The organism is Streptomyces sp. NPDC091682 (genome assembly GCF_044756625.1).
Lineage (GTDB): Bacteria > Actinomycetota > Actinomycetes > Streptomycetales > Streptomycetaceae > Streptomyces.
This window is the reverse complement of record NZ_JBIVTH010000005.1, coordinates 337671-451632: the sequence shown is the minus strand read 5'-3', so window position 1 is coordinate 451632 and position 113962 is coordinate 337671. Positions and strand designations below refer to the sequence as shown.

The 113962-nt window shown below is 71.5% G+C and carries 107 protein-coding genes and 1 riboswitch (2 of these 108 only partly in view); of the genes, 70 read left to right on the top strand and 37 right to left on the bottom strand.

Translation table 11 applies throughout. The features are described from left to right. Positions 1-357 carry the 5' end (the start) of a glutamine synthetase gene (gene glnII, locus ACIQK6_RS15175; RefSeq protein ID WP_329102697.1) on the bottom strand. Its footprint begins 663 nt before the window's first position, so only the first 357 of its 1020 coding nucleotides appear in the window; its start codon is at positions 355-357; its stop codon lies off the left edge, out of view. A 225-nt stretch (positions 358-582) separates the two neighbouring features. On the opposite strand from glnII, the gene ACIQK6_RS15170 reads away from it, so the two are divergent. Next, positions 583-1503, top strand: coding sequence for a Gfo/Idh/MocA family protein (locus ACIQK6_RS15170; RefSeq protein ID WP_402694937.1), 921 nt, complete (start codon positions 583-585; stop codon positions 1501-1503). Here ACIQK6_RS15170 and ACIQK6_RS15165 read toward each other — a convergent pair. The 3 genes from ACIQK6_RS15165 to ACIQK6_RS15155 form a co-directional block, all read right to left on the bottom strand. Further along, on the bottom strand, positions 1496-1954 hold the full coding sequence (locus ACIQK6_RS15165; protein WP_329102699.1) for a hypothetical protein: 459 nt from the start codon (positions 1952-1954) through the stop codon (positions 1496-1498). The genes ACIQK6_RS15170 and ACIQK6_RS15165 overlap by 8 nt on opposite strands. A gap of 1850 nt (positions 1955-3804) precedes the next feature. Next, positions 3805-5226 carry a PLP-dependent aminotransferase family protein gene (locus tag ACIQK6_RS15160; protein ID WP_329102701.1) on the bottom strand — a complete coding sequence of 474 codons (1422 nt, stop codon included), beginning with the start codon at positions 5224-5226 and terminating at the stop codon, positions 3805-3807. Then, a complete protein-coding gene (locus ACIQK6_RS15155) occupies positions 5223-5729 on the bottom strand; it encodes a MarR family transcriptional regulator (RefSeq protein WP_402694926.1) in 507 nt (168 codons plus the stop codon). Before ACIQK6_RS15155 ends, ACIQK6_RS15160 begins: the two co-directional genes overlap by 4 nt. Positions 5730-5852: 123 nt before the next feature. Here ACIQK6_RS15155 and ACIQK6_RS15150 point away from each other — a divergent pair, with 123 nt between their 5' ends. After that, positions 5853-6704: an alpha/beta fold hydrolase gene (locus ACIQK6_RS15150; RefSeq protein ID WP_402694925.1), complete on the top strand. Its 852-nt coding sequence runs from the start codon at positions 5853-5855 to the stop codon at positions 6702-6704. Here ACIQK6_RS15150 and ACIQK6_RS15145 read toward each other — a convergent pair. Further along, on the bottom strand, positions 6701-7072 hold the full coding sequence (locus ACIQK6_RS15145; protein ID WP_329102704.1) for an ArsC/Spx/MgsR family protein: 372 nt from the start codon (positions 7070-7072) through the stop codon (positions 6701-6703). The genes ACIQK6_RS15150 and ACIQK6_RS15145 overlap by 4 nt on opposite strands. Positions 7073-7179: 107 nt before the next feature. On the opposite strand from ACIQK6_RS15145, the gene ACIQK6_RS15140 reads away from it, so the two are divergent. Together ACIQK6_RS15140 and ACIQK6_RS15135 are read left to right on the top strand one after the other, a co-directional pair. Further along, positions 7180-7431: a hypothetical protein gene (locus tag ACIQK6_RS15140; protein WP_030012991.1), complete on the top strand. Its 252-nt coding sequence runs from the start codon at positions 7180-7182 to the stop codon at positions 7429-7431. Between the two features lie 104 nt (positions 7432-7535). Beyond that, positions 7536-8048 (top strand): hypothetical protein, encoded by a 513-nt coding sequence (locus ACIQK6_RS15135; RefSeq protein ID WP_402694924.1) that lies wholly within the window; start codon positions 7536-7538, stop codon positions 8046-8048. Between the two features lie 51 nt (positions 8049-8099). On the opposite strand, the gene ACIQK6_RS15130 is transcribed toward ACIQK6_RS15135, so the two are convergent. Further along, a complete protein-coding gene (locus ACIQK6_RS15130) occupies positions 8100-9191 on the bottom strand; it encodes a PP2C family protein-serine/threonine phosphatase (RefSeq protein ID WP_329102708.1) in 1092 nt (363 codons plus the stop codon). A 90-nt stretch (positions 9192-9281) separates the two neighbouring features. On the opposite strand from ACIQK6_RS15130, the gene ACIQK6_RS15125 reads away from it, so the two are divergent. From ACIQK6_RS15125 to ACIQK6_RS15115, 3 genes are all read left to right on the top strand, one after another. Continuing rightward, the gene (locus ACIQK6_RS15125; protein WP_402694923.1) at positions 9282-10040 is read left to right on the top strand and encodes a VIT family protein; all 759 of its coding nucleotides are present in this window, start codon (positions 9282-9284) and stop codon (positions 10038-10040) included. 194 nt (positions 10041-10234) lie between these two features. Continuing rightward, a complete protein-coding gene (locus ACIQK6_RS15120) occupies positions 10235-11122 on the top strand; it encodes a TIGR01777 family oxidoreductase (protein ID WP_329102709.1) in 888 nt (295 codons plus the stop codon). A gap of 156 nt (positions 11123-11278) precedes the next feature. Beyond that, positions 11279-12550, top strand: a complete 1272-nt coding sequence (locus ACIQK6_RS15115) for an NAD(P)/FAD-dependent oxidoreductase (protein WP_329102711.1) — start codon at positions 11279-11281, stop codon at positions 12548-12550. 130 nt (positions 12551-12680) lie between these two features. Here ACIQK6_RS15115 and ACIQK6_RS15110 read toward each other — a convergent pair whose 3' ends face one another. Next, the gene (locus tag ACIQK6_RS15110) at positions 12681-14120 is read right to left on the bottom strand and encodes a regulator (protein ID WP_329102713.1); all 1440 of its coding nucleotides are present in this window, start codon (positions 14118-14120) and stop codon (positions 12681-12683) included. A 173-nt stretch (positions 14121-14293) separates the two neighbouring features. Here ACIQK6_RS15110 and ACIQK6_RS15105 point away from each other — a divergent pair, with 173 nt between their 5' ends. The 5 genes from ACIQK6_RS15105 (at position 14294) to ACIQK6_RS15085 (ending at position 17758) form a co-directional block, all read left to right on the top strand. Continuing rightward, on the top strand, positions 14294-14644 hold the full coding sequence (locus ACIQK6_RS15105) for a hypothetical protein (protein WP_402694922.1): 351 nt from the start codon (positions 14294-14296) through the stop codon (positions 14642-14644). Between the two features lie 76 nt (positions 14645-14720). Further along, positions 14721-15521, top strand: a complete 801-nt coding sequence (lipB, locus tag ACIQK6_RS15100) for a lipoyl(octanoyl) transferase LipB (RefSeq protein WP_329102716.1) — start codon at positions 14721-14723, stop codon at positions 15519-15521. A 109-nt stretch (positions 15522-15630) separates the two neighbouring features. Beyond that, positions 15631-16578: a lipoyl synthase gene (lipA, locus tag ACIQK6_RS15095; RefSeq protein WP_030010915.1), complete on the top strand. Its 948-nt coding sequence runs from the start codon at positions 15631-15633 to the stop codon at positions 16576-16578. Between the two features lie 273 nt (positions 16579-16851). Then, the gene (locus ACIQK6_RS15090) at positions 16852-17049 is read left to right on the top strand and encodes a hypothetical protein (RefSeq protein ID WP_030010916.1); all 198 of its coding nucleotides are present in this window, start codon (positions 16852-16854) and stop codon (positions 17047-17049) included. Between the two features lie 10 nt (positions 17050-17059). Then, positions 17060-17758 (top strand): DUF4191 domain-containing protein, encoded by a 699-nt coding sequence (locus tag ACIQK6_RS15085; RefSeq protein ID WP_402694921.1) that lies wholly within the window; start codon positions 17060-17062, stop codon positions 17756-17758. A 104-nt stretch (positions 17759-17862) separates the two neighbouring features. On the opposite strand, the gene ACIQK6_RS15080 is transcribed toward ACIQK6_RS15085, so the two are convergent. Beyond that, positions 17863-18330, bottom strand: coding sequence for an RDD family protein (locus ACIQK6_RS15080; protein ID WP_329102720.1), 468 nt, complete (start codon positions 18328-18330; stop codon positions 17863-17865). A 185-nt stretch (positions 18331-18515) separates the two neighbouring features. On the opposite strand from ACIQK6_RS15080, the gene glnA reads away from it, so the two are divergent. The 3 genes from glnA to ACIQK6_RS15065 all read left to right on the top strand — a co-directional run bounded on the left by glnA (position 18516) and on the right by ACIQK6_RS15065 (position 22305). Continuing rightward, on the top strand, positions 18516-19925 hold the full coding sequence (glnA, locus tag ACIQK6_RS15075; protein ID WP_329102722.1) for a type I glutamate--ammonia ligase: 1410 nt from the start codon (positions 18516-18518) through the stop codon (positions 19923-19925). 107 nt (positions 19926-20032) lie between these two features. After that, positions 20033-21508 carry a hypothetical protein gene (locus tag ACIQK6_RS15070; RefSeq protein WP_329102724.1) on the top strand — a complete coding sequence of 492 codons (1476 nt, stop codon included), beginning with the start codon at positions 20033-20035 and terminating at the stop codon, positions 21506-21508. Between the two features lie 203 nt (positions 21509-21711). After that, the gene (locus ACIQK6_RS15065) at positions 21712-22305 is read left to right on the top strand and encodes a hypothetical protein (protein WP_402694920.1); all 594 of its coding nucleotides are present in this window, start codon (positions 21712-21714) and stop codon (positions 22303-22305) included. A 74-nt stretch (positions 22306-22379) separates the two neighbouring features. Here ACIQK6_RS15065 and ACIQK6_RS15060 read toward each other — a convergent pair whose 3' ends face one another. Further along, positions 22380-23036, bottom strand: a complete 657-nt coding sequence (locus ACIQK6_RS15060) for a TetR/AcrR family transcriptional regulator (protein WP_402694919.1) — start codon at positions 23034-23036, stop codon at positions 22380-22382. A gap of 86 nt (positions 23037-23122) precedes the next feature. On the opposite strand from ACIQK6_RS15060, the gene ACIQK6_RS15055 reads away from it, so the two are divergent. Further along, positions 23123-23893: an SDR family NAD(P)-dependent oxidoreductase gene (locus ACIQK6_RS15055; RefSeq protein WP_329102730.1), complete on the top strand. Its 771-nt coding sequence runs from the start codon at positions 23123-23125 to the stop codon at positions 23891-23893. Here the strand turns inward: ACIQK6_RS15055 and ACIQK6_RS15050 are convergent, their stop codons facing one another. From ACIQK6_RS15050 to ACIQK6_RS15025, 6 genes are all read right to left on the bottom strand, one after another. Then, positions 23894-24412, bottom strand: a complete 519-nt coding sequence (locus ACIQK6_RS15050) for a DUF4240 domain-containing protein (protein WP_030010629.1) — start codon at positions 24410-24412, stop codon at positions 23894-23896. Between the two features lie 168 nt (positions 24413-24580). After that, positions 24581-27265 carry a pyruvate dehydrogenase (acetyl-transferring), homodimeric type gene (aceE, locus tag ACIQK6_RS15045; protein WP_329102733.1) on the bottom strand — a complete coding sequence of 895 codons (2685 nt, stop codon included), beginning with the start codon at positions 27263-27265 and terminating at the stop codon, positions 24581-24583. 230 nt (positions 27266-27495) lie between these two features. Then, positions 27496-28119: a GntR family transcriptional regulator gene (locus ACIQK6_RS15040; protein ID WP_030010631.1), complete on the bottom strand. Its 624-nt coding sequence runs from the start codon at positions 28117-28119 to the stop codon at positions 27496-27498. Between the two features lie 223 nt (positions 28120-28342). Then, positions 28343-30136 carry a 2-oxoglutarate dehydrogenase, E2 component, dihydrolipoamide succinyltransferase gene (gene sucB, locus ACIQK6_RS15035; protein WP_329102736.1) on the bottom strand — a complete coding sequence of 598 codons (1794 nt, stop codon included), beginning with the start codon at positions 30134-30136 and terminating at the stop codon, positions 28343-28345. Positions 30137-30190: 54 nt separating this feature from the next. Next, on the bottom strand, positions 30191-31579 hold the full coding sequence (gene lpdA / locus ACIQK6_RS15030) for a dihydrolipoyl dehydrogenase (RefSeq protein WP_329102738.1): 1389 nt from the start codon (positions 31577-31579) through the stop codon (positions 30191-30193). Positions 31580-31888: 309 nt separating this feature from the next. Further along, complete coding sequence (locus ACIQK6_RS15025; protein ID WP_329102740.1) at positions 31889-33427, bottom strand: leucyl aminopeptidase; 1539 nt, start codon at positions 33425-33427, stop codon at positions 31889-31891. 344 nt (positions 33428-33771) lie between these two features. On the opposite strand from ACIQK6_RS15025, the gene ACIQK6_RS15020 reads away from it, so the two are divergent. From ACIQK6_RS15020 to ACIQK6_RS15000, 5 genes are all read left to right on the top strand, one after another. Continuing rightward, entirely contained in the window at positions 33772-35799 is a 2028-nt protein-coding gene (locus ACIQK6_RS15020; RefSeq protein WP_402694918.1) for a hypothetical protein, read from the top strand. 93 nt (positions 35800-35892) lie between these two features. Next, positions 35893-37446 (top strand): GT4 family glycosyltransferase PelF, encoded by a 1554-nt coding sequence (pelF, locus tag ACIQK6_RS15015; RefSeq protein ID WP_329102744.1) that lies wholly within the window; start codon positions 35893-35895, stop codon positions 37444-37446. After that, positions 37443-38999, top strand: a complete 1557-nt coding sequence (locus ACIQK6_RS15010) for a hypothetical protein (protein ID WP_329102746.1) — start codon at positions 37443-37445, stop codon at positions 38997-38999. The genes pelF and ACIQK6_RS15010 overlap by 4 nt, the downstream gene beginning before the upstream one ends. Then, the gene (locus ACIQK6_RS15005; protein WP_329102748.1) at positions 38996-39691 is read left to right on the top strand and encodes a spherulation-specific family 4 protein; all 696 of its coding nucleotides are present in this window, start codon (positions 38996-38998) and stop codon (positions 39689-39691) included. Before ACIQK6_RS15010 ends, ACIQK6_RS15005 begins: the two co-directional genes overlap by 4 nt. Next, positions 39688-40497, top strand: a complete 810-nt coding sequence (locus ACIQK6_RS15000; protein ID WP_402694917.1) for an endo alpha-1,4 polygalactosaminidase — start codon at positions 39688-39690, stop codon at positions 40495-40497. The genes ACIQK6_RS15005 and ACIQK6_RS15000 overlap by 4 nt, the downstream gene beginning before the upstream one ends. 85 nt (positions 40498-40582) lie before the next feature. Here the strand turns inward: ACIQK6_RS15000 and ACIQK6_RS14995 are convergent, their stop codons facing one another. Further along, the gene (locus ACIQK6_RS14995; RefSeq protein WP_329102751.1) at positions 40583-41200 is read right to left on the bottom strand and encodes a TetR family transcriptional regulator; all 618 of its coding nucleotides are present in this window, start codon (positions 41198-41200) and stop codon (positions 40583-40585) included. A gap of 427 nt (positions 41201-41627) precedes the next feature. On the opposite strand from ACIQK6_RS14995, the gene ACIQK6_RS14990 reads away from it, so the two are divergent. From ACIQK6_RS14990 to ACIQK6_RS14945, 10 genes are all read left to right on the top strand, one after another. Beyond that, complete coding sequence (locus tag ACIQK6_RS14990) at positions 41628-42236, top strand: AfsA-related hotdog domain-containing protein (protein WP_329102753.1); 609 nt, start codon at positions 41628-41630, stop codon at positions 42234-42236. Positions 42237-42400: 164 nt separating this feature from the next. Next, a complete protein-coding gene (locus tag ACIQK6_RS14985) occupies positions 42401-43018 on the top strand; it encodes a hypothetical protein (RefSeq protein ID WP_402694916.1) in 618 nt (205 codons plus the stop codon). Between the two features lie 100 nt (positions 43019-43118). Next, positions 43119-43970, top strand: a complete 852-nt coding sequence (locus ACIQK6_RS14980) for a hypothetical protein (protein ID WP_329102757.1) — start codon at positions 43119-43121, stop codon at positions 43968-43970. A 17-nt stretch (positions 43971-43987) separates the two neighbouring features. Continuing rightward, complete coding sequence (locus ACIQK6_RS14975) at positions 43988-44206, top strand: tautomerase family protein (RefSeq protein ID WP_329102759.1); 219 nt, start codon at positions 43988-43990, stop codon at positions 44204-44206. A 97-nt stretch (positions 44207-44303) separates the two neighbouring features. Next, positions 44304-45110, top strand: coding sequence for a carboxymuconolactone decarboxylase family protein (locus ACIQK6_RS14970; protein ID WP_402694915.1), 807 nt, complete (start codon positions 44304-44306; stop codon positions 45108-45110). 73 nt (positions 45111-45183) lie between these two features. Continuing rightward, positions 45184-45888: an HAD-IB family hydrolase gene (locus ACIQK6_RS14965; RefSeq protein ID WP_329102764.1), complete on the top strand. Its 705-nt coding sequence runs from the start codon at positions 45184-45186 to the stop codon at positions 45886-45888. A 2-nt stretch (positions 45889-45890) separates the two neighbouring features. Further along, entirely contained in the window at positions 45891-46964 is a 1074-nt protein-coding gene (locus ACIQK6_RS14960; RefSeq protein WP_329102766.1) for a beta-ketoacyl-ACP synthase 3, read from the top strand. Beyond that, entirely contained in the window at positions 46961-47209 is a 249-nt protein-coding gene (locus ACIQK6_RS14955) for a hypothetical protein (protein ID WP_329102768.1), read from the top strand. Before ACIQK6_RS14960 ends, ACIQK6_RS14955 begins: the two co-directional genes overlap by 4 nt. Then, positions 47206-48462, top strand: coding sequence for an MFS transporter (locus ACIQK6_RS14950; RefSeq protein ID WP_329102769.1), 1257 nt, complete (start codon positions 47206-47208; stop codon positions 48460-48462). Before ACIQK6_RS14955 ends, ACIQK6_RS14950 begins: the two co-directional genes overlap by 4 nt. 130 nt (positions 48463-48592) lie before the next feature. After that, a complete protein-coding gene (locus tag ACIQK6_RS14945; RefSeq protein WP_329102772.1) occupies positions 48593-49588 on the top strand; it encodes an aldo/keto reductase in 996 nt (331 codons plus the stop codon). A 96-nt stretch (positions 49589-49684) separates the two neighbouring features. On the opposite strand, the gene ACIQK6_RS14940 is transcribed toward ACIQK6_RS14945, so the two are convergent. The 5 genes from ACIQK6_RS14940 to ACIQK6_RS14920 form a co-directional block, all read right to left on the bottom strand. After that, a complete protein-coding gene (locus tag ACIQK6_RS14940) occupies positions 49685-50926 on the bottom strand; it encodes a sensor histidine kinase (RefSeq protein ID WP_402694914.1) in 1242 nt (413 codons plus the stop codon). 34 nt (positions 50927-50960) lie between these two features. Next, positions 50961-51605, bottom strand: coding sequence for a hypothetical protein (locus tag ACIQK6_RS14935; protein WP_329102774.1), 645 nt, complete (start codon positions 51603-51605; stop codon positions 50961-50963). 53 nt (positions 51606-51658) lie between these two features. After that, complete coding sequence (locus tag ACIQK6_RS14930) at positions 51659-53524, bottom strand: phosphatidylglycerol lysyltransferase domain-containing protein (RefSeq protein ID WP_402694913.1); 1866 nt, start codon at positions 53522-53524, stop codon at positions 51659-51661. 83 nt (positions 53525-53607) lie between these two features. Beyond that, on the bottom strand, positions 53608-54672 hold the full coding sequence (gene cobT, locus ACIQK6_RS14925) for a nicotinate-nucleotide--dimethylbenzimidazole phosphoribosyltransferase (protein ID WP_329102777.1): 1065 nt from the start codon (positions 54670-54672) through the stop codon (positions 53608-53610). A 96-nt stretch (positions 54673-54768) separates the two neighbouring features. Then, on the bottom strand, positions 54769-55974 hold the full coding sequence (locus tag ACIQK6_RS14920) for a bifunctional adenosylcobinamide kinase/adenosylcobinamide-phosphate guanylyltransferase (RefSeq protein ID WP_329102779.1): 1206 nt from the start codon (positions 55972-55974) through the stop codon (positions 54769-54771). A 93-nt stretch (positions 55975-56067) separates the two neighbouring features. Here ACIQK6_RS14920 and ACIQK6_RS14915 point away from each other — a divergent pair, with 93 nt between their 5' ends. Continuing rightward, positions 56068-56280, top strand: coding sequence for a hypothetical protein (locus ACIQK6_RS14915; RefSeq protein WP_030011614.1), 213 nt, complete (start codon positions 56068-56070; stop codon positions 56278-56280). A gap of 106 nt (positions 56281-56386) precedes the next feature. On the opposite strand, the gene ACIQK6_RS14910 is transcribed toward ACIQK6_RS14915, so the two are convergent. Continuing rightward, the gene (locus tag ACIQK6_RS14910) at positions 56387-57145 is read right to left on the bottom strand and encodes a methyltransferase domain-containing protein (RefSeq protein WP_329107999.1); all 759 of its coding nucleotides are present in this window, start codon (positions 57143-57145) and stop codon (positions 56387-56389) included. A gap of 50 nt (positions 57146-57195) precedes the next feature. Continuing rightward, complete coding sequence (locus ACIQK6_RS14905; protein ID WP_329102781.1) at positions 57196-57804, bottom strand: DUF3043 domain-containing protein; 609 nt, start codon at positions 57802-57804, stop codon at positions 57196-57198. A 263-nt stretch (positions 57805-58067) separates the two neighbouring features. Here ACIQK6_RS14905 and ACIQK6_RS14900 point away from each other — a divergent pair, with 263 nt between their 5' ends. Both ACIQK6_RS14900 and ACIQK6_RS14895 read left to right on the top strand, forming a co-directional pair. Then, positions 58068-58862, top strand: a complete 795-nt coding sequence (locus ACIQK6_RS14900) for a PspA/IM30 family protein (protein WP_202201873.1) — start codon at positions 58068-58070, stop codon at positions 58860-58862. Positions 58863-58875: 13 nt separating this feature from the next. Further along, the gene (locus ACIQK6_RS14895; protein WP_329102783.1) at positions 58876-59154 is read left to right on the top strand and encodes a hypothetical protein; all 279 of its coding nucleotides are present in this window, start codon (positions 58876-58878) and stop codon (positions 59152-59154) included. A gap of 77 nt (positions 59155-59231) precedes the next feature. Here ACIQK6_RS14895 and ACIQK6_RS14890 read toward each other — a convergent pair whose 3' ends face one another. After that, positions 59232-60065 (bottom strand): hypothetical protein, encoded by an 834-nt coding sequence (locus tag ACIQK6_RS14890; RefSeq protein WP_402694912.1) that lies wholly within the window; start codon positions 60063-60065, stop codon positions 59232-59234. A gap of 70 nt (positions 60066-60135) precedes the next feature. On the opposite strand from ACIQK6_RS14890, the gene cobS reads away from it, so the two are divergent. The 3 genes from cobS (at position 60136) to ACIQK6_RS14875 (ending at position 65020) form a co-directional block, all read left to right on the top strand. Beyond that, positions 60136-60957, top strand: a complete 822-nt coding sequence (gene cobS / locus ACIQK6_RS14885) for an adenosylcobinamide-GDP ribazoletransferase (protein ID WP_329102787.1) — start codon at positions 60136-60138, stop codon at positions 60955-60957. Between the two features lie 48 nt (positions 60958-61005). Next, entirely contained in the window at positions 61006-61734 is a 729-nt protein-coding gene (locus ACIQK6_RS14880) for a response regulator transcription factor (protein WP_327385876.1), read from the top strand. A gap of 136 nt (positions 61735-61870) precedes the next feature. Then, the gene (locus tag ACIQK6_RS14875) at positions 61871-65020 is read left to right on the top strand and encodes an efflux RND transporter permease subunit (RefSeq protein ID WP_402694911.1); all 3150 of its coding nucleotides are present in this window, start codon (positions 61871-61873) and stop codon (positions 65018-65020) included. Positions 65021-65145: 125 nt separating this feature from the next. Here ACIQK6_RS14875 and nadA read toward each other — a convergent pair whose 3' ends face one another. After that, positions 65146-66333, bottom strand: a complete 1188-nt coding sequence (gene nadA, locus ACIQK6_RS14870; protein WP_266597456.1) for a quinolinate synthase NadA — start codon at positions 66331-66333, stop codon at positions 65146-65148. Positions 66334-66627: 294 nt separating this feature from the next. On the opposite strand from nadA, the gene erpA reads away from it, so the two are divergent. After that, complete coding sequence (erpA, locus tag ACIQK6_RS14865) at positions 66628-66984, top strand: iron-sulfur cluster insertion protein ErpA (RefSeq protein WP_030010511.1); 357 nt, start codon at positions 66628-66630, stop codon at positions 66982-66984. A gap of 99 nt (positions 66985-67083) precedes the next feature. Here the strand turns inward: erpA and ACIQK6_RS14860 are convergent, their stop codons facing one another. Both ACIQK6_RS14860 and ACIQK6_RS14855 read right to left on the bottom strand, forming a co-directional pair. Next, positions 67084-68544 (bottom strand): hypothetical protein, encoded by a 1461-nt coding sequence (locus ACIQK6_RS14860; protein WP_329102791.1) that lies wholly within the window; start codon positions 68542-68544, stop codon positions 67084-67086. A 72-nt stretch (positions 68545-68616) separates the two neighbouring features. Next, on the bottom strand, positions 68617-68856 hold the full coding sequence (locus tag ACIQK6_RS14855) for a hypothetical protein (RefSeq protein WP_030389089.1): 240 nt from the start codon (positions 68854-68856) through the stop codon (positions 68617-68619). Positions 68857-68987: 131 nt separating this feature from the next. Here ACIQK6_RS14855 and ACIQK6_RS14850 point away from each other — a divergent pair, with 131 nt between their 5' ends. Next, positions 68988-69962: a carbohydrate kinase family protein gene (locus ACIQK6_RS14850; protein WP_030012930.1), complete on the top strand. Its 975-nt coding sequence runs from the start codon at positions 68988-68990 to the stop codon at positions 69960-69962. 198 nt (positions 69963-70160) lie between these two features. On the opposite strand, the gene ACIQK6_RS14845 is transcribed toward ACIQK6_RS14850, so the two are convergent. Beyond that, a complete protein-coding gene (locus tag ACIQK6_RS14845) occupies positions 70161-71540 on the bottom strand; it encodes an aminotransferase class V-fold PLP-dependent enzyme (RefSeq protein WP_329102794.1) in 1380 nt (459 codons plus the stop codon). 283 nt (positions 71541-71823) lie between these two features. Here ACIQK6_RS14845 and coxB point away from each other — a divergent pair, with 283 nt between their 5' ends. The 4 genes from coxB to ACIQK6_RS14825 all read left to right on the top strand — a co-directional run bounded on the left by coxB (position 71824) and on the right by ACIQK6_RS14825 (position 76293). Continuing rightward, a complete protein-coding gene (gene coxB, locus ACIQK6_RS14840; RefSeq protein ID WP_266597468.1) occupies positions 71824-72798 on the top strand; it encodes a cytochrome c oxidase subunit II in 975 nt (324 codons plus the stop codon). After that, positions 72795-74525: a cytochrome c oxidase subunit I gene (gene ctaD, locus ACIQK6_RS14835; RefSeq protein WP_329102795.1), complete on the top strand. Its 1731-nt coding sequence runs from the start codon at positions 72795-72797 to the stop codon at positions 74523-74525. The genes coxB and ctaD overlap by 4 nt, the downstream gene beginning before the upstream one ends. Beyond that, positions 74522-74920, top strand: a complete 399-nt coding sequence (locus ACIQK6_RS14830) for a cytochrome c oxidase subunit 4 (protein WP_030291781.1) — start codon at positions 74522-74524, stop codon at positions 74918-74920. The genes ctaD and ACIQK6_RS14830 overlap by 4 nt, the downstream gene beginning before the upstream one ends. 125 nt (positions 74921-75045) lie before the next feature. After that, complete coding sequence (locus ACIQK6_RS14825; protein ID WP_329102797.1) at positions 75046-76293, top strand: Ig-like domain-containing protein; 1248 nt, start codon at positions 75046-75048, stop codon at positions 76291-76293. Positions 76294-76449: 156 nt separating this feature from the next. Here ACIQK6_RS14825 and ACIQK6_RS14820 read toward each other — a convergent pair whose 3' ends face one another. Beyond that, complete coding sequence (locus ACIQK6_RS14820; protein WP_030016445.1) at positions 76450-76851, bottom strand: hypothetical protein; 402 nt, start codon at positions 76849-76851, stop codon at positions 76450-76452. 199 nt (positions 76852-77050) lie between these two features. Between ACIQK6_RS14820 and ACIQK6_RS14815 the strand changes: the two genes are divergently transcribed. The 6 genes from ACIQK6_RS14815 to ACIQK6_RS14790 all read left to right on the top strand — a co-directional run bounded on the left by ACIQK6_RS14815 (position 77051) and on the right by ACIQK6_RS14790 (position 84279). Beyond that, positions 77051-77671: a heme-copper oxidase subunit III gene (locus tag ACIQK6_RS14815; protein ID WP_150257120.1), complete on the top strand. Its 621-nt coding sequence runs from the start codon at positions 77051-77053 to the stop codon at positions 77669-77671. A gap of 76 nt (positions 77672-77747) precedes the next feature. Next, positions 77748-78557, top strand: coding sequence for a c-type cytochrome (locus ACIQK6_RS14810; protein WP_266597481.1), 810 nt, complete (start codon positions 77748-77750; stop codon positions 78555-78557). Next, the gene (locus ACIQK6_RS14805; protein ID WP_329102802.1) at positions 78554-79609 is read left to right on the top strand and encodes a Rieske 2Fe-2S domain-containing protein; all 1056 of its coding nucleotides are present in this window, start codon (positions 78554-78556) and stop codon (positions 79607-79609) included. The genes ACIQK6_RS14810 and ACIQK6_RS14805 overlap by 4 nt, the downstream gene beginning before the upstream one ends. Continuing rightward, complete coding sequence (locus tag ACIQK6_RS14800) at positions 79606-81231, top strand: ubiquinol-cytochrome c reductase cytochrome b subunit (RefSeq protein WP_329102804.1); 1626 nt, start codon at positions 79606-79608, stop codon at positions 81229-81231. Before ACIQK6_RS14805 ends, ACIQK6_RS14800 begins: the two co-directional genes overlap by 4 nt. 164 nt (positions 81232-81395) lie before the next feature. Then, a complete protein-coding gene (gene trpD, locus ACIQK6_RS14795) occupies positions 81396-82460 on the top strand; it encodes an anthranilate phosphoribosyltransferase (RefSeq protein WP_329102806.1) in 1065 nt (354 codons plus the stop codon). 91 nt (positions 82461-82551) lie between these two features. Continuing rightward, positions 82552-82668: riboswitch (SAM riboswitch) on the top strand. Between the two features lie 222 nt (positions 82669-82890). Then, positions 82891-84279 (top strand): aminotransferase class V-fold PLP-dependent enzyme, encoded by a 1389-nt coding sequence (locus tag ACIQK6_RS14790; RefSeq protein WP_329102809.1) that lies wholly within the window; start codon positions 82891-82893, stop codon positions 84277-84279. A 784-nt stretch (positions 84280-85063) separates the two neighbouring features. Here the strand turns inward: ACIQK6_RS14790 and ACIQK6_RS14785 are convergent. Further along, a complete protein-coding gene (locus ACIQK6_RS14785) occupies positions 85064-85345 on the bottom strand; it encodes an Lrp/AsnC ligand binding domain-containing protein (RefSeq protein ID WP_214949914.1) in 282 nt (93 codons plus the stop codon). Beyond that, positions 85342-86076 carry a rhomboid family intramembrane serine protease gene (locus ACIQK6_RS14780; RefSeq protein WP_329102813.1) on the bottom strand — a complete coding sequence of 245 codons (735 nt, stop codon included), beginning with the start codon at positions 86074-86076 and terminating at the stop codon, positions 85342-85344. Before ACIQK6_RS14780 ends, ACIQK6_RS14785 begins: the two co-directional genes overlap by 4 nt. 124 nt (positions 86077-86200) lie before the next feature. Here ACIQK6_RS14780 and ACIQK6_RS14775 point away from each other — a divergent pair, with 124 nt between their 5' ends. The 7 genes from ACIQK6_RS14775 to ACIQK6_RS14745 all read left to right on the top strand — a co-directional run bounded on the left by ACIQK6_RS14775 (position 86201) and on the right by ACIQK6_RS14745 (position 94562). Continuing rightward, positions 86201-86440 carry a hypothetical protein gene (locus ACIQK6_RS14775; protein ID WP_008738811.1) on the top strand — a complete coding sequence of 80 codons (240 nt, stop codon included), beginning with the start codon at positions 86201-86203 and terminating at the stop codon, positions 86438-86440. Positions 86441-86480: 40 nt separating this feature from the next. Then, positions 86481-87845: an NYN domain-containing protein gene (locus tag ACIQK6_RS14770; RefSeq protein WP_329108001.1), complete on the top strand. Its 1365-nt coding sequence runs from the start codon at positions 86481-86483 to the stop codon at positions 87843-87845. A 253-nt stretch (positions 87846-88098) separates the two neighbouring features. Further along, positions 88099-89127 (top strand): NlpC/P60 family protein, encoded by a 1029-nt coding sequence (locus ACIQK6_RS14765; protein ID WP_329102815.1) that lies wholly within the window; start codon positions 88099-88101, stop codon positions 89125-89127. 240 nt (positions 89128-89367) lie between these two features. Then, a complete protein-coding gene (locus ACIQK6_RS14760; RefSeq protein ID WP_329102817.1) occupies positions 89368-90426 on the top strand; it encodes an NlpC/P60 family protein in 1059 nt (352 codons plus the stop codon). Positions 90427-90508: 82 nt separating this feature from the next. Further along, positions 90509-91624, top strand: a complete 1116-nt coding sequence (locus tag ACIQK6_RS14755; protein ID WP_329102819.1) for a hypothetical protein — start codon at positions 90509-90511, stop codon at positions 91622-91624. A gap of 23 nt (positions 91625-91647) precedes the next feature. Beyond that, positions 91648-92790, top strand: a complete 1143-nt coding sequence (locus ACIQK6_RS14750; RefSeq protein ID WP_329102821.1) for a glycosyltransferase family 4 protein — start codon at positions 91648-91650, stop codon at positions 92788-92790. Positions 92791-92945: 155 nt separating this feature from the next. Further along, positions 92946-94562, top strand: a complete 1617-nt coding sequence (locus tag ACIQK6_RS14745) for a GMC oxidoreductase (RefSeq protein ID WP_329102823.1) — start codon at positions 92946-92948, stop codon at positions 94560-94562. Between the two features lie 18 nt (positions 94563-94580). On the opposite strand, the gene ACIQK6_RS14740 is transcribed toward ACIQK6_RS14745, so the two are convergent. Then, positions 94581-96377 (bottom strand): AMP-dependent synthetase/ligase, encoded by a 1797-nt coding sequence (locus tag ACIQK6_RS14740; protein ID WP_402694910.1) that lies wholly within the window; start codon positions 96375-96377, stop codon positions 94581-94583. Between the two features lie 255 nt (positions 96378-96632). Here ACIQK6_RS14740 and ACIQK6_RS14735 point away from each other — a divergent pair, with 255 nt between their 5' ends. The 6 genes from ACIQK6_RS14735 (at position 96633) to ACIQK6_RS14710 (ending at position 101656) form a co-directional block, all read left to right on the top strand. Beyond that, a complete protein-coding gene (locus ACIQK6_RS14735) occupies positions 96633-97472 on the top strand; it encodes a metallophosphoesterase (protein ID WP_329108003.1) in 840 nt (279 codons plus the stop codon). Between the two features lie 166 nt (positions 97473-97638). Further along, on the top strand, positions 97639-98079 hold the full coding sequence (locus ACIQK6_RS14730) for an SRPBCC family protein (RefSeq protein WP_327735075.1): 441 nt from the start codon (positions 97639-97641) through the stop codon (positions 98077-98079). A gap of 46 nt (positions 98080-98125) precedes the next feature. Next, entirely contained in the window at positions 98126-99283 is a 1158-nt protein-coding gene (locus ACIQK6_RS14725) for an ArsA-related P-loop ATPase (protein ID WP_329102828.1), read from the top strand. 78 nt (positions 99284-99361) lie between these two features. After that, positions 99362-99826: a DUF5304 domain-containing protein gene (locus ACIQK6_RS14720; protein ID WP_329102830.1), complete on the top strand. Its 465-nt coding sequence runs from the start codon at positions 99362-99364 to the stop codon at positions 99824-99826. Between the two features lie 61 nt (positions 99827-99887). Then, entirely contained in the window at positions 99888-100829 is a 942-nt protein-coding gene (locus tag ACIQK6_RS14715; RefSeq protein ID WP_329102831.1) for an ROK family glucokinase, read from the top strand. A 77-nt stretch (positions 100830-100906) separates the two neighbouring features. Next, positions 100907-101656, top strand: coding sequence for an endonuclease/exonuclease/phosphatase family protein (locus ACIQK6_RS14710; protein WP_329102833.1), 750 nt, complete (start codon positions 100907-100909; stop codon positions 101654-101656). Between the two features lie 130 nt (positions 101657-101786). On the opposite strand, the gene ACIQK6_RS14705 is transcribed toward ACIQK6_RS14710, so the two are convergent. Both ACIQK6_RS14705 and ACIQK6_RS14700 read right to left on the bottom strand, forming a co-directional pair. Beyond that, the gene (locus tag ACIQK6_RS14705) at positions 101787-102395 is read right to left on the bottom strand and encodes a hypothetical protein (RefSeq protein WP_402694909.1); all 609 of its coding nucleotides are present in this window, start codon (positions 102393-102395) and stop codon (positions 101787-101789) included. Continuing rightward, positions 102388-103167, bottom strand: a complete 780-nt coding sequence (locus ACIQK6_RS14700) for an alpha/beta fold hydrolase (protein ID WP_329102837.1) — start codon at positions 103165-103167, stop codon at positions 102388-102390. The genes ACIQK6_RS14705 and ACIQK6_RS14700 overlap by 8 nt, the downstream gene beginning before the upstream one ends. 170 nt (positions 103168-103337) lie before the next feature. Between ACIQK6_RS14700 and ACIQK6_RS14695 the strand changes: the two genes are divergently transcribed. The 5 genes from ACIQK6_RS14695 (at position 103338) to ACIQK6_RS14675 (ending at position 108304) form a co-directional block, all read left to right on the top strand. After that, a complete protein-coding gene (locus tag ACIQK6_RS14695; RefSeq protein WP_329108005.1) occupies positions 103338-104078 on the top strand; it encodes a lysophospholipid acyltransferase family protein in 741 nt (246 codons plus the stop codon). A gap of 38 nt (positions 104079-104116) precedes the next feature. Further along, the gene (gene macS / locus ACIQK6_RS14690; RefSeq protein WP_329102839.1) at positions 104117-105334 is read left to right on the top strand and encodes a MacS family sensor histidine kinase; all 1218 of its coding nucleotides are present in this window, start codon (positions 104117-104119) and stop codon (positions 105332-105334) included. Between the two features lie 68 nt (positions 105335-105402). Further along, positions 105403-106047 (top strand): response regulator transcription factor, encoded by a 645-nt coding sequence (locus ACIQK6_RS14685; protein WP_329108007.1) that lies wholly within the window; start codon positions 105403-105405, stop codon positions 106045-106047. 165 nt (positions 106048-106212) lie between these two features. Then, complete coding sequence (locus ACIQK6_RS14680) at positions 106213-107241, top strand: 6-phosphofructokinase (RefSeq protein WP_329108009.1); 1029 nt, start codon at positions 106213-106215, stop codon at positions 107239-107241. 67 nt (positions 107242-107308) lie between these two features. After that, positions 107309-108304: a 2-hydroxyacid dehydrogenase gene (locus ACIQK6_RS14675; protein ID WP_329102841.1), complete on the top strand. Its 996-nt coding sequence runs from the start codon at positions 107309-107311 to the stop codon at positions 108302-108304. A 27-nt stretch (positions 108305-108331) separates the two neighbouring features. On the opposite strand, the gene ACIQK6_RS14670 is transcribed toward ACIQK6_RS14675, so the two are convergent. Next, positions 108332-110239: an anthranilate synthase family protein gene (locus tag ACIQK6_RS14670; protein ID WP_402694908.1), complete on the bottom strand. Its 1908-nt coding sequence runs from the start codon at positions 110237-110239 to the stop codon at positions 108332-108334. A gap of 340 nt (positions 110240-110579) precedes the next feature. Between ACIQK6_RS14670 and ACIQK6_RS14665 the strand changes: the two genes are divergently transcribed. Together ACIQK6_RS14665 and ACIQK6_RS14660 are read left to right on the top strand one after the other, a co-directional pair. Further along, the gene (locus ACIQK6_RS14665) at positions 110580-111935 is read left to right on the top strand and encodes a class II 3-deoxy-7-phosphoheptulonate synthase (protein ID WP_150257096.1); all 1356 of its coding nucleotides are present in this window, start codon (positions 110580-110582) and stop codon (positions 111933-111935) included. Positions 111936-112117: 182 nt separating this feature from the next. Beyond that, positions 112118-112375: a (2Fe-2S)-binding protein gene (locus ACIQK6_RS14660; protein ID WP_329102845.1), complete on the top strand. Its 258-nt coding sequence runs from the start codon at positions 112118-112120 to the stop codon at positions 112373-112375. A gap of 16 nt (positions 112376-112391) precedes the next feature. On the opposite strand, the gene bfr is transcribed toward ACIQK6_RS14660, so the two are convergent. Beyond that, complete coding sequence (gene bfr, locus ACIQK6_RS14655; protein ID WP_329102847.1) at positions 112392-112868, bottom strand: bacterioferritin; 477 nt, start codon at positions 112866-112868, stop codon at positions 112392-112394. Positions 112869-113041: 173 nt separating this feature from the next. On the opposite strand from bfr, the gene ACIQK6_RS14650 reads away from it, so the two are divergent. After that, entirely contained in the window at positions 113042-113674 is a 633-nt protein-coding gene (locus tag ACIQK6_RS14650) for a sulfite oxidase-like oxidoreductase (protein WP_402694907.1), read from the top strand. Between the two features lie 13 nt (positions 113675-113687). Here the strand turns inward: ACIQK6_RS14650 and ACIQK6_RS14645 are convergent, their stop codons facing one another. After that, positions 113688-113962, bottom strand: the 3' portion of a protein-coding gene (locus tag ACIQK6_RS14645; RefSeq protein WP_402694906.1) for a DUF4396 domain-containing protein. 250 nt of this gene lie beyond the right edge of the window; only the last 275 of its 525 coding nucleotides appear in the window; its start codon lies beyond the right edge, outside the window — the gene reads right to left on this strand; its stop codon occupies positions 113688-113690.

The window sequence follows — 113962 nt, the reverse complement described above, 5'->3', positions numbered from 1 at the left end:
ACGGATGCCGTCGAAGAAGGTGTACTCCTGCTCGATGCCGAAGATCGGCTCCTGGCCCGCGAACTTCTCGGCGACCGGACGCAGCAGCGCGCGGGTGTTCGACTCGTGCGGGGTCATGTCGATGTTCAGGACCTCGCACAGGACGAGGACGTTGTCGCCGCCGCGGATCGGGTCCGGGCAGGAGAAGACCGGGTTGAGCACGCGGTCGGACGCGTGGCCCTCGGCCTGGTTCGTGCTCGATCCGTCGAAGCCCCAGATCGGCAGCTCGGCGCCGTCCGTGATGATCTTCGTCTTGGAGCGAAGCTTCGCCGTCGGCTCGGTGCCGTCGATCCAGATGTACTCAGCCTTGTAGCTCACGGGACCCATCCTCAGACTCTGCGGGTGCTGCTGGTCGCTGCTTCCTCGCTGCGGTGATGACCGCAGCGTGCCCGCCCGCGATTTCTCTTCCGTTGCCCGTGTGTGAACCCCGTGTTACCGAGGTTTGCACCGCAGGTCGGGCGGGTTGTGCGGGTTGGTGTCGGCCCGCCCGACCGGGTGGGGCAGACTGGCCGCGTGAGCATTTCGTCTGATGTGAACGCCGCCGTGGGACCCGTCGAGAGCGTGGCTCCCGCAGGCCGCCGCCCCCGGGTCGGGTTGCTGGGCACCGGCCCCTGGGCGCACCGCACCCACGCCCCCGCCCTCGCCGCGCACGCCGGCTCCGACTTCGCCGGCGTGTGGGGCCGCCGTCCCGAGGCCGCGGCCGAGCTGGCGCACGAGTACGGCGTGAAGGTGTACGAAGACCCCGACCAGCTGTTCGCCGAGTGCGACGTCGTCTCCTTCGCCCTGCCGCCCGACGTACAGGCCGCCATGGCCGTCCGCGCCGCCGCCGCGGGATGTCACCTGCTCCTCGACAAGCCCGTCGCCACCACCCTGGAGGACGCCCGCGCCGTCGCCGAAGCTGCCGCGCGCCACCAGGTCGCCTCCGTCGTCTTCCTCACCCTGCGCTTCGCCGAGCCCACTGCGGGCTGGGTCGAGGAACAGGCCTCACGCACCGGCTGGTTCACGGCCGCGGCCCACTGGCTCGGCGCCGTCTACCCCTCCGACGGAACGCCCAGCGCCTACGCCGACTCGCCCTGGCGCAAGGCCAAGGGCGGGCTGTGGGACGTCGGCCCGCACGCCCTGTCCGTCCTGATCCCGGTCCTCGGAGAGGTCACCGCGATCAGCGCCACCCCGGGCCCCTCCGACGTGGTCCAACTGGCACTTCGGCACACCTCCGGCGCGGCCAGCACCGCCGTGCTCAGCCTGAGCGCGCCGCGCGCGGCCGCCGGGGTCGGGCTCGAACTGCGCGGCACCGAGGGCGTGCACCAACTCCCCGGATGGAGCGAGGTTCCGGACGCCTACGGGCGCGCCCTGGACGCGCTGCTCACCGCGGCCCGGACGGGGGTGCCGGATCCGCGCGGGGCGGAGTTCGGGGCCCGACTGACGGAGATCCTGGCCGAGGCGGAGGCCCAGCTCCCTACTTGATCACCGCGTTCGCCACGATGATGGCCAGGCCGATCGTGGCGTCCGCCATGCCGATCGCCAAGGCGGGGCCCAGCCGATAGCCCACGCGGAGCGCGACGAGCGCACCCCAGGTGAACAGCAGCGCGGTGTTCAGCCCCAGCCCGACGGCGGTCACCGCGTAGGCGTCCCAGTCGAAGAGCCCGGCGGCGACCAGCAACAGGACGGTGGGCAGGGCGGCCACGATCAGCGGCCACTCGTTCCACAGCGCCAGGCCCAGCATCCGCCACCGGTGCCCGGCGGACTCCCCCCGGTGGGAGGCCATGTGGTGCGAGTAGCCGTGCGCGAGTCCGGCGGTAGCAGCCGTCACCAGCACCCAGCTGGCGTCGTAGTACGGGGTGAACGCCTCCCCCTTCTGGTGCAGCGCGGCCAGCAGCGCACTGGCCAGCACGGTCCCGTACACCCCACCGAACATCCAGTCGGCCCCCCGCCGCCCGGGTCGTGAGCCCGCCCCGGAGGGGAGGTCCGGCCGGGCAGCCCGGCCGTGTGGCTGCTGCTCCTCGTTCACAACGGGTCCCTTTGATCTGGTACGTCACAATTTGCCGCTCTGGCCACCCTAGGGGTCGGGAGGTGGAGGCGGGGTGAAGGGGGCCGGGGTCGGGTGGTGCGGCGGGGGCTTTGGTGGGCGGGGGTGGTGGGCGGGTCGGGATGAAGGGGGCGGGAGCTACTCGATCGGCATCAGGGATGGGTTTGGTGGTTTCCCGTCAGTCCGATCGTCTCCGTGTCGGGCCGGTCCCTCAAGGGCGCTCCTTCGTCGCGTCACTGCGTGATGGCCTACGGCCACCCTTGACCGACCGTCCCGCCACGGAGAACCGAAGACTGCCGAGAAACCCCCAAAAGAACGGGCCGGGCACTCAAGGACCAGGACGGGCAGTTGGAGACACCCATCCCTGTCGGGCGCGAAGAGCCACGACCGAGAGACGGGGCCCATCCCGACCCGGCCCCGCGTCGGGGGAAGCGCCCCCGATCGCTACGCGCCCCCCATCTCTCAGCGCCCGACGGCCGTCTTGGGCTGGACATAGGCCGCCCACGGCCCCAAGTGCTCTCACTGATGGCGTCCGACGACCGGCCGGGGCCAGCGACCAACCGTCCACGGCGTCGGGTGTTCTTGCTGGGCGCGCCCCGGCGGCCGCCTTGGGTTGGACATGAGTCGCCCACGGCGTCGGCCGTTCCCGCCGAGGATGCCCGGCGACCGTCTGCGGCCGGCCACAAAGCCGCAGACGACCTTCAGGTGCTTCCCTCGAGAGGCGCCTGACGGCTATCCGGGGGCGGAGAGGCGTGGAGCAGCGGCTATTTCGTAGTGGGTGCGGGTCAGTGCGTGCGGGTGGCCCGAGAGGTCGCCGGTTTGCCCTAACTGCCCCTATTTGGAAGTGGGTTTGTGGTGTCGTGTTCGCGCTGACCCGCATCCACTACGAAATAGCCGAGCTGCGGGCCGTCCGCCCCTCCCATCCGCTCTCATCCCACTGACGACAGCCGGCCGCGGGCATGGAGAAGCGCGTAGCGATCCGAGGCGGCCCGCGGTCGGCCACGGACGGTCTCCGGACGCCTTCGGCGAGAGCGCCCGAGGCCGTGGGCGGCTTGTGGCCAGCCCCGAGACGGCCGTCGGGACGCGTGTCGAGCGTCGGACTCGGGGCCGTGGGCGGCTTGTGGCCAGCCAGAGGCGGTGGCCGGGCGCGTTCGGTGGGAACACCTGGGGCCGTGGGCGGCCTGTGTCCGGCCCCGAGGCGGCCGTCGGGACGCAGGTCGAGCGTAGGACCTGGGGCCGTGGGCTGGCTTATGCCTACCGCCGGGCGGTCGTCGGACGCATATCGAGCGCCGGACCCGAGGTCATGGGCGGCTTATGCCCAGCCCCGGCCGGTCGTCGGACGCCATCAGTGAGAGCACCTGGGGCCGTGGGCGGCCCATGCCCAGCCCAAGACGGCCGTCGGGCGCTGAGAGATGGGGGGCGCGTAGCGATCGGACGCGCCCACTGACCCGGGCCCGGGTCGGGATGGGCCCCGTCTGGGGATCGTGGCCTGCCGGGATCTGCCTGGGTGTGTCCGACTGCCCGTCCTGGTCCTTGAGTGCCCGGCCCGTTCTTTTGGGGGTTTCTCGGCAGTCTTCGGTTCTCCGTGGCGGGACGGTCGGTCAAGGGTGGCCGTAGGCCATCACGCAGTGACGCGACGAAGGAGCGCCCTTGAGGGACCGGCCCGACACGGAGACGATCGGACTGACGGGAAACCACCAAACCCATCCCTGATGCCGATCGAGTAGCTCCCGCCCCCTTCATCCCGACCCGCCCACCACCCCCGCCAAGGAGTCGAGCGCCCGGGCGAACGCCGAGTCCGAGGGTGCCGCGTAGCCGACCACCAGGCCTTCGCGGGGTGGGCTCGGGTCGGCCGGGTGTTGGTAGGACGACAGGCCGTCCAGGGCCAGGCCCGCGGCGCGGGCCGCCGTGAGGGCGGGGGATTCCCGACCCGGGGGGAGTTCCAGTACCGCGTGCAGGCCGGCCGAGATGCCCGTCACCCGGACCTCCGGGGCGCGTGCCGCCAGTACGGTGACCAGCTGGTCACGGCGGCTCCGGTAGCGCAGGCGCATCCGGCGCACGTGGCGGTCGTACGCCCCGCACTCGATGAAGTCGGCCAGCGCCAGCTGGTCCAGCGTGCTCGCCCAGGACTCCCGCAGCCCCTTCGCGGCCAGCACCTGGTCGCGCAGCTGGTCGGGGAGGACCAGCCAGCCCAGGCGCAGCGCGGGGGAGAGGCTCTTGCTCAGCGAGCCCGCGTACACCACGTGTTCGGGGGCCAGTCCCTGGAGCGCGCCGACCGGTTTGCGGTCGTAGCGGAACTCCCCGTCGTAGTCGTCCTCCACGATCACGGCATCGGTGCCGCGGGCCCATTCCACGGCGGCGGCCCGACGTGCGGGCAGCAGGCGGCCGCCCGTCGGGAACTGGTGCGCCGGTGTGAGCAGCAACGTACGGGCCCGGGAGGGGAGTTCCTCTCCCAGTCTTCGACCGGGAGCCACCCCCAGCCGGGCGCCGTCCTCGTCGACCGCGACGGGGTGCGGGCGGACCCCGGCGTCCCGGAGGATGCCGTGATGGAAGGGGAGCCCGTACGCCTCGACGGCCCAGTCGCGGGGCCGGACGGACGACAGGAGCCGCAGTCCGTTGGCGAAACCGGAGCAGATCACGATGTTCTCGGGGCCGCAGCGCACGCCGCGCGCCCGGGACAGGTAGCCGGCCAGGGCCCGCCGCAGTTCGGGGCGGCCCTGCGGATCGCCGGGCCCGAAGGCCTCGGTGGGCGCCTCCGCCAGGGCCCGGCGGGCGCTGGCGGCCCAGGCGGCGCGCGGGAAGGAAGCGGCGTCCGGCTTGCCCTGGAGCAGGTCGTGGCGGGGCCGGTCGAGTGCGGGCCCGGCCGGGGCGGCCGGTGCGTCGGTGGTGGCGACTCCCTCGGCGACCATGGTGCCGGAGCCCTGCCGGGCCGTGAACCAGCCCTCGGCGACCAGTTCGGCGTAGGCGTCGGCGACGGCGTTGCGGGCCAGCCCGAGGTCGGCGGCCAGGGTCCGGTACGGCGGCAGCCGGGTCCCGCCGGCCAGCCGGCCGCTGCGCACCGCACTGCGCAGGGCCTGGGCGAGCGCGGTCCGCCGGGCGCCCCCGGCGGGGAGTTCCAGGTGCAGGTCGGCGCCACCGGGCCCCTGGTCGGGAGCGGTCACGGGCGTGGCTCCGGTGCGAAGACGGCGTGGGTGGCCGTCAGGAAGCGGCGCACGGTCTCCCGTTCGGCAGGGTCGAAGGAGCCGAGCACCTGGAGCACCCCGTCGATCAGGGGCCCGAAGAACTCCCGGCCCAGACGGATCGCCGCCGGCTCCACGCGCAGCAGGGTCCGGCGCCGGTCGTGGTCGTCGCGGACGCGTGCCACGTGGCCGAGCCGTTCGAGGCGGTCGATCACGGCGGTGGTGCCGGCGGAGTTGAGGCCGAGCCGGGCGCCGAGCAGGCCCGCGGTGGCCGGTTCGGCCGCGCGGGCCGCGTCGAGCAGGCAGATCAGGGCGCGTACGTCGGTGGGGTGCATGCCGTTGCGGGCGGCGAAGTCGGCTTGGCGCAGACCGAATTCGACGGTGACCGCGCGGAGGAGGTGCACCAGTCGAAGGTCGTCGGGTTCCTCGATTACCGGTTCCTCGATTACCGGTTCCCGGTGGTCCGGGTCCCTGCTGTCGTCCATGTCGCCCCCTGGCGGAATCTCTCGTTGAGCGAGATTATCGCCCAGCGAGGTATTGGATGAGATGGATGACCCATCGGGACGACCCATCGGGATCACCCGTTGCACGAGCCATGGGGGCGGTACATGCACCGGACGTCTTCCTTCCGCGCCGTCTACGACGCGGTGCTCGGCCGGTGGCCCGGCCCCGTCGAGGCCGTCGATCTGGCCACCCCGTACGGGGTCACCCGCGTCAACCGGTGCGGTCCGGCCGCCGCGCCGCCGCTGGTGCTGCTTCCCGGCGGAGGGTCCACTTCCACCGTGTGGGGCGCCTGCGTCGCGGCCGGGGCGGCCCGCGCCCACCGGGTGCACGCCGTCGACCTGGTGGGGGACCCCGGGCTCAGCGTTCCGGCGCCCGACCGGGCGATCCGGTCCCCCGGGGACCTGGTCGGCTGGCTCGACGCCGTCCTCGACGGGCTGGGCCCGCAGCGCCACGGGCCGGTGACCCTCGCCGGGCACTCGTACGGGGCCTGGATCGCCGCCCACTACGCCACCCGGCGCCCGGACCGGCTCGGCCGCCTGGTGCTGCTCGACCCGACCCGGGTCTTCGCGGGGCTGCGCCCGGGCTACGTACTGCGCGCGCTGCCCGTGCTGGTGCGGCCCACCCCGGAGCGGATCCGCTCCTTCCTGACCTGGGAGTCCCGCGGGGCCGCGCTCGATCCGGCCTGGCTGCGGCTGCAGGAGGAGAGCGCCGGCTTCCCCACCGTCCGGCCGGTCACCGGGCCGCGCCCCGACCTGGCCGGGCTCGCGCGGTCCGCCGGCGCGGGCCCCCGGGTCGACGTGCTCTTCGCCGGGCTCGCCGGCTGCCACGACTCCGGCCGCGCGGCCCGGGCGGCGCGCGAGGCGCTGCCGGGCGCGCGCGTCGACGTACTGCCCGGGGTCCCGCACCACGCGCTGCTGCTGACGGCGGCCGCGGAGATCGCCCGGCGCCTCTTCTAGCCCTTGCGGGACAGGGCCTCGCGGACGGCCTCCTCGGAGCGGCCGACCACGGCCGTGCCGTCCTCCGCGGTGATGATCGGGCGCTGGATGAGCTTCGGGTGAGCGGCCAGGTGGGCGATCCAGAGTCCGCGCGCGGCATCGGTCTCCTCGCGCGGCAGGTCCCGTACGCCGGTCTCCTTGGCCAGCGGGTCCGAGGTGCGCGTGATGTCCCACGGCTCCAGCCCGAGCCGGCCGAGCACCTCGCGGATCTCGCCCTCGGAGGGCACGTCCTCCAGGTAGCGGCGCACCGTGTAATCGGCGCCCTCCGCGTCCAGCAGGGTCAGGGCGCTGCGGCACTTGGAACAAGCGGGATTGATCCAGATCTCCATGGCGCCAACCCTACCCAGGGTCGGTCTGGCCAGGGGCTTTTGTCAGTGGTCCCCGGTAAAATCGAGGAAGAACGACAGGACGCCAACTACCGTTTGGGAGGCTGTAGATGGCAACTGCCACCACCGTCCAGCACGTCAAGAAGAAGCCGCTGCCGGCGGGGCTGCCCCGCGAGTGGTACGAGAGCCACAACCGCCGTCTGAAGGCGATGCGGTTGGCGATATCCCTGCTCGACTCGGGGACGTACGACGCCCGCCGTGCCACCAACCGGAAGATCCGGACGATGGCCGTTCGGACGGGGATCCACCGGCCGTCGAACGTCACCTGCAAGATGGTGCGCGCGTTCATCATGGAGTCGTAGCCGGCAGCCGTCGCCGCAGCTCGTCACCCACCGCATGGCAGGGCCCCGGCCGGCCGGGCAAAACCGGTCGGGGCTTCCGGCAGCGGTCCCGCAAGATGATGTCCATGCAGCACGTCGAGTTCTTCACGTACACGTCCGACCGCCTGTGGGGCATCCGCGTCGACGGGGCCGACCTGCGCGTCCACGCCGCGGATGCCATCCGCCCCCTGTGGCTGCAGGAGGAGAGCCCCTACGAGCGGACGCCGGAGGACACGGAGGACTTCCTGTTCAAGCAGTACGCCGGAATGACGGAGAGCACCCTCGGTGACCCGGTACGCCACTTCCTCGGCGACGCCGCCCCGGAACTCCGGAACACAGCGGCGGACGCGACCGCGGTGCTGGGCTGCCCCTGCAGCATCTGGGAGTGCTGGCCCCTGTTCACCCACATCACCGCCACCCCCGAGACCGTCACATGGTCCGGCTTCCGCCAGCCCCACCGGCCGGCCTGGGGCGAACTCCCCATCGGACCGTTCGTCTTCCCCCGGCCCGTCTACGAGAACGCGCTCGCGCACGCCGTCCACCATGCCGAGGACCCCCTCACGGCCCTGCCCCCGTCCGCCGCGGCCGACGGGGCGTAACCCCGGGCGGTGACCCCGGTGGCCCCGGTAGCCGCGAGCCGTGGGCACGGCCTACGCAGTCGGGTCCCGTCCGTCCAGGGACAGCAGCAGTAGGGCCACGTCGTCGTTCGGGCCGCCCTTCGTGAAGGCCGCGAGGTCCTGCCACACCGCCCCGACCAAGCCCGCCGGGTCCCGTGCCAGTACGGGTACCCGGGCGGCCAGCGGGTAGAAGTGCCCCGCCGCGTTGCGGGCCTCCGTCACGCCGTCGGTGTGCAGCAGCAGCTGGTCCCCGGGGAGCACCGCCAGCTCCGTCGCCACCGGCGGCGTCGGACCGGCGAGCCCCAGGCCCAGCGGCGGCCCCGGCTCGACGATCACCTCCTCCACCGCCGATCCGCGGACCCGCAGGGCCGACGGGTGCCCGCACGACACGATCCGTACGACGTCCAGCCCGGGCGGGAACTCCAGCAGCATGGCCGTGGCGAACAGCTCCGGATGCTCGACCGACGCGGCTGCCGCGTCCGCCACCAGCCGCCGGTCCAGTCGGGCCGCGACCGCCCCGAGTCCGACGTCGTCGATCACGGCCTCGCGGAAGGCCCCGAGCAGCGCCGCCACCGTGCCGACCGCCGCCAGTCCGTGCCCCTGCACGTCCCCGACCAGCGCCCGCACCCCGTACGGCCCGGCCCGTACGTCGTACAGGTCGCCGCCGACCAGCGTGCCGTGCTGCGCCGCCCGGTAGAGGCCCGAGCAGCGCACCGGACCCACCCGCTCCGGCACCGGTGGGAGGACCGCGAGCTGGGCCGCCTCCGCCACCGTCCGTACGCTGACCAGCTGCGCGTCCCGGCGCTGGCGGACCCAGGCGATCACCACGCTGAGCACGCCGACGACGGCCACCGTGGCCAGGTCCGTGCCGCGGGCGTTGGCGACACCGAGCGAGTGGACGCCCAACAGCAGAAGGACGATGCCGGCGAAGACCGCGGTCCCCGCCGCCCCGTACGCGAAGGCGGCCACCGGGGGCAGACCGGCCAGGAAGAACCCGAGCTCCGCGCCCGGGGTGACCGCCTGGGCCAGGACCAGTACGACCAATGCCGCCGCGGGCGCGATCCGGGCCCAGCGCGGCGGCGGCTCGCCGCGCAGCCAGCCCGCTTCCTGCCGTCGGCGTCTCACCCCTCCACCCTGGTACGGCGGCCGGGCCCGCGCACCCCGGACCGGCCCGCCGGGTGGCCCTGTCGGCCCCGGGCCGCGACAGTGGTGGGCGTGACGGCAAGCGAAGGCGCGGGGAAACGGCCCGGCAGGGCGCACGTCGAGGCGCACGGCGAGGGCGGCGCCGGCTCGCAGAGCGGGGAGATCAGCACGCGGCTCAACTGGCTGCGCGCGGGTGTGCTCGGTGCCAACGACGGGATCATTTCCACCGCGGGTCTGGTGGTCGGCATGGCGGGGGCCACCACCTCGCGTTCGGCGATCCTGGCGGCGGGCGTCGCCGGGCTGCTGGCGGGCTCGTTGTCGATGGCGGCGGGGGAGTACGTCTCCGTCAGTTCCCAGCGGGACTCCGAACGGGCGGCGCTCGACCTGGAACGCCGGGAACTGGCCGAGGAGCCGGAGGCGGAGCTCGACGAACTCACCGACCTGCTCGCCGAGCGGGGGCTCAGCCGGGAGGTGGCGCGGGAGGCCGCCGAGCAGCTGACGGAGCGGGACGCGCTGCGGGCCCATGCCCGGGTGGAACTGGGGATCAACCCCGACGAGCTCGCCAACCCGTGGCACGCGGCCTTCGCCAGTCTCGTCGCCTTCACGGTCGGGGCGCTGCTGCCGCTGCTGGCGATCATCCTGCCGGGGCCGTCGCAGCGGGTGCCGGTGACGGTGGTGGCGGTGCTGGCCGCGCTGACGCTGTGCGGGGTGATCAGCGCGCGGCTGGGCGGGGCGCGCGTGCCGAGGGCGGTCGCCCGGAACGTGGCCGGCGGCGCCCTGGCCATGGCCGTGACCTACGCGGTGGGCACCTGGCTCGGCACCACCGCCTGACCCGCGCCTCAAACGCCGGCGGGGCTGAAATCCAGCCCCGCCAGGGGGCACCTCCCAGCGGTAGCTGGGGGAGTTTGAGGCGCGGGCGCGGAGCGCCGTGTGGTGACGCCCGCCAGGGCACGTGCGTCCGGCGAAGGACGACGACGCGCCCCGAATACCGCCGGGCCAGCGCAGCGACCCGGCAGGATGGGGGCATGCGGATTGCTGTTACCGGGGCGACCGGGCTCATCGGAAGTGCACTCGTGCGGTCCCTGCGGGCGGACGGGCACGAGGTGGTGCGGTTCGTGCGGCGGGAGCCCGTCGGCGCGGACGAGGCGCGGTGGGATCCGGCCCGCGGGTACGTGGACCCCGCCGGGCTGGCCGGCTGCGGTGCCGTCGTGCACCTGGCCGGCGCCGGGGTCGGGGACCACCGGTGGACGGCCGCGTACAAGAGGGAGATCCGCGACAGCCGGGTGCTCGGCACCGCCGCGCTCGCGAACGCCCTCGCCGCCCTCGACGAGCCGCCCGCCGTCCTGGTCAGCGGTTCGGCCGTCGGCTACTACGGGGACACCGGTGACCGGGCCGTCGACGAGGCCGCCCCGGCCGGGCAGGGGTTCCTGCCCTCGGTCTGCGTGGAGTGGGAGGCGGCGGCCGCTCCCGCCCGGGAGGCCGGGATCCGGACCGCGTTCGCCCGTACCGGGCTGGTCGTGGCCCGAGAGGGCGGAGCCTGGGGGCGGATGTTCCCGATCTTCCGCGCCGGCATCGGCGGCCGGCTCGGCAACGGCCGCCAGTACTGGTCGTACATCTCCCTCCGGGACGAGATCGCGGCCCTGCGGCACATCATCGACACCCCGGGCCTGTCCGGCCCGGTCAACCTGACCGCCCCGGAGCCGCTGACCAACCGCCAGATCACCGAGGCCATGTCCCGCGTGCTGCGCCGGCCCGCGGTGCTGCCGGTACCGGCCGTGGCCCTTCGCGTCGTGCTGGGGGAGTTCTCCGAGGACGTGCTGGGCAGTCAGCGGGCCCGGCCCGCGCGGCTGCTGGAGTCCGGCTTCGTCTTCCACGACCCCGGCATCGAACAGGCGATCCGCGCCACGCTCTGAGATCCGCGTGCGACCACCGTGCGACCGTTCGTGACCCATATGCGACCGCTGTGCGACCGGAGTTGACCGCAATGTCACGCCGAACTCGGGTTCCCCTTTAACCGGTTGAGGGAAGGAGGATCCCCACACAGCCGCGCCGACCTCGGGGAGGGGCACGTGCTCAGCAGCTCACACCATGCCGCACACCATGCGGACGTCGTCATCGTAGGAGCCGGGGTCTCAGGACTCGCGGCCGCGCAGCACCTGATCGCAGCCGGAGTCACGGTCACCGTCCTGGAAGCCGCGGACGACCCCGGCGGGCGGATGGCCACCGAGTCCGCCGACGGGTTCCGGCTGGACCGGATCGGGCAACTGCTCAACACCTCGTACACGGAACTCGAACGCACCCCCGGCCTGCGGGCCCTGAACCTGCGCCCCTTCACCCCGGGCGTCCTCGTCCACACCGACGGGAAACAGCTGCGGGTCGGGGTCCTCACCCCGGCCCGGGCCCTGGCCAGCGGCTCCCTCGACCAGGCCCGGATCAGCGCCGCCCTCGGCCGGCTCGCCACCCTGCCCGAGGAGAAGCTGCTCGCCCGTCCCGAACGCACCGCCCACGCCGCCCTGCGCTCCCGCGGGCTGCCGACGCGCACCCTGAACGGTGCGCTCCGCCCCCTGCTCGCCACCCTGCTGCGCGACCCGGAGCTCACCACCTCCAGCCGGGTCGCCGACCTCGCCCTGCGCACCTTCGCCCGCGGCCGCCTCGCCGTGCCCGAGGGCGGCGCGGCGGCCCTGCCCGACCTGCTCGCCGCCGCCCTGCCGCCCGGCACCGTACGGACCGGGGTCCGGGTCCGGTCGGTGGCGACCAACCTGGTGACCACCGAGGAGCACGGCGACTTCCGCTGCCGTTCCGTCCTCCTGGCCACCGGGGCCCGCGCCGCCGCCGAGCTCCTGCCCGGCCTGCGCGTGCCCGCCTTCCACGAGGTCACCGTCCTGCACCACGCCACCACCGCACCCCTGCCCCGGGACGGCTCCCTGCTCCTGGACGGGGACCCCGCCTGGCCCGTATCCCACACGGCCGTGATGAGCGCGGTCGACCCGACCCGGGCCCCGGCCGGCCGGAGCCTGGTCAGCACCACCGTGCTCGGCCCGCCGCCGCCCGTGCGCACGGTCGCCGCACGGCTGGCCCGGCTCTACGACACCCCCACCCGCGAGTGGGAACTGCTGGCCGTCCACCACACCCCGGAGGCGGTCCCCGCAATGCCACCGCCGCACGACATGCGGCGTCCCGTACGGGTACTGGCCGGGCTCTACGTGTGCGGCGACCACCGCGACACCAACACCGTCCAGGGGGCCCTGCACTCGGCCCGGCGCGCCGCCGGCGCCGTCCTGCGCGACTTCGGCATCCGACTCCCGGTCACCCCGGAGCCCGCACTTCCGGTGGCGGCCTGAGAACCACGGCCGAAGCGGGGGCCCGGTCCTGTGCACAGGACCGGGCCCCCGCCCCCTGCCCCGAGGGCGCTCCGGGCGCTCAGGGGTGCTTCGGAATGTTTCGGGGCGTTTGTGGACGCTATGTAGCGTTTCAGGACAGGGCGGCCACCCGGTCCCGGTAGGTCCGCACGGCAGAGGCGTCCCGGTACGGCTCCAGCCGCCGCTCGAAGTCCCGTACGTACTCCACCGCCCGCACCGACCGCATCTCCATCGCCTGCTGCGCCGCCTCCGCACCCAGCGCGCACGCCTGGTCCAGCTCGCCCAGCCCCAGCCGGGCCGTGGCCAGCACCACCCGGCAGAACAGTCGGGACCGGGCGTACGCCGGCCCCCGCAACTGGAGGGACCGCTCCGCGTGCTGCGCCGAGGCCCGGTACTGCTGGAGGTCCCGGTGGCAGTGCCCGAACTCGTCCGCCAGCTGCGCCTCGTCGTAGAACCGGGCCCAGTGCGGAACGTCGTCCCCCGGCCGGGCCGCGCCCAGCGCGCGCTCGGCCCGCACCAGGGAGGCGGTCGACGCCCGGACCTCGCCGAGGACCGCGTGTCCGCGTGCCTCCGCCGAGTGGAGCAGGGCCTGCACCACGGGCGGCGGGCCGGAGCCGACGCCCTGCTGGGCCACCCGGGCCAGTTGCACGGCCTCGCGGCCGTGACCGAGGTAGACCGCCTGCCGGCTCATGGTGACGAGCACGTACGAGCCGTACGGGCGGTCCGCGGCCGCCTGCGCGAGCCGCAGCGCCTGCACGAAGTACCGCTGGGCGAGCCCGTGCGCGGCGATGTCGAAGGAGGTCCAGCCCGCGAGCCGGGTCAGATCGGCGGCGGCCGAGAACAAGCGCCGCCCGGTGGTCTCCCCGTAGGTCCCGCGGAGCATCGGTTCGGCCTCGTGCTCCAGGTAGCGCACCAGGGCCTGCCGGGCGTGCCCGCCGCCGTAGGCCTGGTCCAGGGTCCGGAACAGCTCGCTGACCGATCTCAGCGCCGCGATGTCCCCGCCGGTCACCCGCTGCCCGGGGCCGCGGTCGATCTGCCGCTGCCGGGGGACCGAGGTCCGCCCCTGCAGCGGGACGCGGGCCGCGGAGGGTTCCGCGCCCCGGCCGACCCGCTCGTCGGCCCGGCCGATCAACCAGTCCCGGCTGGGCACCACCAGCCCGGCCGGGGTGAAGGCGATCTTCCGGAGCTCGGCGTGCGAACCGGAGTCCTTGCGCCACAGCCCGCTCGCGATGTCCACGGCCTCCTCCGGGGTGGCCGCGAACTCCAGCCCCGCGTACACGGGCGCGCAGGCGTCCAGCCCCAGGTCCTGGGCGGAGAGCCGGCGTCCGAGGCGGCGGGTGAAGACCTCGGCGATCAGCGCCGGGGTGGTCCCGCGGGGCTGCTGCCCGCGCAGCCATCGGGTCACGGAGGTCTTGTCGTACCGCAGGTCGAGACCGTGCTCCAGGCCTAGCTGGTCGACGCGGCGGGCGAGGCCGGCATTGGAGAACCCGGCTTCCGCGATCAGCGCCGCGAGCTGCCGGTTGGGGACGCGCTGGGCAGGTCGTTCCGTCATCGGCTCCACGGTTTCCTGACGTGACGGACCGGGGTCCCGGCCCTGTGAACGGCGTGAATGTAGCGGCGAACTTCGCCGATGCCGCCCTCTCTGCCCCACATTCATCCGATCGTGTGCAGAATGCGTAGGGCCCTTTACGGACCGGACCCCTCCGCCCACGTACGCTGCGGGCCATGACCCCTCGGCCCCACGGGGCGCACCTCCCCGAGGAGCGAACCGAATCCACCGTCCCGCTGTCCCCGCCCGAACTGACCGAGGCGGAGTGCCGGCGCTGCGGCACCTACATTGCCGGGCTCGACGGGCGGTACGCGTGCGGGGTGTGCGGCTGGGTCAACGACCACTCGGAGGGCCACCGGCGGCTGCCGCGCGCGGACGAGGACCCGGACCGGCCGCTCAAGGGGCGGCGCCGGCCGAAGCAGCTGCCGGGGCCCGTGCCGGAGCCCGAGCCCGTGTCCGAGCCCGTGTCCGAGCCCGTGTCCGAGCCCGTGTCCGAGCCCGCGCCGCGGCCCGCGCCGGGGCCCTGAAGGGGCTCGTGCGGGTCGCCGTACCCTTGCTCAGTGAGGTACGTGCACACAGCAGGTTCAATGAGGAGGCGCTGCGGTGGCTGAGCTTGGGTTTGTCCATCTGGGCTTCGGGCCGAATTCCGTCGAGTACACCCGGGCCTGGGAGGAACAGCGCCGGGTGCACGCGGCCCGCTTCGCGGACGAGATCGAGGACACCTGCCTGCTGGTGGAGCACCCGCCGGTCTACACGGCAGGGCGGCGCACCGACCCCAGCGAACGCCCGCTCGACGGCACCCCCGTCGTCGACGTGGACCGCGGCGGCAAGATCACCTGGCACGGCCCGGGCCAGCTGGTCGGCTACCCGATCATGAAGCTGCCCCGCCCGGTGGACGTCGTCGCCCACGTCCGCCGCCTCGAAGAGGCCCTGATCCGCACCGCCGCCGAGTTCGGCGTGGAGACCACCCGGGTCGAGGGCCGCTCCGGAGTCTGGGTCCTGGGCGACCCCGTCGAGGAGCGCCCCACGATCGGCGGCCTCTCTCTCGACCTCGACCCCCGACTGCACGACGAGGAGTTCGACGCGCGGCTGAATGGCCCCGAGTACGCCCCGTCCAACGCCGGCCAGCGCCGCGAGGACCGCAAGCTCGCCGCCATCGGCATCCGGGTCGCCAAGGGCGTCACGATGCACGGCTTCGCGATCAACGTGAACCCGGACAGCACCTGGTTCGACCGGATCATCCCCTGTGGGATCCGGGACGCCGGTGTGACCTCGCTCTCGTACGAACTGGGCCGGGAGATCACCATCGCCGAGGTGCTTCCCGTGGCCGAACGGCACCTGAAGGACGTACTGGAGCACGCGGAGTTGAGGCCCCGCGAGATAGAGCCGGCAGTGGGCTCCTAGCCCCCGGGAATGCGGCCGGCCGCTCGCAGGTTGGCCGACGTAAGAGCGTACGAAATTACGGGCGTACCCTGGTGGGCGCCCGAACAATCGAAGTCACAGGGAGCCGGTCGTGTCCGCAGTCGCACCCGACGGACGCAAGATGCTGCGCCTGGAGGTCCGTAACGCCCAGACCCCCATCGAGCGCAAGCCCGAGTGGATCAAGACCCGGGCGAAGATGGGCCCCGAGTACACCAAGATGCAGGCCCTGGTGAAGGGCGAAGGACTGCACACGGTGTGCCAGGAAGCCGGCTGTCCGAACATCTACGAATGCTGGGAGGACCGCGAGGCCACCTTCCTCATCGGTGGTGACCAGTGCACCCGGCGCTGTGACTTCTGCCAGATCGACACGGGCAAGCCCGAGGCGCTGGACCGTGACGAGCCGCGGCGCGTCGGCGAGTCCGTGGTCACGATGGACCTGAACTACGCCACCATCACCGGCGTCGCGCGCGACGACCTGGCCGACGGCGGTGCCTGGCTGTACGCGGAGACCGTGCGCCAGATCCACCAGCAGACGGCGGGCCGCGAGTCCGGCCACACCAAGGTCGAGCTGCTGGCCCCCGACTTCAACGCGGTCCCGGAGCTGCTGGAGGAGGTCTTCGCCTCCCGCCCCGAGGTCTTCGCGCACAACGTCGAGACGGTGCCGCGGATCTTCAAGAGGATCCGCCCCGGCTTCCGCTACGAGCGCTCGCTCGACGTGATCACCAAGGCCCGCGCCTACGGCCTGGTGACCAAGTCGAACCTGATCCTCGGCATGGGCGAGGAGCGCGAGGAGGTCTCGCAGGCCCTGAAGGACCTGCACGAGGCCGGCTGCGAGCTCATCACCATCACCCAGTACCTGCGGCCCTCGCCGCGGCACCATCCCGTCGAGCGCTGGGTGAAGCCGGCCGAGTTCGTCGAGCTGGCGAAGGAGGCCGAGGAGATCGGCTACTCCGGCGTGATGTCCGGCCCGCTGGTCCGGTCCTCGTACCGGGCGGGTCGCCTCTACCAGCAGGCGATGGAGAAGCGCAGCCGAGTCTGAGCGCAGGTTGAGGGTCCGCCCGAGGTACGAGGGCGGGCACTGTGCGTGTGAAGTCGCGCACAAAATGCTACCAACGAGTAATACCGCATCGGCGCGGCCCCTAGGCTCTTTCTTGAGGAAGAGTTCGGCGGGCCGCGTCGGCGTTTGCAACGTGTCAATCACATTTGACCGACCGGTCACGCCCTGGTAACACCAGTCAGTGACGCTTGGTCCACGCACCGCACACACCGCTCGCACCGCGCAGGGGCGAGCATCGTGAAAGGGATCGACATCATGCAGGCCGCGCCCGTACGCGCCATTGCCATCCCGACCCTCTCCGACGCCTTCCGGGGCATTGAGTCCCTGCTGATGAGCGGGGCCCGCCGCAACGCCTGGACGGCGGTCCTGGAGGACCGCAAGCGGGCCAAGGACCGGGTCGAAACCGAACACGTACTTGAGGCCGCGGCTACCCGAACCCCGCAGGCCACGTAAACTTCGCTGTATGGCGAGGAAGTCAAACGCAGAGACTGCTGCGAACCCCGGGCGACTGAAGCAGATCGCCCTGACGTACAAGATGACGCGCAAGGCGGACCCGAAGGTCGGTCTGATCGTCGCGGGCGTGGGCATCGTCACCTTCGGTGTCTTTCTCGCGATCGGCTTCCTGGTCGAGCACGAGATCTACCTGGGTGTCCTGGGCTTCCTGGTGGCGTTCCTCGCGATGGCGATCGTCTTCGGGCGACGGGCCGAGCGGGCCGCCTTCGGGCAGATGGAAGGACAGCCGGGAGCTGCCGCTGCCGTACTGGACAACGTGGGACGGGGCTGGACGACCACCCCCGCCATCGCGATGACCCGGCAGCAGGACATCGTCCACCGTGCCGTGGGCAAGGCCGGCGTCGTGCTGATCGCCGAGGGCAACCCGAACCGGGTGAAGCCGCTGCTCGCGAACGAGAAGAAGAAGCTGGCCCGGATCATGCCGGACGTGCCGGTGCACGACTTCATCGTGGGCACGGGCGAGGGCGAGGTGCCGCTCAAGAAGGTGCGCACCACCCTGCTCAAGCTGCCGCGCGTGCTGGCCGGCCCGCAGATCACCGAGGTCAACGACAAGCTGCGCGCCATGGGCGATCTCATGAGCAACATGCCGCTGCCGAAGGGCCCCATGCCGAAGGGCATGAAGATGCCGCGCGGCGGAAAGATGCGCTGACCCGGTCACCTGATTTTCGTATACGACACAGGGGTGCCCCCCGAGCCCGCGGGCCCGGGGGGCACCCCTGTGTCGTACGTCGTACGCGTTCTCCGCGGCCGGTCCTAGATGCGGACCTGGACGGCGCGGGCCAGTCGGTCGTGCAGGCCGCGGCCGTCGCGGTCCCAGATCAGCGCCGGGACGACCAGGGCCAGCAGCAGCGTGCGCAGGACCACCCGGACGATGCCGAGGCGGCCTCCGGACTCCGAAATCACCCGGAGGCCCAGGATCCGCTTGCCAGGGGTGAAGCCCACGGTGCCGACCGTCAGGACGGTGAGGGCCACGAAGAGCGCGAGGGTCCAGTCGGCCGCTTCGGTCAGGTTGCCGCCGGTGATCAGCCCGTAGGCAATCAGCTGGCAGCCGATCCAGTCGATCGCGACGGCGCCGAACCGACGCCCGAAGCGGGCCACCGAGCCGGGCCCCTGCTGGGGCAGGCCGAGCTGTTGACCCGGATAGCCGAAGTCGACGCCCATCTCCTCGGCGGCCGCGCGGGGGCCGGAGAGCCAGGATCCGATTGCCTGTCTGTTGTCCACCCGAACACGGTACCCGTGGCGCCGCACGGCCCTCCGGTCGGACCCTGGTTAACTTGTGCGAAACAAATGGGTCATGCTTGGGAAATCCCGTCTGCTTATGGTCGGGTCAGCGTGCGGCACCGCACTGACGCGCCACGAGCTATAAAGCCCGTCCCTCCCCCGGGGTCGGGAGTAGGAGGAGTTGGATGTTCAAGAACGCCGACGAAGTGAAGCAGTACATCGAGGAGAACGACGTCAAGTTCGTCGACGTCCGCTTCTGCGACCTGCCTGGTGTGATGCAGCACTTCACCATCCCGGCGCGAGCGTTCGACCCGGCGGAGGAGCTCGCCTTCGACGGATCCTCGATCCGCGGCTTCCAGGCGATCCACGAGTCCGACATGGCGCTGCGTGCCGACATCACCACCGCGCGTCTGGACCCGTTCCGCAAGGACAAGACGCTCAACATCAACTTCTTCATCCACGACCCGATCACGGGTGAGGCCTACAGCCGCGACCCGCGCAACATCGCGAAGAAGGCCGAGGCGTACCTCGCCTCCACCGGCATCGCCGACACCGCGTTCTTCGGCCCCGAGGCCGAGTTCTACGTGTTCGACAGCGTGCGCTTCGCGACCTCCGCGAACGAGGGCTTCTACCACATCGACTCCGAGGCCGGCGCCTGGAACACGGGCTCCGAGGAGAACAACCGTGGTTACAAGGTCCGCTACAAGGGTGGTTACTTCCCCGTAGCCCCGGTCGACCACTTCGCCGACCTGCGCGCCGAGATCTCCCTCGAGCTGGACGCCCAGGGCCTCCAGGTCGAGCGCCAGCACCACGAGGTCGGCACCGGTGGCCAGGCCGAGATCAACTACAAGTTCAACACGCTGCTCGCCGCGGCCGACGACCTGATGCTCTTCAAGTACATCGTGAAGAACGTCGCCTGGCGCAACGGCAAGACCGCGACCTTCATGCCGAAGCCGATCTTCGGTGACAACGGCTCGGGCATGCACGTGCACCAGTCGCTGTGGGCGAACGGCGACCCGCTGTTCTACGACGAGGCCGGCTACGCGGGCCTGTCGGACACCGCCCGCTACTACATCGGCGGCATCCTCAAGCACGCCCCGTCGCTGCTGGCGTTCACCAACCCGACGGTGAACTCCTACCACCGCCTGGTCCCGGGCTTCGAGGCGCCGGTCAACATGGTGTACTCGCAGCGCAACCGCTCCGCCGCCATGCGCATCCCGATCACGGGCTCGAACCCGAAGGCCAAGCGCGTCGAGTTCCGCGCGCCGGACCCGTCCTCGAACCCGTACCTCGCCTTCGCGGCGCTGCTGCTCGCGGGCCTCGACGGCATCAAGAACAAGATCGAGCCGATGGAGCCGATCGACAAGGACCTCTACGAGCTCTCGCCCGACGAGCACGCGAGCGTCCCGCAGGTCCCGACCAGCCTCGAGGACGTCCTCAAGGCCCTGGAGGAGGACCACGAGTACCTCCTGGCCGGCGGTGTCTTCACCCCCGACCTGATCGAGACCTGGATCGACTACAAGCGCACGCACGAGATCGCCCCGATCGCGCTGCGTCCGCACCCGCACGAGTTCGAGCTCTACTTCGACATCTAAACCGCAGACTCCCAAGCGAAGGCCGCCGTCCCACCCGGGCCGGCGGCCTTCGCCGTGTGCGGAGGCGGGCGCGGGTGCGGCGGGGACTGTGACGACATGATTCACCCATGAGCGCTTCGACTTCGGCATCGGGCCCGGCCCGGCAGAGTTCCACCCCGCAGCCGGACCCGGGGCCTGCTGGCCCAGCTGCCGGGCCACCCTTCAACCGCCGTGTCCACATCGTTGCTGAGATCCTGGACCGCCCTGAGGAACTGAACCTGCTCCAGCAGGTGTGCGACGCGATGGCCTGGCCCTTACGCGAGCCGCTGGCCGGGGAGACCACGGTGACCACGGACGCAAGCTGGACGCTGCGCGTGATCGAGATCCGGATCCGCGGAGTTCGCGAAACAGCGGTCGAACAGGCGGTCGCCACCCTGGACACGCTGGCCCAGGACGCCGAGCTGTCCTTGCACTGCCGCGATGCCACCCTCGTGGAGCGCGTCCAACGACCACAGATCGAGTGGCACCTACGGGGCAGGCGGGGACCGGTGAACCGGCGGATCCGCCAGGCGCTCCACCTGGCCGTCCGAACGGGCGAGCACGATCCGCATGCGGGCACTGTCCGGCTGGTCCGCGTTCCCACCACGCTCGATGAGTCCCGGCCCCGCCGACTGGCTCGTACGCGACGCACCGCCCGGGCCGAGTTTGCGCACCACCCGCTGGCGCTGCGGCGACTGGACCCAGAAGTGCACGAGGTAGGCAGCCCCTCGGTGCCTCGGGGGTGGTACGTCCTGGCATTCCTGGCACTCGTTTTCACCGCGACAGCCATCTGCTTGCTCGGCGCCGGCCTCTGGCCCGCGCTCGGCGCGGACAGTCCGCGCGTCGGCGGCCCGCTCGTCGTCCTGGCCGGAGGCTATCTGCTGAGCGGAACTGTTCTGGCGGTGCGGCGCACCCCCACGCACCGCGCGCTTCCGTGGCTCGCCACGCTGGCCGTGCCCCTCGCAATACCCCTGGTCCCATGGCTCGGGACACTCGTCCAACGGGCCTATCTGTCGCCGTTCGGGTTGCGCCCCACGCCGGGGACCGGAGGGCTGGGCAACATCCAGGCGGGGCTCTGGGTGCTGTGCGTGTTCGTCACAACCGCACTGGTACCGGTGGCATACCTCGGGTGGATGCGATTCCTCGCCCCCTCCCTGAGAGTCCGGGGGCCGTGGTTGTCCTGGGCGCCTGCAGTGATTCTGGGCATAGGCATGGGCACGGCGTTCAGCCTGCTCACCTTCCATGCAGCGGCGGTCAGTGGCGCGGAGAACCGAGCGCAAGCAGCGGCCGGCCGCGACATCCCGGAGTACTTCGGGGTCAGCGCCGAGTACGCGTGCGTGGAGCCGACTTCCCGCGAAGCGCCGTACTACGGAACCCCGCCTCCCCATGACAAGCCGGTGGTGATCTTCGGGCAATCCGGTGACCGGGTCGATTTCTGGGACCCCTCCGCCAACCGAAAGACCAGCATCCGCTTGGAGGACGCCCGCATCAGGGTCGTTCCCCACAGCGACTCGCCGTGCGCCGACGCCGCCCAGGCCGTCAGTGGCCGGGGCCGGGAGAGCTGAGATCCCCTCAACCTTCGCGGAGGCGCGGCCTCGGGTCGGCAATTGACGATTTCCTTCTGAGGGAAATACCTGATGGGAGGCCCTCCATCGCGTTCTGGGGGCGCGGCGGGGGGCCTTTCCGCTTTGACAGGTCCGCATGGGCGGGTGAGGGTGGAAATGACCTAAAAGGCCCATAAGCGAGACATGTACGGAGGTGCATGAAAATGCGCCGTAAGATCGTTGCGGCAGCCATGGCGGGCGCCGCGGGAATCGCGATAGGTCTGCTGCCCGTCGCCAGCGCCTCGGCTTCGGTCGTCACGGGTAACGGCGGTGGCGGGAACGGTGGCTACGACTGCTACCGGTACCCCTCCAACCGTTCCGACGCCCGGTGGGACGCCTGCTGCAACCACGACTGGCGCAACCGTCCCAGCTGGTGCTGGGAGCGGGGCGGCGTCGGTGGATACAACGACAACTGGCGCGACAACCACAACTGGCGCGACTCGAACTGGTCGAACTGGAACGACTCCGGCCGCGGTGGCAACGGTGACTGGGGCCACCACGACGACTGGGGCAACGGTCGCGGCGGCAACGGTGACTGGGGCAACGGCCGTGGTGGCGACGGCGGTCGCGGTGGCGACGGCGGCGGCAACTGGGGTGGCGGCGGTGGCGACGGCGGCGGTGGCGGTGGCGACGGCGGCGGCGGCAACTGGGGTGGCGGAGGGGGCGGCGACGGCGGTCGCGGTGGCGACGGCGGCGGCGGCAACTGGGGTGGCGGAGGGGGCGGCGGTGGCGGCGGTGGCGGTGGCTGGGGTGGCTGAACCCCGACCGGAAGCCTAGGCCCACCGGCCCGACCCGGCCCGATGTGATGCCTGCGATGCCCCTGTTCCTCCCCCTAGCGGAGGAGCAGGGGCATCGCCCCCGTGAGGTCGCGCAGGCAGCGGACCGCGAGTTCCGCCGGGGATCCGGGGCCCGAGACCGGGGCCTGCGTCGTCGACCACAGCTCCAGCGAGACGCGGATCGCGTCCGTGGCCGCCGCCGCGAGCAGGCGCACCTCCAGCGGGTCGGCCCCCGGGCCCGCCAGTCGTGAGATCACCGGGACCAGGTGCTCCTCGGAGTCCTGGTTCACGCGGTACCAGACCGCGCGCAGGGCCTGGTCGTCCGCCGCCGCGCGCAGGAGGCCGCGGGTCACCTCCAGGCCCTCCTCGACCGCCTGCTGTCCGCTCAGCGACCGGGTGACCGCGCGTTCCAGCGCCTCGCCCAGCGGCGTGCCGGGGTCCTCCTCGGCGAGCAGGGCGCGCCAGGCGTTGCCGCCGCCCGCCAGCAGCGGGGCCACCGCCTCCTGCTTGTTGCGGAAGTAGCGGTAGAAGGTGCGCAGGGCCACCCCCGCCCGGTGGGCGATGTCCTCCGCGGTGGTGCCGTCGGGGCCGTGTTCGGCGAACAGTTCGCAGGCCGCACGGGCGATGTCGAGCTGGGTGGCGGCCTTGCGGCGCTCGGTCAGCGACTGGGCTCCGGGGCCGGCCTGGGGAGCGTACGGACGAGGGGATTTCACGGGTGAAGCGTACCCCTAGCCAACCTCCGTGATTACATTCTTTGTCATTATGGCAAAACGTGTCATCGCTTCGGTACGCTCGCGCCATGAACCGTTACGAAGGACGACGCGTCCTCATCACCGGCGGCGGCTCCGGCATCGGCCAGGCCACCGTCCACCGCATCCTCGCCGAGGGCGGCCGGGTCCACACCGTGGACGTCAACGAGGCCGGTCTGAAGGCCACCGCCGACCGGGCCGCCGCCGAGGGCCACGCGGCCCGACTCACCACCGCGCTCCTCGACATATCCGACGAGAACGCCGTCAAGGAGGGCGTGGCCGCCGCGGCCGACGTCCTCGGCGGGATCGACGTACTCGTCAATGCCGCGGGCATCCTGCGCTCCGCGCACACCCACCGGACCACCCTCGACCTGTGGAACCAGGTCATCGCGGTCAACCTGACCGGCACCTTCCTGATGATCCGCGAGTCCCTCCCGGCGCTGCTCGCGGGTGACCGGCCGGTCGTCGTGAACTTCAGCTCCACCTCGGCGTCCTTCGCCCACCCCTACATGTCCGCCTACGCGGCCAGCAAGGGCGGCATCCAGTCCATGACCCACGCACTGGCCGCCGAGTACAGCAAGCAGGGCCTGCGCTTCGTCAGCGTCGCACCCGGATCCATCGAGAGCGGCATGACCACCGGCACCGGCCCCGGCCTGCCGGAGGACACCGACTGGTCCCTCTTCACCAAGCTGGCCCCGGCCCTCGGCCAGGGCTTCGCCGGCCCGCAGACCGTCGCCGGCGTCGTCGCCATGCTGGGCTCCGAGGACGGTGCGTTCATCACCGGTACGGAGATCCGCATCGACGGCGGCACGCACTACTGATCAGGCGCGGAACCGGTCCCACAGCCGGGGGAAGCGCTCCGCGAGCACGGCTTCGTTCTCGAAGTCCAGCGGGGCGCCCTCCGGCTCGGCCGCCTGCAGCGGGATGCCCAGATCCGGCGCCACCGCCCCGGTCAGCTGCTCGTACGCCTCGTCGGCCGCGTACCCCAGCTCCTCGCCGTCCCCGTCGATCTCCTCGTCGAAGTCGCCCAGCAGCTCCGCCAGCTGGTCGGGATCGTGCACCCCGCCCTCGAACACCTCCCGCCCCTGGCCGATCAGCCAGCAGCGGAAGTAGTCGAAGGCGTCGTCGCTCGCCCCGTCGAGCAGTACCCAGGCCGCGCCCCACAGGTCCCAGGTGTAGGCCCGGTTGTACCGGGACTCGAAGTGGCGGGCGAAGTCCAGCACGGAGTCCGGGTCGAGCAGTGCGAGCCGCTCCACGAGCAGCTCGGCGTGTTCCTCGGGGTCGCCGTCGGCGGCCTCGCGAGTACGGTCGACGATCTCCCAGAACTCCGTCTCGTCCATCACCGCTCCAGCATCACGGGTCCGCCCCCCGGCCGCCACCGCGCATACGGCCAAAGGCCGGTGTCGCCTTGCCCTCCACGAGGTTCCGGCCGCCGGGAAACGCCGTGAGGCGGCCCGCCCCCGAAGGGACGGGCCGCCTCACGGACGGTCACGGTCGGGGCCGGCGGCTCAGAGGCCGTAGCGCTCCCGGGCCTCCTTGACGGCGGACGCCGGCACCTCGCCGCGGCGGGCGAGCTGGGCCAGCGCGGCCACCACGATCGACTGCGCGTCGACACCGAAGTGGCGGCGGGCGCCCTCACGGGTGTCGGACAGGCCGAAGCCGTCCGTACCGAGCGAGGTGTAGTCCTGCTCCACCCACTGGCTGATCTGGTCCGGGACCTGACGCATCCAGTCGGAGACGGCGAGGACGGGGCCGGCGGCACCCTCCAGCGCGCGGGTGATGTACGGGGTGCGCACCTCGCCGCGCAGCAGCGCCTCGTCGCACTCCAGCGCGTCGCGCCGCAGCTCGCCCCAGGAGGTGGCGGACCACACGTCGGCGGCCACGTTCCACTCGGCTGCCAGCAGCTTCTGCGCCTCCAGGATCCAGTGGATCGCGGTGCCCGAGGCCATCAGCTGGACCTTGGGGGCGTCGGCGGCGGGGGCCGCCTCCGCCAGGTCCGCCGCCGTGTTGAAGCGGTAGAGGCCCTTGAGGATGCCCTCCTCCACGCCCTCGGGCATGGCGGGCTGCACCTTCGGCTCGTTGTAGACCGTCAGGTAGTAGAAGACGTCTTCCGGCGTCTCGCCGTACATCCGGCGCAGACCGTCCTTGACGATCACCGCGATCTCGTACGCGAAGGCCGGGTCGTAGTTGAGCGACGCCGGGTTCGTGGACGCGATCAGGTGCGAGTGGCCGTCCGCGTGCTGGAGGCCCTCACCGGTCAGCGTGGTGCGGCCGGCGGTGGCGCCGACGATGAAGCCCTTGCCGAGCTGGTCGGCGAGCTGCCACATCTGGTCGGCGGTGCGCTGCCAGCCGAACATCGAGTAGAAGATGTAGAAGGGGATCATCGGCTCGCCGTGCGTCGCGTACGACGTGCAGGCGGCGATGAAGTCGGCCATGGCGCCGGCCTCGGTGATCCCCTCGTTGAGGATCTGGCCGTCCTTGGCTTCCTTGTAGTACATGAGCTGGTCGCGGTCGACCGGCTCGTACGTCTGGCCCAGCGGCGAGTAGATGCCGGCCGACGGGAAGAGGGACTCCATGCCGAAGGTGCGGGCCTCGTCGGGGACGATCGGCACCCAGCGCTTGCCGGTCTCCTTGTCCCGCATCAGGTCCTTGACGAGCCGGACGAAGGCCATCGTGGTGGCCATCTCCTGCTTGCCGGAGCCCTTGAGTAGCGGGGCGAAGGAACGGTCCGCGGGGGCGGGCAGGGCCACGTGCTTGACCTTGCGGGCCGGGGCCGGACCGCCGAGCGCCGCGCGGCGCTCGTTCAGGTACTGGACCTCGGGGCTGTTCGCGCCCGGGTGGCCGTACGGGACCTGGCCGTCGGCGAAGGCGCTGTCCGGGATCGGGAGGCCGAGCTTGTCGCGCATGCTCTTGAACTCGTCGATCGTCAGCTTCTTCATCTGGTGGTTCGCGTTCTTCGACTCGAACCCGGCGCCCAGCGTGTAGCCCTTGACGGTCTGCGCGAGGATGACCGTCGGCGCGCCCTTGTGCTCCAGGGCGGCCTTGTACGCGGCGTAGACCTTGCGGGGCTCGTGGCCGCCGCGGGAGGAGTGGAAGCACTCGGCGATCTTCGCGTCGGAGAGCACCCCGGCCAGCTGCACGAGCTCGGCGTTGGCGCCGAAGAAGTGCTGGCGGATGTAGGCCACGTCGCGGGTCGCGTACGTCTGGAACTGCGCGTCCGGTACCTCGCGCAGGCGGCGCACGAGGGCGCCCGTGGTGTCGAGCTGGAACAGCTCGTCCCAGGCGGAACCCCACAGCGACTTGATGACGTTCCAGCCGGCGCCGCGGAACTGGGCCTCCAGCTCCTGGACCACGCGGAAGTTGGCGCGGACCGGACCGTCGAGGCGCTGCAGGTTGCAGTTGATGACGAAGGTCAGGTTGTCGAGCTGCTCGCGGGAGGCGAGGGCCAGGGCGGCGGTCGACTCGGGCTCGTCCATCTCGCCGTCGCCGAGGAAGGCCCAGACGTGCGAGTTGGCGGTGTCCTTGATGCTCCGGTTCTGCAGGTAGCGGTTGAAGCGCGCCTGGTAGATCGCGGAGAGCGGGCCGAGGCCCATGGACACCGTCGGGAACTCCCACAGCCACGGCAGGCGCCGCGGGTGCGGGTAGGACGGCAGGCCGTTGCCGCCGGACTCCTGGCGGAAGTTGTCGAGCTGCTGCTCGGAGACGCGCCCGTCGAGGAAGGCGCGGGCGTAGATGCCGGGGGAGGCGTGGCCCTGGATGTAGAGCTGGTCGCCCGATCCGTCGGCCTCCTTCCCGCGGAAGAAGTGCTGGAAGCCGGTCTCGTAGAGCCACGCGGCCGAGGCGAAGGTGGCGATGTGGCCGCCGACGCCGTACTTGGAGCCGCGGGTCACCATGGCGGCCGCGTTCCAGCGGTTCCACGCGGTGATCTTGGCTTCCATCTCCTCGTCACCGGGGAACTCGGGCTCCGCGGCGGTCGGGATGGTGTTGACGTAGTCCGTCTCCAGCAGCTTCGGCAGGGCGAGACCGGCGGCCTCGGCGTGCTGGAGCGTGCGGCGGAGCAAGTATTCGGCGCGGCGCGTACCGGCGGCCTGTGCGACGGCATCGAGGGAGGCCGCCCATTCGGCGGTCTCCTCGGTGTCGCGGTCCGGGAGCTGGTCGAGCTCGCTCGGAAGCTTTCCTACGGGGTCGGACATTGCTGTGCGCCGCCTTCCGGACAAAGGAGAGGTGGTGAAAAAATCCCTGACGGGCAGGACAGGGTCGGCGGACCTGGTTGAGGTCCGCGACGACTGTAAATCGCTGATCGATGATCGATCAAATGAAAGTGACAAAGAAACGTCCATCCGGCGAAAGTCGGCACCGCGTGCCAGAGAAAAAGGCACGCGGTGCCGGGCAAACGCGGACAAACAGGCCCGCCCGCAGTCGATCAAGCGCGCGGGGCGCACCCCAGGACATGCCGCTTCACGAGCAGCCCGATGTCCGGATCCTGACTGCGGAACGCCTCGACGAGCGCCTCGTGCTCCTCGGCGTACGACTTCTGGACGGTCCCCAGCCAGCGGATGGACAGCGCCGTGAAGACCTCGATGCCCAGGCTCTCCCAGGTGTGCAGCAGCACGCTGTTCCCGGCGGCCCGCACCATCTCCCGGTGGAACCCGACGGTGTGCCGCACCTGCGCGGTCCCGTCCTCGGTCCGGTCGGCCTCCCACAGCGCCGCCACGTGCGGCTCCAGCGCCGAACAGTCGCTCGCCAGCCGTGGCGCGGCCAGCTCTGCCGCGATCTGCTCCAGACCTGCCCGGACCGGGTAGATCTCCTCCAGGTCGGCCGCGGAGAGGTTCCGCACGCGCACGCCCTTGTTCGGCGCCGACTCGATCAGCCGCAGCGTCTCCAGCTCGCGCAGGGCCTCCCGCACGGGGGTCTGGCTGACCTCCAACTCGACGGCGATCCGGCGCTCGACGATCCGCTCGCCGGGCTTCCAGCGCCCGCTGACGATCCCCTCCACGATGTGCTCGCGGATCTGCTCGCGCAGCGAGTGCACGACGGGTGGGGTGATCATCGGGGCTTCATCTCCTGTAGGGGCATGCATCGCTTCGATGCGTAGACAATACGGCCGAGTAGCCCCCACCGGATGCGTTCCCGGTCGGGGACGCTGGGTGAGGCTGGTTACAACAGGCTCCGGACCAGGGCTCGCAGAGGGGTACGACGACGGCGCCCCCGCCCGGAAGGTGTTCCGGGCGGGGGCGCCGTGTGCGACGGCCGGGGCCGTGCGGTGAGCCTTACAGGCCGAGCTCGACCTCGAACTCGCCGGCCTCGAGGATCGCCTTGACGGCCGAGAGGTACCGGGCCGCGTCCGCACCGTCCACCAGGCGGTGGTCGTAGGACAGGGTCAGGTACGTCATGTCGCGGATGCCGATGTTGGTGCCCTCGGCGGTCTCGATGACCACCGGACGCTTCACCGTGGCACCGATGCCCAGGATGGCGACCTGGTTCGGGGGCACGATGACCGTGTCGAACAGCGCACCGCGCGAGCCGGTGTTGCTGATGGTGAAGGTCGCGCCCGACAGCTCGTCCGGCGTGATCTTGTTGCCGCGGACCTTGGCGGCCAGGTCGGCGGTCGCCTTGGAGATGCCCGCCAGGTTGAGGTCGCCCGCACCCTTGATGACCGGGGTCATCAGGCCCTTCTCGGAGTCCACGGCGATGCCGATGTTCTCCGAGTCGAAGTAGGTGATGGTGCCCTCGTCCTCGTTGATCCGGGCGTTGACGACCGCGTGGGCCTTCAGCGCCTGGGCAGCGGCCTTGACGAAGAACGGCATCGGCGAGAGCTTGACGCCCTCACGGGCCAGGAACGCGCCCTTGGCCTTCTCGCGCAGCTTCATGATCTTGGTGATGTCCACCTCGACCACGGAGCTGAGCTGAGCCTGCGAGTGCAGGGCCTTCATCATGTTGTCGCCGATGACCTTGCGCATGCGGGTCATCTTGACCGTCTGACCGCGCAGCTCGGAGACCGCGGCGGCCGGAGCCTTGGCGGCCGGAGCGGCAGCAGCCGGCGCCGGGGCGGCGGCAGCGGCCTTGGCGGCCTCGGCGGCGGCCAGGACGTCCTGCTTGCGGATGCGGCCACCGACACCGGTGCCCGAGACCGTGGACAGGTTGACGCCGGACTCCGAGGCGAGCTTGCGCACCAGCGGGGTCACGTACGCGCCCTCGTCACCGGCGGCGGCCGGAGCGGCGGGAGCGGCCGGAGCCGGGACCACGGGGGCGACCGGGGCCGGAGCGGCGACCGGGGCGGCATCCTGGACCGGAGCCGGAACGGCGACCGGAGCGGCCGGGGCGACCGGAGCCGGAGCGGCCACCGGGGCGGCGGCCTCGACCGGAGCCGGAGCGGCGACCGGGGCGGCGGCCTCGACCGGAGCTGGGGCGGCGGCCGGAGCGGCAGCGGCCGGGGCGGCACCGGCGACGCCGATGACGGCCAGGCGGGCGCCGACCTCGGCGGTCTCGTCCTCGCCGACCAGGATCTCCAGCAGCGTGCCGGAGACCGGCGCGGGGATCTCGGTGTCGACCTTGTCCGTGGAAACCTCGAGCAGCGGCTCGTCGGCCTCGACCGACTCGCCGACGGCCTTCAGCCAACGGGTGACGGTGCCCTCGGTGACGGACTCGCCCAGGGCGGGGAGCACGACATCGGTGCCGGAGGCGGCAGGGGCGGCGGCAGCGGGGGCCTCGGCGACGGGAGCCGGGGCCGCGGGGGCCTCGGCGACCGGGGCCGGAGCGGCCGCGGGGGCCTCGGCAGCGGCGGCCGGCTCGGCGGCCGGAGCCGCGGCGGCAGCCGGAGCGCCGGAGCCGTCGTCGATGACGGCCAGCTCGGCGCCGACCTCGACGGTCTCGTCCTCGGCGACCTTGATGGAGGCCAGGATGCCCGACACGGGGGAGGGGATCTCGGTGTCGACCTTGTCGGTCGAGACCTCGAGCAGCGGCTCGTCGGCCTCGACGCGCTCGCCCTCGGCCTTCAGCCAGCGGGTGACAGTGCCCTCGGTGACGCTCTCACCGAGCGCCGGAAGGGTTACGGAAACCGACATGGTTTCAGTTGCTCCTAACGAAAGTGCGGAAGTGGTCGTCGCGCCCGTGACGAATTAGTCGTGGGAGTGAAGCGGCTTGCCGGCGAGGGCCAGGTGGGCCTCGCCCATCGCTTCGTTCTGGGTCGGGTGCGCGTGGATGAGCTGCGCGACCTCGGCCGGCAGGGCTTCCCAGTTGTAGATCAGCTGGGCCTCGCCGACCTGCTCGCCCATCCGGTCACCGACCATGTGGACGCCGACCACGGCACCGTCCTTGACCTGGACGAGCTTGATCTCGCCCGCGGTCTTCAGGATCTTGCTCTTGCCGTTGCCCGCCAGGTTGTACTTCAGGGCCACGACCTTGTCCGCGCCGTAGATCTCCTTGGCCTTGGCCTCGGTGATGCCGACGGAAGCGACCTCGGGGTGGCAGTAGGTGACGCGCGGGACACCGTCGTAGTCGATCGGGACGGCCTTGAGGCCGGCCAGACGCTCCGCGACCAGGATGCCCTCGGCGAAGCCGACGTGCGCGAGCTGGAGGGTGGGGACGAGGTCACCGACGGCCGAGATGGTCGGCACGTTGGTCTGCATGTACTCGTCGACCAGGACGTAGCCGCGGTCCATCGCGACGCCCTGCTCCTCGTAGCCCAGACCCTGCGAGACGGGGCCGCGACCCACCGCGACCAGCAGCACCTCGGCCTCGAAGGTCTTGCCGTCGGCCAGCGTCACGCGGACGCCGTTCTCCGTGTACTCGGCCTTGTCGAAGAAGGTGCCCAGGTTGAACTTGATGCCGCGCTTGCGGAACGCGCGCTCCAGCAGCTTCGAGCTGTTCTCGTCCTCGACCGGCACGAGGTGCTTGAGGCCCTCGATGACGGTGATGTCGGAACCGAAGGACTTCCACGCCGAGGCGAACTCGACGCCGATGACGCCGCCGCCCAGGACGATCGCCGACTCCGGGACGCGGTCCAGGACCAGCGCGTGGTCCGAGGAGATGATGCGGTTGCCGTCGATGTCCAGGCCCGGCAGGGACTTCGGCACGGAGCCGGTCGCCAGCAGGATGTGGCGGCCCTGGATGCGCTGGCCGTTCACGTCGACGGAAGTCGGGGAGGAGAGGCGGCCCTCTCCCTCGATGTAGGTCACCTTGCGGGAGGCGACCAGGCCCTGCAGACCCTTGTACAGGCCCGAGATGACCTCGTCCTTGTACTTGTGGACACCCGCGATGTCGATTCCCTCGAAGGAGGTCTTGACACCGAACTGGGCGGCTTCACGAGCCTGGTCCGCGATCTCGCCCGCGTGCAGCAGAGCCTTCGTGGGGATGCAGCCGTTGTGCAGGCAGGTGCCACCGAGCTTGTTCTTCTCGATCAGGGCAACGTCCAGACCCAGCTGGGATGCGCGCAGCGCCGCGGCGTAACCGCCACTGCCACCGCCGAGGATCACTAGGTCGAAAACGGTGCTGGCGTCGTTCGCCACGTCACGTCCTCCATGCATGTGCGCCGGGCACCGGTCCTCAGTGACCGGGCGGCGGCTGGTATACGGCCGCTTGTTTCTTCGGCCCTGTGGTGGGGGCCCTGTCCTGCCGAGAACCCATCTTCGCATTTGTCGGGGGCACGCGGGACGCCGGGCCCACGATGTGATCGGGCGATCTGCCCGGACCGGGGGTTACCGCTGCGTAGATACCTACCGAGATACCTACCGATTCCTTCAGGTTTCGTCGTGAGACGGACGCACCCCGGGCCCTGACCCGGCCCGGGGTGCGTCACGTCACATCGAACGGGGTGGTCAGCCGAGGTCGCCCGTGGCCGTGCGCTCGGCGAGGCGCACCAGGGTGCGGACGGCGGAGCCGGTGCCGCCCTTGGGGGTGTAGCCGTGCGGCGCACCCTCGTGGAAGGCCGGGCCGGCGATGTCGAGGTGGGCCCAGGTGATGCCCTCGCCGACGAACTCCTGCAGGAAGAGGCCGGCCACCAGGCCGCCGCCCATGCGGACGCCCATGTTCGCGATGTCGGCGGTGGGGGAGTCCATGGTCTTGCGCAGCTCCGCGGGGAGCGGCATCGGCCAGGAGGACTCGCCGACCTCCTCGGCGATCTCGTGGATCGACGTGCGGAAGGCGTCGTCGTTGGCCATGATCCCGAAGGTGCGGTCGCCGAGGGCGAGCACCATGGCGCCGGTCAGGGTGGCGACGTCGACGATCGCGTCCGGGTTGTCCTCGGAGGCCTTGGTCAGCGCGTCACCGAGGACCAGACGGCCCTCGGCGTCGGTGTTGAGGACCTCGACGGTCTTGCCGCTGTACATGCGCAGCACGTCACCGGGCTTGGTGGCGGAGCCGGACGGCATGTTCTCGGCGAGCGCGAGCCAACCGGTGACGTTGACCTTCAGGCCCAGCTTCGCGGCCGCGACGACGGAGGCGAACACGGCGGCGGCGCCGGCCATGTCGCACTTCATCGTCTCGTTGTGGCCGGCCGGCTTCAGGGAGATGCCGCCCGAGTCGTAGGTGATGCCCTTGCCGACGAAGGCCAGGGTCTTCTCCGCCTTCGGGTGCGTGTAGGTGAGCTTGACCAGGCGCGGCAGGTTCTCGGAGCCCTTGCCGACCCCCATGATGCCGCCGTAGCCGCCCTTGACCAGGGCCTTCTCGTCCAGCACCTGGACCTTGATGCCGTTCTCCTTCGCGGCCGCGGAGGCGACCGCGGCGAAGGCCTCGGGGGTCAGGTCGTTCGGCGGGGTGTTCACCAGGTCACGGGCGACGTTGACCTCGGTCGCGACGACCGCGGCGCGCTCGGCGGCGGCCTTGTGCTCCTTGTCGCGGGGCTTGGCGCCCAGCAGGGCCACCTCGGCGAGCGGCTGCTTCGGGCCGGCACCCTTGGCTTCCTTGCGGGCCTTGTTCTCGCCGCCCTGGTAGGCGGTGAACGCGTACGCGCCCAGCAGGGCGCCCTCGGCGACGGCGGTGACGGCCGAGGCGTCCTCCAGGGGGAGGGCGAAGGCGGCCTTCTTGTTGCCGTGCAGCGCGCGGGCGGCGGCGCCGGCGGCGCGGCGCAGCACCTCCTCGTCGAACGACTCGCCCTTCTCCGGGACGGAGCCGAGCCCCACTGCCAGCACGACCGGGACCTTGAGGCCCGCCGGGGCCGGCAGCTTGGTGATCTCGCCTTCGGCGCCCGAGGCGCCCAGCGCGTCGAGGACGCCGGCGAGCTTACCGTCGTACGCCTTGTCCACGGCCTCGGCGCCCGCGGCGACGATCGGTCCCTTGGGGCCCTTCGCCACGCCGACCACGAGGGCGTCGGCGCGGAGCGTCGCCGCGCCGGCAGTGCTGAGAGTCAGAGCAGTCACGGTGGTGAAGTCTCGCTTCCGTTGTGTGTGTGGGCCGAGTGGGTGGACGGCCATCCGTAGCGATCGTATTCGGGCCCGACGGCCGCCAGAAATGAGCCTACGCGTACGCGCTCGTCCGTACGTCACTCGAAGGTTTGGCAAGTTGTTCGATCAAGCGGCCATCAGGTTCACCCATCTGTGGACTCTGCTCCAGGTTTGCCCCGTAGACCTAACGAGGTCCGAGAGACTCGGTCCACTCTCGCAAGGGGACGCGGGGTTCCTTTGCATGATTTCCACAGAGCCTCCCAGGCCCGGCTGTCCGCCAAGGGCCGGTCGAGGGACGCCTGCGGGGGGAAAGGCCGAATATGGTCAACAAGAATCGGATGAACAGGGTCGCCGCGATGATGGCGGCAGCCGCCTTGGTGTCCGTGGTAGTACCCGCCTCGACCGCCCAGGCGGCCGTGGCACCGCGCATCGACCTGAAGGTGCTGGTCGTCGACGACGGCGGCAGCTCGGTCGAGGCGATCACCGCGGAACTCCGCGACACGGGGGTGCCCTACACCCGCGTCCAGCTGGGCAGCAGCGGCCGCCCGGTCATCAACGCGGGCTTCCTCAGCGACACGGTCGACGGCCGCCCGCGCGCCAAGTACCAGGGCGTCGTCCTGCCGAACGAGAACCCGTTCGGCGAGGGTTCGGCCGAGATGGCCGCCCTCACCGCTTACGAGACGACCTACGGCATCCGCCAGGTTGACGCCTACACCTGGGCCCACCCGGGCGTCGGGCTGGAATACACCGACAACGGCGGCTACAGCGGCCAGCTCGACGGCACCCAGGCCGCCGTCACCACCGCCGGAAAGGCCGGCCCCTTCGCCTACCTCGGCGGCCAGGTCACCTTCGAGGACAACTCGGCCCTGGTCCCCGAGAGCTTCGGCTTCATGGGCAAGCCGCGCCCCGGCTACACCAGCTACGTCGATGCGCCCGTCGGCTCCGGCCGGGCCTCCCTCGTCGGCGAGTACACGCACGACGGCCGCAGCGAACTGGTCGTCACCTTCGGCTACAACCAGTACCAGCAGCAGTTCCGGCTGCTCGCCCGCGGCATCGTCGACTGGCTGACCCAGGGCGTGCACCTCGGCCAGAGCCGCAGCTACTTCGCGGTCCACGTCGACGACGTCTTCGCCCCCGACGCCCGCTGGAACAAGGAGCTGAACTGCACGCCGGGCGACTACGCCTGTGCGGGCGGCGAGGGCAAGGAGAGCACCATCCGGATGAGCGCCGCCGACGCCGTGTACGCGGCGCAGTGGCAGACGTCCAAGAACTTCAAGCTGGACATGCTCTTCAACGGCGGCGCCGGCGAGGAGTGGAAGGCCGAGAACGGCGGCGTCGACGCGATGACCGCCCAGCTCGTCGCCGACCGCGCCAAGTACCGGTGGATGAACCACACCTACACCCACCCGTTCCTCGGCTGCGTCCAGAACACCGCCGTCACCCCGTGGACCTGCACGAAGAACACCGCCGGCGCGATCCAGTACATGAGCCGCGCCGACATCTCCGCCCAGATCCGCGACAACAACAACTGGGCCGCCGCCAAGGGCATCACCACCGACAAGACCGAACTGGTCACCGGTGAGCACTCCGGTCTCAAGACCGCACCGCAGCAGCCCGTGGACAACCCCAACCTGGCCGGCGCCCTCGCCGACAACGGGGTCAAGTGGGCGGGCAGCGACAACTCCCGCGAACCGGCGCAGCGAGCCGTCGGCGCGGCCCTCACCGTCCCCCGGCACCCGATGAACGTGTACTACAACACGGGCACCAACGCCGAGATGGCCGACGAGTACAACTGGATCTACACCAGCCGCGCCCACGGCGGAAGCGGCATCTGCGAGGACAACCCGGCGACCTCCACCTGCCTGCCGGCCCCGCTGAACGTCAACACCGGCTACCTCGACACCATTGTCCCGGCCGAAGCCCGCACCGCCCTGCGGCACGTCCTGGCCAACGACCCGCGGCCGCACTACGTCCACCAGTCCAACCTCGCCGAGGACCGGACCCTCTACCCCGTGCTCAACCAGGTCCTCGACACCTACCGCACCCTGTACGCCCCCAGCGCGCCGATCGTCAACCAGAGCATGAAGGACACCGGCGTCGAGTTCCAGCGCCGCGCCGCCTGGGACAAGGCCCTCGCGGACGGCAAGGTCACCGCCTACCGCATCGGCAAGGACGTCACCATCAAGGCGCCCTCCGGGGTCGTCGCCCCGATGACCGCCCCCACCGGCACCAAGAAGCAGCTGCTGCTCGGCACCGCCGACTTCGGCACCGCCTACGCCGGTACCCGCTCCGCCTGGACCGGTCCGGAGACGCTCCAGAGCGCCGTCACGCTCAAGCTGCCCAGCTGACCGTCCGGCAAGCCACCACAAGCACCACGTAGCGCCGGCGCTCCGCGAACCCACGGGCGCCGGCCCCTTTTCCGTCCTGGGGGGACACACCGCATGAGTCATGGGCGTCACGTCACCATGCTCACCGAAGGCACCTATCCGCACGTCCACGGCGGCGTCAGCACCTGGTGCGACCAACTGGTACGAGGCATGCCGGAGGTCGACTTCAACGTCATAGCCCTGACCGGCTCCGGACGAGAGCCGGTCACCTGGGAACTGCCCCGCAACGTCTACCGGCACACCGCCTTCCCGCTCTGGGGGCCGCTCCCGGCGCGCATCCGCCGGTCGACCCTGCGCGGCAGGGCGCAGCGCCGCTTCACCGAGGTCTACGAGAGCTTCCTGCTCACCCTGCTCGATCCCGAGCCCGATCCGGCCCGGCACAGCTTCTCCGAGGCCCTGCGCGAACTGGCCGTCCTCGCCCGGGCCGGAAAGCTCGCCCCGGCCCTGCGCTCCGAGTCGGTGCTGCGCCTGCTGATGAACGTGTGGACCCGGCCCGGACTCGTCACCGCCGAGGCCGAGCCCACGATCCACGACGCGCTCACCGCCACCGACCTGCTGGAACACGCGCTGCGCCCGCTCGGCGTCCGGATCCCTCCCGACAGCGTCGCGCACGCCGTCAGCAGCGGCCTCGCCACCCTCCCGGCCCTCGCCGCCAAATACCTCGACGGGGTCCCCTTCCTGCTCACCGAGCACGGCATCTACCTGCGCGAGCGCTACCTCGGCTACCGCAGCGCCGCCCAGCGCTGGCCCGTCAAGGCCCTCATGCTCGGCTTCTACCGCGAGCTCAACACCGAGGGCTACCGGCAGGCCGACCTGATCACCCCGTGCAACCAGTACAACCGCCGCTGGGAGGAGCGCGGGGGTGCCGAGTCCGAGCGCATCCGCACCGTTTACAACGGCGTGGACCCGCACGCCTTCCCCGAGGCCGGCCCCGAACCCGACGTGCCCACCCTCAGCTGGTGCGGCCGCATCGACCCGATCAAGGACCTCGAAACCCTCATCCGGGCCTACGCCTTCATGCGTGAGGAACTCCCCGCCCTGCGGCTGCGCCTCTTCGGGCCCGTCCCGGCCGGCTGCGAGGAGTACAAGCTCCGCCTGGAGAAGCTCGCCGCCGAACTCGGCGTGACCGACGGAATCACCTACGAGGGCCGCATAGAGCAGGTGGCCCTGGCCTACGCGGCCGGCAGCGTCGTCATGCTCTCCTCCATCAGCGAGGGCTTCCCCTTCAGCATCATCGAGGCCATGTCCTGCGGCCGCACCACCGTCTCCACCGACGTCGGCGGGGTCCGCGAGGCCGTCGGCGACACCGGCCTCGTCGTACCGCCGCGCGAGCCCGAGACCATGGCCCGCGCCACCCTCGCCCTGCTGCGCGACGACGAACGCCGGGCCGAGCTCGGCCGGCTGTCCCGCAAGCGGGTCGTCGAGAAGTTCACCCTCCACCAGTCCGTGGACGGCTTCCGGCACATCTACCGCGAACTCGCCGGCCAGCCCGTCCTGCCCGTCCACGCGGGCGACGCGTGGACCCAGCGGCTCGCCGATCCCTGGTACCGCGAACTCGCCGCCATGGGGCACCCCCAGACGGACTCCGGGGAAGGGGGCTCGTGGTGAGCGGATCGCTCTGGCTCAAGCCGCCCGGTTCCGGCGCCGACACGCTCCCGGCCGTCCCCCGGCCGCGCCGCGACGGCCCCGGCGCGGACGTCACCGCCGCCGACGCCGCCACCGACCCGATGGACGAACTCGCCGAACGCCTCGACGTGTTCATCGCCTCTGCCGTCCACCCCGACGAGATCGCCGCCATCCTCGAATCCGACGGCATGACGGACGAGTACATCCGGCTCACCTACGGCCGGCACGACTCCTTCGCGCTCGCCGAGGAGCTCTACGCCCGGGTGCCCCGCTCCTTCCCGGAGCCGGGCGCCGCCCCCGACCCCTGGAAGGTCTCCCTCACCGCCTGCCTGCTGCGCGGGGTGATCTTCGCCCTGCCCGGCCTCGCCTACCTGCTCGGCGCGCCCCTGCTCGAAGGCCCCCAGGACCGCCTCGGCCTGCCCGCCGGAACCCTGACCCTGCTCGCCGGTGCGCTCATCGGCTGGGTCTGGGACCAGACCCTGTCCCACCGGGCGTACTCCTGGCTCGGCCTCGGCGACCGGCGCGCCGCCGGGCGGACCCTGCTCGTCGGAGCCCCCGTCGGCGCCCTGTTGGGCACCGCCGCCGCACTGGCGGTGCCCGGCGGGCCGCCGTTCTCCTACGCCTTCGCCGCCGGACAGGCCTTCTACGTCGGGGCCGCCACCGTCCTGCTGGTCCTCGGCCGGGAACGGGTCCTGCTCGCCGCGCTCGCCCCGATGGCCGCCGGAGCACTGCTCGCGCTCTTCGTCGACCTGCCCGTGCCGGTCCGGGTGACCCTGCTCGTGGTGTCCCTGCTGGCCGCCTGCGCCCTGGCCCTACGGGAACTCCCGCTGCGCGCCGGGCTGCGGTCCGCCGTGCGCCGGATCCGTGCCCACGCGGCCCGCCGACCCGGCCAGGGCCCCGTGCGCTGGCAGATGCTGCGCGGCGCCGAGGAGGACTTCGCACCCCGCGGACCCCGGATCGGGGACTCGGTCCCCTTCGGGGTGTTCGGCCTCGGCACCGGCCTGCTCGTGCTGTACGCCGCCCTCGGGGAGGTCCTCGCCGGAGGCCCCGCCGAGGAGGTCGCCGCCCCCTCGGCGGTGGCCCTCACCCTCAGCATGGGCCCGGCCGAATGGCTGCTCCACCGGTTCCGCAGCGGGACCCTCTCCGGACTCCAGGGGGCCCGCTCGCCCCGGGCCTTCCGCCAGAGGATGCTCGCCACCCTGACCCGGTGCCTGGCCGTCTACCTGACCGTCCTGCTGGTCCTGGGACTGGCCGGCACCCTGCTCTGGCCCGGCGCCCCCGTCCTCACCGGAGTCCGGATCGCGACCCTGCTGCTGCTCGGGGCCGTCATGTGGACCGGGCTGCTCCTGCAGTCCTTCGGAGCGGTCCGGCCCGCGGCCGTGGTCTGCTCCTCGGCCGCCGTCGTCCAGAGCCTGGCCCTGCTGACCGGCCTCGGCCAGCCCCGGGCGGTCCAACTGGTGGTGGCGGGCGCCGCCGCCACCGTACTGGCCGCCCTGGTCTGCCTGCTCCTCGGCCGCGCGACCGCCCACCGATGACGCACCCCCCGTCCGAGAAGAAGGACCCCATGCTGCTGGTGCCCCTCTACGAGCATCCCGCCGACCGGCCGGAAGCCTGGGAGCGGCTCATCCGCTCCGCCGGCCGGCTGCACTCGGTGGTCCTCAACCCCGACAGCGGACCGGGCGCTGTCCGCGACGAACGGTTCGCCGTCGTCGCCGAACGGCTGCGCGAGGCCGGGGTACCCGTCCTCGGGTACGCCGACACCGACTACGGGCGGCGCCCGCACGCCGAGGTGGTGCAGGACCTGCTGCGCCACCGCGACTGGTACGCCACCGACGGGGCCTTCCTCGACCAGGCCTCCGCCGACCCGGAACTGCTCCCGCACTACGGGCGGCTCGCGGTCGCCGCCCGGGCCGCGGGCGCCCGCACCCTCGTCCTCAACCACGGGATCCACCCGCACCCCGGGTACGCCGAACTCGCCGACCTGCTCGTCACCTTCGAGGGCCCCTGGGACGCCTACCGGGACGCGGCCCCCGCACCGCCGTGGACCGCCGACCACCCGGCCGCGCGGTTCTGCCACCTCGTCTACGCCGTCCCGCCGGGCCCGTTCGCCGCCCGGCGCGCCGAGGAACTCGCCACCGAACGCGGGGCCGCGGTGCACTGCGCCGTCCCGGGCAGCGGCGCGCACCCCTGGGGGACCCTGCCGTACGCGCTGGAGGCGGCGGGATGAGGAAGATCGCACTGCTGCTGGCCGTGCCCCTGCTGCTGCTCGCGGCGTGCACGGCCGAGCCGGAACCGGAACGCGACGGGCTGTCGCCCGATCCGCCGCCGGGGGAGCGCTGGCAGCCGAAGCCGGGGGTCGGCTGGCAGTGGCAGCTCACCGGGAAGCTCGACACCTCGGTGAAGGCGGCCGTGTACGACGTGGACGGGTTCAACACCACCAAGGAGCAGGTGGCCACCTTGAAGAAGGCCGGCCGCAAGACCATCTGCTACCTCTCCACCGGCGCCTGGGAGGACTTCCGGCCGGACGCCGGATCCTTCCCGAAGGCGCTGCTGGGCCAGGGCAACGGCTGGGAGGGCGAACGCTGGTTGGACATCCGGCGCCTGGCGGAACTGGAACCGCTGATGGCCAAGCGGTTCGACATGTGCAAGGCGAAGGGCTTTGACGCGGTGGAGCCCGACAACATGGACGGTTACGCCAACCGGTCCGGCTTCCCGCTGACCGCGGACGACCAGCTGAAGTACAACCGCCTGATCGCCCGGCTGGTGCACGAGCGGGGCATGTCGGTGGGGCTGAAGAACGACCTGGACCAGATCCCGGAGCTGGTGGGCGACTTCGACTTCGCGGTCAACGAGCAGTGCATGGAGTACGAGGAGTGCGACCGGTACGTGCCGTTCATCGACGCGGGCAAGGCGGTGTTCCACGTGGAGTACGAGGGCAAGCTGAACCGCTGGTGTCCGCGGGCCCGGGCGGCGAAGCTCAGCTCGCTGCAGAAGCGGTACGACCTGGACGCATGGCGCCAGGTCTGCCAGTAGCCGCGCCGGCGGTTTCGGCAGCCTTCGTGAGGGCCGCCCCCGGCCCCGGCCGGGGCCACCTCGGCCCCGCCGGGCCCTTTGGACGTCACGGTGAAGCGCCGGTGCCCGGTGCCGGCGCGCGGCTGTTGATGACCGCGCAGGCGTACGACGTGAGGCCGGCGCGCAACTGGTCCCAGCCTTCCTCGTCGTCGGGCGCGAGGCCTGCCATCAACCGGCGCTGCTGCTCCACCACGAAGGGCCACGAGGCGATCCCGATCAGGGTCATCAGCAGATGACCGACCTCCTGGGGCGAGGTGAGGGACAGCGCCTTTCCGAGGGTCTCGTTCTTGCTCAGGTAGTACGCCTGGCGCTCCTCCTCGCCGGGAATCGCGGCGTCTCCGTAGTGCAGGCCCTCCCAGGCCAGGAGCCGCACGAGGCTCGTGTCACGGCGGTGGTAGTCGAAGATCTGGCCGACGTAGTGCTCGAGGTCCTCCCTCGTCGTCGGCACCGGCACCTGCTCGCCCAGTTCCCGGTACGCGTGCTTCAGGACGGTGGAGAACAACTGCTCCTTGCTGCCGAAGTAGGAATACAGGCGCTGCTTGTTCGCCGCAGCCTGCTCGGCGATGCGGTCCACCCTGGCGCCTGCGATGCCGAACTTGGCGAACTCCGCACGGGCCGCGTCCAGGAGACGGGTCGGCGTGTCTCGGGTTGCGTCCTTGGTCATGAACTCACCTTAGCGGCCAACCAACTGGATAGTTAAGAAACCATCTAGTTGGTTGCACCCTTTCGGATGATCGTTTAGTGTCGGTGACGTCAGCCCGGCAGGCACCTCCGACAGAGCCGCCGGGGCCTGGAGCAGCCCGGCACACGGCCTGGGCCGGAATCCGCACGGCGCTCGGAGCCGCGCCGGTCTCCGCGCTTCGCACACTCATCACTCCGGTCAGCCGTCGTGGCAGTTCCATGCCGCACGGCCCCACTACCGAGGAGTTCCCATCAATCACTCGATCCAGAGCATCGTCCTGGTCGGGGACCGGTTCATCGGGTTCGCCGTCCAGGAGAACGTCTTCACCGTCTCGCAGTTAGTCGACGACATCCGGCGCGGCGTCTACGCCAAGGAGGGCGACCCGGTCCTCATAGAAAGCGCCCAGGGCGTGTCCGAGGCCGATGTCTTCCTCATCGTCGAGGAACTGCGTCATCGCGGCCTGGACCGCGTACACGTCCGGCTTCAGCCCTCCACCCTCAGCGGAGCCGGCGAGGTCCACAAACACCAGGTCGCCAACGCCCTGATCGCGGATCTCCACCAGGTGGACGACTCGCACTTCGGCGCCGGACTGCGGCTGCACAACGACAACGAGCTCCTGCTCGACCACCAGACCGGGCAGCACGTGCAGGGCATGGTCGCCATCGAGGCGTCCCGGCAGATGTTCCTCGCCGTGACCGAGCGGTTCTTCGCCGCCCAGTGGCCGCAGCGCAGGTACTACTTCGTCATCGAGCACATGAACACCACCTTCGAGAACTTCCTGTTCCCGCTGTGTTCGACCATCGAGTACCGGATCACCGAGTCCCGGACGCAGGACCCGTCCAGGCTCTCCTTCAGCGCCGAGGTCGGCATCCACCAGGCCGGCCGCCGCGCCGCCTTCACCCAACTGGCCTTCACCGCCTTCGAGACCGACGTGATCGAGGCCAAGGAGGACCGGCGTGCCCGCCGGGCCGTCGAGCACACGCTCCGGGCCCCGGCCGACGCCCTGTCCGGCGTCTGACAGACCCCGGCCCCCGGCCGTTTCCCCGGCCCGGCCGTTTCCGCGGCCCCCGGCCGCTTTCCCGGCCCGGCCGTTTCCGCGGCCCCCGGCCGTTCCCTCGGCCGCCGCCGCACCCCGGGCGTCGCCCGGTTCCCCCTTCTGTAGATCCCCTGAGGAGCACAGTCATGTCCGCATCACTCGTCACCGCCGTGGAACTGTCGGTCAAGCCCGACCAGGTCGATGCCGCCGCCACCGCATGGAAGGCCCACCACGCCGCGTCGGCGTTCGAAGGCCGTGCCCTGTTCCGCAGCCTGGAGGGTTCCAGCCTCCTGGAGCTGGCCCCGCTCGCCGGCTGGGAACAGCTCGACGCCCTGCGCGCCGACTGGGAGCAGCTGTGGGAGACGCTGGCCCCGGCGGCCGAGGGCGACTTCCGCCGTCAGGTGCTGGGCTTCGTCGACGCGCCCAAGCCGGTCGACACCCCGCTGCCGCAGACGGCCTACGTGCAGATGCGCCACATCGAGGTGCCGCCGCGGGTGTACACCGCGTACCGCGCCTGGCGTGAGGAGACCATCTACGACGTGGTGCGCGGCGCCGACGAGGTCGAGGCCTTCGAGGCGTACCACTCGGTGCTGAGCACCGAACCCGGTGTCATGTTCGTCTCCGGGTTCAACTGCGACCCGGCCGAGTACAACGCGGTGTTCACCTCCCCGCGTTACCAGGAGATCGTCCGCCAGGCCGGTGACCGCTTCATCGCGGGCGGCGAGCGCGGTCTCTACACCACGATCTACGCCCGCGTGGCGTAGGCGCCGCACGCAGGCCCGTCGCAGAACCAGGAACCCGACCGGTCGCAGAACGAGGAACCGGCACCGGTCACAGAACGAGCAACCAGACGAGGAGGAGCGGATGGGACCGTCGCGCACCTACCAGCTGAGTCTCACCACCCAGGGACCGGCCTACCCGCCCAGCGAAGTGATGGACGAGAACGGCGACTTCGTCGTGATCGGTCGCATCAACCGTGACGACGGGGCGGGCGGCGTCTCGAACGGCTGGGGGTGCGCGATCGTCGCCGCCGACAGCCCGCTGCCGGAGTTCGGCAAGAACGAGCCGTACCGCATTGTCCGTGAACTGCCGGACCACCCGGGCCAGTTCAGCCCCGCCGACAACGCGATCGTGCTCCACACGCTGCCCCTGCCGCTGCCGTGCAGCAACTACCCGATGGTGTTCGCCCCCGAGCAGTTCCCGGACGCGTCCGAGGTCGTCCGCCCCAGCTATCCGTTCCACCAGGTCGCCGTGCCGGATCTGCGGGCGCAGGACGGGCCGAAGGTGACCGAACCGGTGACGCTCGGCACCTGGGGCCGGGCGCGCGGCGAGCTCGAGGTACGGCTGAGCGACGACAGGAAGTCCGGAGAGTTCGGCTTCGAGTTCTCCGGGATGCTGCCGAACAGCCTGTACACGGTGATGTCGCTGCGCGAGCACGACCTGGACCCGGCCGGGCCGACCCGGCCCGGACCGCTCGGAGTGCCCAACGCCTTCGTCACCGACCAGGACGGCAGGGGCCGCTATCGGGCCGTGCTGCCCGACCCCTTCCCGGCGCCCGGCACCGGCGGCAACCGCATCGTGAACGTCGTCGTGCTGTGGATGAGCTACCAGCAGAACTACGGCGGGGCGATCGGCCAGTTCGGTCTGGGCGGGGACATCCACGCGCAACTGAAGCTGCAGGGACCGAGCTTCGGCGAATTCATCACCACCGGCTGACGAGAGGAACGACCACCATGCCGATCATTTCCGTGACGACCTGGCCCAGCGAGGACGACGACAAGTGCCGTGAGCTCATGGAAGAGCTGACGGAGACCGTGCACCGGGTCACCGGGGCGCCGCGCGACCGGATCACCGTCTACGTCCAGGAGGTGCCGCGAAAGCGCTGGTCCGAAGGCGGCGCGCTGGGGTCCGACCCGGATTTCGCGCGGCTCAGCCGGGCCGGCGGCCTCTGACACCGCACGCTCCCGGCACCACCGGCGGCGGTCCCGGTGCTGGGCACGACGCCCGGCACCGGGACCGCACCACCCCGCACCAGGAAGGAACGCCGGCATGAGCACCCCCCGCCCCGGCACCGAGCACGACAACGACCACGACCGCATGGAGCGCGGGCTGCGGACGCTGCGCCGGATCGAGGCCACCGAGCGGCCCGGCATCCTCGACGGTTTCCAGGACGTGGCCCCCGGCTTCGGCGAGCTGGTCGTCGGCTTCGCCTTCGGCGACATCTGCTCCCGCCCGGACCTGGAGCTGCCCACCCGCCAGCTCGTCACCGTTGCGGCGCTCACCGCGCTGGGCAACGCCGCCCCGCAGCTGGAGTTCCACGTACGGGGCGCACGCAACGTCGGGTGCGACCGCCGCGAGATCGTCGAAACGGTCCTGTGGCTGAGCGGCTACACCGGTTTCCCCGCGACGCTGAAGGCGCTGGGCGTCGTCCGGTCCGTCTTCGCCGCCGAGGGGGCGGGCACGGACGCGCCGTCCGCCGAACGGTCCGAACGCGCGCTGCGAACGCTGCGCGCCCCCGACGGCGACGGCGGTGTCTGCGAGCAGGTGCTGGCCTCCGTGCGCGCCCTCGACCCGGCCCTCGCGGACGATCTCGTCGAGAGTGCCTTCGGCCACCTCGACCCCGTCACCTCGCGCGGCGGTCTCGACCCGCTCACCCGCGCCATCGTCTCCGTGGCCGCCTGCACCGCCCTGGGCACGCTCCGGCCGCAGCTCACGGCACAGGTGCACGCGATCCTCGACGCCGGCGGCACACCGCAGCACGCCGTCGAGACGATCCTGCAGATGGCCGTTTACGCCGGTGTCCCGGCGGCCGTGAACGGCCTCAACGCGGCGCGCGACGTCTTCCGCACGCGATGACCGCCGCCATCGAGCCGCTGCCGCCGCGCGGCGGCCCCGGAGCCCGATCCCGCATCAGAAGGAGGGACCCGTCATGACCTCTCGTTCCTACCTTGTCTTCGCCGACGTGGACGAGACCCTGATCCACTGCAAGAGCATGTTCGACTTCCTGCGGTACCACCTGACCGGCCGGCACGGCGCCGCGGGGACGGCCGAGTACGACCGGCTCCTCGCCGGCTTCCGGGAGGCCGCCGACTCCGGCACGCCGCGCGAGGAGATCAACCGCGCCTACTACGCCGCCTACGCGGGTGAATCCGTGGACACCATCGCCGCCTGGGGCGAGCGCTGGTTCGCGGCCCGCGCCGCGGACGGTCTGTTCATCGACACGACCCGGGACGCGCTGCGCGCCCACCGCGAGGCCGGCGCCGAAATCGTCCTGGTCTCGGGTTCGTTCCCCGCCTGCCTGGACCCCGTCGCACGGGCCGTCGGCGCCGGGCACCTGTTGTGCAGCCGCCCTCTCGTCGAGGCGGACGGCCCGACCGGACCGGGCGGTGGCGGTACCTACACGGGGCTGATCGAGACCCCGATGATCGGCGCGCAGAAGGCGGTCGCGGTCCGTCAACTGCTTGCCGCCCGGCCGGAGATCGACCCGCGGGACTGCTACGCCTACGGCGATCACCCATCCGACCTGCCGATGCTCGAATGCGTCGGCCACCCGGTCGCGGTCGGCGACGACCCCGTGCTGCGAGCCCTGCTCGACGCCCGGCCCTCCTCCACTCCTCTGGAGCACCAACTGTGACCGTGTACTCACCAGCAACGTCAACCATCGGCATCGTCGGATCCGGCTCGTACCTCCCGAGCGACATCGTGCCCAACTCCGAGGTCGCCGAACGGGCCGGGGTCACCCCCGAGTGGATCGTCCGCAAGACCGGCATTCGCGAGCGCCGCCACGCCGCGCCGCACGAAGCGACCTCCGACCTGGCCACCGCCGCCGCGCGGGCCGCCATGGACGACGCCGGGATCTCCGAACGCGACATCGCCTGGGTGATCGTGGCGACCTCCACCCCCGACTACCCGCAGCCGGCCACGGCCTGTCTGGTGCAGGACCGGATCGGCGCGAAGCAGGCCGCCGCCTTCGACATCAACGCCGTCTGCGCCGGCTTCGTCTTCGCCCTCCAGACCGGTGCCCAGCTGCTGGCCGGGATCAGCGAGCACAGCGAGGCCAAGTACGCACTGGTCGTGGGCGCGGACGTCTACTCGCGGATCCTGGACCACAGCGACCGCAAGACCGCGGTGCTGTTCGGCGACGGCGCGGGAGCCGTCGTACTCGGCCCGGCCCGGCCCGGATTCGGCATCGTCGGTACCGGCACCAGCACCGACGGCAGCCTCCACGCGCTGATCGGGGTCCAGGCGGGCGGCAGCCGCCACCCCGCCTCGGCCGGCACCCTCGCCAACGGCCAGCACTTCTTCAAGATGCAGGGGCGCGAGGTCCGCGACTTCGTCAACGAGCGCCTGCCGGCCGCCGTCCGAGGGGTGCTGGCCGCGCACGACGTGGATCCGGCCGCGGTCAGGCACTTCGTCCCGCACCAGGCCAACGGTGTGATGGTCGGCGAGGTCATCCCCAGCCTCGGGCTGCCCAACGCCCAGGCCCACCTGCCGGTCGACCTGCACGGCAACACCGGCGCCGCCTCGATACCGCTCGCGCTCGACCAGGCCAACCGGTCCGGCGCACTGCTGGACGGCGATCTGGTGCTGCTGGCCGGCTTCGGCGGCGGCATGGGGGTCGGCACGGCCCTGATCCGCTGGGACGCCGAGTCCCCCAAACACCTGCCGCGCGAGCGCGCGGCGCAGCTCGTGGGGAGCGTCGCCCGGTGAACGGATTCCCGCTGAGCCCCGCACACGCCTTCCGCTCCGCCCCCGTGTCCGACGCGCTGTGCGTCGTGCCCGGATGCGCGATCGCCCACTGGTCGATGGGACCCGACGTCCTGGACGCCGGCCCGTGCCCGCACGGCTGGAGTCCCCGCGCCCGGCCCGACCGCGACACCTCCGCCCTCGTCCTCACCCGAACCGGCCCCGACGGCCCGACCGATGTTTCACCCCAGGGAGACCGACAGCCATGACACCGACCTCAACCATTTCCGCCCGGGACGGACAGCGCACCGTCGCACCCGATCCCGGCGCCTCACCGCTGCGCGCCTGGCTGGCCGTGATCGCCCTCGGGCTGGGCACGTTCTCCTTCGTCACCACCGAGACGCTTCCCATCGGGCTGCTGCCGTCCATCGGCGCGGGCCTGGACGTCTCCGTGGGCACCGCCGGCTTCCTCGTCACCGGCTTCGCCGCCGTCGCCGCGATCACCGCGGCGCCGCTGACCACCCTGTGCGGGCGCATCGACCGCAAGTGGCTGCTGGCCGGACTCCTGGTGCTGTACGTCGCGGGCAACCTGCTGGCCGTGATCGCCAACTCCTACGGCGTGCTCCTGGGCGCCCGGGTGCTCGTGGCGCTCGCCCACGGCGTCTTCTGGTCGATCGCCGCGGCCATCGCGGTCCGTCTGGTCCCCGAGCGGCACGCCGTGCGGGCCACCGCCCTCGTCCTCGGCGGGATCTCGCTGGCCTCGGTGCTCGGCGTCCCGCTGGGCACCATGATCGGCCAGCGGTCCGGCTGGCACACCGCGTTCGCCGCCGTCGCCGCGATCGGCTTCGTCGTACTGGTCGCCGTGCTGTTCCTGCTGCCCAGCCTGCCCGCCCAGGGCGTCGGGAGCCTGGCCGCCCTGCCGCGCGTCCTGCGCAACAGCCGGCTGCGCGCCGCCGTCGGGGTCACCGCGCTGGTGATGATCGGCCACTTCCTCGCCTTCACCTACATCGCCCCGTACCTGGAGCAGGTCACCGGCATCAGCGAAGGCATGGTCGGTGTGCTGCTGCTGGTCTTCGGAGCCGCCGGATTCGCCGGCAACTTCGTCGCGGGCGCCGTCGTCGGCCGCTCGGTGCACGGCACCCTGGTGGGCGCGCTCGTCCTGATGGCCGGCTCGCTCGCCCTGCTGTGGGCCTTCGGCGACTCGCGGCCCGCGGCGATCACTCTGCTCGTCCTGTGGGGCCTGGCCTTCGCGGCCCTGCCCGTGGGCCTGCAGACCTGGGTGCTGCAGCTCGCCAAGGAAGAGTCCGACGCCGCCTCGTCGCTGTACGTGGCCGCCTTCAACGGCGCCATCGCCGTGGGGTCCCTGGCCGGCGGCCTCGTGGTGGACTCCGCCGCCGGACCGCGCGCCGTGACCGCCGTCGCCGCCGTGCTGACCGCCTGCGCCCTGCTCACCCTGGTGCTCTCCGCCCGCACCGAGCGCACCCGCACCCCCGCACCCGGCAGCAGCCTGACGAACGCCTGACCGCGCCATCGCGCACCACCGCGACACCATCGCGACGCACGCCGGCCGGCTCACGGCCTCCGACTGATCCACGAACACCCGACCCACGACCCGGCCGGAACGCGCGGCCGGAACGAAGGAGTGGCACCCCATGCACCAGCGCACCCTCGGCACCTCAGGACTCCAGGTCTCCGCGATCGGCCTCGGCTGCATGGGCATGTCGGCCTTCTACGGTACGAGCGACGACACTGAGTCGGTCGCCACGATCCGGCGCGCCCTCGACATCGGGGTGACGTTCTTCGACACCGCCGACGTCTACGCGGCCGGCCGGAACGAGGAACTGCTCGGCCGGGCCCTCAAGGGCCGCCGCGACGAGGCGGTGGTGGCGACCAAGTTCGGCATCCGCAGCATCGGGCCCGGTGGCACGGCCGGCGGCGCCGTCATCGACTCCAGTCCCGCCTACGCCCGGCAGGCCTGCGACGCGTCGCTGGCCCGGCTGGGCGTGGACACCATCGACCTCTACTACGTGCACCGCCGCAACCCCGACACACCGATCGAGGAGACCGTCGGGGCCATGGCCGAACTCGTCACGGCCGGAAAGGTCCGGCATCTGGGGCTGTCGGAGGTCAACGCGGACACCCTGCGCCGCGCCCACGCCGTCCACCCCATCACCGCCCTGCAGACGGAGTACTCGCTGTGGGAGCGTGATGTGGAGACCGACATCGCGCCCACAGCACGGGAGCTGGGCATCGGACTCGTGCCGTACTCACCGGTCGGCCGGGGTCTGCTCACCGGAGCCCTCACCTCGCTCGACCAACTGGACGCGGACGACTACCGCCGCACCGACCCGCGCTTCCAAGGCGAGAACCTCACGCGCAACCTCACCCTGGTCGAACGGGTCCGGGCCCTGGCCGACCGGATCGGCTGCACGCCGGTGCAGCTCGCCCTGGCCTGGCTGCTGACCCGTGGCCCGCAGGTCGCCCCGATTCCCGGCACCAGGCGCATCACCCGCCTGGAGGAGAACGCCGGCGCGGCCGACCTGACGCTCACCGCCGAACAGCTGGACGAGCTGGAGCAGGCCGTCCCGGCGACCGCGGTCGCCGGGGAGCGCTACGCCCCGGCGGCGCTGCGCCTGCTCAACACCTGACGTTCCGCCGGGCGCCGCACGGAGCCCGGCCGAGCCGGGTTTCCCGGGGCGCCGCCCCAGATCCCGCGCCACGCGCGAGGCCGAAACGGGCCGCGGCTACGACACCGGCAGGATCGCGTGGACGCGGTAGCCGCCGCCGTAGCGGGGGCCCGCGAAACAGGAGCCGCCCAGCGCGCCGGTGCGCTCCCGCATGCCGAGGAGGCCGTGGCCGCCGCCCGGGTCGGTCGGTTCCGGGGCCGGTTCGGCCGGCTCGGTCCCCTCGCCGCCGTCGTCGAGGACGGTCACCTCCACCGACGGCCCGACCCGGACCACGCTGACCTCGGCCCTCGCCCCCGGGCCCGCGTGCTTGCGGACGTTCGTCAGCGCCTCCTGGATCACCCGGTACGCCGCCAGGTCCACCGCCGCCGGCAGCACCCCAGGCAGCGCCCCCGGCTCGCCGTCCACCTGGACGATGACCTCCACCGGCAGCCCGGCGTGCCGGAAGGTGTCCACCAGCTCGTCCAGCACGCCGAGCCCCGGCGCGGGCTCCGTCGGCGCCTCCGGGTCGCCGGACTGCCGCAGCAGCCCGACCGTGGCGCGCAGTTCGTTCAGCGCCGACCGGCTGGCGTCCCGTACGTGCGCCAGCGCCTCCTTGGCCTGATCCGGGCGCTTGTCCATGACGTGCGCGGCCACCCCCGCCTGCACGTTGACCAACGCGATGTGATGGGCCACCACGTCGTGCAGGTCCCGGGCGATCCGCAGCCGCTCCTCGGCGACGCGCCGCCTGGCCTCTTCGTCCCGGGTCCGCTCGGCGCGCTCGGCCCGTTCCCGGATGGCGTCGACGAAGGCCCGCCGGCTGCGCACGGCGTCCCCGGCGGCCGAGGCCATCCCGGTCCAGGCGAAGATCCCGATGTTCTCCTGGGCGTACCAGGGGAGCGGCCCGGCGAGCATGGCCACGCCCGTCAGCCCCGCCATGGTGAGCAGCCCGATCCGCCAGGTCGTCGGCCGGTCGGTGTGGGCGGCCACCGTGTACAGGGCGATCACCGCGCACATGGCGACGGGCGCCCGTGGCTCCCCGGTGGTCAGCTCCAGCAGGGACAGCGCGCAGGTCACGGCGAGCACGGCGCGCGGGCGTCGGCGCCGGAACACCAGGGCGGCCGCGCCGAGCAGCATCAGCAGCAGCGAGAACGGCTCCGGGGTGCGCGTCCCGAAGGTGGGTCCGTGCGGCCCGTGCGGATCGGCGAAGGAGCCGACGACCATGGCGACGAACGCTCCGAACGCCAGCACGGCATCGGTGGCGAGCGGATGGGTCCGCATCCACTGCCGGGTGGGGGCGAACCGCCCGAGGTCTGTCGTCACCCGGATACGGTACGGCCTCATCAGCCGGTACCCCCTACGACGGGGGAGGGGGCCCCAGCGCGACGCGGGACCGCACCGGCCCCCAGCGCGCCCGCACCACGCACACCGCCATGACGGCGGTGATGGCCGCCAGGTGCTCCTTGCCCGCCAGGTTGTCCTTGACCAGCACCTCGCCGATCATCGCCAGGATCACCAGGGCGCCGGTCAGGTACGCCCGGTAGCGCCAGCAGAGGTAGATGGCGAGCCCCACCACCGCCGCCGAGGGCCCGGTGTCGTTGACGATCCGGTCGGACAGCGGCAGACCCAGGGGATGGTCCGGCCCGAGCGCGAGCCCGATCCGCGCGTACGTGGTCCCGGCGAGGGTGGCGACGTAGCCGATCAGCAGGGTGCGCCACCAGCCGATGCAGATCTCGGCGATGCCGAAGACGAGCAGGATCTGCGCGAGCGCCCCCCACACCGGCAGGTCCAGGGCGGGGACGAACAGGGACAGCGGGGTACGCAGGAGGGCCAGTCCGAGCGGGTCGGCGGCTTTGACCGATCCGAGGTTCTGGACCGGCTGGAACCCCCAGGAGGTGTTCTGCACGATCTGGAAGACCGAGGTCAGACAGACCGCGCCGATGGTCATCGGGATCGCCCGCCACTTGTCGCGGACGAGCGCGTCCCGGACGGTCCAGAACATGGGTCCCCACTCACGGCGGGCGAACTGCCGGAGTGGGGACGTGTTCCACGCTGTCAACGGCGGGTCTCCAGGTGTCTGCGGTGCAGCCACTTCGGAAGGCCGGGAGCCTCCAGGAAGCCCTCGGCCCGGCCGGCCGCGACACCGATCCGCAGCAGGTCCGAACTCTTCTCGAAGAGCATGAACCGCGGTTCCCAGATCGGCCGGTATTTGGCGTTGGCCCGGTAGAGGGACTCGATCTGCCACCAGCGGGAGAAGAAGCTGAGCAGCGAGCGCCACATCCGCAGCACCGGACCGGCGCCGAGCCGGGACCCGCGCTCGAAGACGGACCGGAACATCGCGAAGTTGAGGGAGACCTGGGTGACCCCGATCTCCTTGGAGCGCTCCAGGAGTTCGATGACCATGAACTCCATCAGGCCGTTCTCGGAGTCCCGGTCGCGGCGCATCAGGTCCAACGACAGCCCCTTGGGCCCCCACGGTACGAAGGACAACACGGCCCGCAGTTCGCCGTTGCCGTCGGTGCACTCCAGCATCACGCACTGGCCGTCCGCGGGGTCGCCCAGTCGGCCCAGCGCCATGGAGAAGCCGCGCTCGGTGGCGCCGTCCCGCCAGTCGTCGGCCCGGCGCACCAATTCGGCCATCTCGTCGGCCGGGATGTCGTCGTGGCGGCGGATGCGGACGGTGTACCCGGCCCGCTTGACGCGGTTGAAGGCCTGCCGGACGGTCCGCATGGCGCGGCCCTCCAGGGTGAACTCTGCGGTCTCGACGATCGCCTCGTCACCGAGTTCGAGGGCGTCCAGGCCGTGCCGGGCGTAGATCTGCCCGGCCTCCTCGCTCGCCCCCATCACGGCCGGTACCCAGCCGTGTTCGCGGGCCTCGGCCAGCCACGGATCGATGGCGCCCGGCCAGGCCTCGGGGTCGCCGATCGGGTCGCCGGAGGCCAGGGAGACCCCGCCGACGACGCGGTAGGTGACGGCGGCCTTGCCGGTGGGGGACCAGATGACGGACTTCTCGCGGCGCAGTGCGAAGTAGCCGAGCGAGTCGCGGTCGCCCTGGCGGGCCAGCAGCGCCCGCAGCCGCTCCTCGTCCTCCTCGCTGATCGGGTCGACGGCGCGGCGCGAGCGGAAGGCGGCGAACAGCACGGCGAGCAACAGCAGCATCGACATGACGTTGATGAAGACGTCCACCCAGCCGGGCGTGACGATCGCCTCGGAGGCCCGCTCGCCGGGCGTCAGGGTGATCAGCCGCATCACGCCGTACCACCAGCGCTCCGGGAAGGAGGCCTCGGCGCTGAGCGGGGAGGTGTTGGTGGCGCCGACGAGCAGCGCCGCGACCAGCGAGGTCAGCAGCAGGCCGACGGCGGCGACGGCGCTGGCGAGCGCGGGGTTGGAGCGGTCGCCCTTGGCGTAGAACTCGTGGCGGCCCAGCAGCAGGGCCCCCGTGAAGGCGGCGGTCAGGACCAGGGAGACCCAGTTCTGCGGGTGCTCGCGGATCTCCTCGTGGGTGGAGAGCGCGTAGGCGAGCAGCAGCGCCAGGAGGCCGCTGAGGACGAGGTTGAGGATCCAGGAGGCCCGCTTGCGGCGGCCGAGGGTGACGGCGAGCAGCAGCGTGAACAGCCCGGAGGCGAACCCCGCGGTGAGCATGTACGGGGTGTAGAAGTCCTCGATGTTGTGGCGCCTGAGGTCCTGCCCGAGCGAAACCCACACCGCGCTGAGGAAGTTGACGAAGGTGACGGCGCGCAGGTACCACACCGCGAAGGCGGCGCCGTGCCGCGAACGGGCGCTCCCCCGGCCGGTCTCCCGGCCGCTCCCCGCCGCCCTGCCGGCGGGGTCGCCGCCGGTCTCTTTCCTACCGGCTGACGGACCGGTTGCCGGTGCGGCGGTGCGGTCGGTCTCTGCGCTGGTCAAACGGACCTCTCCCATAAAAAGCGATCATATGGGGCGCAGCTGTCCGTGATTGCGCGGTCGGGGGCCTCGGCCGGGTCAGGACCGGGGGCCCCGGCGGCTCATTCCGTCGGCTCCTCCACCGCCCGCTCCGGGAGCTCCGCCGCGAGTGCGGCGGCCGCCTGGACGAGGGGAAGGGCCAGCAACGCCCCGGTACCTTCACCTACTGTGACGCCGTGATCGAGCACGGGGTTGAGCGCCATTCGGTCAAGTGCCTTCGCCTGACCCGGTTCGCCGCTGGCCTGTCCGGCCAGCCACCAGTCCGGAGCGCGGAACGCGGCCCGCTGGGCCACCAACCCGCACGCCGCCGAAACGACACCGTCAAGGATGACCGGAGTACGGCGCACCGCACACTGGAGGAGGAATCCGGTGATCGCGGCCACGTCCGCGCCGCCGACCGCGGCCAGCAGCGCCACCTGGTCGCCCAGGACCGGGCGGGCCCGGCGCAGCGCGTCGCGGATCGCCGCGCACTTGCGCATCCAGGCCAGGTCGTCGATGGGCAGGCCGCCGCGGCCGGTGACCACCGAGGCGTCGGTTCCGCACAGGGCGGCGACGAGGGTCGCGGCGACGGTGGTCCCGCCCACGCTCAGGTCACCGAGGACGACCAGGTCCGTTCCGGAGTCGGCCTCCTCGTCGGCGATCCGCATCCCGAGCCGCACCGCGGCCTCGGCCTCCTCGGCCGTCAGCGCGTCCTCCACGTCGATCCGGCCGCTGCCGCGCCGGACCCGGTGCCCGACCACGTCCGCCGGGAGCAGCTCGGGATCGCAGTCGAGCCCGGCGTCGACGATCCGTATGGTGGCGCCGAACCGGCCGGCCAGGACGGCCACGGGGCTGGCCCCGTCGAGGACGGCCCGCACCAGTTCGTGGCCGGTGGAAGCGGCCCGGGCGGAGACGCCCTCGGCGGCGATCCCGTGGTCGGCGGCGAACAGCACCACGCGGGGGCGCTCGATCGGTTTGACCGGAACCCGCCCCTGCGCGGCGGCGAGCCACTCGGCGAGTTCGTCGAGCCGGCCCAGCGCGCCGGGCGGGACGGCGAGGCGCTCACGGCGTTCCTCGGCGTCACGCCGGACGCCCCCGTCGGGACGCTCGATCAGATCGGAGAAGTCGTCGAGATTCAGCGTGCTCATCTGCCAGAGAGTACAGCCGGTAAGGCCCTCCCTCAGGCCTTCGGTGACCGACCGTCGGACTCCCCGTCGCCCCGCCACCGCGATGGCCGTTCCCCGCTATTCCTTGAGTACGGTCACCAGGCCCGCGACGACGAGGAGCACGTGCTCGCACTCGCCCGCGACGGCCGCGTTCAGCCGGCCCAGCTCGTCGCGGAAGCGGCGGCCGGCGGCGGTCGCCGGGACGACCCCCGAGCCGACCTCGTTGCTGACCAGCACCACCGGACGGCGGGTCGCGCGCACGGCCGCCACCAGCTCGGCGGTCCGCCCGGCGAGCTGCTGCGCTCCGCGCTCGGCCCACACCGCGTCGTCCCACGCCCCGGCCCGGTCCATCGCGTCCGTCAACCACAGCGCCAGGCAGTCGATCAGCAGCGGCGGCCCGTCGGCGGCCAGCAACGGAACCAGCTCGCACGTCTCCACCGTCCGCCAGCTCCCCGGCCGGCGCTCCCGGTGCAGGCCGATCCGCTGGGCCCATTCCGCGTCGCCGTCCCGGGTGCCGCCGGTGGCCACGTAGACCACCTCCGGGAAGGACTCCAGCCGCCGCTCCGCCTCCACGGACTTGCCGGAGCGGGCCCCGCCCAGCACCAGGGTCCGGCGCGGCAGGTCCGGTACCGCGCGGTACTCCCCGACGATCACGGTCGTCCCGTCCGGCAGCGCCCGGGCCCCGGCCGCCGCGCACCGGCGCTCGAGCTCCCGGCCCGGCGGGGTGTCGTGGTCCAGGTGGACGGCGATCACGTCCGTCGCCTGGCCGACGACGCCGCTCGCCCGAAGCCGCGCCAGCGCCTCGGGCCGGCCCAACACGTCCATGAGGACCATGTCGTACGGGCGCTGCCCCGCCCGGTCGGCGAGTCCGGACGGGGCCCCGCCCGGCGGCAGGTACAGCAGCCGGGCGCCGTCCGGACCGGTCACCTCGTACCCGGTGCCCGGCGCGTCCATCGGCACCGCCCGCACCCGGTGCCCGGAGATCACCGCGAGCTCCCGCCCGTCCGGCACCCGCCCGGCGGCCGGCAGCCCGGGCGGCAGCTCGACCGCGGGCCCGTCGTGCGGGTGGGTCAGCAGCACCTGCCGCACACCGGCCAGCGAATGCCCGGCCCGGGCACCCGCCAGCACCGCCCCGGGGGTCAGGTCCAGCAGCAGCGCCCCGTCGACGAGGACGGCGGTGGCGGCGCGCGAGCGCGAGCCGACGGAGACGGCGCAGGCCGCACACGGGCAGTCGGGGCGGGGCAGGCCTTCGGGAGTTCCGGTGCCGAGCAGAGTGAGTTCCACAGGATGATCCTCCCGCGTCGCCGAGACTGCTGCGCGCCCGGTTACTCTGCGGGCACACTCAGGACAGGAAGCGTGCGAGCAACGGAGGCGGACATGGCGTGGACGTGGCGGTTCGAGACGGCCGACGGCACCGAGACGAGCCCGTCGGTGGTACCCGAGGAGTTCACCACGCAGGGGGACGCGGAGTCCTGGATCGGCGAGTACTGGAAGGACCTGCTGGAAGGCGGCGTCGAGCAGGTGAAGCTGTCCGACGACGGCGGGACCGAGCTCTACACGATGAGCCTGCGCGCCGCCCTGGACGCGTAACCCTGCCCCGGGCCCGGCAGATCTAGGGCCGCAGTCGCAGTCGAAGAAGGGGCGGGCCGGGGGTTCTCCCCCCGGCCCGCCCCTTCCTCGTGCCTGTTCCGCGGGGCTAGCCCCGTACCCCGCAAAGGTGCAGCAGTGCCGCCACACCCCGGTAGGGGTCGCTCCGACCGGCCCGGTCCTCGGCGGCGAGCAGCTGCTCCAGCTCCTCGTCGGGCGGCAGGACCTCGCCCGCCTCGGTGCCGTCGGTGAAGACGCGGACGCCGTACCAGGACTGCAGCGGCGCACCGATCCCCGACAGGGTCGCCGTCAGTCCGGCCAGCCGGTCCGCGCGGACCTCGAGCCCCAGCCGGTTCGTGTAGTCGGTGCAGTCGAACGCGGCCAGCGCGCCCTTCCAGTCGCCGCCCAGTCCCGGCCGCATGGCGAGCGCGTCGCCGTTGCGCACGAGCAGGGACAGCAGTCCGCCCGGGGCCAGCATCCGGGCCAGCCCGGCCAGCATGGCGTCCGGTTCGGGCACGTACATCAGCACCCCGTGGCACAGCACCACGTCGAAACTGCCCGGCAGGAAGTGGGCGCCGGTCTCGCGCCCGTCCCCCTCGAGCAGGGTGACCCGGTCACGGATCCCCTCGGGCTCCGCGGCCAGCGCCTCACGGGCGACGGCCAGCATCCCGGGGTCCTGTTCCAGGCCCGTCACCTTGTGCCCGGCGCGGGCCAGCCGCAGTGCCTGCGTGCCCTGGCCCATGCCGACGTCGAGCACGCGCAGCCGCTGCCCGACCGGGAAGCGCTGCGCGATCTGCTCGTCCACCTGTCGGCCCACGAGCTCCTGACGGACCGCGTTGCGCAGTCCGCCCAGGCCCTCGAGCCACAGGCGTGCCCCCTCGGCGAAGCCTTCCCCCGACGCGCCGGGCGTCCCTCCGGTCAGGGCCGTTCCCCGCGCTTGACCTGAGGCTTCGGGAGACGGAGCCGGCGCATCTGGAGGGTGCGCATGAGGCCGTAGGCGATGGCGCCGCGGCGGGGCTCGTCCGGGAAGCGCGTGGCCAGGGCCTTGCGGAGGCGGAACACCAGGCCGATGGAGTCGAGCAGGATCAGGACGATCACGACGAGCCACAGCGTCAGCGCGATGCTCTGGACCGAGGTCTGCCGCACCATGCTCAGCACCAGGATGACCACCGCCAGGGGCAGGAACATCTCGGCGACCGAGTAGCGGGAGTCCACGTAGTCGCGGACGAACCGGCGGACGGGGCCCTTGTCACGGGTGGGCAGGTAACGCTCGTCGCCGTTGGCCAGCGCCTCGCGCTGCTTGGCCATCTCGGTGCGGCGACGCTCGCGGGCTCGCTTGGCATCCTCCTTGCGGTTGCCGGTCGAGGCCACCACGGCCTTGCGCTGCGACTGGGCCACAGCACGCTTCGGCGTAGGGCGGCCCTTCGGGGCCTGCGGGTCACGGGGCTGCGAGAGGTCGGCGCTCACCTTGTCGGTGGCGGCGGCCTTCTCTTCCTTGGAGGAGCGGCTACCAAACACAAAACCCAAGCCTACGTGGTTGCGGGCACGGGCCCCACCCCGCTGGGGAACGATCCGGCAACGGCGGGCGTCCTTCCTCTTGCACGGTCCGTGCGGTGGGCCCGTTCTCCTGGGATCACCTACTCCTTACGCCTGATGGGGCGGGGGCGTAGTCCTCCTGGAGGAGGAGCGCATCCGTACTCGAACAGTGCGGTAATGGAGGCAGGGCCCGTACTGTGGGTTCTGTCGGTGATCTGGAGCACAGTCCGTCTAGAAGGGGGCGCGCGAAGCCCATGAGCGGTGTCATGAAGCGTATGGGGATGATCTTCCGCGCGAAGGCGAACAAGGCCCTTGACCGGGCCGAGGACCCGCGCGAAACCCTCGACTACTCGTACCAGAAGCAGCTGGAGCTGCTGCAGAAGGTGCGCCGCGGGGTCGCGGACGTGGCGACCTCCCGCAAGCGCCTGGAACTTCAGCTGAACCAGCTCCAGGGGCAGTCCGCCAAGCTGGAGGACCAGGGCCGCAAGGCCCTCGCCCTGGGCCGCGAGGACCTGGCCCGCGAGGCCCTGTCCCGGCGCGCCTCGCTCCAGCAGCAGGTCAGCGACCTGGAGGTGCAGCACCAGACCCTGCAGGGCGAGGAGGAGAAGCTGACGCTGGCCGCCCAGCGGCTCCAGGCCAAGGTGGACGCCTTCCGCACGAAGAAGGAGACCATCAAGGCCACCTACACGGCGGCCCAGGCGCAGACCCGGATCGCGGAGTCCTTCTCCGGCATCTCCGAGGAGATGAGCGACGTCGGCCTGGCCATCCAGCGGGCCGAGGACAAGACCGCCCAGCTGCAGGCCCGCGCCGGTGCGATCGACGAGCTGCTGGCCTCCGGCGCGCTCGACGACCAGAGCGGCCTCGGCTCCAAGGACGACATCCAGGCCGAGCTGGACCGCCTCTCGGGCGGTACGGACGTGGAGCTGGAGCTCCAGCGCATGAAGGCCGAGCTGGCGGGCGGCCCGTCCGCCCAGCAGCAGGCCATCGAGGGCGGCGCGCAGGGCAACGGCCAGCAGCCGCAGGCTCCGCACCGGTTCGACAAGCAGTAGGACGGGGCCCGTCATGATCGTCCGCATCATGGGGGAAGGTCAGGTGGAAGTGGCCGACAGCCACTTCCCCGAGCTGAACGAGCTCGACGACGAACTGCTCGCGGAGCTGGAGGGCGGTGACGAGGAGGGCTTCCGGCGGACCCTGGGCGCACTGCTCGACGCCGTACGGCGACTCGGCACACCGCTCCCGGACGATGCGCTGGAGCCGTCCGAGCTGATCCTCCCCGGTGACGAAGCCGCCCTGGACGAGGTCAGGGAGATGCTCAGCGACGACGGACTGATCCCGGGCTGAGCCCGGGCCGGGTACACCGACGCCATGGCGGCGGGCTCTCCCCCTTTCGAAGGGGGGAGAGCCCGCCGTCGTCGTCGTCAGTGCGGGGGCGGCTTCTCCAGGGAGACCGCCTGGTCCGGATCGGAGTCCGGGCCGTGTTCCGGGCCGTGTCCCAGGCCGCGGTCCGGGCCGTGGTCCGGGTCCGGGGTCCCGCCGATGAAGTTCTCGAACCTGCGGCGCGGCCCCGCCCAGCGCCGGTCGTGGTGGAAGGCGCGCAGCCCGGCCTTGGCCCGGGCGCGCGGCCGGTTCGCGTAGAACCTCTTCGCGTACGGGGATCCGGGCCGGGCCAGCCGGATCGCGCCCACGAGCGCCACGAGGGGCACGACCAGGCCGAAGAGCGCGGTGCGCGCCTTGCCCTTCCACAGGGCGAGCAGGGAGAGGCAGAAGTTGGTGGCCCCGTTCATGACCACCAGGCCGCGGCTCTGGCGCTCCTCGGTCGACAGGTCGTTCACCCCGAAGGGCACGAAACCGCCGATGACCAGGGCCACGACGGCGGCCGTGATGACCACGAGCTCCACGCTCTTGCGGCCCTGCTCGCTCCAGTAGACGTCGTCGAGGTGCAGGATCAGCGCGAACTCGTCCAGGACCAGGCCCGCACCCAGCCCGAAGATCACGGCCGAGACGTACGCGCCGAAGCCGTACCGGCCGCTGCCGACCGCGCCGAAGCCGCCGATGATCACGAGGATCACGCCCGGCACCACGTGGTGGATGTGCAGACCTCCCGGGGTGACGTTCCCGAAGGGCCCCCGGCCGGCCCGGATCATCCGGGTGATTACACGGGTGACCAGGAACGACATCACGAAGGAGAGCAGGGCGAGCAGGAGCGGCAGCTTCCCCGGTTCGACGATATTCCGATACCACCAGTGACCCATCCCACTGACTCCCTATTTGGCATGTAATGGGTAATTTACCGCTCGCGTGGAGCGGGTACCGTTCCCGCCGATGACAGATTCGTACGACGGCCCGCCCCCGATGCCGCCCCCGGAACGCGCCTCGTTCCGCGACGGCCTCCGTTTCGCGTTCGGCACGCTCACCGTGCTGCCCGCCCGCATCACCCGCTGGGACCGTCCCGCCGCCCGTACCGGAATGGCCTGCGCCCCGCTCGCTGGGCTGGTCGTGGGCGTGCTCGCGGCCCTGCCCGGAGCGCTCCTGCTGCTGCTCGGCGGGGGACCGCTGCTCGCCGCGGCCGTCACCGTCGCCGTACCGGCCGCACTGACCCGGGGACTGCACCTCGACGGCCTCGCCGACACGGCCGACGGCCTCGGCAGCGCCAAACCCGCCGACGAGGCCCTGCGGATCATGAAGCAGTCCGACATCGGCCCCTTCGGCGTCGTGGCCCTGGTGTTCGTGCTGCTCCTGCAGGTCGCCGCGCTGTCCGACATCTACGCCGACAGCTGGATCCGCGGCGCCCTCGCCGCCGTGGTCGCCGCCGTCGCGGCCCGCGTCGCCATGACCCTGGCCTGCCGGGAAGGGGTCCCGGCGGCCCGCCCCGGAGGGCTCGGGGCAGCCGTCGCCGGGGTGGTCCCGCGCCGCGCCGCCGTCCTGATCGCCGTGCTCACCGTCGCCCTGGCCGCGGCAGCCGCACTCCCGCTGGGCCTGACCGCCGTCGGCCGGAGCGCGGCGGCGGTCCTGGCCGCCCTGCTCGCCGCGCAGCTGCTGCTCCGCCGCTGCGTACGCCGCTTCGACGGGGTCACCGGTGACGTCTTCGGCGCCCTCGCGGAGGTCGCGGCGACCACCGCCCTGATCGTCCTCGCCCTGGGCTGAGCCCGGCCGGGCGGGCCCGCGTACCCTCACCCCGCGTACCCTCACCCCGTGGACCAACATGCGACGGACCTGCCCTCCGCCGCGCCCGTCAGGGTGCTGCTCGCCGACGACCAGGCGCTGCTGCGCAGCGCCTTCAAGGTGCTCGTCGACTCCGAGCCCGACATGGAGGTCGTCGGGGAGGCCTCCGACGGGGCACAGGCCTTTGAACTCGCCCGCCGGATGCGTCCCGACGTCGTCCTCATGGACATCCGGATGCCCGGCACCGACGGGCTCGCCGCCACCCGCATGATCAGCGCGGACCCGGAACTCGCCGCCGTGCGCGTGGTGATGCTCACGACCTTCGAGGTCGACGAGTACGTGGTCTCGGCCCTGCGGGCCGGCGCCTCCGGCTTCCTCGGCAAGGGGGCCGAACCCGAGGAGCTGCTCAACGCGATCCGCGTCGCCGCGGCCGGCGAGGCGCTGCTCTCCCCGGCCGCCACCAAAGGGCTCATCGCCACCTTCCTCGCCCAGGGCGGCGGCGCCGATCCGGCAGCCGCCGGGGCCTCGGCCGGGGCGCACGCGCAGCGGCTCGCCGCGCTGACCGTCCGGGAGCGCGAGGTCCTCGTACACGTCGCGGCCGGACTGTCGAACGACGGGATCGCCGGGCGGTTGGAGGTCAGCCCGCTGACCGTCAAGACCCACGTGAACCGGGCCATGGCGAAGCTCGGCGCCCGCGACCGGGCCCAATTGGTGGTCATTGCCTACGAATCGGGACTGGTCCGCCCGCGCGCGGAGTAGTGCCGCTCCGTACGACGTACTCCAGACGCGGTATGCCGCACATAAGGACGGCACCTGCGAGCGACGAAACGTGGCACCCCGGTGCGACAGGGTAGGAGTGCCCTCGCGTTCGTCACTGCAGAGAGATCTCATACCCATGACCTGGCTGTCCCGCTTCAGCCTGGCCCAAAGGGCCCTGGTCGGCCTCGTGTCGATCGTCGCGCTCCTCTTCGGCGCCATAGCCATCCCGCAGCTCAAGCAGCAGCTGCTGCCCTCCATCGAATTGCCGATGGTGTCCGTGCTCGCGCCGTACCAGGGCGCCTCGCCCGACGTGGTCGAGAAGCAGGTCGTCGAACCGATCGAGGCCATGCTCAAGGGTGTCGACGGCATCACCGGCATCACCTCCACCGCCAGCGAGGGCAACGCCCTCATCATGGCCACCTTCGACTACGGCGACAGCGGCACCAAGCAGCTCGTCGCGGACGTCCAGCAGGCCGTGAACCGGGCCCGTGTCCGGCTGCCCGCCGAGGTGGACCCGCAGGTCGTCGCCGGTTCCACCGACGACATCCCGACCGTCATCCTGGCCGTCACCGCCGACAAGGACCAGCAGGCGCTCGCCGACCAGCTGGAACGATCCGTCGTCCCCGTCCTGTCGGACATCGAGGGCGTCGGCCAGGTCACCGTCGACGGCGTCCAGGACCTCCAGGTCACCGTCACCCCCGACAACGCCAAGCTCGCGGCGGCCGGCCTCGACGGCGCCTCCCTCGCCCAGGGCCTCCAAGCGGGCGGCGCCGCCGTTCCCGCCGGCTCCTTCGACGAGGCCGGCAAGAACCGCACCGTCCGCGTGGGCAACGGCTTCACTTCCCTCGCCCAGGTCGAGGACCTGCGGCTGACCCCCGGCCCGGGCAAGCCGGCCGTCCGCCTCGCCGACGTCGCCACCGTCAAGCAGGAGCCGGCCAAGGCCGTCTCCATCACCCGCACCAACGGCAAGCCCAGCCTCGCCCTCGTCCTGACCATGGACAAGGACGGTAGCGCGGTCGCCATCTCCGACGCGGTCAAGGACAAGCTGCCCGAGCTGCGCACCGCGCTCGGTGCCGGCGCCGACCTGACCGTCGTCAGCGACCAGGGCCCGGCCGTCGCCAAGTCCATCTCCAGCCTCACCACCGAAGGCATGCTCGGCCTGCTCTTCGCGGTGATCGTGATCCTGGTCTTCCTGGCCTCGCTGCGCTCGACGCTGGTCACGGCGGTCTCCATCCCGCTGTCCGTCGTCCTCGCGCTCATCGTGCTGTGGACCCAGGACCTGTCGCTGAACATGCTGACCCTGGGCGCCCTCACCATCGCCATCGGCCGCGTGGTCGACGACTCGATCGTGGTCCTGGAGAACATCAAGCGCCACCTCGGTTACGGCGAGGAGCGCGAGGCCGCGATCATCACCGCGGTCAAGGAGGTCGCCGGGGCGGTCACCTCCTCCACCCTCACCACCGTCGCCGTCTTCCTGCCGATCGGCCTCACCAGCGGCATGATCGGCGAGCTCTTCGGCTCCTTCTCGCTCACCGTCACCGCGGCCCTGCTGGCCTCGCTGCTCGTGTCGCTGACGGTCGTACCGGTGCTCTCGTACTGGTTCCTGAGCGCGCCCAAGGGCGTCGAGCCCGGGAACGCCGAGAGCGCGGCCAAGGCGCGCCGCGAAGCCGAGGAGAAGGAGGCGCGCAGCCGCCTCCAGCTCTTCTACGTCCGCGTGCTGGGCTTCGCCACCCGGCGCCGGGTGACCAGTGTGGCCATCGCGGTGGTCGTCCTGATCGCCACCTTCGGGATGACCCCGCTGCTGAAGACCAACTTCTTCGACCAGGGCGAGCAGGAGGTCCTGACGGTCAAGCAGGAGCTCGCCCCCGGCACCTCGCTGGCCGCCTCCGACGAGGCGAGCCGCAAGATCGAGCAGGTGCTCGCCTCGGTCGACGGGGTCAAGAGCTACCAGGTCACCGTCGGCTCCTCCGGCTTCCTCGCGGCCTTCGGCGGCGGTACGGGCTCCAACCAGGCCTCGTACCAGGTCAGCCTGAAGGACTCCGACAAGGCGGACGCCGTCAAGAAGGGCATCGAGGGCAAGCTGGCCGCTCTCGACGGCATCGGCGAGACCCGCATCGTGGCGGGCGACGGCTTCGGCAACCAGAACCTCAGCGTGGTCGTCAAGGCCGGTGACGGCAAGGTCCTCGCCGAGGCCGCCGAGCAGGTCCGCGCCGAGGTCGCGAAGCTCAAGAACGTCGCCGACGTGCAGAGCGACCTGTCCCAGTCCGTGCCCCGCATCTCCGTGACCGCCACCCCCAAGGCGGCCGAGGCCGGCCTGGACCAGGCCGCGCTCGGCGCGATCGTCGCGCAGGCCGTCCGGGGCAACCCGGCGGGCAAGGCCGTACTCGACGACACCGAGCGGGACATCGTCATCAGGTCCGCGCAGCCGGCCACCACCCTGGCCGAACTGCAGGCGCTCCCCGTCGGCCCGGTCAAGCTCGGCGACATCGCCGAGGTCAAGGAAGTCCCCGGCCCGGTCGCGATGACCCGGATCGACGGCGCCCGCGCCGCCACCGTCACCGCACGGCCGCTCGGCGACAACACCGGCGCGGTCAGCACCGAACTGCAGACCAAGCTCAAGGCCCTGGACCTGCCGGAGGGCGCCACCGCATCCATCGGCGGTGTCTCCGAGGACCAGGACGAGGCCTTCGGCTCGCTGGGCCTGGCCATGCTCGCGGCCATCGCGATCGTGTTCATGCTGCTGGTCGCGACCTTCCGGTCGCTGGTCCAGCCGCTGATCCTGCTGGTCTCCATCCCGTTCGCGGCGACCGGCGCGCTCGGCCTGCTCATCGCCACCGGCACCCCGATGGGCGTCCCGGCCATGATCGGCATGCTGATGCTCATCGGCATCGTCGTGACCAACGCGATCGTCCTGATCGACCTGGTCAACCAGTACCGCGCGCAGGGCCTGGACGTCGTGGAAGCGGTCATCGAGGGCGGCCGGCACCGGCTGCGCCCGATCCTGATGACGGCCCTGGCGACGATCTTCGCGCTGCTCCCGATGGCGCTGGGCGTCACCGGCGAGGGCGGCTTCATCTCGCAGCCGCTCGCGGTCGTGGTGATCGGCGGCCTGGTCAGCTCCACCCTGCTGACGCTGCTGCTCGTGCCGACCCTCTACACGATGGTCGAGCTCCGCAAGGAGCGCCGCCGCGCCAAGCGCGCGGCGAAGCGCGGGGCCAAGCTGAGGGTGATCTCCCCCAGCGGGTCCAGCGAGTCCAGCGAGGAAGAGACCCCGGCCAACGCCTGACCGGGTGGGGCGGGCCGAGCCACTCGGCCCGCCCGACCGGCCGACCGGCCGAACGCCGAAGGGGCGGCTCCCGTACGGGAGCCGCCCCTTCGGGCGTCTGCGGGCCGGAGCCGCACCGGTCGCCCCTACGGGAGGGCGAGCATCCGCTCCAGCGCGAGCTTCGCGAAGCTCTCCGTCTCCTTGTCGACCTGGATCTGGTTGACAAGGTTGCCCTCGGCCAGGGACTCCAGGGTCCACACCAGGTGCGGGAGGTCGATGCGGTTCATCGTCGAGCAGAAGCAGACCGTCTTGTCGAGGAAGACGACTTCCTTGTCCTCGGCAGCGAACCGGTTCGCCAGCCGGCGGACCAGGTTCAGCTCGGTGCCGATGGCCCACTTGGAACCGGCCGGGGCCGCCTCCAGCGCCTTGATGATGTACTCCGTCGAACCGACGTAGTCCGCGGCCGCCACGACCTCGTGCTTGCACTCGGGGTGGACCAGGACGTTCACGCCGGGGATCCGGGCGCGGACGTCGTTGACCGAGTCGACCGAGAACCGGCCGTGCACCGAGCAGTGCCCCCGCCACAGGATCATCTTGGCGTTCCGCAGCTGCTCGACGGTGAGGCCGCCGTTCGGCTTGTGCGGGTTGTAGAGCACGCAGTCGTCCAGGGACATGCCCATGTCGCGGACGGCGGTGTTGCGGCCCAGGTGCTGGTCCGGGAGGAAGAGGATCTTCTCGCCCTGCTCGAAGGCCCACTCCAGGGCCTTCTTCGCGTTGGACGAGGTGCAGATCGTGCCGCCGTGCTTGCCGGTGAAGGCCTTGATGTCGGCGGAGGAGTTCATGTACGAGACGGGCACCGTGCTGCCGGCTATGCCGGCCTCGGTCAGTACGTCCCAGCACTCCGCGACCTGCTCGGCGGTGGCCATGTCGGCCATCGAGCAGCCGGCGGCCAGGTCGGGCAGGACCACCTTCTGGTCGTCCGAGGTCAGGATGTCCGCGGACTCGGCCATGAAGTGCACGCCGCAGAAGACGATGTACTCGGCCTCCGGCTTGGCGGCCGCGTCCTTGGCCAGCTTGAAGGAGTCGCCGGTGACGTCCGCGAACTCGATGACCTCGTCACGCTGGTAGTGGTGGCCCAGGATGAAGACCTTGTCCCCGAGCTTCTCCTTGGCCGCGCGGGCACGCTCCACGAGGTTCGGGTCCGACGGCGAGGGCAGGTCGCCGGGGCACTCCACCCCGCGCTCGCTCTTGGGGTCGGCCTCACGGCCGAGCAGCAGCAGGGCAAGGGGCGTCGGCTGGACGTCCAACGGCTGGGCGGTGGTCACGACACGCACCCTTTCTGTTCTGCGACAAGGGACTTCTGGATCGTCACTTCGACTTCTCGTCTATTTGACGTTATCTATGATAGCCGCTTCACGTCAGTTTGACGATGCCGATAGTGTCAATGTGACGCATCAGCCCACGATTCGCCGGGTCCACCCCCGCGCGCGGTGTGCGAGCATGGAATATCTGAAACAAGCGTCGGGTCCCGGAATGAATCCGCGGTCCCGCTCGTTGCCACCGACGGCAAGAGTCCGACGTTTCCCCGCCCCCCCGCGGGGAGCCGCCCACTTCGGGAGTGAATGCAGATGTCCGTACAGGACGACAAGACCACTGTGAGCGACGGCATCCTCCTGTCCGACGCCGCCGCCGAGAAGGTCAGGACCCTGCTGGAGCAGGAAGGCCGCGATGACCTGGCACTCCGCGTCGCCGTCCAGCCCGGTGGCTGCTCCGGCCTGCGCTACCAGCTCTTCTTCGACGAGCGCTCCCTCGACGGCGACGTCGTGAAGGACTTCGACGGTGTGAAGGTCGTCACGGACCGGATGAGCTCCCCGTACCTCCACGGGGCTTCCATCGACTTCGTCGACACCATCGAGAAGCAGGGCTTCACGATCGACAACCCCAACGCCACGGGCTCCTGCGCCTGCGGCGACTCGTTCAGCTAAGCCTGGACACCCGCGTGACGAGGGCCCGCCCCCGGTCGAATCCGACCGGGGGCGGGCCCTCGTGCCATACCGGGCTCCGGGCCCTGCCCGGGACCCCTGCTACTGCCGGGGGAGCGGCTTGCCCGTGGCCGCGTCGATCACCTTCCGGTCGCCCAGCGGCTGCTGCAGCTGCACCGTCAAGGACATGTCCTTCGCCAGCATGATGCAGGCCTGGCCCGGCTTGTTCGGGGTGTCCGTGATCTTCACCAGCACCGATTCCGCCTGCTCCCGCGCCTCCACGGCGTAGGTGCTGCACACACCGCCCCAGAAGTTCACGGTCAGCTTCCGGTCGGCCTCCGCGTACGAGAACCCGGTCACCGTGCGCATGTCCTTCGGGCCCGGAGTGCTCTCCTGGGCGGCCGCAGCCGGCTGGGCCACCGTGCGGCCCGGCGCGCCGCCCTGGCCCGCCACCTCGAAGAGCCAGGCCGGAACCAGCCCCTGCGCCCCGTTCACCGTGCCGGGGACCAGCCCGAGCACGGCGCCCTTCACCGTCTCCGTCCGCGGCGGCTTCATCGGCCGCGGCTCCGGGTTGCACGGCACCGCGTCCGTGGACGACACCGGGGTGTCCGCCGCCAGCGGGACCGCGCTTGCACAACCGCTGGGCTCGGGGTTGCCCTCCTGGCCGCCCGACTTCGCGTTCAGCCGGGCCAACGCCTCCACGGCCCCGACCACCTGCTGGTCGGCCGCCCGCACGGGGGCCTTCAGCTCCCCGTTGCCCCCCACCACCGAGCCGTCGGAGCCCACGCTCACCTTCGTGGACCAGCCCTGCGTGGGCAGCCCGCCGACCACCGGGTCGGCGGCCACCACCCGTACCGAACCCTGGTGGGACCGGGCGTCCGCCTTGGCCCCCTCCACCCCCGCGGCCGCCAGCACGGGGGCCGCGGCGGCCTTGGCGGCCTCCTCCGACACCGGCGTGCCCGTCTCGGCCCCGCCGCCCGCACCCGCCCCCGGGTCCTGCGGGAGCGTGGCCGGGCCGCAGGTGTCCTTGCCGCGCACACAGTCGTCCCCGGCACCGTTCCCGCCGCCGTTGCCCGGAGCCTGGAAGCGGGCGAAGTTCCACGTCCCCGGGGCCGTGCGGGCCACCGTGAGCCGGGGCCCGGAGCCGTCGGCGGCCTCCCCGGCCAGCCACACGTCCCCGCTCAGCCGCGGCTCGCCGGGCAGGCCCAGGGCCGCCGCGAGGCGGGCCACCTCCGCCGAGGTGACCTCACCGGACAGCGCATAGGTGGGCGCGCCTGCCGGGGCCTCCGGAAGCTTCACGTCGGCCCGGTAGACCACCGCGCCGCCGGACGGATCGGGCTCCCCCGGCGCGATGCCCGGGCCCGAGGGGTCTCCCGCGTCGCGGGGCGCGGAGGCCGCGCTGTCACCCGTACGGTGGCCCTGCCCACCTTCGCCGTAGGCCGTCGATGCCCAGTACGCGGTGCCGCCGCCCGCCAGCAGGACGGCGGCCGCGATCGAGCCGACGGCCCAGGCCGGCCGCCGCCGTGTGCCGCGTGTTGTGTCGTCGGGTCCTTCGCTGGTCACCGCATCGCTCCTTCACCGGTCCCGTCGTACCTGATGCGGGTGTGACGGAGCGGGAGCGAAACCGGTTCCCTCCTACTGGTCCCCGTACACGGACGTGGCGGCGATCAGCCGTGCCGAGGCCGGCGGGACGCTGATCCCGTGGATCTGCGAAGGGGCCACCCGGACCGGCCGGGGACCCGCCGGGACCGCCCAGTGCGGGGCCATCCGGGCACAGTCACCCAGCAGACGGGCGAAACCGGGCTGTCGTGGGGCTTCCGCGCCGCGCTTGTCGGCGGTGTACTCGGAGTAGCCGAAACCGTCGGTGTAGGTCATGCAGGCACCGTAGGCATCGGAACTGTGGCGAAGAAAGACCTACTAAGGGGTAGTTTCTGGGGTACAGCCGGGGGCCGCTTACCGGGTAGTTTTGACTGTCCCTCGCCGTCCTCAGCAGGAGCGTCCACGCCGTGCGCATCGCAGTCACCGGCTCCATCGCCACCGACCACCTCATGACCTTCCCCGGCCGTTTCGCCGACCAGCTGGTCGCGGACCAGCTGCACACGGTCTCCCTCTCCTTCCTCGTCGACAACCTCGACGTCCGGCGGGGCGGGGTCGGCCCGAACATCTGCTTCGGTATGGGGCAGCTCGGCATCCGCCCGATCCTCGTCGGAGCCGCCGGCTCCGACTTCGACGAGTACCGCGCCTGGCTGGACCGGCACGGCGTCGACACCGAGTCCGTCCGGATCTCCGAGGTGCTGCACACCGCGCGCTTCGTGTGCACCACGGACTCCGACCACAACCAGATCGGCTCCTTCTACACGGGCGCGATGAGCGAGGCCCGGCTGATCGAGCTGAAGTCCGTCGCCGACCGGGTGGGCGGGCTCGACCTCGTCCTGATCGGCGCGGACGACCCCGAGGCGATGCTGCGCCACACGGAGGAGTGCCGCACGCGCGGGATCCCCTTCGCCGCCGACTTCTCGCAGCAGATCGCGCGGATGGACGGCGACAACATCCGCACCCTGATGGAGGGCGCGACCTTCCTCTTCTCGAACGAGTACGAGAAGGGCCTCATCGAGTCGAAGTCCGGCTGGACCGACGAGGAGATCCTGTCGAAGGTCGGCACCCGCGTGACCACGCTGGGCTCCAACGGCGTCCGGATCGAGCGCGTTGGCGAGGCCCCGATCGTGGTCGGCTGCCCGGAGGAGACCGCGAAGGTCGACCCGACGGGTGTCGGCGACGCGTTCCGCGCCGGGTTCCTGACCGGTCTGGGCTGGGGCGTCGGCCTGGAGCGTGCGGCGCAGCTGGGCTGCATGCTCGCGACGCTGGTGATCGAAACCCTGGGCACCCAGGAGTACACCCTGGCCCGTGCCCACTTCATGGAGCGCTTCACCAAGGCCTACGGCGACGAAGCCGCGGCGGAGGTCCGCGCCCACCTCGCCTGACCGCCGGGCCCGGGCCCACTCCAGCCCATTGGGGCTGAGCCCGGGCAATTCCAGCCACGCCGGAGGGGCTGGATGTGCCCGGCGGAGCCGGGTTTCCTGGGGCTCCGCCCCAGACCCCGCTCCTCAAACGCCGGAGGGGCTGGATGTGCCCGGCGGAGCCGGATCGGGGCCGGTGAGGCTGAAGGTGGCCCGGCCCGGTCAGAGGGCTCGGCGGACCGTGTAGGCGGTGCCGGTTTCGCGCGGGGTCTCGCCGACATAGGTGTGGCCCCGCATCGCGCACCACGCCGGGATGTCCAACCGGGCCACCTCGTCGTCGGAGACGACCGTGACGGTCCCGCCCACGGGGACCGTGACGATCGCCCGGGCCAGTTCGATCACCGGCTGGGGGCACCGCAGCCCGAGCGCGTCGAGCTCCAGGGAGTCCGCCACCGGAGCCACCGCCGGGGGCTCCGACACGCCGAGCCGTTTCCGTACGTCCGCCACCGCGCGCGGCAGCACCTCCAGGAACGCGTTGACCTCCTGCGCCGGCGTCCCCGGCGGCAGGGACACCCGTACGTTCCCCTCCGACAGCGCGCCCATCGCCCGCAGCACGTGACTGGGGGTCAGCGTGGAGCTCGTGCACGAAGAGCCGGAGGACACCGAGAAGCCGGCCCGGTCCAGCTCGTGCAACAGCGTCTCCCCGTCGACGTACAGGCAGGAGAAGGTGACCAGGTGCGGCAGCCGCCGCTCCGGATCGCCCACCACCTCCACGTCCGGGACCAGCCGCACCACCCGTCGCCGGATGCGGTCCACCAGGACCCGCAGTCGGGCCGCCTCCGCGTCCGCTTCGGCCCGTACGGCCCGCAAGGAAGCCGCCGCGGCCACGATCGCGGGCAGGTTCGTGAAACCGGGGGAGCGGCCCGACTCCCGCTCGTCCGCGGGGCCTTGGGGAGAGAAGCGCACCCCCTTGCGGACCGCCAGCAGGCCGACCCCGGGCGGGCCGCCCCACTTGTGCGCACTCGCGGCCAGTACGGACCAGGCGCCCTCCACCGGCCCCCAGCCCAGCGACTGGGCCGCGTCCACCAGCAGCGGCACCCCGGCCGCCGCGCAGACCTCGGCCACCTCCGCCACCGGCTGGACCGTGCCCACCTCGTGGTTGGCCGACTGGAGGCAGGCGAGGGCGCTCTCCGGGACGAGCGCCTGCGCGTAGCCGGCGGGAGTCACCGCGCCCCACCGGTCCACCGGGACCTCGGTCACCGTCCCGCCGCGCGCCCCGTGCGCCTCGGCCGCGTGCAATACAGAACTGTGTTCGACCGCCGATACGAGCAGGTGGCCACCGATGCGCCGGCGCCCCGCGAGGACCCCCGCCACCCCCGTGTGAACCGCGTGCGTCCCCGAAGGAGTGAACACGAGCTCGTCGGGCCGGCATCCCACCGCCTCCGCGGCGGCCTCCCGCGCCGCGTCCAGCAACAGTCGGGCGCGCCTGCCCTCCCGGTAGAGCCGGGCCGGATCGGCCCAGCCCTCGTCCAGGGAGGCCTGCAACGCCTGGCGGGCCACGGGGTGCAGGGGAGCGGCGGACGCGCTGTCGAAGTACGGCATCCGGCCACGCTAGCTCCAGCCCCCGAGCGTTCGAGGTCAGGGGGCGTCAGATGGGCTCCGGAGCCCGCCATTCAGGGCCATTCGCACCGTCCCCCGGACGGCGGATCCATCCCTTCGGGGGCAGTAGCGGCGCGTTGGGCACCCTCCCCGCGCGACCCCAAATAGCGTCCAGTAGGGTTTGGTCCGCATAAACATCCAAACCCCTGCCTGCGTCAGGGCCGGCGACCGACCCGAACACGGCCGCGGCCGGCCGCGCGGGCCGAGACTCTCGGGAAGGCGCTACGTGAGTCCCTACGGCTCCGACCGCTCGCCGCGGCGCCCGATGCGGCGGAAGCTGCTGCAGGCGCTGACTGCGGGCGTGGTCCTGGCGACCGCCACTGGTTGCTCGTATACATGGAAAGACTTCCCCCGCCTCGGAATGCCGACTCCGGTAACCGAGGAGGCGCCGCGCATCCTCTCCCTGTGGCAGGGATCCTGGGCGGCCGCGCTGGTCACGGGCATCCTCGTGTGGGGCCTGATCATCTGGAGCGTCATCTTCCACCGGCGCAGCCGGACGAAGATCGAGGTCCCCGCGCAGACCCGGTACAACATGCCCATCGAGGCGCTGTACACCGTGGTCCCGCTCATCATCGTCTCGGTGCTCTTCTACTTCACCGCGCGTGACGAGTCGAAGCTCCTGGCCCTCACCCCGAAGCCGCCGCACACGATCAACGTGATCGGCTTCCAGTGGAGCTGGGGCTTCAACTACGTCGAGAACGTCGACGGCGACGCGGCGACCCCGAAGGCGGGCGCGGTCCCGAAGGAGCTCGCCTCCATCCCGGACCGCTTCACCAAGGACTTCCCGGCGGGCGCCGAGGGCGTCTACCAGAAGGGCGTCCCGGGCGACCGGAACCCCCAGACGGGCAACCCGGGTCCGACCCTGGTCCTCCCCAAGGGCGAGAAGGTCCGCTTCATCCTGTCGTCGAACGACGTGATCCACTCCTTCTGGGTGGTCCCGTTCCTGTTCAAGCAGGACGTCATTCCGGGCCACACCAACGTCTTCGAGGTCACCCCGTCCGAATACGGCACCTTCATGGGCAAGTGCGCCGAGCTCTGCGGCGTTGACCACTCCCGGATGCTCTTCAACGTCAAGGTGGTCTCCCCCGAGGAGTACCGGGCGTACCTGAAGGATCTGGCGGAGAAGGGTCAGACCGGCTACCTCCCGGCCGGTATCCAGCAGACCGACCCGGCCCGGAATGCGGAAGTGAACAAACTGTGAGCATCCTCAACGAATCCCAGGGTGCCGCCGCCGACTCGTATGAGAACGAGCTGCCGGTACGGCGCAAGCAGCCGGGCAACGTGGTCGTGAAGTGGATGACCACGACCGACCACAAGACCATCGGCACGATGTACCTGGTCACGTCGTTCGTGTTCTTCATCATCGGCGGCCTGCTGGCGCTCTTCATGCGCGCCGAGCTGGCCCGTCCGGGCACGCAGATCATGTCGAACGAGCAGTTCAACCAGGCGTTCACCATGCATGGCACGATCATGCTGCTGATGTTCGCCACCCCGCTCTTCGCGGGCTTCGCCAACTGGATCATGCCGCTGCAGATCGGCGCGCCCGACGTGGCGTTCCCGCGGCTGAACATGTTCGCGTACTGGCTGTACCTCTTCGGCTCGACCATCGCGGTGGCCGGCTTCGTCACGCCGAACGGCGCCGCCGACTTCGGTTGGTTCGCCTACTCCCCGCTGTCGGACGCGGTCCGGTCGCCGGGCATCGGCGCCGACATGTGGATCATGGGTCTGGCCTTCTCCGGCTTCGGCACCATCCTCGGCTCGGTCAACTTCATCACCACGATCATCTGCATGCGCGCACCCGGCATGACGATGTTCCGCATGCCGATCTTCACCTGGAACGTGCTGCTGACCGGTGTTCTGGTCCTGCTCGCCTTCCCGGTGCTGGCCGCCGCGCTCTTCGCGCTGGAGGCCGACCGCAAGTTCGGTTCGCACGTGTTCGACGCCGCGAACGGCGGCGCATTGCTATGGCAACACCTCTTCTGGTTCTTCGGACACCCAGAGGTGTACATCATCGCCCTGCCGTTCTTCGGAATCGTCTCCGAGATCATCCCGGTCTTCAGCCGCAAGCCCATGTTCGGCTACATCGGCCTGATCGCCGCGACGATCGCGATCGCCGGCCTCTCCGTGACCGTGTGGGCCCACCACATGTACGTCACCGGTGGTGTGCTGCTGCCGTTCTTCTCCTTCATGACCTTCCTGATCGCGGTACCGACCGGTGTGAAGTTCTTCAACTGGATCGGCACCATGTGGAAGGGCTCGTTGTCCTTCGAGACCCCGATGCTCTGGACGATCGGCTTCCTGGTCACCTTCACCTTCGGTGGTCTGACCGGCGTCATCCTGGCCTCGCCCCCGATGGACTTCCACGTCTCCGACTCGTACTTCGTCGTCGCGCACTTCCACTACGTCGTCTTCGGCACCGTGGTGTTCGCGATGTTCGCCGGCTTCCACTTCTGGTGGCCGAAGTTCACGGGCAAGATGCTGGACGAGCGTCTCGGCAAGATGACGTTCTGGACGCTGTTCGTCGGCTTCCACGGCACCTTCCTGGTGCAGCACTGGCTCGGTGCCGAGGGCATGCCGCGTCGTTACGCGGACTACCTCGCCGCCGACGGTTTCACCGCGCTGAACACGATCTCGACGATCAGCTCGTTCGTGCTCGGCCTGTCGATGCTGCCGTTCATGTACAACGTCTGGAAGACCGCCAAGTACGGCAAGAAGGTCGAGGTCGACGACCCGTGGGGTTACGGCCGTTCGCTCGAGTGGGCGACGTCCTGCCCGCCGCCGCGGCACAACTTCCTCACCCTGCCGCGGATCCGTTCCGAGTCCCCGGCGTTCGACCTGCACCACCCTGAGATCGCGGCCCTCGACCACCTCGAGGACCACAGCGTCGCCGCCCAGGCCGTCACCGGCGGCAAGGAGGCCGACAAGTGAAGATCCAGGGCAAGATGTTCCTCTGGCTCTCCTTCTTCATCCTGATCATGGCCGTCGTGTACGGCGTGTGGTCGAAGGAGCCCGTCGGTACCACCGCGCTCTTCCTGGCCTTCGGCCTGAGCGTCATGATCGGCTACTACCTGGCCTTCACGGCCAAGCGCGTGGACGAGATGGCCCAGGACAACCTGGAGGCCGACGTCGCCGACGAGGCGGGCGAGCTGGGGTTCTTCTCCCCGCACAGCTGGCAGCCGCTCTCGCTGGGCATCGGCGGCGCGCTCGCGTTCATGGGCGTCATCTTCGGCTGGTGGCTCATGTACTTCTCGGCCCCGATCATCGTGATCGGCCTGTGGGGCTGGGTGTACGAGTACTACCGCGGTGAGAACCAGAACCAGTAGCAGCACCTTCGCGGCCGCGCCGCGACGCACTTGGGGCCCGGGCACCTCCTCCAGGAGGAGCCCGGGCCCCTCGTTTGCAGTCACCCCGCGCGCCGTAATTGTCATATCTTCATAGCGTTGGCTCCATGAAGCACTCACCGCGTCTTTGGACGGTACTCAGCTGCTCCCTGCTGGTCGCGTCCCTCGGGGCCGGCGCCACCGCATGCGGGTCCGGCGACAAGAACCCGCTGTCAGCCCGCCCGTACGACGCGGGCGATCAGGTCGCCTTCAACCAGCGCGCCGGCAGCCGCCCCGTGGACCCCGACCGGCCCCTCGAAATCACCGCCAAGAGCGGTGGCGGCCGGATCACCGACGTGCTGGCCGTGGACACCCACGGCCGCCGCCTGGCGGGCGAACTGAGCGCCAAGGGGGACCGCTGGCACAGCACCACCCCGATGGCCTCAGGCGTCCGCTACACGGTCACCGTGAGCACCGAGGACGAGCGGGGCGCCCCCGGGCAGCGCACGCTCACCTTCGACACCACCCCGTCCAAGGGGATCCTGAAGGTCGAGTTCGGCCCGGACGAGGGCAAGTACGGCGTCGGACAGCCCATCACCGCCGAACTCAGCGAGCCGGTCAAGGACAAGGCCGCCCGCGCCATCGTGGAACGGGGCCTCGTCGTCGACGCCCCGCCCGGAGTCGAGGGCGCCTGGCACTGGGTGGACGACAAGAACCTCCACTACCGGCCCAAGGACTACTGGCCCGCCAACTCCGCCGTATCCGTACGGAGCAACCTGGAGGGCGTCCGGATCACCGACGAGCTCCACGGGGCCGTCGCCAAGCCGCTGAAGCTGGAGATCGGCGACCGGGTCGAGGTCACCACCGACGCCTCCTCGCACTACCTCACGTTCAAGCGCAACGGAGAAGTGATCAACACCATTCCGGTGACCACCGGCAAGCCCGGCTTCTCCACCCGAAACGGCATCAAGGTGGTGCTGGGCAAGCAGTACTTCGTACAGATGCGCGGCGACACCGTCGGCATCGGCGGCAGCGAGTACTACAACCTGCCCGTCTACTACGCCACCCGCGTCACCTGGAGTGGTGAATACGTCCACGCCGCACCGTGGTCCGTCGGCTCCCAGGGCTACGAGAACGTCAGCCACGGCTGCACGGGCATGAGCACCGGCAACGCCGCCTGGTTCTACGAGAACATCACCGAGGGCGACATCGTCCAGGTGATCAACAGCATCGGCGACGACATGGACGTCTTCGGCAACGGCTTCGGCGACTGGAACATGGACTGGAAGGACTGGCGCCAGGGCAGCGCCCTGCTCAAGGGCACCCAGGAAGGCCGCAGCCCGGTCGACCAGGCCCGCCTGCGCCCCACCGTCTGAGCCGTCCCGGGCCGGCCCCTCCCCCCGGAGGACGTCCGGGGGGAAATTCCCGGCCCGTTCACCCGTACGGCCCCCCTACGAGGCACGCGCGGGCCCTACAAGGGGTGTCCTGCCGGTCGGGCCGGGTGTGACCGACAAGGCGCCCCCAAGGGCTTATCAGGCGTCCAGGGACAGACGGGTCCTCAGCAGGCCCGCCAGGGTGTCCGCGAACTGCACCGGGTCCACCGGAAGGGTCACGGCGGCGTCCGCGCGACTCCACGTGGCCAGCCAGGCGTCCTGGGGGCGCCCCATCAGCAACAGCACCGGCGGACACCGGAAGATCTCGTCCTTGATCTGTCGGCACACCCCCATGCCCCCGGCCGGAACCGCCTCGCCGTCCAGCACGCACACGTCGATGCCGCCCGCATCCAGCTCCGTCAGGACCGCCGGCAGCGTCGCGCACTCCAGGAACTCCACCGGCGGCAGGTCCGCGGCGGGCCTGCGTCCTGCCGCCAGCCGCACCTGCTCCCGGGTGCCCGCGTCGTTGCTGTAGACCAGAACCCGCGCAGTCGCCCGCATTTCGTTCCTCCACGTGGCCGTGAATCACGTTGATGTTGCGCGGGATGCTACTCCTCCCGGTGCGCCGTCAACATCGGTTCGAACATGTCGCAGGTGGCCGCGCGGAGGACTCATCTGATGGGCCGTTCGGGCCTTGCACACGCCCCTGACACTCCGAACGGCACCCCCCGGGGTGAGGGCGGGATAAGCGACCGACATAATGTCGGTCGTGGCGACAGCAACGACAGTAGATACCGGGCACGCGCACCCGACGGTCAACCGGCCGAACCTCGTCAGCGTCGGAACCATCATCTGGTTGAGTTCCGAGCTGATGTTCTTCGCGGCCCTCTTCGCGATGTACTTCACCCTGCGATCCGTGATGGGTCCCGAGTTCTGGACAGAACAGGCCGACGCCCTGAATCTGCCCTTCTCGGCGACGAACACGACGATCCTGGTGCTTTCCTCGCTCACCTGCCAGCTCGGCGTATTCGCCGCCGAGCGCGGTGACGTGAAGAAGCTCCGGACGTGGTTCATCATCACGTTCGTCATGGGTGCGATCTTCATTGGCGGCCAGGTGTTCGAGTACACCGAGCTGGTCAAGCATGAGGGCCTGTCCCTCTCGTCCAACCCGTACGGCTCGGTGTTCTACCTGACCACCGGCTTCCACGGGCTGCACGTGACGGGCGGTCTCATCGCCTTCCTGCTGGTCCTCGGCCGGACGTACGCGGCCAAGAGGTTCACCCACGAACAGGCCACGTCGGCCATCGTCGTGTCCTACTACTGGCACTTCGTCGACGTCGTCTGGATCGGCCTCTTCGCGACGATCTACCTGATCAAGTAGCGAACACGTCACCGGGCAAGACCCGGCACTCCATCCAGACACACCGACGCAGAAGATCCTGACACCGGGGTAATCCGTGAAAAAGCTCTCCGCACGACGACGCCATCCGCTGGCGGCGGTCGTCGTTCTACTCCTCGCGCTGGCGGCCACTGGGGGGCTGTACGCCGCCTTCGCCCCCGCGGGCAAGGCGCAGGCCGATGAAACCGCCCAGTCCCTCGCCATCGAGGAGGGCAAGAAGCTCTACGCCGTGGGTTGCGCAAGCTGCCACGGAACCGGCGGTCAGGGTTCCTCTGACGGCCCGAGCCTGGTCGGCGTCGGCTCCGCGGCCGTCGACTTCCAGGTGAGCACGGGCCGCATGCCCGCCCAGCAGCCCGGCGCCCAGGTGCCGAAGAAGCCCGTCATTTACGACCAGGCGCAGATCGACCAGCTGGCCGCGTACATCGCGTCCCTCGGCGCAGGTCCGATCACGCCGACCGCGAAGCAGTACGACCCGGCGGGCGCCGACATCGCCAACGGTGGTGAGCTCTTCCGCAACAACTGCGCGCAGTGCCACAACTTCACCGGCGAAGGCGGCGCACTGACGAACGGCAAGTACGCCCCCAACCTTGAGGACGTCTCGCCGAAGCACATCTACGAGGCCATGCAGACCGGCCCGCAGAACATGCCCTCCTTCCCCGACAGCACCATGCCGGAGAAGCAGAAGAAGGACATCATCGCGTACCTCCAGAACGTGAACGGCGAGAAGTCGACCAGCCCCGGCGGCCTGAAGCTCGGTGGCCTCGGCCCCGTCTCCGAGGGTCTGTTCGGCTGGATCTTCGCCCTGGGTGCGCTGATCGCTGTCGCCGTCTGGGTCGCGGCCCACACCGCTAAGGCCAAGAAGTCATGAGTAGCCAAGAGATTCCCGAAGACAAGCACCTGCCGAGCGAGCAGGGCGACGCCCACCACGGCGTAGCGGTCGCGGACGACCCGTTCGCCGACCCGGGCCTGCCGGTCCACAAGCCGCGCATCCAGGACATCGACGAGCGGGCGGCGAAGCGCTCCGAGCGCACCGTCGCGATGCTCTTCACGCTGTCGATGCTGGCGACGATCGCCTTCATCGCGTCCTACGTGATCTTCCCGGTCGACAAGATCGTCTACATCTTCCCCATCGGGAAGGTCAGCGCGCTCAACTTCTCCCTGGGCATGACCCTGGGCGTGGCCCTCTTCTGCATCGGCGCGGGCGCGGTTCACTGGGCCCGCACCCTGATGTCCGACGTCGAGGTCGCCGCCGAGCGCCACGAGATCGCCGCTCCGGCCGAGGTCAAGGCGCAGGTCCTGCAGGACTTCGCCGACGGCGCGAACGAGTCCGGCATCGGCCGACGTCCCCTGATCCGCAACACGATGCTGGGCGCGCTGGCCATGCTGCCGCTGTCCGCCGTCATGATCATGCGCGACCTGGGCCCGCTGCCCGAGGACAAGCTGCGCAAGACCCTGTGGGCCAAGGGCAAGCTGCTCATCAACCAGAACACGATGGAGCCGCTGCGTCCCGAGGACGTGTACGTCGGTTCGCTCACCTTCGCCATGCCGGAAGGCCTGGAGGAGGAGCAGCACGACTTCCAGGTCCAGATCGCCAAGGCCGCCCTGATGATCGTCCGCATTCAGCCGGAGGACATCAAGGACAAGAAGGAACTGGAGTGGTCCCACGACGGGATCGTGGCCTACTCCAAGATCTGTACCCACGTCGGCTGCCCGATCAGCCTGTACGAGCAGCAGACGCACCACGTGCTCTGCCCGTGCCACCAGTCCACCTTCGACCTCTCCGACGGCGCCCGTGTCATCTTCGGCCCGGCCGGTCACGCGCTTCCGCAGCTGCGGATCGGCGTGAATGACGAAGGCTTCCTCGAAGCGCTCGGCGACTTCGAAGAGCCCGTCGGTCCTGCATTCTGGGAGCGCGGATGAGCACCAGCGAGAACAACGAGCGCAAAGCGCCGGCCGGCGAGCGCGTAGCGGACTGGGCGGACGGCCGCCTGGGCATCTACAGCCTCGCCAAGGCCAACATGCGCAAGATCTTCCCGGACCACTGGTCCTTCATGCTCGGTGAGATCTGCCTCTACAGCTTCATCATCATCATCCTCACGGGTGTGTACCTGACGCTGTTCTTCCACCCGAGCATGAACGAGGTCGTGTACCACGGCTCGTACGTGCCGATGCAGGGCGTCATGATGTCCGAGGCCTTCGCCTCGACGCTGGACATCAGCTTCGACGTCCGCGGTGGCCTGCTGATCCGTCAGATCCACCACTGGGCGGCGCTGATCTTCGTCGCGGCGATGGTCGTGCACATGATGCGCGTCTTCTTCACCGGCGCGTTCCGCAAGCCCCGTGAGGTCAACTGGATCTTCGGCTTCCTGCTGCTGGTCCTCGGCATGTTCACCGGCTTCACCGGTTACTCGCTGCCGGACGACCTGCTCTCGGGTACCGGTGTCCGCTTCATGCAGGGCGCCATCCTGTCCGTCCCGGTCGTCGGCACGTACCTGTCGATGTTCCTGTTCGGCGGGGAGTTCCCGGGCGGCGACTTCGTCGCGCGGTTCTACTCGGTGCACATCCTGCTGCTGCCCGGCATCATGATGGGCCTGCTCGTGGCCCACCTGATCCTGGTCTTCTACCACAAGCACACCCAGTTCGCGGGCCCCGGCAAGACGAACAACAACGTCGTCGGCATGCCGCTGCTGCCGGTCTACATGGCCAAGGCCGGAGGCTTCTTCTTCCTGGTCTTCGGTGTCATCGCGGCCGTCGCGGCCGTCGCCTCGATCAACCCGATCTGGGCGCTCGGCCCGTACCGCCCGGACCACGTGTCCACCGGTGCGCAGCCCGACTGGTACATGGGTATGCCGGAAGGCCTGATCCGAGCCATGCCCGGCTGGGAGATCAACATGTGGGGCCACACGCTCGTCCTGGGCGTGTTCATCCCGCTGCTGCTCTTCCCGCTGGTGCTCGGCGCGATCGCCGTCTGGCCGTTCATCGAGTCCTGGGTCACCGGCGACAAGCGCGAGCACCACATCCTGGACCGCCCGCGCAACGTCCCGACCCGTACGGCCTTCGGTGTCGCCTGGATCGCGGAGTACATCGTGCTCCTCATCGGCGGCGGCAACGACATGTTCGCCCAGTACTTCCACCTGTCGATCAACTCGATCACCTGGTTCGTCCGGATCGGCTTCTTCGTCGTCCCGGTCCTCGCCTTCATCGTCACCAAGCGGATCTGCCTCGGCCTCCAGCGCCGGGACCACGACAAGGTGCTGCACGGTCGCGAGACCGGCATCATCAAGCGTCTGCCGCACGGTGAGTTCGTCGAGGTCCACGAGCCGCTCCCGCAGGGCAAGCTGCACACCCTCACCGCGCACGAGCAGTACAAGCCGTACGAGATCGGCCCGACGGTCGACGAGAACGGTGTCGAGCGCAAGGTGAAGGCCACCGAGAAGCTGCGCGCGAAGCTCAGCAAGGGCTTCTACGCCGAGGGCAACCAGATCCCGAAGCCCACGGTGGAGGAGTACCAGGAGATCCAGTCCGGCCACGGCCACCACTGATCCCCGCATGAACGCATGAGGGACTGATTCCGGTCAGTCCTGGTGTCGCCACGGCGAGAGCCCCGTCCAGTGTCTGGACGGGGCTCTTTGCCGTAACCGGGGCTGGATAGGCTGAACCCTGACCGATCAGACGTGGAATCCTCCACCGACAGCAGGAGCGGACCATGAACGTTGCGACCCCGGCAGGCGGCGACAGCGTGGCGGCCCGTGGCTGGCCGGGCGTTCTCGACGCCCTGTTGACCGGCCAGGACCTGCGCGCGGAGGACACCGCCTGGGCCATGGACCGGATCATGCGGGGGGAGGCCACCGACGCCCAGATCGCCGGCTTCACGGTCGCGCTGCGGGCCAAGGGAGAGACGGTCGAGGAGATCAACGGCCTCGTACGGGCTATGTACGCGCACGCCAACCTGATCGAGGTGCCGGGCCGCACGGTGGACATCGTCGGCACCGGCGGCGACGGGGCCAAAACGGTGAACATCTCCACGATGTCGGCCGTCGTCGTGGCCGGGACCGGCGCCAAGGTCGTCAAGCACGGCAACCGGGCCGCGTCCTCCGCGAGCGGCTCCTCGGACGTCCTGGAGAAGCTCGGGGTGAACCTCCACCTGAGCCGGGAACGGGTCGTGGAGGTCGCCGAAGAGGCCGGCATCACCTTCTGCTTCGCCGTGAAGTTCCACCCCGCACTGCGCCACGTGGCCGCGGCCCGCAAGGAACTGGGCATCCGGACCTTCTTCAACGCGCTGGGCCCGCTGACCAACCCGGCCCGGGTGCGCGCCCAGGCGACCGGCGTGGCCGACCCCCGGATGGCCCCGATCATCGCGGGCGTGCTCGCCGAGCGGGGCTCGTCCGCGCTGGTCTTCCGCGGTGACGACGGCTTGGACGAACTGACCACGACGTCGACCTCGCGCGTCTGGTGGGTCCGCGACGGCAAGGTCTCCGAGCAGGCCTTCGACCCCCGTGACGTGGGCATCTCCCTGGTCGACGTCTCCGCCCTGGCCGGCGGGGACCCCTCGTACAACGCGGACGTGGCCCGCCGCCTGCTGGCCGGCGAGACCGGCCCGGTCCGCGACGCCGTCCTGCTGAACTCGGCGGCGGCCCTGGTGGCCCTCGACCCCGGTCCGGGCACCCTGGAGGAGCAGATCGCGGCCGGAATCACCCGCGCGGCGGAGTCCATCGACTCGGGTGCGGCCCGGGCCGCCCTGGAACGCTGGGTGACGGCCAGCAACGTCTAGGCGCGCGGGAACGACGCGAAAACGATGACCCCGGTCCACCATGCGGACCGGGGTCTTGCGTACCCGCGATCATGTGGCAGGATGCACACCAGGTCACGAGTGACAGCGTTTAGGCCCCGGCTTGCTGTCCGGCAACCCTCCTTCCGTGGCGGGGTGCCCCGGGTGATGACCAGGTCGTAGGCAACAAGGCCTACGGCAAGCGCGGATCCCTCGACACCAGGGGTCCTGGTCTTCTCGAGGAGCTTTTTCCGTGAGCAAGCGAATGCGATAGGGCGACTCCGCCCCCACTTCACCCTCGGACCAGGGTCACTTCCGCGTACCCCCGCCCCGTGCGATCCGAGGACCCTCCCGTACCCCGGACGGCCGCAGCGCCCTACCCGCGTACGGGCACACCGAAGCCATTCAGCCCTGCCTGCCGGGAGATACCGCCATGTCCGCATCCCTGAACGCCGCCGTCGCCACCGCCACCGCAGCCACCGTCGACCCCGCCTGTGCCGAGCCGCTCGCGGTCCTCGGCCGGGACGTCACCGTCCCCCTCGTCACCGGCGGCGAGGTCACCTACGCGGCCCTCGACTACGCGGCCAGCGCCCCCGCCCTGCAGCGCGTCTGGGACGACGTGGCCGCGTACGCCCCGTACTACGGCAGCGTGCACCGCGGCGCCGGGTACCTCTCGCAGCTCTCCACCGACCTCTTCGAGCAGAGCCGGGTCACCGTCGCCGAGTTCCTCGACTGCCGCCCCACCGACCAGGTCGTCTTCACCCGGTCCACCACCGACTCGCTGAACCTGCTCGCCGCCGTGCTCCCCGCCGACTGCCAGGTGTTCGTCTTCGAGTCCGAGCACCACGCCTCGCTGCTGCCGTGGACCAACGCCCAGGTCACCTACCTCAACGCGCCGCGCACCCCGGCCGAGGCCGTCGCCACCCTGGAGCGGGCGCTGGCCGACCGCGACCCCTACGGCCCGGCCCTGGTCTGCGTCACCGGAGCCTCCAACGTCACCGGAGAACTGTGGCCGGTCAAGGAACTCGCCGCCGCCGCGCACGCCCACGGCGCGCGCATCGTGCTGGACGCCGCCCAACTGGCCCCGCACCACCCCGTCTCTGTACAGGAGCTGGACGTCGACTGGGTCGCCTTCTCCGGGCACAAGCTCTACGCGCCCTTCGGCTCGGGCGTGCTCGCCGGGCGCGCCGATTGGCTCCAGCAGGCCGACCCCTACCTCGCGGGCGGCGGAGCCTCCCGCACGGTGGCCCGGCGCGAGGACGGCGGCGTGGACGTCGAGTGGCACACCACCGCGGCCCGCCACGAGGCCGGCTCCCCGAACGTCATCGGCGTCTACTCCATCGCCTCGGCCTGCAAGGCCCTGACCGAGGCCGGCTTCGGGAACCTCGTCGCCCGCGAGCAGCACCTCATCGAGAAGGTCCGGGAGGGCCTGGCGGAGGTCCCCGCGGTCCGGATCCTCTCCCTCTTCGGGGACGACGCCCCGCGGGTCGGCGTCATCTCCTTCGTGGTGGACGGCTGGAACAGCTCTCACTTCGCCGCCGCGCTGTCCGCCGAGTACGGGATCGGCGTACGTGACGGCCTGTTCTGCGCCCACCCGCTGGTCCGCACCCTGCTCGGCAGCGAGCCGCAGGCCCAGGGCGAATGCGGAGCCCCGGAGGCGGCGCCGGGCGAGCGCTCGCTGAACGCGATCCGCGTCAGCTTCGGCGCCGGCACCCCCGACGAGCACGTGGAGCGCTTCGTCGGCGCGGTGAAGGAACTCGTGGCGGACGGCGCCAAGTGGCAGTACCGCACGGAGGAAGGCCGCTGCGTCCCGGCGGTATGACCGGCGGTCGGCTCGGCGGTTTTGCGGTTCGGTGGCACGTTGCGTCGTGCCGAGGTGGTTCGCCGGGTCCCCTGCGGGGGGCTCGGCGGTTTTGCGGTTCGGTGGCACGTTGCCTCGTGCCGAGGTGGTTCGCCTCAATCGCCGGCGGGGCTGGGTGGTGTGGGGCGGTGCCCCGCCGAAGTGTCTCCTCGGCTCGCGCCAGGCGGCCGTGGTTCTGCCGTTCGGCCTGGGTTGCGCGCTCGTCCTGCGGGGACACTCCGCCGTGTCCCCGCCCCACGGTAGGGCTTCGACAGCCCAACCTTGTCCCCCCACCTCCCCATGAACCGGCACCGCCAACGGGTGACTGACCCCTTTCCCGGTGGGCCTGCACTGTCAACGGGTGAGTGGGGGCTTCCCTGTGGGGTTGTGCTGCTGAGGGGAGGGGGGACGTGGTGGGGTGTCCCCGCAGGACGAGGCGCTACCACCGGGCACAGCCGAGACATGCCCGCACGCGCCGAGCCGAGGAGACACCCCACCACGGCCCCCCGGACCGACCCGTGCCGACAAGCCCGCCCACCCGCCGAGGCGCGGGCCCGCCCATTCAGCCCCGCCGGCGTTTGAGGCGCGGGTCCGGGCAGCGCCCGGCAGACGGCAGCAACACGACCAAGCAGCCCGCAGGGCAACGGCGCGGGTCCGGGCAGCGCCCGGCGAGGATCCGGACCCGCCGGACACCACCGAGCAGGCCCGCAGGGCAACGGCCCGGTGGGGATCCGGCCGGACCGGACCGCAGACCGCGCCGGAGGCGCTACGCGTCCAGGCCGATGGCGAACGCCGCTTCCAGGTCGTGCTGGGAGTACGTGCGGAAGGCCACGTGGGTGTCCGTCGCCTCGACGCCCGGGATCTTGCTGATGCGGCCGGGGATGATGTCCGCCAGGTTCTCGTGGCGGGCCACGCGGACCAGCGCGATCAGGTCGTACGTCCCCGTGACGGAGTAGACCTCGCTGACGTTCTCGAGGGCGGCGATGGCCTCGGCGATCTCGGGGATCCGGTCCACGCTGGTCTTGATGAGCACGATCGCGGTGATCACGGCTGGCTGTCTCCCTCGGTGGCCGTCGCTGGTCGACTCACTCTAGTCGTACCCCGGTAGCGGGCCCACGCGTAGAGGAAGCCGAGCGAGAAGCCCACCAGGTGGGCGAGGTAGGCCACCCCGGGGCCGCTCTCCGCGCGCTGCGCCGCCAGCCATTGGAGGGCGAACCAGAAGAGCAGCACCATCCACGCCGGGAACCGCAGCGGCAGGAAGAAGAGGAACGGGAACAGGCTCGTCACCCGCGCGCGCGGGAGCAGGAAGAGGAAGGCGCCCAGCACCGCCGAGATGGCACCGGAGGCCCCGATCAGCGTCTGCGGGGAGCCCGCGTTGGCCGCCGCGTACGCCGCCATCGCCAGGTACCCCGCACAGAGGTAGAAGACGAGGAACGCCGGGCGGCCCATCCGTTCCTCCGCCATTGCGCCAAAGACGTAGAGGAAGAGCATGTTTCCGAGCAGGTGGAGCCAGCTGCCGTGGACGAACAGCGCGGTCAGCGGGGTCAGCCAGGCGCGCGGGCCGTCCGTGAAGAGCTCGTCCGGGACCACGCCCCAGCGCCGGAAGTGGGCCGTCCCGGCGGCCAGCAGCTCTTCCCCCGTCCCGTAGGCCGGGTTGAGTCCCGAGGCCGGTCCGAGTACGAACGCCACGGCGCAGCCCGCGATCAGCGCATGGGTGACCACCGGTCCCCGGGCGGCCTCGCGAACGGCCCGCCACTTTACGATCATGTGACAGAGCATGACGTAAGGGGACCCACCTGAAGCGGTGGCAGGCCGTAGGGTTACGAGCTGCGGTCCGTAGGACGACGCATACGGCGGCGCGGGCGGCTTTAATTGAATCAGCTACGAAGGAGAGAGCGGCCTGATGACGGTTCCCCTGCCGACCGACACCACCCGGTGGCGCTGCACCCTGTGCGGCAATCTCACGCGCTTCGACGTGACCCGTTCGTCGAAGGTCGTGGAGTACGTCCACCTGGACCTCGCCGGGGAGCCCAAGGTCGAGGAGCGCGAGGTGGTCAATGAGACCATCGAGTCGGTCCGCTGCCGCTGGTGCAACGCGGTGGACCAGATCGAGCTCGTGGACAGGCCGGGCGCGGACTCCTGACGGAGACGCACCCACAGGAAGATCACGGTAGGGGTGACGGATTGTGGAGCCAGCAAGCGGCGCTGAGCCGGCCGACGCGGCCGGCGACGCCGCCGAGGCGCTCGACCACCCGCTGCCGGAAGGCGTGCGGCGCCGGGTCGTCGCGCTCGTCTCGGACGCCTTCGGCGCACTGACGGTCGCGGACCTCCCGGCGCAGCTGCGTCAGTACGCCCGGTTCACCCCGACCCGGCGCGCCAAGTTCGCCGGCAATGCCATGGCCGCGGCGGTCGAGACCGACGCCGTGTTCCGCAGCCGGGTCGCCGAGAAGTTGCGCGAGGCGCAGGCAGATCTGGCCGCGGCGCTGGAGGCCGGCGCGCCCCCGGCCGCCGCGGATCCGCTGGACGTGGCGGCGGCCGCCTTCGTCCTGCGGCCGGCCGGTTGGGTCAAGCTGGTGGCCGCCGCGGGCGAGGAGGCGCAGCGCGCCGACGCCGAGCGGGTCGGCGAGGAGACCCGGCGCGAGCTGGAGAGGTTGCGCGAGGAGCTGACCCACGCGCGGGACCTCCAGCGCACGGGCGGGGAGCAGGTTCGGGTCGAGCTGGACGCGGCCCGCAAGGAAGCGGAATCGCTTCAGCGCAAGCTGCGGAGCGCCCTCAGCGACGTCAAGCGGGGTGACGCTGCCCTGCGCAAGGTGAATGCGGAGATCGACGGGATCCGCGGTGACGCGGCTGCCCGGGTGGCCGCGGCCGAGAGCGAGACCCGCCGGCTCAAGGCCCGTCTCGCGGAGGTGGAAGCGGCGTTGGAGACCTCGCGCCGGGCCACGCGCGAGGGGCGCAGCATCGAGGACATGCGGCTGAGGCTGCTGCTGGACACCGTGTTGGACGCGGCCCAGGGGCTGCGCCGGGAGCTGGCCCTGCCGCCGGTCTCGACGCGGCCGGCCGACACGGTGGAGGCGGTGGAGCCGGGCCGGATGACGCCGAAGGACATTGCGGCGCGGGCCCTCTCGGAGACCGATCCGGCCCTGCTGGACCAGTTGTTGGCGCTGCCCCAGGCGCATCTGGTGGTCGACGGTTACAACGTGACCAAGACGGGCTATCCGACGATGCCGCTGGAGAAGCAGCGGCTGCGGCTCCTGGGTGGTTTGTCCATGTTGGCCGCGCAGACGGGTGCGGAGATGACCTGTGTCTTCGACGGGGCGGAACTGGCGGCCCCGGTGCTGCTTGCGCCGCCGCGCGGGGTGCGGGTGCTGTTCTCCAAGGCCGGGGTGACGGCGGACGAGCTGATCCGCCAGTTGGTGCGTGCGGAGCCGCCCGGCCGGCCGGTGGTCGTGGTCTCCACGGACCGGGAGGTCGCCGACGGGGTGGCCAAGGCGGGTGCGCGGCCCGTGGCGTCCGCATTGTTGCTGAAGCGGCTTTCGCGCGTTTCGTAACTCCTCGCCACAATGCCCGAATTGAGGGGACTCGCGGAGGACGGACCGTCAAGTGACCTGCACGGAGCGTGCGCTGTGGGTAAAGAACCTGGTCGAGGGGTGAGTTTTTTCTCGACAGGATTTGAACTGATCACAGATGGGTCACTAGGGTCTGCTCAAACCTTCGTGCGGTAGATCACTCATTCGGGGTGGCGGCGGAGGTGCTGCCGAGTTGCGTTCTTCGGCGGCTCCCAGGAAGAAGGAGATCGCCTTCGTGGCGTCCCACCGTCGACCCAAGCAGCCGAACCGCGCTCGTGTGACCGTGCTCACCTCGGTCGCGGCCGCAGCCGTCGCCCTCACCGCGCAGAGCGCCTCCGCCGCGCCGGCGAAGCCGAGCAAGGACGAGGTCAAGAGCCAGGTCGACGCGCTCTACGAAGAGGCGGAGCAGGCCACCGAGAAGTTCAACGGGGCCAAGGAGCGCCAGGACAAGCTGGAGAAGGAGATAAGCCAGCTGCAGGACCAGGTCGCGCGCGGCCAGGGCGAGCTCAACGACCTCCGCAGCACGCTCGGTTCGATGGCCAGCGCCCAGTACCGCAGCGGCGGCATCGACCCCTCCCTCGCGCTCCTCCTCTCCGAGGACCCTGACGGCTACCTCGACAAGGCCTCCTCCCTGGAGCACCTGAGCGCCAAGCAGGTCGAGGGGGTCCAGCGGATCCAGGACAAGCAGCGGACCCTCGCGCAGCAGCGCCAGGAGGCCGCCGGCAAGCTCGCGGACCTCGACGCCACCCGCAAGGAGCTCGGCGAGAAGAAGAAGGTCTCCACCGAGAAGCTCGCCGCGGCCCAGGCCCTGCTCAACACCCTGACCACGCAGGAGCGCGCGGCGCTCAAGGACGAGGAGACGCGCGCCAGCCGCGCCGACAGCCAGCGCGTCGACCTCGGCAACGTCAAGGCCTCCGGTCGTGCCGGAGCCGCCCTCGAAGCCGCCAAGACGAAGCTAGGCTTCACCTACCAGTCCGGCGGTACCGGCCCCACCGTCTACGACTGCTCCGGGCTGACGCAGTGGGCCTACAAGCAGGCCGGCGTCAACATCAGCCGCACCACCTTCACCCAGGTGAACGACGGCACCCGCATCGGCCGCAGCCAGCTCCAGCCCGGTGACCTGGTCTTCTTCTACGGCGACCTGCACCACGTCGGCCTCTACGCCGGCAACAACATGACGCTGCACGCCTCGAACCCGCGCAGCGGCATCAAGTACGAGTCCATGGACAACATGCCGTTCCAGTTCGGCGTCCGGGTCGGCTGATCCGCTCCGCGGTCCGGGACGGGCCGTACGCCGCCCATCCGGGCGAATTCCGCGGCCCCCCTCTGACCACACGCCCCGCCGGTGACCTGCGTCTCCTGCGGGGCGTCGGCATGTGTGCCCGCCGACGGTCGTTGGTCGGTGCGTGGTCGCGCCGCTACTGTCTGCCAGCGCGGAACCCGGTACACGGCCGTCCACGGAGGGCGGACCCGGGCCCCGCACAGCGGAAGGGAGCGGTTTCACGTGGCGTCCCATCGCCGGGCCGGGCTCGGCAGCCTCGACCGGAACACGAAGATCACCGTCCTCACCGCCGCCGCCGCGGCCACCGCCGCGGTCGCCATGACGGGCGTACCCGCGAACGCGGCCGCCGGCCTCCCGTACGAACCCGGCGGCGGGGCGAGAACCGGCATCAGCGCCCAGGTCGACCGCCTCTTCGAGGAGGCCGAGCAGGCCACCGAGCGCTTCAACGAGGCGGGCGAGAAGGCCGACCGGCTCCGCGTCGAGGTCAACCGGGCCCAGGACGCGGTGGCCCGCGGCCAGGAGCGCATCAACACCCTGCGGGGCGTCCTCGGCTCCTTCGCCGGGGCCCAGTACCGCGGCGGCGGCATCGACCCCGCCGTCGGCCTGATGCTGTCGGAGGATCCCGACGGGTACCTCGAGCGCGCCGCGGCCCTCGACCGGCTGACCAGCCGCCAGGCCCGCCAGCTCGACGAACTCCGCGAGGAGCAGCGCGAACTCGGCCAGGAGCGCCGGGAGGCCTCCCGCAAACTCGCCGAACTCGACGCCCTGCGCTCCGACGTGGCCCGGCACAAGAGCGCCGTCACCGCGAAGCTCGCGGCCGCCCGGCGCCTGCTCAACGCCATGCCCTCCGGGGAGCGGGCCGACTACGAACGCTCCTCGCGCTCCGCGGGCCGCCCCGAGGGGTTGCCCGAGCTGTCCTCTTTCGGACCCTCCTCCGGACGCGCCGCGGCCGCCGTGATGGCGGCCCGGGCCGCGGTCGGCCGGCCGTACGTGTGGGGTTCCACCGGGCCCAGCAGCTTCGACTGCTCCGGGCTGATGGTCTGGTCGTACCGGCAGGCCGGGGTCTCGCTGCCGCGCACCTCGCAGGCCCAGCGGCACGCGGGCCGGCAGGTGCCGCTGTCGCAGGCCCGCCCGGGCGACCTGGTGACGTACCGCTCGGACGCCAGCCACGTCGGCATGTACGTCGGCAACGGCCAGGTGGTGCACGCCCCCTACCCCGGGGCCCGGGTCCGCTACGACCCCGTGGGGATGATGCCGATCTCCTCGGTGACCCGGCCCTAGGCCCTGTCGTCAAAGTAGCGCCGGTCAGGCCCGGCCCGATCGGCAGGGCACCCCCGAGCGCACCCGTGCGTACGATCGTCGGATGTTCCCCGTCCGCCGGTGCCCCGTACGCGTGCTGCCGCTCCTGCTGAGCGTGCTGCTCGCCGGGTGCGGCGCGCCCGCCCCTCGGGACGCCGCGGAGCGGGACGTCCGGGAGGCGGTTGCCGACTGGTCGAGGACGCCGCCCGCGGGGCTCGCCGGGATCCCGCTGGAGGGCTGGGCGTACGAGGTCTCCGAGGTCCGGCGGGACGGTGCCGGAGCCACCGTCCGGGCGGAGCTGCACTACCGGCTCACCGGCTACGACGCGGCCGCCGCCGGGTCGGCGCGCGAGGTGCGCCTGACCCGGGACGGCGGGCGGTGGCACGTCACCGGGGACCGGGCCGCGCCGGGCGCGTTGCCGCAGCTGTGGGACCAGGGCCCGGTGGCGGTGGTCCGCGGGTCGCGCTCGCTGGTGCTGGGCGTCGGGCAGGATGCGGGGACGTTGTCCGCGATCGCGGCGGAGGCCGACCGGGCGGTGCCCGCGGTGAGCGCCGCCTGGCCGGAGCTCTGGGCGGGCCGGGCCGTGGTGCTGGTCCCCGGATCCCTGGAGCGGATGGCGGAGCTGCTGGGCCGCCCGGCGGCCGAGTACCGGGGCATGGGGGCCGTCACGACGGGCCGGGTGGGCGCGGCCCCCGCCCCCGCCGACCGGGTCGTCGTGAACCCGCAGGGGTGGGCCGAGCTCAGCCCGGCGGGCCGCGGGGTCATCCTGACCCACGAGGTCACCCATGTGGCCACTCGGGCGGCGACCACCGCCACCACCCCGCTGTGGCTCTCCGAGGGCTTCGCGGACTGGGCCGGCTACCGCGGCACCGCGGCCACCCCGGAGCGGGCCGCTCCTGCGCTGGCCCGGGCCCTGCGGCGGGGCGAGGTGCCCGGCGAGCTGCCCCGGGCGGAGGACTTCGCCTTCGGCGGCGACCCGGAGGCGCTGGCCCGGGCGTACGAGGGCGCCTGGCTGGCCTGCCGGCTGATCGCGGACCGATGGGGCGAGGCGGCGCTCGTGGACCTGTACGGGCGGGCGGGGCGCGAACCGTGGCCGGTGGCGGTTCGGGGCGCCCTCGGAGTGGACCCGGACGCTTTGACGGAGGACTGGCAGGAGGCCCTGCGCGCGGAGTTCCGCTGAGGGCGTCCGGTACGTTGGCAGCGATGCACAAGACGCTGATCGTGACCAACGACTTCCCGCCGCGACCGGGCGGCATCCAGGCCTTCCTGCACAACATGGCGCTACGGCTGGATCCCGACCGGATCGTCGTCTACGCCTCCACCTGGAAGCACAGCGCGGAGGGCCGCGAGGCCACCGCGGCCTTCGACGCGGAGCAGCCGTTCCAGGTGGTCCGCGACCGTACGACGATGCTGCTGCCGACCCCGCGCGTGACGCGGCGGGCGGTGGGCCTGCTGCGCGAACACGGATGCGAGTCCGTGTGGTTCGGGGCGGCGGCCCCGCTCGGGCTGATGGGCCCGGCGCTGCGGCGGGCGGGTGCGCGGCGGATCGTGGCGACGACCCACGGGCACGAGGCGGGCTGGGCCCAGCTGCCGGCCGCGCGGCAGTTGCTGCGCCGGATCGGCGAGGGCACCGACACGCTGACCTACCTGGGGGAGTACACGCGCTCGCGGATCGCCTCGGCGGTGACGGACCGGGCGGCGGCCCGGATGGTGCAACTCCCGCCGGGGGTGGACGAGAAGACCTTCCACCCCGGATCGGGCGGGGCGGAGGTCCGGGCCCGGCTCGGGCTGACGGACCGGCCGGTGGTCGTGTGCGTCTCCCGGCTGGTGCCGCGCAAGGGGCAGGACACGCTGATCGAGGCGATGCCGCAGATCCTGGCGGCGGTGCCGGACGCGGTGCTGCTGATCGTGGGCGGCGGGCCCTACGAGGCGGACCTGCGGGAGCTGGCCGTCTCCACCGGGGTCTCGGACTCCGTCGTCTTCACCGGTGCCGTCCCGTGGTCGGAACTCGCGGCCCACTACGGCGCGGGCGACGTCTTCGCCATGCCGTGCCGGACCCGCCGGGGCGGGCTGGACGTGGAGGGGCTCGGCATCGTCTACCTGGAGGCCTCGGCGACGGGCCTGCCGGTGATCGCGGGCGACTCCGGCGGGGCGCCGGACGCCGTGCTGGACGGCGAAACGGGCTGGGTCGTACGGGGCGGATCCCCCGAGGACGCGGCGGACCGGATCGTCACCCTGCTGAAGGATCCCGAACTGCGCGCGCGGATGGGCGCGGCCGGCCGTGCGTGGGTCGAGGACCGCTGGCGCTGGGACCTCCTGGCGGAACGGCTGCGCGAGCTGCTCTGATCGCCGGGTGCGGCGCCGCTGCCGGGGGCTCTGCTCCCGGACCCCCGACCAGCGGAGCCGCACCTGACCGGCTGCGTAGCCACGCCTGACTGTTCCTCAGATGTCTGTCAATACCGCGTCTGGGCGGACGGCCGGATTCCGCCCATGATGCGGCCATGACATCCAACCTGACGCGCCGTCAACTACTGGGACTCGGCGCCCTCTCGACCGCCGCCGCGCTCGGCTTCACCCGGATCGGGGCGGCCTCCGCCGCGGCCGTGGAGCCCGCCGCCGCCCAGTACGCCCCCGCCATCGTCGTCGGCTCCGGCTACGGCTCCGCCGTCGCCGCCCTGCGGCTCGGGCAGGCGGGCGTACGCACCGTCGTGCTGGAGATGGGCCGGCTCTGGGACACCCTTGGGGCCGACGGCAAGGTCTTCCCCTCCACCTCCGCGCCCGACCAGCGCTCCATGTGGTTCCGCAACCGCACCGAGGCCCCGCTCGCCCAGTTCCTCTGGCTCGACGTGGTCAACCGGGACATCAGCCCCTACCCCGGCGTCCTCGACCGCGTGAACTACGGCGACATGTCCGTCTACGTCGGCCGGGGGGTCGGCGGCGGATCGCTCGTCAACGGAGGCATGGCCCCGACGCCCCGCCGCTCGTACTTCTCCGAGGTGCTGCCCCAGGTCGACGCCGACGAGATGTACGGCACCTACTACCCCCGCGCCCGCGCCATGCTCGGGGTCAACGACATCGACCCGGCCTGGTTCGAATCCACCGAGTGGTACCGCTTCGCCCGGATCTCCCGCAAGCACGCCCAGAACACCGGCCTGAAGACCGTCTTCGTCCCCAACGTCTACGACTTCGAGCACATGAAGCGCGAGGCGGCCGGCACCGCCCCCCGCTCGGCCCTGGCCGGCGAGGTCATCTACGGCAACAACCACGGCAAGAAGAGCGTCGACAAGACCTACCTCGCCGCCGCCATCGGCACCGGCCACGTCACCATCGAGACCATGCAGCGCGTGGTCGGCGTACGGCCCGACCCGGCCGGGGGGTACGTCCTGACGGTACGGACCAGCGATGTCACCGGACGGGTCACCCAGGTCCGCGAACTCGGCTGCAAACAGCTCTTCCTCGGGGCCGGGAGCCTGGGGACCACCGAGATCCTGCTACGGGCCCGCGAGCGGGGGACGCTGCCCGCGCTCAACGACAAGGTCGGGCTCGGCTGGGGCCCCAACGGCAACGTCATGACCGCCCGCGCCAACCACCTGTGGGACACGGTCGGCTGCAACCAGGCCACCATGCCCGCGATGGGCATCGACGACTGGGACAACGCCGCGAACCCGGTCTTCGCCGAGATCGCCCCGCTCCCCATGGGCATCGAGCACTGGATCTCGATGTACCTGGCCATCACCAAGAACCGGGAGCGCGGGCACTTCACCTACGACGCCGCCACCGACTCGGCCCGCCTCAACTGGCGGCGGGACCAGAACACGCCCTCGGTCAACGCGGCGAAGAACCTCTTCGACCGCATCAACTGGCGGAACTTCACGATGTACCGGTACGACCTCTTCGGCGGCAACAAGGCCTTCGCCGACGACTTCACCTACCACCCGCTCGGCGGCTGCGTCCTCGGGGACGCCACCGACGGGTACGGGCGGGCCAAGGGGTACCAGGGGCTGTACGTGGTCGACGGCTCCCTGATCCCCGGATCGCTCGGCGTGAACCCGTTCGTGACCATCACCGCCCTCGCGGAGCGGAACATGACCCGGATCCTCGCCGAGGACCCCCGCTAGCCGCCGACCGGCCGCGGCCTAGCCGCGGTACAGCGCCTCGATCTCGTCCGCGTAGTCCTTCGCCACCACATTGCGCTTCAGCTTCAGCGACGGCGTGATGTGACCCGACTCCTCCGTGAACTGGGAGGGCAGAATGCGGAATTTCCGCACCGATTCCGCCTTGGAGACCGCCGCGTTGCCGTCGTCGATCGCCTTCTGGACGGCGGCGATGAGGTCCGCGTCCTCGCGCAGGTCCGCCGCCGTGACCCCGGCGGGCTTGCCGTTCTCCGCCGCCCAACGGCCGAGGAACTCCTCGTCGATGGTGACCAGCGCGGCCACGAACGGCCTCGCGTCGCCGACCACCATGCACTCGGCGACCAGCGCGTGCGCCCGGATCCGGTCCTCGATCACCGCGGGGGCCACGTTCTTGCCGCCCGCCGTGACGATGATCTCCTTCTTGCGGCCCGTGATCGTGAGGTAGCCGTCCTCGTCGAGGGTGCCGACGTCGCCGGTGTGGAACCAGCCGTCGGTCAGCGCCTCGGCGGTCGCCGCCTCGTTGTTCCAGTACCCCGTGAAGATCTGCTCGCCGTGCAGCAGCACCTCGCCGTCGTCCGCGATGCGCACCACGGAGCCCGGCATGGGCTGGCCGACCGTACCGATCTTCTGCTTGTCCCACGGGTTGAAGGTGGTCGCGGCACAGGACTCGGTCAGGCCGTAGCCCTCCAGGACCGTGAAGCCGATGCCGCGGAAGAAGTGGCCGAGCCGCTCGCCCAGCGGCGCGCCGCCGGAGATCGCGTACTCGCCGCGCCCGCCGAGGACCGCGTGCAGCTTGCTGTAGACCAGCTTCGAGAAGATCTTGTGCTTGAGCTTCAGCCCGAACGACGGGCCGCGCGGGTTGTCCAGCGCGCGGCTGTAGGCGATGGCCGTGTCGGCCGCCGCGTCGAAGATCTTCCCCTTGCCATCGGCCTGCGCCTTGGCGCGCGCCGAGTTGTAGACCTTCTCGAAGACCCGGGGGACGCCGAGGATCAGCGTGGGGCGGAAGGACTGCAGCTCGTCGGTGAGGTTCTTGATGTCCGGTACGCAGCCCAGGCGGATCGGCGCCAGGACGGCCGCCACCTCCACCAGGCGCCCGAAGACGTGCGCGGCCGGCAGGAACAGCAGCACCGAGCACTCGCCGGTCTTGAACAGCGGGCTCAGGCGCTCCACCGCGTTGCCGCACTCGGCGAAGAAGTTGCGGTGGGTCAGCACACAGCCCTTGGGGCGGCCGGTGGTGCCCGAGGTGTAGACGATGGTGGCCGGGCCGTCGGCGCCCGCGAGGCTGCTGCGCTCCTCGACCTCGGCGTCGGAGACCTCCGCGCCGGCGGCCTTCAGCGCCTCCAGCGCGCCCTGCTCGATCTCCCAGACCTCGCGCAGCTCCGGCAGCCGGTCGCGCAGCGAGGCCACGGCCGCGCTGTGCGCCGGGCTCTCCACGATGACGGCGACGGCGCCGGAGTCACCGAGGATCCACTGGACCTGCTCGGGGGAGCTGGTCTCGTACACGGGGACGGTGACGCCGCCCGCGCTCCAGATCGCGAAGTCGAACAGCACCCACTCGTACCGGGTGCGGGAGATGAGGGCGACCCGGTCGCCGGGCCGGACGCCGGCCGCCATGAGGCCCTTGGCCGCGGCCCGGACCTCGGCGAGGAACTCCGTCGCGGTCACGTCCTGCCACCGGCCGTCGACCTTGCGGCTCATGACGGCGGTGTCTGGATGCTGAGCGGCGTTGCGGCGGATGAGATCCGTCAGGTTCCCGTCCGACGGGACCTCGTACAGGGCCGGAAGGCTGAACTCGCGCAAGACTGCTGCTCCTCTGGGCGCCATCGCCACCATGTGGACCGACCGGACGTTACCCACCGGTAGTGGGTTCCCGATAGGGGGAACCGGCCAGATGTTCCGTGCGTCACATTCTGTACTTACCCCGCCTCGCCCCAACGTGCCGACAGTAGTCGACCCCACCTGCGACTCGGAAGTAACCGCAGGTCCGGCCACCTCTCCCACCCCCTCTACCCGCCGCCACCAGGCAGCTCTAGGGTTGGCCGCATGGCTGGCAGCATGCGGGGACAGCAGTTCGGCACGAGCGGATCAGGCCGAGGGGCGGGCGGTGCGACAGGCCGGGAAGCAGGCCGCACCCGGGTCCACGTCGTGAGCGACGTGCACGGCAACACCGAGGCCCTCACCAGGGCGGGCGACGGCGCCGACGCCCTCATCTGCCTCGGTGACCTCGTGCTCTTCCTCGACTACGCCGACCACTCGCGCGGGATCTTCCCCGACCTGTTCGGCGTCGAGAACGCCGACCGGATCGTCGAGCTGCGCACCGCGCGCCGCTTCGACGAGGCCCGCGCCTTCGGCCGGGAGCTGTGGGCCGGCCTGGACCGGGACACGCTCATCGAGGGCGCCGTCCGCCGCCAGTACGCACAGATGTTCGCCGCCTTCCCCACCCCCACCTACGCCACCTACGGCAACGTCGACGTACCCGGCCTGTGGCCCGAGTACGCCGACCGCCACGGCCTCACGGTGCTCGACGGCCAGCGGGTGGAGATCGGCGGCCGCGTCTTCGGCTTCGTCGGCGGCGGACTGCCCACCCCGATGCGCACCCCGTACGAGGTGGACCCGGAGGAGTACGCCGCCAAGGTGGAGGCCCTCGGCGAGGTGGACGTGCTCTGCTCGCACATCCCGCCGGAGGTGCCCGAGCTCTGCTACGACACGGTCGCCCGCCGCTTCGAACGCGGCAGCGAGGCCCTGCTCGCCGCGATCCGCCGCACCCGCCCCCGCTACGCCCTCTTCGGCCACGTCCACCAGCCGCTCGCCCGCCGCATGCGCATCGGGAGCACCGAGTGCGTGAACGTGGGCCACTTCGCGGCCACCGGTCGGCCCTGGGTCCTCGAATGGTAGGGATCCAGCCGCTTCGCGGAGGGCTCCCGCAGGGTGCGGGAGGCGCTGGAGTGGCGACGTCCACACGCGCGGTAGCCTTCACGCGGCGGCCCCAGGCCGCACACGTCCTCGAACTTGCCCAGCTGCCGCTGGGAGGTACCACCCCCAGCCCGGAGGAGCGACCGCGATGGCGGAACACACCAGCTCAAGCATCACGATCGAGGCTGCGCCCACCGACGTGATGGCCGTGATCGCCGACTTCGCCCGTTACCCCGAGTGGACCGGCGAGGTGAAGGAGGCCGAGGTACTGGCCACCGACGCCGAGGGGCGCGCCGAGAAGGTCCGCCTGCTGCTCGACGCGGGCGCGATCAAGGACGACCACACCCTCGCCTACAGCTGGAAGGGCACCGACGAGGTCAGCTGGACCCTGGACAAGTCCCAGATGCTGCGCCAGCTGGACGGCTCCTACCGGCTGACCGCCGTCGACGGCGGCAAGCGCACCGAGGTCACCTACCAGCTGACCGTCGACGTCAAGATCCCCATGCTCGGCATGATCAAGCGCAAGGCCGAGAAGGTCATCATCGACCGCGCGCTCGCGGGCCTGAAGAAGCGCGTCGAAACCGTCTGATCCCGCTTCCCGCTTCCCGCTCTACGCACACCGGAGCACCCGCACCATGCACACCTTGCTGATCACCGGCCCCGGCGGGGCCGGGCGGACCACCGCGGCGGCGGCCACCGCCCTCGCCGCGGCCCGCCATGGGCGGCGGGTGCTGCTGCTCTCCGGCGACGTCGGCGACCCGCTCACCGGCCTCGTCGGCGACCCGGCCGCCCCCGGGCTGCGGGTGGCCCGGGTGGACTCCGGCGAGGAGTTCCGCGACGAACTCGTCGCCCTCCAGCAGCGCGGATCCGCCCTGCTCGGCATGGTCGGGGCCCGGCCGCTGGGCGCCGAGGAGATCACCGAACTGCCCGGCGCCGAGGAGTTCGCCCTGCTCCGCGCCCTGCGGCGGGCCGCCGCCGCGCCCGACACCGACCTCGTCGTCGTCGACATGCCGCCGCTCCACCAGACCGTGGCCACCCTCGCCCTCCCCGCCCAGCTGCGCCGCTACCTCGCCCGGCTGCTGCCCGTCGAACGGCAGGCCGCCCGCGCCCTGCGCCCCGTACTGGCCCAGCTGGCCGGCGTGCCCATGCCCGCGCAGTGGCTCTACGAGACCGCCGCCCGCTGGGACGAGGAGCTGGCCGCCGTCCAGGCCGTAGTCGAGGCCGACACCACCGAACTGCGGCTGGTCGCCGAGCCCGGCCCGGCCGCCGCCGACGCGCTGCGCCTCGGCCGGCTCGGACTCGCCCTGCAGCAGCTGCCCGTCTCCGCCCTCGTCGCCAACCGCACCGTGCCGGCGCGATCCGCCGACCCCTGGCTCGCCGGGCTCGCCGCCCAGCAGCAGAAGTACGCCGCCGAGTGGGCCGCCGAGCTCCCGGTGGTGGCCCTCGCCCACCTCGGCCGCGACCCGCGCGGCCCGCAGGACCTGGAGCTGCTCGCCGCCGCCGACGGGCTCGTCCCCGAGGTGCCCGCACCCCGTCGCGCCTGGGCCGTCGAGGACCACCTGGCCGAGGACGGGGTGCTCGTCTGGGTGGTACCGCTGCCCGGCGCGCACAAGAGCGACCTCGACCTCGTCCGCCGCGGCGACGAGCTGCTGCTCACCGCCGGCCCCCACCGCAGGATCGTTCCGCTCCCCGCAGCACTGCGCCGCTGCACCGTCTCCGGCGCCGCCCTCGCCGAGGGGGAGCTCCGCGTCCGGTTCACCCCCGACCCGGGACTGTGGCCCCGTACGCAATGAACGGCTTACCTCCGTTCGGGTACCGTCGAAGGTAGTCCGTACCGCACGTCCAGCAGCAGCCGCAGGAGAGAGTCCGCCATGAGCGAGGCCACCGACCGTCCCCACGACGACGACGCCTGGGCCGGGGCCTGCGCCGAGGACCTCGCCGCCGAGCAGGAACGCCGGCGCCGGCAGGAGCAGGCCGCGGCCGGCGGCACCGGCACCGCCGCCGAGGAGCTGTTCAAGCTCTTCGAAGCCGTCGCCGACAAGGTGTCCGGGCTGAACAACCCGCTGTTCGGCGTGGCCGCGCAGGGTGCGGTGCGCCAGATCGTCGACCAGGCCAAGACCGCCGCCAAGCCCGTCGTCGAGCGCAACCCGGAAGTCTTCGACCACCTCGCGGCCGCCGGCTCCGAACTGCTCGCCGCCTACCGCTCTGCCGTCGAGGGCCACGAGCGGCGCTGGACGCGGGGCGAACCCCCGGCACCCCGGCAGGCGTCCCACGACCGCGCCCCCCGGGAGGACGGCCCCGACGACGGCCCCTCCGAGCGGATCGATCTCGACTGATCCCCCTGGAGCCTCGGGTACCGTTGGCCGTGGCGGGGTTTGACCGGAAACCGAGGGACTAATGGGACTCACCATCGGCGTCGACATCGGCGGCACGAAGATCGCGGCCGGCGTGGTCGACGAAGAGGGCACGATCCTTGAGACGTACAAGGTGCCCACCCCGCCGACCGCGGACGGAGTGACGGAGGCCATCTGCGCCGCCGTCTCCGAGGTCAGCAGCAACCACAGCATCGAGGCCGTCGGCATCGGCGCCGCCGGATACGTGGACGACAAGCGCGCGACCGTACTCTTCGCGCCCAACATCAACTGGCGGCACGAGCCGCTCAAGGACAAGGTCGAGCAGCGCATCGGCCTGCCCGTCGTCGTCGAGAACGACGCGAACTGCGCGGCCTGGGGCGAGTACCGCTTCGGTGCCGGCCAGGGCCACGACGACGTCATCTGCATCACGCTCGGCACCGGCCTGGGCGGCGGCATCATCATCGGCAACAAGCTGCGGCGCGGACGCTTCGGCGTCGCCGCCGAGTTCGGACACATCCGGGTCGTCCCGGACGGCCTGCTGTGCGGCTGCGGCAGCCAGGGCTGCTGGGAGCAGTACGCCTCCGGGCGCGCCCTCGTCCGGTACGCGAAGCAGCGCGCCAACGCCACCCCCGAGAACGCGGCGATCCTGCTCGCCCTCGGCGACGGCACCCCCGAGGGCATCGAGGGCAAGCACATCAGCGAGGCCGCCCGGCAGGGCGACCTGGTGGCCATCGACGCCTTCCGCGAACTGGCCCGCTGGGCCGGCGCGGGACTGGCCGACCTGGCCTCGCTGTTCGACCCGTCCGCCTTCATCGTCGGCGGCGGCGTCTCGGACGAGGGAGACCTCGTCCTCGACCCGATCCGCAAGTCCTTCAAGCGCTGGCTGGTCGGCGGCGCCTGGCGTCCGCACGCGCAGGTCCTCGCCGCGCAACTGGGCGGCAAGGCCGGGCTCGTCGGCGCGGCCGACCTGGCCCGCCAGGGCTGAGCTTCACCCCCATTTCCACGCGTACCGCCCGCCGCGCCCCTTGGGGGAGCGGCGGGCGGCTGCGTATCTTGCGGGGCATGGACCAGCTGCCGAAGTCTCGTACGGAGCCCGACGGTTCTGCCGTGATCCGGGTACTGAGCTACAACATCCGCTCCCTGCGCGACGACGAGGAGGCGCTGGCCCGGGTCATCCGGGCGTGCGAGCCCGACATCGTCCTCGTGCAGGAGGCCCCCCGGTTCTTCCGATGGCGCAAACACGCGGCGCGGCTGGCCGCCAAGTGCGACCTGGTGGTGCTGGGCGGGGGCGCGACGGCGGCCGGGCCGCTCCTGCTGTGCTCGCTGCGGGTCTTCGTGGAGCGCACGGAGGACGTCCTGCTGCCGCGCACTCCCGGCCTGCACCGCAGGGGCTTCGCCACGGCGGTGGTCCGGGTCGGCGGCGTGCGCGTGGGCCTGGCCTCCCTGCACCTCTCGCTCCAGGCCGCAGAGCGCCGGGCCCACACGGAGCTGCTGCTGGACCGGCTGGCCGCGATGGACGTGCCGTACGCGATCGCCGCGGGAGACCTCAACGAGGGCCCGGAGGGGCCGGCGCACGGGCGGCTGGCCGCCGAGCTGCAGGACTGCCGGGCGGTGGCCCCGTGGGGCGACGGACCGACCTTCCCGGCGTCGGCGCCGGACCGCCGGATCGACGCCGTGTTCGCCACGAAGGGGGTGGAGGTGCTGGCCTGCGGTGTCCCTGCGGGGCTGCCGGGGGTATCCGGGGCGGACCTGCGGTCGGCGACGGACCACCTGCCGGTGCTGGCGGCCCTGCGTTTGGCTGCTGCGCCGTAGCCGGGGGCGCTGCCCCCGGACCCCCGCGCCTCAAACGCCGGCGAGGCTGTATTCGGCTGATGCCGTCCCTCTGCGTGCCCGGAGGGCAATTTCAGTGCCGCCGGCGTTTGAGGCCCCGGGAAAGGGCCGGTCAGACGACCGCGCCGCGGCCCGGGTCGTCGTCGTCATCCTCGTCGCCGGTCGCCATGCGCGCCACCAGCGTGGCGAAGCCGCCCAGGAAGCCGCCGATGCCCAGCGTCGTCAGCCACCAGGTCATCTCCCACTGCAGGAGCACCGCGAGCAGCAGCAGTACCGGACCGCCGACGACCGCGAGCCACGCGAACTTCGACGTCGTGTCCGCCTGCGGGAGCTCTGGCTCCGGGGGGACGAAGTGGCCCTCCTCCGTCGCGGTCAGGTCATCGTCCTGCGGCTCCGCCGGCGAGTGGTCCCGGGGACCCGCCATGCCCACGCCCGGGGCGAAGAGCACGGAACTGCCCAGCGCCGCCGGAGGCCCCGGTTCCGGGTCCGGCTCCGCGTCCGGTTTCGCGTCCGGTTTCGGATCGGCCTTCGCGTCCGGTGCGGACTCCGCGGGCAGCGGCTTGACGTCCTCCTCCGGCAGGAGGAGGTTCTCGATCGGTCTGAACGGCCGGGCCCCCGGCGGGTCCGGCGGCTCCTGCCCGTACCCGGCGACGATCGCCGCCCACGCCGCTTCCTCGTCCAGCGGGGGAACCCCGCCCGACTGCTCCTCGTGCTCAGCCACCGGCCTCCGCCCCCTCCCTACCCACGCTCTTCGCCAGGCGGCCGATGAACGTATAGCTGTCCGCGAAGATCCGCTCCGCGTCATGGTCCAACGTCGCGACGTGGTAACTCTGTTCCAGCAGGGTCTCGGTGACATCCGTCGAGGAGACCCGGGCCAGGACCCGAGCGGAGTCGACCGGCGGTACGACGTGGTCCTGCGGGCTGTGCAGCAGCAGCATCGGCTGCGTCACCTGCGGCAGCTCGGCGTCCACGAGCTGGAGGAACTTCTTCAGCGAGTGCGCGGCCCGGGTCGGGACCCGGTCGTAGCCGACCTCCTCCGAGCCCGGCTTCGCGATGTCGCTGGCGATGCCCGGCGTCGACCGGATGAGGTGCTTGGTCACCGGCAGGGTCACGGCCAGCGGGTCGTGCACCTTGTTGGCCGGGTTGACGAGCACGATGCCGCTGATGGCGTCCCCGTGCTTGGCCGCCAGCCGCAGGGTCAGCGCCCCGCCCATCGACAGCCCGAAGACGAACACCTGCTCGCAGCGGTCCAGCAGGTCCCGCAGGGCTCGATCGACCTCGGCGTACCAGTCCTGCCAGCCCGTGAGCTGCATGTCCTGCCAGCGCGTCCCGTGTCCGGGCAGCAGCGGGAGCGACACCGTGAGGCCCCGCCCGGCGAGATACTCCGCCCAGGGGCGCAGGGACTGCGGGGAACCGGTGAAGCCGTGGCAGAGGAGGACGCCGACCTCTCCGCCCTCGTGGCGGAACGGCTCGGCTCCAGGGAGGACGGGCACCAGGGTCTCCTTGATCATGATGTACGTCGGGTGGGTGCGTTGCTCTGTGTGACTTCACCGTACGCGACCGGGGTGGCACCGGCCAGGGTCGTCGGGCCCCTGCCGGTGTAGGCACGGGATATGGTCTGTTCGACAGACACAGGAAGGCATTCGAGTTGATCTACGGCGCAATGAAGTTCTCCATCGGCGGTTCACTGAAGCTCGCATTCAGGCCGTGGGTGGAGGGCCTCGAGAACATTCCCGCGGAGGGGCCGGCGATCCTCGCGAGCAACCACCTGTCCTTCTCCGACTCCTTCTTCCTGCCGGCGGTGCTGGACCGGAAGGTCACCTTCATTGCGAAGGCGGAGTACTTCACCTCCCCGGGGGTCAAGGGCAAGCTGACGGCCGCCTTCTTCAAGGGCGTCGGCCAGCTCCCGGTGGACCGCTCCGGCGCCCGCGGGGCCGGCGAGGCAGCGATCCAGAGCGGCATCAAGGTCATCGAGGCCGGAGAGCTGTTCGGTATTTACCCCGAGGGCACGCGTTCACCCGACGGACGCCTCTACCGCGGCAAGCCCGGCGGTCTGGCCCGCGTGGCCCTGGCCACCGGTGCGCCCGTGATCCCGGTCGCGATGATCGACACGGAGAAGATCCAGCCGCCCGGCAAGGTGGTCCCCAAGCTGATGCGCCCGGGGATCCGGATCGGCAAGCCGCTGGACTTCAGCCGCTACCACGGCATGGACAACGACCGCTTCATCCTGCGCTCGGTGACCGACGAGGTCATGTACGAGATCATGAAGCTCTCCGGCCAGGAGTACGTCGACATCTACGCGACGGCGGCCAAGCGTCAGATCGCCGATGCCGAGAAGGCCGAGAAGGCTGCCAAGGCGGAGAAGGGCGAGAAGGCCGAGAAGGCCGACGGCACGTCGGAGTAGCTGCGCGCGGGCGGTACCGCCCGCGAGGGGTGGGGGAGATGGCGAAGCGCGAACGCGTCGTGCGCATGTCGGTCGAGCAGCCGCTCTGGCGTGCCCTGACCGGGTACCGGCTGCTGACCATGGTCTACGCGGCGCTGCTGTTCGCCGCCGCCCACAAGGAGTTTCCCCGCCCCGGGGTCGCGGTCGGCTACCTCGCCTTCCTCGCCGTCTGGACCCTCGCCACCTCCCGCAAGGTGGCGAACGCCGCCAGTTGCACCAAGGGCTTCCTCGTCGCCGACCTCACCGTCGCGATCGTCGGGATCGTCCTCACGCCGGTCGCCGACACCCAGGCGCGGATCCACGGGGGCGGCAGCACCCTCCCCACCATCTGGACGGCGGGCGCGGTCCTCGCCTTCGCCATCAAGGGCGGCTGGCGCTGGGCCTGCTTCGCCTCCACCTTCGTGGCGGCCGCCAACCTCGCCATCCACACCGGCACGCCGACCCGGGACACCCTGCACAACGTCCTGCTCGTCTGGGTCGCCTCCGTGGCCATCGGCTACGTGGTCGAGGTCGCCCGGGCCAGTGAGAACACCCTCGCCCGCGCCCTGGAGATCGAGGCCGCCACCCGCGAGCGCGAGCGCCTCGCCCGCGACATCCACGACGGGGTCCTCCAAGTCCTCGCCATGGTCCAGCGGCGCGGCAGCGAGCTGGGCGGCGAGGCCGAGGAGCTCGGCCGGATGGCGGGGGAGCAGGAGGTGGCACTGCGCACGCTGGTCTCCAGCGGGCTGGCACAGCCCTCCCGGGTCTCCCGCGACGAGTCCCGCGGCGCGCTGGTGGACACGTACGAGGTGGACGAGCCGGGCACCGAGGACGGCGAGCTGGACCTGCGCACGCTCCTCGCCCCGCACGCCGGATCCCGCGTGAGCTTCGCCGAGCCGGGCACCCCGGTGCCGCTGCCGGTGCCCGCCGCGAAGGAACTGGCCGCGGCGGTCGGTGCCGCCCTGGACAACGTGCGCAAGCACGCCGGGGAAGGGGCACGGGCCTGGATCCTCGTCGAGGACTGGGGCGACGAGGTGATCGTGACCGTTCGCGACGACGGCCCCGGCATCCCGGCGGGCCGGCTGGACCAGGCGGCGGGCGAGGGCCGGATGGGGGTGGCCCTGTCCATCCGCGGCAGGCTGCGCGATCTCGGCGGCAGCGCCGATCTGGTGTCCGTTCCCGGGCAGGGCACCGAAGTGGAACTGAAGGTACCCCGGGGGAGGACGGACAAGAGATGAGCGAGCGCACCGACGTGAACGACGTGAACGACCCGAACAGGCCGAACGAGCCGCACGAGATAAGGGTGATGGTCGTCGACGACCACCCCATGTGGCGGGACGCGGTCGCCCGCGACCTGGCAGCCGCGGGCTTCGACGTCGTCGCCACCGCCGGCGACGGCCCCGAGGCGGTCCGCCGGGCCCACGCCGTCACGCCCGACGTGTTGGTCCTCGACCTCAACCTGCCCGGCATGCCGGGCGTACAGGTCTGCAAGGAACTGGTCGGTACCAACCCGGCCCTGCGGGTCCTGGTCCTGTCGGCCAGCGGTGAGCACGCGGACGTCCTGGAAGCGGTGAAGTCCGGTGCGACCGGCTACCTGTTGAAGTCCGCCGGCGCCCAGGAGCTGATCGACGCCGTCCGCCGCACCGCGGCCGGCGACCCGGTCTTCACCCCGGGCCTGGCCGGTCTGGTGCTCGGCGAGTACCGGCGTCTGGCCACCGACCCGCTGCCGGCCACCTCCGACGAGCCGAAGGCCCCGCAACTGACCGACCGCGAGACCGAGGTGCTGCGGCTCGTGGCCAAGGGGCTGTCGTACAAGCAGATCGCCGAGCGTCTGGTCATTTCCCACCGCACCGTGCAGAACCACGTCCAGAACACCCTGGGCAAGCTGCAGTTGCACAACCGGGTGGAGCTCGTCCGGTACGCCATAGAACGCGGCCTCGACGACGCGTAGACCGGCCCGGGGGACGTCTGCACCGCCCGTCGATCGTACTTACGTCCTCGTACGAGTGAACGGGCGTACGCAACGCCTCACGATTCCACCTGAATCGCCCTCTCCAAGCCCCTTGCTGTGACCTGGGTCACCACTAGCGTGACGGTCATGGCGATTGGAGATTCCATGAAGGTCGGAGTGCTGACCGGCGGCGGCGACTGCCCCGGGCTCAACGCGGTGATCAGGGCCGTCGTCCGCAAGGGCGAGCAGGAGTACGGCTGCGGGTTCGTCGGGTTCAAGGACGGCTGGCGGGGCCCGGTCGAGGGACGGACCGTCCCCCTCGACATCCCCGCCGTCCGCGGCATCCTGCCCCGCGGCGGCACCATCCTCGGCTCCTCGCGCACCAATCCGTTCAAGACGGAGAACGGCGTGCGCGACATCAAGGAGAACCTCGCGAAGTACGAGGTGGACGCGCTCATCGCGATCGGCGGCGAGGACACCCTCGGGGTCGCGGCCCGGCTGTACGAGGAGCACGGCATCCCCTGCGTCGGCGTGCCCAAGACCATCGACAACGACCTGTCGGCCACCGACTACACCTTCGGCTTCGACACCGCCGTCGGCATCGCGACCGAGGCCATCGACCGGCTGCACACCACGGCCGAGTCCCACATGCGGGTCCTGGTCGTCGAGGTCATGGGCCGGCACGCCGGCTGGATCGCCCTGCACTCGGGCCTCGCGGGCGGCGCCAACGTCATCCTCATCCCGGAGCAGCGCTTCGACGTGGACGAGGTCTGCGCCTGGGTGACCTCCCGGTTCCGCGCGAGCTACGCGCCCATCGTGGTGGTCGCCGAGGGCGCCATGCCCAAGGACGGGGAGATGGTGCTGAAGGACGGCTCCCTGGACTCCTTCGGCCACGTCCGGCTGTCGGGCGTGGGCGAGTGGCTGGCCAAGGAGATCGAGGCGCGGACCGGCAAGGAGGCCCGTACGACGGTGCTCGGGCACATCCAGCGGGGCGGCACGCCGAGCGCCTTCGACCGGTGGCTCGCGACCCGGTTCGGGCTGCACGCCATCGACGCGGTGCGCGACCGGGACTTCGGGAAGATGGTCGCGCTCAAGGGGACGGACATCGTCCGGGTGCCGATCGCGGAGGCGACGTCGAAGCTGAAGACGGTGGATCCCGCGCTGTACCAGGAGGCCGGGGTCTTCTTCGGCTGAGCGGCGACCCGACACCATGGGCCGTATCGTGACGAACGGCCCATGGTGTCGAGGTGCGGGAGCGGGCGTGGAGATCCTGGCATTCGGTGTGACCGCCGACGAGAAGCCGCTCCTGGAGCAGGCCTTCGCGGGCGCGCACGAGGTCCGTTGCCTCGAAGTCTTCCTGGAGGAGGACACCGCGCCGATCGCCGCCGGGTACGAGGTCGTCTCCTCCAGCGTCAACGCCGACCTGAGCGGCCGGGTACTGCGGATGCTGGCGGCCGGCGGGACGAAGATGATCACCCAGCGGTCCACCGGCTTCAACAACATCGACCTGGACGAGGCCCGGCGCCTCGGCATGACGGTCGGCCGGGTCTCGTACTACTCGCCCCACTCGGTCGCCGAGTTCGCCTGGGCCCTGGCGCTGGCCGTGAACCGTCGGCTCGTCCGGGCGACGACCCGGACCCGGGACTTCGACTTCCGGCTGAACGGACTGATGGGCCGGGACTTCCACGGCCGCACCGTCGGTGTGCTCGGCACCGGCAAGATCGGGGCGGCGTTCACCCGGATCGCGCACGGCTTCGGCATGCGCCTGCTGGGCTGGGACGTGGTGCAGAACCCGGAGTGCCTGGAGCTCGGCATGACCTACGTGGACAAGGACGAGCTGCTGGCGTCCGCGGACCTGATCAGCCTGCACGTACCGCTCCTGGACTCCACCCGGCACCTCATCGACGCGGCCGCGCTGCGACGGATGCGGGACGACGCGATCCTGGTGAACACCAGCCGCGGCGGGCTGATCGACACCGCGGCACTGGTCGACGAGCTCCGGGCGGGCCGCTTCGAGGGCGTCGGCCTGGACGTGTACGAGGCGGAGGCCGGCGTCTTCTTCACGGACAAGTCGCTGGAGACCGTCGAGGACGACACCCTGGCCCGCCTCGTCACCTTCCCGCACGTCATCGTGACCTCCCACCAGGCGTACTACACGACGGACGCGGTGGGCCAGATCATCGACGCCACCGTCACCAACGTGGCGGACTACCTGGCGGGCCGCCGCTCCGAGAACACCCTGGTCCCGCCCGAGTAGGGGGCGTCTCGGACGCGCCGCCACCGGTCAGGCCGGGCTCGCCGTGACCCCGACCGTGATCCCCGCGAGGAGCTCGCGCAGCAGGTCCGCGCCGCGCAGGGTGAGGACCGACTCCGGGTGGAACTGCACGCCCGCGAAGCCCCCGGCGGGGGAGCGCAGGGCGTGCACCTCGCCCGTCCCCGGGTCGCGGGCCACCTCCACCCCCGCGGCGGCCAGCCGGCCGGCCAGGGCGCCGTCGCAGCGCGCGGTGTACGTGTTGTAGAAGCCGACCACCTCCTCGGCCCCGAACAGCTCGATCCGGGTCTGCGCCCCCTGCGCCGGCTCCGCCTTGCGGACCAGCGGCAGGCCCAGCTCGGCCGCCAGCAGCTCGTGCCCCAGGCAGACCCCGAACAGGCCGTGACGGTGCCCGGCCAGCAGCTCGGCCGTCAGCGCCCGCAGCATGCGCATCTTGGGGTCCGCGGCGTCGGCCGGGTCGCCCGGCCCGGGGCCCAGGACGACCGGGCCCTCCCAGGCCAGGGCCGCCGCCCGCAGCCCCGGATCGTCGTAGCGGCGTACGGTCACCTCCAGCCCGGCCACCCGCAAGACGTGCGCCAGCATCGCCGTGAAGGTGTCCTCGCCGTCCACCATCAGGGCGTGCCCCGCCGGGGCCGGGGGCCGTTCCTGCATCCGGAGCCAGAACGGCGCCAGGTCCTCGCGGCGCGCCGCGAGGGCCGCCCGCACCCGCGGGTCGTCCGCCAGCCGGGCCCCCTCGAAAGCCGGGCGCGGCGCGGCAGGCCGCACCCCGAGCGCCGCCAGCACCCCCGCCGCCTTCGCATGGGTCTCCGCCACCTCGCCCGCCGGATCCGAGTGCCGGACCAGCGTGGCGCCCACCGGCACCCGCAGCGTGCCGTCCGCCGCGATGTCGGCGGTGCGGATCAGAATGGGGGAGTCCAAGGTCTGCGCCCCCGCGGGGTCTTGGCCCAGCAGGGCCAGCGCGCCCGCGTAGTAGCCGCGCCCGCCCGCCTCGTACCGCTCGATGACCCGGCAGGCGTTCTGCACGGGGGACCCGGTGACCGTCGCCGCGAACATCGTCTCGCGCAGCACCTCCCGCACGTCCAGCGAGGACCGGCCGCGCAGCTCGTACTCGGTGTGCGCGAGGTGGGACATCTCCTTCAGCCGCGGTCCGACGACGACCCCGCCCATGTCACCGACCGTGCACATCATCTTCAGTTCCTCGTCGACCACCATCGACAGTTCCTCGGTCTCCTTGCGGTCGCCGAGGAAGGCGAGGAGGGACTCGACCGTCGGCCCCCCGGTCGGATGGCGGTAGGTGCCGCTGATCGGGTTCATCACGACCGTGCTGCCGGACATCCGCACGTGCACCTCGGGGCTCGCCCCGACGAGGGTCCGCTCCCCGGTGTGGACGACGTACGTCCAGTACGCGCCCCGCTCGCCCTCCAGCAGCCGCCGGAACAGCGCGAGCGCGTCGGCCCGGTCGAAGCCGTCGACGCGGCCCCCGTAGGTGCGCCGGATGACGAAGTTCGCGCCCTCGCCGCGGCCGATCTCGTCCTCGATGACCCGCCGGACGGTGGCCGCGTACTCCTCGTCGGGGACGTCGAAGCCGCCGTCGTCGACCCGCACCGGATGGCTCGGCAGCACGGCCAGCGCCTCGGCGAGCGGGATCTCGTACGCCTCCTCGGCGACCAGCACGCTCAGCGGCGTGCCGTCGTCGCGCACGTCGAAGCCGCGCTCCCGGATCTGCCGGAAGGGGACGAGGGCGAGGGCGGGCAGCTCGCCGACGGGCAGGTCGGCGAGCCGTTCCACCTCGCCCACCGGCCCGATCAGCACCTCGACGGTGTCGTGGTCGCGGCCGGGGGTCCGCCGGCGCAGCAGGGCGAACGGCGGGCAGGCGGGGTCGAGCAGTCGGCTCAGTCGGTCGGGTCGGCTGGGATTCATGGGGCGGAGCGTCCTTCCGGTGGGAGGAGCGGCCCCTGGGATCCGACGACGCGGTCGAAAACGCGGAAGGCCGCCCCTCGGGGCGGCCTTCGCGTCGTGCGTGTCTTCAGGTACGCGCGAGGAGTGGGCCGCCGGGAGCGGGCCACCACCAGTTCTGGTTCGAGTGCGCGTACATGGTGGGCACCTTAGCCCACACCGCCGCCGCGGGGCAGGATCTGTCTCACGACGCGAGCTGAACCATGGATTCCGTTCCATCCGGCGCCCACGACCTTTGAGCCGGTTCGTCTCACGTTGTGGGCGTGGGGCCGGACGCGGCCCGTGACGCCGTAATGTGTACGAGGTGACCGTGAACGCTGAAACCCAAGCCCCCGCCGCCAAGGCGACCTGGCGAGACCTTCCCGCGGCGCAGCAGCCTTCGTACCCCGATGCCGAGGCTCTGCGCGCTGTCGTCGCGGACCTCGAGTCGTATCCTCCCCTCGTTTTCGCGGGTGAATGCGACCAGCTGCGTGCCCGTCTGGGAGCCGTCGCCAAGGGCGAGGCGTTCCTGCTCCAGGGCGGCGACTGCGCCGAGGCCTTCGACGGCGTCTCCGCCGACCACATCCGCGCCAAGCTGAAGACGCTGCTCCAGATGAGCGCCGTCCTGACCTACGCGGCCTCGGTGCCCGTCGTCAAGGTCGGCCGCATCGCCGGCCAGTACTCCAAGCCGCGCTCCAAGGACACCGAGACCCGCGACGGCGTCACCCTGCCGACCTACCGCGGCGACTCCGTCAACGGCTTCGCCTTCACCGAGGAGGCCCGGGTCCCGGACCCGGAGCGCCTGAAGCGCATGTACAACGCGTCCGCCTCGACGCTCAACCTGGTGCGCGCCTTCACCACCGGTGGTTACGCCGACCTGCGCCAGGTGCACGCCTGGAACCAGGACTTCGTGAAGTCTTCCCCGTCCGGTCAGCGCTACGAGCAGCTGGCCCGGGAGATCGACAACGCGCTGAACTTCATGAAGGCCTGTGGCACCGACCCGGCCGAGTTCAAGGCCGTCGAGTTCTACGCCTCCCACGAGGCGCTGCTGCTCGACTACGAGGGCGCGCTGACCCGCACCGACTCGCGCACCGGCAAGCTGTACGACACCTCCGGCCACATGGTCTGGATCGGTGAGCGCACCCGCCAGCTGGACCACGCGCACATCGAGTTCTGCTCGCAGATCGCCAACCCGATCGGCATCAAGCTCGGCCCGACCACCACGGTGGACGAGGCGCTGACGTACATCGACCGCCTGGACCCCGAGCGCGAGCCGGGCCGGCTGACCTTCGTCGTCCGCATGGGCGCCGACAAGGTCCGCGACAAGCTCCCCGAGCTGGTCGAGAAGGTCACCGCCTCCGGCGCGATCGTCGCCTGGGTCACCGACCCGATGCACGGCAACACCTTCGAGGCGGCCTCCGGCCACAAGACGCGCCGTTTCGACGACGTGCTCGACGAGGTCAAGGGCTTCTTCGAGGTCCACAAGGCCCTCGGCACCCACCCGGGCGGCATCCACGTCGAGCTCACCGGTGACGACGTCACCGAGTGCGTGGGCGGCGGCGACGAGATCTTCGTCGACGACCTGCACCAGCGCTACGAGACGGCCTGCGACCCGCGGCTCAACCGCAGCCAGTCCCTGGACCTGGCGTTCCTCGTCGCCGAGATGTACCGCGACCAGTAGGGATCAGTCAGTACCTTCGTACGACAGTGGGGCGCGGATCGATGTGATCCGCGCCCCACTGTCGTATCCAGGGCTTTTAGGCCACCCTAACTTTGGGTACGGTTAGGTAAGCCTCACCGAAATGGGGATGGCTCGCCGCATCGCTGAACTGCTGAACCATTCCGCCCTGGGAGGTGAACCGCGTGTACGTCTGCTCTTGCTTCGGTGTCACCGACAAGCAGGTCAAGGAGCACGCGGCTGCCGGGGCCTGCACCCCGCGCCAGATCGCCTCGGTCACCAAGGCCGGCACCGACTGCGGGTCGTGCGTGCGCACCATCCAGGGCATCCTCGGCCGTGGGGCCTGCCCCCGCCGGGAGCTGCTGGAGAAGGGCCAGGGTGCGACCGTGCTCGCCGCGGAGCCGGGTTCGGCCCGTTCGGCGGAGCTGGCGGAAGCGGCCTAGGGCTCGATCGGTCCGGTCAGCTCGGCTGCTCGATCAGCTGCGCGATGTAGAGCGGCTCGCCCAAGGACTCGATGAGCTCCAGCTGGGTGTCGAGGTAGTCGATGTGGTGCTCCTCGTCCTCCAGGATGTCCTCGAAGAGTCGGGCCGAGGTGATGTCACCCTTGCCGCGCATGACCTCGATGCCCCGCTTGAGCCGGTCAATGGCCTCGACCTCGACCTGGCGGTCCGCCTGGAACATCTCCGTGAGCGTCTGCCCGACGCGCACGTGGAAGAGGCGCTGGTAGTTCGGCAGGCCATCGAGCATCAGGATGCGCTCGGTGATCTTGTCCGCGTGCTTCATCTCGTCGATGGACTCTTCACGCGTGTACTTGGCGAGCTTGGTCCAGCCCTTGTTGTCCTGGATGCGGTAGTGCAGCCAGTACTGGTTGATGGCCGTCAGCTCGCCGGTCAGCTGCTCGTTCAGAAACTCAAGGACCTCGGGGTCGCCCTGCATCGCAGAGGCTCCTTCCAGGCAATGTCAGCTATGTGACGGGGCAGTTGCGCGCATCCTTGCACCGCCGCAGGGGACCGTCCAGTAAGTGCCTCCTTAGTGGGAGTTGCCATGACTTGCCCGAATCGGTCAAGACCTGGTCATGACCACCCTGCCCAGTCTGTCACCATGGAGTCATGGGTCAGCCGGAAAGCCGGGAATCTCCGGGAGCAGAGCAGTTGGAGCTTCCACCGGGGCAGCGGCTGCAGAGGGGCTGGCCGGTCACCCATTACGGTCCCGTACCCAAGTTCAAGCCGGACCGCTGGGAGTTCCGCGTCTTCGGCGCGACGGCCGACGGGGACAAGCGCTGCTGGAACCACAAGGAGTTCACGGCGCTGCCGTTCGACTCCGTCGTGGCCGATCTGCACTGCGTCACGAAGTTCAGCATGCAGGGCGCCGAATGGGGTGGGGTGCTCGCCCGTGAGGTCCTCGCCCTGGCTCCCCCCGCACCGCAGGTCACGCATGTGATGGTGTGGGCCGAGTACGGCTTCAGCTCCAACTTGCGGCTGGCCGACTTCGCCTCCGACCGGACCGTCTTCGCCACCCACGAGGGCGGTGAACTGCTCACCGCCGAGCACGGGTTCCCCGTACGGCTGGTGGTCCCGCACCTGTACGCCTGGAAGGGCCCCAAGTGGGTCCGCGGCATCGAGTACATGACCGCCGACCGCCGCGGCTTCTGGGAGGAGCGCGGCTACCACAACATCGGCGACCCGTGGCGCGAGCAGCGCTACTCGTACCAGGAGGAGCCCGGGGAGGGCCCCGAACTGTAGGGCCGCCCCGTGCTCAGTGGTGGTACTGGTGCACGACCGCGTGACCCTTGCCGCGGCCGATCATCCACTTGTTGACCGGGGTCGTGATCACGAAGGCGGCCGCCAGCGAGATCGCCAGGACGATCCAGAACAGCGGCTCCGACAGGTGCGCGTCCATCGCGCCGGGCCACAGGGCGATCACCCCGTTGTCGATCAGCTCCATGACGGCGATCGAAAGGGTGTCCGCGGCCAGCGCCACCCGGATGGCCGTACGGAGGTCGACGCCGGCGGCGAGGATCCCGCGCAGGG

Coding starts and splice junctions, on each gene's coding strand:
- ACIQK6_RS14735 (WP_329108003.1), top strand. CDS start 96,633: ATGCGGGGACAGCAGTTCGGCACGAGCGGATCAGGCCGAGGGGCGGGC.
- ACIQK6_RS14725 (WP_329102828.1), top strand. CDS start 98,126: ATGCACACCTTGCTGATCACCGGCCCCGGCGGGGCCGGGCGGACCACC.
- ACIQK6_RS15150 (WP_402694925.1), top strand. CDS start 5,853: ATGCACCGGACGTCTTCCTTCCGCGCCGTCTACGACGCGGTGCTCGGC.
- ACIQK6_RS14750 (WP_329102821.1), top strand. CDS start 91,648: ATGCACAAGACGCTGATCGTGACCAACGACTTCCCGCCGCGACCGGGC.
- ACIQK6_RS14995 (WP_329102751.1), bottom strand. CDS start 41,200: ATGACCAAGGACGCAACCCGAGACACGCCGACCCGTCTCCTGGACGCG.
- ACIQK6_RS14970 (WP_402694915.1), top strand. CDS start 44,304: ATGAGCACCCCCCGCCCCGGCACCGAGCACGACAACGACCACGACCGC.
- ACIQK6_RS14775 (WP_008738811.1), top strand. CDS start 86,201: ATGACGGTTCCCCTGCCGACCGACACCACCCGGTGGCGCTGCACCCTG.
- sucB (WP_329102736.1), bottom strand. CDS start 30,136: ATGTCGGTTTCCGTAACCCTTCCGGCGCTCGGTGAGAGCGTCACCGAG.
- ACIQK6_RS14680 (WP_329108009.1), top strand. CDS start 106,213: ATGAAGGTCGGAGTGCTGACCGGCGGCGGCGACTGCCCCGGGCTCAAC.
- ACIQK6_RS14755 (WP_329102819.1), top strand. CDS start 90,509: ATGTTCCCCGTCCGCCGGTGCCCCGTACGCGTGCTGCCGCTCCTGCTG.
- ACIQK6_RS14895 (WP_329102783.1), top strand. CDS start 58,876: ATGATCGTCCGCATCATGGGGGAAGGTCAGGTGGAAGTGGCCGACAGC.
- macS (WP_329102839.1), top strand. CDS start 104,117: ATGGCGAAGCGCGAACGCGTCGTGCGCATGTCGGTCGAGCAGCCGCTC.
- ACIQK6_RS14650 (WP_402694907.1), top strand. CDS start 113,042: ATGGGTCAGCCGGAAAGCCGGGAATCTCCGGGAGCAGAGCAGTTGGAG.
- ACIQK6_RS15155 (WP_402694926.1), bottom strand. CDS start 5,729: ATGGACGACAGCAGGGACCCGGACCACCGGGAACCGGTAATCGAGGAA.
- ACIQK6_RS15020 (WP_402694918.1), top strand. CDS start 33,772: ATGGTCAACAAGAATCGGATGAACAGGGTCGCCGCGATGATGGCGGCA.
- cobT (WP_329102777.1), bottom strand. CDS start 54,672: ATGAGCACGCTGAATCTCGACGACTTCTCCGATCTGATCGAGCGTCCC.
- trpD (WP_329102806.1), top strand. CDS start 81,396: ATGAACGTTGCGACCCCGGCAGGCGGCGACAGCGTGGCGGCCCGTGGC.
- ACIQK6_RS15105 (WP_402694922.1), top strand. CDS start 14,294: ATGACCCCTCGGCCCCACGGGGCGCACCTCCCCGAGGAGCGAACCGAA.
- ACIQK6_RS14820 (WP_030016445.1), bottom strand. CDS start 76,851: ATGCGGGCGACTGCGCGGGTTCTGGTCTACAGCAACGACGCGGGCACC.
- pelF (WP_329102744.1), top strand. CDS start 35,893: ATGAGTCATGGGCGTCACGTCACCATGCTCACCGAAGGCACCTATCCG.
- ACIQK6_RS15110 (WP_329102713.1), bottom strand. CDS start 14,120: ATGACGGAACGACCTGCCCAGCGCGTCCCCAACCGGCAGCTCGCGGCG.
- aceE (WP_329102733.1), bottom strand. CDS start 27,265: ATGTCCGACCCCGTAGGAAAGCTTCCGAGCGAGCTCGACCAGCTCCCG.
- ACIQK6_RS15070 (WP_329102724.1), top strand. CDS start 20,033: ATGAGCGCTTCGACTTCGGCATCGGGCCCGGCCCGGCAGAGTTCCACC.
- ACIQK6_RS14975 (WP_329102759.1), top strand. CDS start 43,988: ATGCCGATCATTTCCGTGACGACCTGGCCCAGCGAGGACGACGACAAG.
- ACIQK6_RS15005 (WP_329102748.1), top strand. CDS start 38,996: ATGACGCACCCCCCGTCCGAGAAGAAGGACCCCATGCTGCTGGTGCCC.
- ACIQK6_RS14965 (WP_329102764.1), top strand. CDS start 45,184: ATGACCTCTCGTTCCTACCTTGTCTTCGCCGACGTGGACGAGACCCTG.
- ACIQK6_RS14980 (WP_329102757.1), top strand. CDS start 43,119: ATGGGACCGTCGCGCACCTACCAGCTGAGTCTCACCACCCAGGGACCG.
- ACIQK6_RS14800 (WP_329102804.1), top strand. CDS start 79,606: ATGAGCACCAGCGAGAACAACGAGCGCAAAGCGCCGGCCGGCGAGCGC.
- ACIQK6_RS15055 (WP_329102730.1), top strand. CDS start 23,123: ATGAACCGTTACGAAGGACGACGCGTCCTCATCACCGGCGGCGGCTCC.
- ACIQK6_RS14805 (WP_329102802.1), top strand. CDS start 78,554: ATGAGTAGCCAAGAGATTCCCGAAGACAAGCACCTGCCGAGCGAGCAG.
- ACIQK6_RS14855 (WP_030389089.1), bottom strand. CDS start 68,856: ATGACCTACACCGACGGTTTCGGCTACTCCGAGTACACCGCCGACAAG.
- ACIQK6_RS14985 (WP_402694916.1), top strand. CDS start 42,401: ATGTCCGCATCACTCGTCACCGCCGTGGAACTGTCGGTCAAGCCCGAC.
- ACIQK6_RS14890 (WP_402694912.1), bottom strand. CDS start 60,065: ATGGGTCACTGGTGGTATCGGAATATCGTCGAACCGGGGAAGCTGCCG.
- ACIQK6_RS14945 (WP_329102772.1), top strand. CDS start 48,593: ATGCACCAGCGCACCCTCGGCACCTCAGGACTCCAGGTCTCCGCGATC.
- ACIQK6_RS14790 (WP_329102809.1), top strand. CDS start 82,891: ATGTCCGCATCCCTGAACGCCGCCGTCGCCACCGCCACCGCAGCCACC.
- ACIQK6_RS15090 (WP_030010916.1), top strand. CDS start 16,852: ATGCAGGCCGCGCCCGTACGCGCCATTGCCATCCCGACCCTCTCCGAC.
- ACIQK6_RS15140 (WP_030012991.1), top strand. CDS start 7,180: ATGGCAACTGCCACCACCGTCCAGCACGTCAAGAAGAAGCCGCTGCCG.
- ACIQK6_RS14745 (WP_329102823.1), top strand. CDS start 92,946: ATGACATCCAACCTGACGCGCCGTCAACTACTGGGACTCGGCGCCCTC.
- ACIQK6_RS14930 (WP_402694913.1), bottom strand. CDS start 53,524: ATGGGAGAGGTCCGTTTGACCAGCGCAGAGACCGACCGCACCGCCGCA.
- ACIQK6_RS14825 (WP_329102797.1), top strand. CDS start 75,046: ATGAAGCACTCACCGCGTCTTTGGACGGTACTCAGCTGCTCCCTGCTG.
- ACIQK6_RS14670 (WP_402694908.1), bottom strand. CDS start 110,239: ATGAATCCCAGCCGACCCGACCGACTGAGCCGACTGCTCGACCCCGCC.
- ACIQK6_RS14950 (WP_329102769.1), top strand. CDS start 47,206: ATGACACCGACCTCAACCATTTCCGCCCGGGACGGACAGCGCACCGTC.
- ACIQK6_RS14730 (WP_327735075.1), top strand. CDS start 97,639: ATGGCGGAACACACCAGCTCAAGCATCACGATCGAGGCTGCGCCCACC.
- ACIQK6_RS14875 (WP_402694911.1), top strand. CDS start 61,871: ATGACCTGGCTGTCCCGCTTCAGCCTGGCCCAAAGGGCCCTGGTCGGC.
- ACIQK6_RS15135 (WP_402694924.1), top strand. CDS start 7,536: ATGCAGCACGTCGAGTTCTTCACGTACACGTCCGACCGCCTGTGGGGC.
- ACIQK6_RS14935 (WP_329102774.1), bottom strand. CDS start 51,605: ATGTTCTGGACCGTCCGGGACGCGCTCGTCCGCGACAAGTGGCGGGCG.
- ACIQK6_RS14710 (WP_329102833.1), top strand. CDS start 100,907: ATGGACCAGCTGCCGAAGTCTCGTACGGAGCCCGACGGTTCTGCCGTG.
- glnA (WP_329102722.1), top strand. CDS start 18,516: ATGTTCAAGAACGCCGACGAAGTGAAGCAGTACATCGAGGAGAACGAC.
- ACIQK6_RS14845 (WP_329102794.1), bottom strand. CDS start 71,540: ATGCCGTACTTCGACAGCGCGTCCGCCGCTCCCCTGCACCCCGTGGCC.
- cobS (WP_329102787.1), top strand. CDS start 60,136: ATGACAGATTCGTACGACGGCCCGCCCCCGATGCCGCCCCCGGAACGC.
- ACIQK6_RS15085 (WP_402694921.1), top strand. CDS start 17,060: ATGGCGAGGAAGTCAAACGCAGAGACTGCTGCGAACCCCGGGCGACTG.
- ACIQK6_RS14695 (WP_329108005.1), top strand. CDS start 103,338: ATGAAGTTCTCCATCGGCGGTTCACTGAAGCTCGCATTCAGGCCGTGG.
- ACIQK6_RS14715 (WP_329102831.1), top strand. CDS start 99,888: ATGGGACTCACCATCGGCGTCGACATCGGCGGCACGAAGATCGCGGCC.
- ACIQK6_RS14915 (WP_030011614.1), top strand. CDS start 56,068: ATGGCGTGGACGTGGCGGTTCGAGACGGCCGACGGCACCGAGACGAGC.
- ACIQK6_RS15120 (WP_329102709.1), top strand. CDS start 10,235: ATGCGGATTGCTGTTACCGGGGCGACCGGGCTCATCGGAAGTGCACTC.
- ACIQK6_RS14720 (WP_329102830.1), top strand. CDS start 99,362: ATGAGCGAGGCCACCGACCGTCCCCACGACGACGACGCCTGGGCCGGG.
- erpA (WP_030010511.1), top strand. CDS start 66,628: ATGTCCGTACAGGACGACAAGACCACTGTGAGCGACGGCATCCTCCTG.
- ACIQK6_RS14900 (WP_202201873.1), top strand. CDS start 58,068: ATGAGCGGTGTCATGAAGCGTATGGGGATGATCTTCCGCGCGAAGGCG.
- ACIQK6_RS14815 (WP_150257120.1), top strand. CDS start 77,051: ATGTCGGTCGTGGCGACAGCAACGACAGTAGATACCGGGCACGCGCAC.
- ACIQK6_RS14685 (WP_329108007.1), top strand. CDS start 105,403: ATGGTCGTCGACGACCACCCCATGTGGCGGGACGCGGTCGCCCGCGAC.
- ACIQK6_RS15050 (WP_030010629.1), bottom strand. CDS start 24,412: ATGGACGAGACGGAGTTCTGGGAGATCGTCGACCGTACTCGCGAGGCC.
- bfr (WP_329102847.1), bottom strand. CDS start 112,868: ATGCAGGGCGACCCCGAGGTCCTTGAGTTTCTGAACGAGCAGCTGACC.
- ACIQK6_RS15145 (WP_329102704.1), bottom strand. CDS start 7,072: ATGGAGATCTGGATCAATCCCGCTTGTTCCAAGTGCCGCAGCGCCCTG.
- ACIQK6_RS15000 (WP_402694917.1), top strand. CDS start 39,688: ATGAGGAAGATCGCACTGCTGCTGGCCGTGCCCCTGCTGCTGCTCGCG.
- ACIQK6_RS15165 (WP_329102699.1), bottom strand. CDS start 1,954: ATGTTCGGTGGGGTGTACGGGACCGTGCTGGCCAGTGCGCTGCTGGCC.
- ACIQK6_RS15065 (WP_402694920.1), top strand. CDS start 21,712: ATGCGCCGTAAGATCGTTGCGGCAGCCATGGCGGGCGCCGCGGGAATC.
- ACIQK6_RS14780 (WP_329102813.1), bottom strand. CDS start 86,076: ATGCTCTGTCACATGATCGTAAAGTGGCGGGCCGTTCGCGAGGCCGCC.